Raw genomic sequence first — 115,343 nt, 5'->3', positions numbered from 1 at the left:
TTTCAAAGACTCCAGTTTCTTTCTATCTTGCTTTAAGTGTGCCAGTCCGGGTATATCCGACGGAAGATTTCCATAAAACGACACTGTAGCACCGGCTTTTGATAAATTTATCAACTTCTCAAAAGTCTCTACCGGCATATATTTCATTTTCGGAACAATTATCGTTTTATATGTATTTCTACCTGCAGTCAACTTGTCCTTTTTGACCTTCACATTCTGCAATAATTTATCTGATACAGCATCCCATGAATACCCTTTAGAAAGGAGATAACGCCCACACTCATCCATTGAAACCGTCTTAAAAGTATGGAAATAATGAAACATTTCCTTTCCCGGAGTAGACCAAAGGTCTGATATGCCATAATAAAGCAATATATCATTAGAAGGCTTCCCGGCTTGTAAAAAACTTTGAGCTCGGGCAACATAACGATTGATAGCTCCAAAATCGTCCCAAAAACTATTTGCCGGAGTAAAATGTACTGCCGCATAGAACAACCATCCCGGCCAAGGAGCATCCTGTGGTGAGAAATCGGTACCATGATAGAAAATGTGGTTTACTCCACCTAATAAAAATTTATCATTTGCTGCCTTCACATCAGATAATCTCGACTGAAAATGCTCATTTAAAAGAGTACACGATTCTGCCGAAGCCAAATTCTTTCCTGTAAGATGAGCTGTAGACGGAGCACTTTTTATATCAGAAATCGTACTTCCTTCTGTTTCAGGTACATCACTGGCAGCATACAAATCCAAAGCATTCGCCGGAGATCCATGAGCCTGGTTACGGATGCCTTTCCCCTGTTTTTCTGCCCAAGACTGCCAGTTTTTCGTAAATCTTTCCAGCATTAACTCAGAAATAACAGCGCGATAATCATGTAATACCCGGCAATTGGTCTCCTCATCGGCCAAACCTAACAATGCAGGAATATACTGTTTCAAGTCATATCCGCATATTTTTTGGAATTCAACAAAAAGCTCCGGTGTCCAGTTGGCACTTTCTACGGCATCGTCAACCTCATACGAGTCATTAAAATAATATCTTAAATAACTTGTATCATAGCCTTTAAATGCGTCATCGAACTTTTTCAAATATCTTTTTATCGCCAGTTCCGAAAAATGATCTATCACATTCCCCTCTCCGCCCGGTCCGGCCCGTTCAACCATTTTACCATGATATCCTTGAAAAAGGGCACAGACCAGCCATTCTCCCGGAGGAGCCGTCCATTCCAAGAAACCATCTTTCACTTTATCGGTCAAGTCTATTGTTTCTGCAATTTTTTTTTGTCCTTTCACCAACTTATTGGCTGTAACAACAATCAAAGGCAAACTTCTCTTATACCAAATTTGAGCGTACGGGATTTTTTGCAAATCCTCATTCGCTGTAACTGGATATTTGACATCCTCAATATTTACTTTCAACCAATTCTGTGTATAAGCAAGAGGCTTCTCGATATATTCAATTTTCTCGGATAATTGTTGTCCTCCCTGCAACTTGAATGTTTTAGACCGCATATTTTTACAAGCAATCTCATCATCTACCCATGGCCCTCCAAACGGCCAGCCAGACGTATTTGCCAAGTCTACTCCCATCCCGAGGCGTTTAGCCTCGTTCAGGGTATATACCAACATCTCCATCCATTTTGGAGACAAATAATCGATAAATCGATCCTCTTTACCTTTAACTCCATATATAGGAGTTATCTCAACGCCTCCTAATCCGGCTTTCTGATAAGCCTCCAAGGCAGCAGTTATATCTTTCTTGGTAACGGCACTCCCTTGTATCCACCATCGGGTCCAAGGTTTTGTCTCCTTCTTTATCTCCGGCCATTTTATCTCTCCAGTTTCTTCTATTCCAAATGACTCAAAAGAAACACAAAGAGATAAAATGAGCATGAAAAATAGTCGAAAATAGATTTTATGGTTTTTCATCATTTCAACGTATTATTTATTTTTCCAAAGAAACCGATTTTATCTTCACCCGAGCACCCTCTTCATTCGAAACTACAAAACCGATAGTTACAGTTCCAGCAGAGGCTAAGTTAAACTCTACACCCTGCTTTGTCAAAGGTGTCGTTTCATCCCAATGCAAATAAGCAAGCACATCCGGGTCGGTCATCATATTTTCAATATCCGGCAATTCGGAACCCTTGGTTACAACAAGATAACCATCACTCTTTCCATCAAATCTAAATGGAATGAACCCTGCATTAAAGGTTCCGGCAGGCAAATCTACAGACTGATATATCTTCGCATTGGTCAATGCTCCTCCGGTAGCCTTATTTGCATAGAAGTCCATAACACCTCCATTATCACCTTGATATCCTCCTACATAGATTTTCTTTGACGAATTATAAGTAGACTTGACATTTTCCGTACAACTCCAATCTTTCAAACAATCGACACGACCTGAAACCAAACCAGCCTTAACAAAAGGAGCTCCACTATTCTTTATGTACTCATCTGTAATGTCTTCCCATATATGTATAACTTTTGTTACAGTGACCAAATTTCCGCGTGTCCCTTTCGAAGTCAACTTCACGTTATAAATCCCTACTCCAGGAAATACATGCTCTTTAGGATCCTGTTCCGTTACAATCTCAGAGCCATCCCCGAAATCCCATTCATAATTCAAACAAAATACAGAAGTATTTGAAATATGTATTTTCAAGGGATCTTTTTCATCGACTTCAAACGTAAAATCCGGTTGAGCTTCTATAAGTCCGGCCTTAATATCCAAAACAATAAGACTCTTACTTTCATTGATATCGACATTCGAGCTTAGGATCTTCACTCCTAAAGCATAGCGCTTATCTAAATTAGATAATAAGAAAGGGATATCTATCGCTAAATTGGACATTCCGAGATCTTCTCCTTTAGCTATATTCACTTGAGTATCCAGTTGATATTTACCTTCAGGTAATATTTCCGGAATACTTCCATCTTCATCTACCAATTCTTCCGACTCGATCAGTCCCGGTATAGTATCATTGTCTACACCCAATTCCACCACAACATTACCTTTGCTCCACACAGATCCTCTATATATGCCTATTGGTATAAGGAGCTTATTATTTTCCGCATCTATTTTATATCGGAACGGCTCATTCGGTGATTCTATAATCTGATCAACTTTATAAATAAGAGTCTCATATACTCCAGCAATATATACTTTATCATTCGGATATTCTGACCCGGCATCATAAACTTCACGGTATTCACAAGCATATAATAGTATCGACACCGTCAATACGGATAGAGCTTTATATATTATCTTTTTCATACATTTATTATTTTATTCGTTAAGATGATTACCAAAGCGGGTTCTGAGCCCAACCAGCAGCCATGACCTGTTCATTCAAAATAACAGATCCTGGTATTGGATAGAAATACATTTTGGGAGTGAAGACACGTTTTTCCACAGAAATTTTCCTATAAGTAAATGTACCATCACTTTCATTCTTTTGTATTTCTACTCCTTCCAAATCTGAATTAAGATCTGTTGTCGCAGTCATCCATCTCCGAGTATCCCACAAACGATGATCTTCAAAAGCAAGCTCAACACGTCTTTCATTCCGTATTCTCTCCCGAAGCACATCTTGACTGGCATCAGTTATAGGAGTCATTTTAACATCACTACGCTCTCTTGCCTTATTTGCATAAATCAGAATATCTGGATTACCCGGATCTGATTCATTCAAGGCTTCGGCATAATTCAAATAAATTTCTGATATTCGGAATATCACCCAAGGATGGTTGCTTGTCCCATTCGTAACCAGATTGATGTTCGAATCCACAAACTTTCTCAAATAATACCCTGTCAAAGTTCCGTTTTTGATATTTTTGTGCGCTCCACCTTCAAAAGTTTCTATAGTCGTATTCTGAAATGAAGCTCCGTTCATATATACTGTCAAAGCCAGACGAGGATCCCGATTGGCATACGGATTGGCAGCGTGTTCAGGATTATTCCAGTCAAATTTACTCCCATCAATCATTTCATAAGCATCTACTAAATTCTGAGATGGAGTAACGCGTCCTTCTCCATTCGGAAAACCAGCCGGAAAATTGAGTTTCTCAAACGTATTGGTATTTCCATTTATACGGCGCACCAATATCAACTCAGGACTTTGGTACACCTTACCTAAATCCGTATATCGGGACATTAGTTCATATCCGGCTTGTGCTGACAAATCTATAACCGCTTTAGCTGCTGCCGCAGCTTCAGCCCACCGTTCTTTACGGTCTTTCTTGTTCAAAACAATCAATTCCGGATGAGAATACCCTTGCGCCCAAGATTCAGTATTCCATAAATCACTGGCAGCATACAATAATAAACGGCTCTTTAAGGCTAGAGCAGCACCTCTTGTTACTCTGCCCAAATTATCGTTATTATATACTATAGGTAAAGCATCTTCTTCTCCGTTTGGGCCTTCACCTCCTAAAACCGTACACTCATTCACTACAAAATCGACACATTCTTGCAACGAATTTCTCTGGATTTTCTCAAAATCAGTATCTAACGATAGAGCCGTAGTCATAATAGGTATACCACCATATCGTTTTATCAACTCAAAATGATAGTATGCTCTTAAAAAACGAGCCTCTTTTTTCCAATTTGTAATATCAGCCAACCTCGTTTTATATATTTCTTGGGCATTCTCACTCGGATCAAGTTTATAAGCGTCCAGATTGACTTCAAATTTTTCCGATGACTCCAAATACGTATTCACTCTTCGAATATAGGAATAATAATGCGACCATACATCATCAGGATTGACATACTGGTTCCACGAACCGGAATTAAAAGTCTGAGCATTACCTTGTAATGTATATTCGGCCTCATCACTCAACGAAGCCATCATGGCATTATCTATCAAGAAATGTCCATCCCGCATCCCGGTATACAGATGAATAACTTGTTTTTGCAGATTACCATATTCCGTAGCAATGGCTTCTTCGGTCAACGTTGTAGGATATTCTCTGTCCAAATCTGAACATGAGCCAAACAAAGAAGCCACCAATACCAAAGCTATGCTATGTATTTTTATCGTATTTTTCATTTTACTACTGTATTAATCAAAACTGAATATTTGCTCCCAAACTAATCGTTCTTACTGCCGGATACCCTCCAATCCGTTCCGAATCGTATCCTTTAACTGCATCTATTGCAAACAGATTGGTTCCATTCACAAAAATTCTCAAATCGGCTTTTGCTGCCGGAATAATATTTTTGAAACTGTATCCAAGCTCTACATCTCTCAACTTCAAAAAATTACCATTACACATCCAGAAAGTAGATGTTCTATAATTATTCTGCTCATTCGTAAGAGTCAATCGAGGATAGGTCGCCATATGTGCAGTTTCTTCCGAAGTCCATCTCCCCAAAGCATACTCAGAGATAGGACCATTATTCTGAAACGCCTTATAATAACTTGCATCCAGATATACCGTTCTATTCAAAGCTGCATGAAAAAACGCCGAAAAATCAAAGTTTTTATAAGTAAAGCCTAAATTCAATCCCAATGTAATTTCCGGAGTTTCGGTATAGCCGAAAGGATAACTATCGTTATTATCAATAACTCCATCCCCATTCCAATCTTTATACTTCAAATCACCGGGAAGCACATCTTTCCAAGTCGGTTTTGCAACGTCCGGATTATCAATATCTGCTTGTGTATAATATCCCAAAGCTTCCAGATAATAAGGCTGGTCTATACGATGTCCTGTCTTGTACAAATGGCTATTATTTTCTGCTTTAATCTCTTCAGACATATACAATATCTTATTTTTAGCTGTCCAGACATCTGCTTTTACATAATAGTTAAAATCTTTTCCTACATGGTCACTATACATCACAGAAGCCTCAACCCCTTGATTCTTGGTCTTTCCAATATTCAGATAAGGCAACTCAGCTCCTATATAAGAAGGTATCGTACGACTGGGCAAGCACAATATATCTGTACGGCGATTATAGAAATAATCAAAAGTCAAATTCAATTTTCCCCATAAGTTTGCTTCAACTCCAACATTGAATTTCTTATCTTTCTCCCAAGTAATGTCCGGATTGGCCAATCTCAATTGACGAAGACCATATAAATAACTATTCGATGTCCCGATATTATACCCATCTTTCTCCCCATATTCTTGGTCATACATAAAGCGAGTATCACCATTGAGTTTATCGTTTCCGGTCAACCCATAAGATGCCCGAAGTTTCAAAAATTTAACGACATCGTTTTTCTTCAAAAAATCTTCTTCCGAAATGATCCAGCCTACAGAACCTGCTGGGAAAAATCCTGCACGATGCCCTTTAGCAAAAGTTTCTGTTGCCTGTAATCCCATAGAGAATTCCCCTATATATTTCTTGGCATATGTATATGTAAATCGAGCCCCCATACCTACATGGACAAACGGTTGTTGTTTTCCATACGCTTCATTTTCATAAGAATACATCAGTAAAGCATCGATATCGTGTACATCAAATGAACCGCTATAGTTCAAAGAGCCCTGGAGTGTCGTATTTCTCCACTGGTCAGATAACGAGTCATCAATCGTCAACGACTCTTTTTTACCAAATGGTTCCGAATACTGATATTTCCCTTCTGCATCTTTACCCGTCAATGCATAATATTCATAATTGGCATAACGGTTAGAATATCCCAAATAATAACTGTTGAATGCTATCGCACCGGAAATACTCAACCCGGGAAGCAACATATCTAATTTCTCCGTCAGTTTCAATGCAGAATTTATATTCCTTGAGTTCTGTCTCCAATACCCCCGCTCAGCAATATTCGCTAATGGATTCGACCAGTTACTGCTACCACCCCACGAATTATTCGGATTTCGAACAGGGAAAGAGTTAGGAGGTAAAGATTGTATCCGGTTAAAGAGGTCATCTGTATTTTTACCGGCACCCGTTCCTCCCGGAGTTATCTTATCCTCTATTGCTATACCTAATGTAATATGTGCTGAAAGATTCTTAGAGATATTCACATCCATATTGGAGCGGACATTATAACGGTTATAACGTTGATTACTAGTTTTATCAGATAAGTCCTCTGTCCGTTTCATAAGTCCGGAATTGCCTAAATAGTTCAATAGTACAAAATATTTCACAACATCATTCCCACCTTGAAAATTCAGCCCGACTTTATACATTTCGGCTGTTTTCCTCAATGTCTCATCATACCAGTCTACATCCGGATACAAATACTTATCAGTGCCATTTTTATAAGCATCCAAAGCTTCTGGTCCATAATACTGGGCACCTCCATTTACATATCCATAAGCTTCATTATACAAATTAGCATAATCATACGAGTTCAAGAATTTCGGCATTTTCGTAGGCTGCTGAAACCCGACCTGAGCTGTGAAATTAATCTTCAAAGGAGAATTTGTCCCTCTTTTCGTATTTATCAACAAAACACCATTGGCACCTCTCAATCCGTAAATTGCGGTTGCCGAAGCATCCTTTAACAGTGTAACAGATTCTATCTCCTCTGGCATCAGTTGAGACAATAACGTCCGCAGATACCCATCAGCATCGGTATATTGAGTTACAAAACCATCGATAACAATCAAAGGCTCCTTCAATCCCTGAAATGTACCCATACCTCTTATAAACAGACTATTATCAATAACACCGGGCTCATCCGAACCTTGTCCTACAGTAAGCCCCGGCAATCTGCCGGCCAAGGAGTTAAGCAGGTTCGGTGTAAATGATTTTGACAACTCATCTCCCCGAACCGAAGAGATAGCACTACTTACTTTGTATTCGTCCTGCACATCATACCCGATATGAGTTTTTACAGACAAGCTGTCCCCTGCCGCTGACATAGATACAGGAATGGCGAGGAAAACAAAACTCGTTATATATTTAAATATTGAATTCATAATATTTATTTAAAAGTTTAAGAAACGCACTTACATCAATATCCCGGATTTTGTATCAAATATCCTTTATCCATTTCTCCAGTAGAAAACGGGTGTCTGTACATTTTTTTAGTAAATGTCCTCACTTCAAAAACATATGGTTCATAACGGCATTCTTTAGAGCCGTCAATTTTATAAATTTTAATACCATACATATTTCCTCTCATAACACCATCTTGTTCGCATATTTCCCAACGTCTTGTATCATACAACCGGTGGCCTTCCATGCATAATTCGATAGCTCTCTCGTTCCGAACCCTTTCCCGGAATTCACTTTGGGATAAATTACGAGGCAACTTAGGCATACCTACCCGTCCTCTAATCTCATCAACAGCATCGTATGCCTCTTCTGGTGGAACATCATAATACTCATTCAAGGCCTCGGCATAACTCAAATAAAATTCTGCCAACCTGAAAATACACCCTTTAGGCTCTACCCGTACATTGTCTCGCCGACTAACAGCCAAAGGTACCGGCTTATGCATATACTGCCCAGTTATACATTTGTCATTACCGGTCTCAGACAAATCCATCGAGAGATTATCCGTCGTATTCCAAGGCCGACCGTGATAAGTTGCTGTCTGTCTGAAACGGGGATCCAATTCTTCGTATTTCGCCATCAAATCATCACCACCATCCATATTCCAAGTCTGAGGTGTACCATTCTTCGTCTCATATTTCATAACAAAATTGAATGTCATACATAGGCCTCCACCTGAACCACCAACGACACTCGGTATTTGACCATTCCATGGGAAATGTCCTGTACCCACTTTACCCCGACACTGGTCAGCAAGTATCACTTCTTCATTGTCTGGCTGATCCCAAATATATAAATACGATATATCTTCTCCCGTAGCATCATCTTTCTTGTTTTTTACAAGTTTTACTCCTGTTCTAGCAGCCTCATCGAGAACATCCTTCGCCGCATCGGCTGCCTCTTTCCATCTCTCTTTATCATAATCACCTAAAATAATCAGGTCATTATTGGCACCAAAATTCAAATACGGTTTGGCTGTATTGAATGTCGGACTTGCAGCATATAATAAAGTTCTGGCTTTCAAACACATTGCCGCCAAGTTAGTCAGACGTCCCCTTTCCGAAGTACTCAACTCATTCGGTTTCGGCAAAAGAGATATGGCTTCTTTACAATCATCCAAAATAAACTGAACGACTTCTTTTACCGTACTTCTTGGAATTTTAAGGTTACCTCCTATATCCACTCTTTCTCGAAGAATAGGTACACCACCGTATTTACGTAATAATTCAAAATAATTAAGAGCTCTGATACAATAGCCTTCACCTTTGACCCTTCTTTTAAAAGCAGGATCATCGAATGGAGCATTATCGATACGCTCTATGATGGTATTTGCTCTACGAATTGCTTTCCAATGAGTTGTAAAACGAAGGTCACCAGTATTACTCGGACTCATTCCACCTGCATTCCATGGGGCCTGGCACCAATACCACCCCTGAGTTATCTCGGCTTCATCAGTTGCCGCACCCCAACCAATATCACTTCTATCATGATCATTCCAATAAGGAAAATCACTCTTTACTCCCATAAAATAAGTTCCCGCAACAAAATAGTCTACTTGGACAGGAGAAGAAAAAATAGTGTCTTCTGTCACATCTACTCCGGGAGGTTTTTCCAGATAATCATCACACGACAAACTTATCGAACTTAACAGTATACTTAAAAATACGACTGTGATTTTATATGACAAATTTTTCATCTTAGTATTCATTAAAAATTGATATTGATTCCCATGTTAACCGTTCTTACCAAAGGATATGGTTCATAACCATTATCATCATATGAAGGAACTTCCGGGTCTTCTCCTTTCCATAAACCACTCCAAGTAAGAAGATTGGTTCCATTCACATATATACGAGCCGATTCGATACGTAGCTTTCTCAATATACCATCTCTGAAAGTATACCCCAATTCGACATTCTTTAAGCGTAAATATTTCGAATCACGTATCCACAAAGTAGAATTTTGGTAGTTGTGCATCTGAGACTTATCAGCAGATACATGGGGAAATGTTATTTTCTCTCCATTTTCATACTTCTCTTGAGTCCAGCTCCAATCTTTCAAGAAATCCAAGGCTGAACCATCTTGTTGCCATCCCTGATAAAATTTCTTCGATGCTTTCTTCGATGCATGTGCAGCTCCTTGGAATAAAACAGAAAAGTCAAAATTCTTATAGCTACCGCCTAATGAGAAACCATAAGATATTTCAGGGAAAGGAGTATATCCGATAGGTACCATATCATTGTTATTGATAATACCATCCCCATTCACATCCTTATATTTCACATCTCCCGGCTGTAACTTGTTATTGTTCCACATAGAAGCAGGACGGTTCGGGTCATTTACCTCTTCCCATGTATTATAAAAACCTTCGGCGATAAGTCCGAAATATTGTTCAAAAGGCTTACCGGTACGTTGCATATAGGGATAGGCTCTATCCACCTCGTCCATTTCTATAATTTTATTACGAGCGAACGTAAATAATCCTTTCACCCAATAATTAAATTTGCCGACATGGTCATAATATGATATTTCACCGTCAAACCCATAATTTTCCATTTTTCCCAAATTATACGCCGGAAGGTCTGCACCCACGATTACAGGCACACTTCCCCGGTTTGCCAGAATATTATCCCTCCGTTCTTTAAAGAAGTCTCCTGTAAATTTTATCCGACCATCCCAGAAATGAATATCGGCACCTATATTCATCTTCTTTGCTCTTTCCCAAGTCAAATCAGGATTTCCCAATTTACCCTCAGAAGCTGTCATATCCCATTTCTTATAATCTTGGCCCAATGTTCCAAAGAAATAAGCATTATTACTTGCAATAGCATTACCGTTATTATCCGACGTATTGTATGTATATGTCGTAGGCAGATATAGGAACCGCTGCCCCCCAATCTTATCGTTTCCAACTTCTCCATACGAGCCTCTAATTTTCACAAAACTTACAGCCTTATTTTCCGGGAAGAAACTTTCTTCACTCAAGACCCAGCCTAAAGAGTAAGCCGGGAAAAAACCGAACCTATGTCCCTCGGCAAAATTCTCCGTTCCGTTATAACCGGCATTGAACTCAGCCAAATATCTGTTTTTATAAGAATACGTCACACGTCCTACCAATCCGGTATAAGCACTCGGAATCTTATATAACAAATTCGGGTTATAATCTTTGGTCTGATTATACAATAACAATGCACCTACCGAATGGTCACCAAACTGTCCGGCATAATTAATACCTGCCTCAAAATAATTGCGGCTTCTCTGACTGAAAGACTCGGTCAGATTATAAGGTGAAGGTGTCCCCTGCGGCAAAAAGCTGGGAGAACCATCCGGTTTTTTTACAGCCTTATAAGTCTGTACTTCTTTATAATACCGAGTTCTATGCCAATTCCATTGTTGGTAAGATATCATAGCATGCACACTCAAACCTTTTACTAAGAATCCAAGGTCGTAAGTCGGCTTCACTGAAACATTCAATTGGTTTGAATAAATTTTCAAAGCTCCACTATTAATCATCAAACGGGTAACCGGATTTCTGGAATAATTATACCGTCCGTCCAAATTCTCGATCACTTTACCATCTACTATACCAGGTCCTGACGTAGGTGGATGTGAGAATGCGTACGAAAGGATTACTCCGGTATCTTCATCGGGACGATGATTAAATTCCATCTGGTCAGAAACATTCAAGGTAACATTGAGTCTCTTTGTTACCTTAAAGTCAAAATTCGTACGGAAATTATATCGTTCATAACGAACCTGAGCATTATAATCCGGAACCAAATTCGTATTATTGTACATACCTCCCTGCGTAAATATACCCAAAGAAGCAAAATATTTTACCCTTTCTGTACCTCCCCTTAAGTTGATATTATGCTGAGTCTGCAAACTCATTTTCTTAAATAGCATATCTACCCAATTGGTATTCGGATAAAATATCGGGTCCGAATTATCTTTGAATTTTTGTATCTCCTCCGGAGTGAACACCGGGTCATAGTTTCCAGTCAAATAACCATCATATTTACGAGTATTATTTAGTTGTACCGCCCAGTTATAAGCATCCATCGGTTCACGTAAGTTCGTAAACGAATTCATGGCAAAATTGGTAGATACACTTAATTTCGGTTTCTCTACCAATCCCCGTTTTGTAGTTATCAAGATTACCCCGTTTGCACCACGTACACCATATACTGCTGTAGCCGAAGCATCTTTAAGTATCGCTACATTTTCAATTTCATTCGGGTCTATATTGTTATAATTTGCCACTTCCACACCATCAACCATAACCAGCGGATTTTGTAAATCACTGTCATAAGAACCGGCAAAAGAACCGATACCCCGAATACGGATGATAGACTGGTCATTACCCGGTTCCCCTGATTTTTGTACCGCTGTAAGACCCGGTAAACGTCCAACGAGCGCATTACTGATATTCGCTTGTGAGGATTGTACCAAATCTTTCGTATTTACCGAAGATATAGCTCCCGTTACGGTTTCTTTCTTTTGTACACCATAACCGACCACTACGACTTCATCCACCATTTGAGCATCCTCAGACATAGTAATGGTCAATGGTTTTAACTCTTTTACCTTATGAGTTACTTTAGTATATCCCAAATAGGTAAACTCAAGAGTTTCGCCCACTGCCGCCTGAATCGAGAACTTCCCATCAATATCTGTCACTGTACCTCGCGTGGTTCCTTTAACAACTACCGAAGCACCAATCAGAGGTTCCCCTTTTGAGTCAACAACCTTACCTGTCAGAGGTTTCGGTGCAGAAGATACAGTTTCTGAAATTTCCGCTCGTAAAGGTGTCACTGAAATGAGCAAAAATATCAGGCATACATTCAGGACCTTCTGTAAAAAGAATCCTACATCAAAACATTTAATTTTAAAATTGGTGTGTTCTTCCATTTTTTTCAGATTTTTTTGTTCACACTTTTCATATATTCTCTCTATTTATTTAAATTCAATCAACATAAACTATAATCCTAAAATCTCAGATTCCTTTACTTTCTTATCATACTCAACCTTTCTTTTAATTTTATCAAAATCATTATCTCTAATATCTATACGTTGGCTATCTGCACCATTTACTTTCAAAAACAAAGGGACATTATCCGTCGCACGAAATCTCGACAACAAAATATCAGAAGAATTATCAATACGGATAATGGGACTCTTCCCTAAAGAAACATCTGCCTGGAAATTATTTAATGATGCATTATGAACATCATCAAAAATGAATGCCGGACGATAATCAGGTTTGCGTACACGACATTGGATATTCTCTATAGTCAGATTCTTGACATGTCTGACATACAATCCATAAGCAGGCAATACCGGCCCGAACATTCTATTTTCAGGATATTCACTGATTTTTTCCGGAACAACGATAGATGCATCCTTTTCATCCGCACCACCGGTATAAGTAAATGTAATATCTCTCAAAGTGACATTCTCAACATAGTGTCCGGGAATCCCTGTTATCGATGAAGTGATAAGACTTTCATTTTCTGCTACAATATTGGATATAGTAACATTCTTCAATACACCATTTCCTCTCCGATTACCTAAACGGATAAATATAGGGGTCTGGATATCCTGCATCGAAATATTATTGATCACAACCCGGTCCATTATCCCTCCGTCAACTACTTCAAGAGCTATTCCCGAAATGACGGTCGTATCTGCTGAAATGCCTCTCAGCATTTTGGACCATGTGCGAATATTATTTTCCGAAGCTTTTCGTATCACACAATTGCTGACACTGATATTCCGAAAAGCATTAAAGGAACCTGTACCAAATTTTATTCCGTTACAATTAGACGAAATGACACAGTTTGATACCGTAACATGCTCTACATCGAAACCGGGAGCATCCGTCTTAAAGCATATTCCATCATCATCACAATCGATAATACAATCCGATATCACCACATTGCGACTATTAATATCAATCCCATCGCAATTATGATTTCCATGAGAGTATATCTTTATACTGTTGATACGAATACCATCTGAATTAGAACAGCGCAATGTCCATGAAGCAGAATTATACAAAAACACATCTTTTACTTGTACATTCTGGCAACGCTCAAATAAGATGACATGGGGTCTACGTCCTTTATCATCTCCAAATTGGAAGTTCTGGTGATTTCCCTGACCGTCAATACAGCCTTCACCACGAACAGAAGCATTTCTGATGTTCTCACCTACAACCACAGCCTTTCCCTGATAAGCTTTAGGGTCTGTAACACCCTTAAGTATACTCCCTCCATGCAAATAGAGATGAACATTACTTTTCAAAAAAATTGTCGATGTTAAATAAGTACCGGACGGTATATGTACAGTACCTCCACCTGTCAAGGCACAACTGTCTATCGCAGCTTGGATTGCCTTGGTATTATCAGCGGAATTTTGATGGGCACCAAAGTCCAAAATTGAAGTGTCCGCACCTTGCATCCCGACTCCCCACAAGCACAATAGGCTCATTAGTAATACTTTCTTCATTTGCAAATTATTCTAAGTTATTATTATTGTTTTTACGACTTATTTTTCGGTACAACCTTTCCAAGAATCCGTACGGAAAGGGACAACCAATAATCCTTCTTTATTACACAGATTGGCCCCCGGATTATTTGCCCAAGCATAACGAACGGCCACCGGTTCTTTTACTTCATCTGAAAACACGACTACTTTATCTCCCTGTATATACGCCTTTGCCCACACAAATTTTCTATCTTCTCCAGCGATAGAAAAACCTGTAACATAGCCATATTTATTATTTTTCGTATATAAACCGCTTTCTGTGCCATTGAAGGAGACAATTATCTTGTCTCCTCTCTTTTCAAAAGATTTATATGTAGGCCCACTACACACTAAATTTTTTTCTCCATACACTTTGTTCATCGCCACCAATGCCAACCGCCGGCCCACCTCCTGTTTATTTACCGGATGTATATTATAAGCGTCACCTATGTCATAAATTACGACCTGTCCCGTCTGAGGTAGAGAAAGTGTCATAGTCTGTGCTTCACGCAATTCAGCCCACGGACTGTCTTTCGGAACAGAATCTTCAGGATTCATATTGGCCAATGATACCCAAAAAAAAGGAAACTCATACCCCCACTGATGTCTCCAGTCCTTTATAAGGTTAGGGAACATAGTCCTGTAAGCATAAGCTCTTCCTGTATCGTGTTCCCCCTGATACCAAATTGCGCCCTTTATCTTGAATTTAATAAAAGGATGTACCATGGCATTATACAGTAACGACGGAGCTATATTAGGTCCAATTTCCACATAACCGAAATCTACACTCGCTGCAGATTTCCTATACTTCCATTTCCCTGCCAAAGGATAGCGAAGTTTTCCTTTGGCTTTTATCTCAAGATAATAATCTTCGGGCTCGGCAATAAAACCTCCTGTATAAGAAGAGTTATTTACCCGGACAGTTATCGTATTCTCCCCATTTATCAATAATTTTTCAGGGATATCATAAATACGCCTTTTGTCAATACCGTGTCCTTCTCCTACTTTTACGCCATTTACCCAAACCATATCTCCATCATCAATAATTCCCAACGACAATATCGCAGGTTTATCGGCCGCCCTTTCGGAAAGCTGTATTTTATAACCATACCAAACATTACCTACCGAACGTCCCAACTCGGTCGATACCCAAGCGCAAGGGACTCTCATTTCGCCCCATGAAGTAATATCTGTCGATGGGAGATACCATCTCTCAGCCATCCCTTTATCATTTTTCAGCGCTATTTCAAATTGGTTACGTTTTTCAGTATTGAGCTCTTGAAACCGATTATAATCTGTCAAAGCCAATTGGTCATAATCGGCTTTCATGTACTGGGGCAAAGTATCGAAAGCCGACCTGCTTGTCCAGGTTCTCACCCCTGTTGCTCCCCATGAGGAATGTATAATACCGATAGGAATCTGTAATTTTTTATAAAGCTCTCGAGCATAAAAATATCCGACAGCCGTGAAATTTCCCACCGAAGAAGGTGAACAAACCTCCCATCGACCTTTGACATCATCTTGAGGCAAAGCATTTATCGTACGCGGTACATTCAAAGAACGTATCATGGAATAATCAGCCGCCTCTATCTCTCCGGAAGCATTATACGCCTCTTTCACTTGAAACTCCATATTCGACTGTCCACTGCAAAACCAAATATCTCCGATTAGAATATTTCCTATCCGAATTGTATTTTCACGCCCGACAATCGTCATGTCATAAGGCCCTCCAAAAGACATTTTTTCCAATTCCAATTCCCAGCGGCCATTCTTCGTCACTCTCGTTTTCCGATGCTGCCCATTGAAATGGACTGTCACCGATTCACCTTTGTCTCCCCATCCCCAAATCATCACCGGAGCATCTCGCTGGATAACCATATTATCTCCAAAAATCCCAGAAAGTTTAATTTCTGCAGATAATTGGAAAATACATACCAGCCCCAAAACTACTATTACCAATCTCTTTATCATAAATCTGATCAATCAACTGCTGTAAGCAAAAAGACAAAACTATCGAACATGGAACTATCATTTATATTTATTCCCATCTTCATAAGCTCTTCTCCCGTAAAGACCATATTATCTCCCCAGAACGAGCGTTTTTTACCTGTCGTATTCAATTCGGTCAGTTTGTACTTTCTATTTTTATCCAAACCATTCAGTCTAAATTCCAAAAATCTATCCCGACCATGAAATTCAAAACTATACGCTAAAACCACTGCTGATTTTTTATCTTTGGCAACATACATGTTGGCTGCCCATCCTCCCTCATCATAAGGAGATACAAGCCTGTATAAATCACCGAACTGAACCACAGGACGAATCTTCTTGTATGTCTCTATCGCATTTTTGGCAAAGACACGTTCTTCCCCTTGCAAATCTTTAGGCTGCAATTCCATACCCAAACGACCTGCCATAGCTACATCGAACCTATATTTCAGAGACGCATTCATTTTCGTCTGATGATTCGGGCTTATCGAGACATGTGCCCCAGTAGCAATGGCCGGGAAAAACATATTCGTTCCATATTGTATGAATATCCGGCTTAGCGGATTGGTATTATCACTGGCCCAGACTTCATCATGATATTTCAAAGCACCAAAGTCCAAACGACCACCTCCCGACGAACATAGCTGTATGGTTATATGCGGATATTTTGCCCGCACTCTCTCATAGACAGAATACAGCCCATTGATATAGTCTACCCAAAAATGAGATTGCTTGTCAGCCGGTAAATACTCGGAACCGGGATTATTAATAAACCGATTCGAATCCCATTTCACATAAGTGATATTCGGTGAACTGGATAATATTTCACCAAATGTCTCTACAATAAAATCTTGAACCTCCGGATTAGTCAAATCCAATACCCATTGGTCCCTTACCAATAAAATATCTCTGTCCCCACTTTTTACAACCCATTCCGGATGTTTCTCAGCCAATTCACTTTTGGGATTCACCATCTCCAGTTCTACCCAAATGCCAAACTTCAAACCTTTTTTATGTGCATAATCAGCCAAATAACCTATTCCATGAGGAAGTTTTTTCTTATTCGGCTGCCAATCGCCCAATCCAAAACGGTCATCATCACGAGGATATTTATTTCCAAACCAACCATCGTCAAGAACAAACATCTCGATTCCGAAATCCGCGGCATCGTCAATCATATCTTTTACCTTCTTCTCATCAAATTTGAAGTAAGTACCTTCCCAACTATTCAATACGACAGGGCGTATCTGGTCTCCATGAGCCAATGCATAACGACGGCACCAATCATGATAGTTTCTCGATATTTGTCCTCTCCCGCACGAACTGTAAGTCCATACCATTTCCGGAGTCTTAAACTTCTCACCCGGCTCTATCGACAAGGATGAAGCATAAGGATTGATTCCTCCCAGAATATGCAGCATACCATACTTGTCTATCTCAAAAGTCAGTTTGTAGTTTCCTGACCAAGCCAAAGAACCGGCATAAGTCTCACCCGAATTTTCTTGTGCCGGAGCATCCGATGAAAGCATAAAGGAAGGATTAACCGATTCCGTTGTCAAAATTCCGGTTCTCGCTTCTATACTCTTTACTCCCGGAGTCAATCGTTCTTCCTTCATCTTCATCTCTGCACCCCAACCTCCATGAAAATGAGTCAAATAATACGCTTTCTTATGTAAAGGGATATAAGCCGATGCAATTTTTTCTATTCTTATATCATCTTTCTCCTTGTTTTCCAACTCAATATATTGAGTAATAACATTTTCTTTCTTATATGCTTTAAATATTACATTTACAAAAAGAGGATATAATTTGTCCTTTAAACAAATTTTCGTCTCAACAACGTTGGCATCAATATCTTTTATATCATGTCCGACATAGTACAGGTCAGTCGTTATTACCCCGTCAGAATGTGTCAACTGTAAAGCCGGATCTAAAAAGTCTCCTGCAGCAGGAAATACTTCCGGGGCTAAAGAACGCCCGTCCCGTCTCGGTTTATATTTCCTATTCAGAAATATTGTCTGGCTATCTGATGATATCTTATCTCCAAAATATTGAAAAATAACTTTTTTATTTTCTGAAACTGTAAAAACCATACTCAGCCCAGTAGTTTCTACCGGTATAATTTTTACAGGTGACGCATATAATTTTATCCCTATCGAAACCAATAATAAAAAAATAACTGTTATAAATTTTCTCATACCAACATTATATTTATTCTTCACTTATATTTATATCCCTTATTGCTTTATCGATAATGTAAAAGGAAATGCCGGGAGATTATCACCATTATACAAGTTTGCCTTCACATCATTATCGACAGCATAACTTACTTTCACCGCATTCCGGACATTATCACCATATATGATCAACCTATTCCTCTCGATACGAGTCTTCACATCCATTTTATGGCCGTTTGCATCATAAACAGAAACATCATTCAATGTATCTCCTTTTACCCATAACCCTTTTGCGTATTTAAACTTCACAACAACTTCAGCTCCTTTTTTTACCGCGCCCTCTGCTATGGGATAATCTGCCAATCCCGCTTTTCCATATACCTTATTCAACGCAGCATCGGCAAACCGTTCGCCGAAAGGCACCTTATTGTTCGGATGCACATCATCAGGATTACCAATTTCTATCGTACAGATAACATAGGTATTATCCTTCTCTCCAGCTTTCAACTGGGCATCTCTCACAATAGCAGCCCTCTCAGCCGATGGATAATTGAAATTGGTCAATTGACCGATCAGAACCGGGAAATCCGAACGAAATCCATTCCTCCAACTATCGATAAAATTCTGTAACTGATATTCGTATTCATCTGCCCATTCTACACTATTTTCTCCCTGATACCAAATAAGACCGGATATTGTATATGGCATACAAGGATATACCATACCATTATACAAAGCCCCGGGCTTACAATGGGGACGCTCGAGCATGTGAACACTTTTGGGTTTCTTTACCGGTTTATTGACAATGCCTCTTGCCGTATCTTTTTGCCATACCAGCATTTTTTCTGCATACATGGCACTATCCTTACTATAGGCTCTTTCCCACGCATTCCATCTTTCTATCGACTTCCTTAACTTGCTGTCTGACTCTTGCAAATCGTAAGAAAGCCAAGACTCAATACCTGTACCTGCCCATGAGGCGGAAATAATCCCTACCGGCACATTCAATTTTTCCTGCAAAAGCACCGCAAAATAATAGCTCATGGCCGAAAAATGTTTCACAGACTTTGCATCACAACTTTTCCATGAAGCCTGTTTCCTTAATTTCATCTCTTTCCGGTCAGAAACTTGACGGGGAACATGAAAAAGCCTGATATTATCATGTTTGGCATTTTTCAATACATTCTCCGAGTTTTTTTCCTCAGCTACTGACCAACCCATATTTGACTGGCCACTAGTAAACCAAACTTCCCCAACCATAACATTATCCAATGTGACCCGATTGGTACCGTCTATCCAAATCTGAAACGGACCACCGGCCTTCGGAGTAGAAACATTTAAACTCCATTTGCCATCTGCACCGGCTACTGCGTTATACACTTTACCATTCCAACCAGTCTCAACCTGCACATTTGTCCCCGGAGTATCCCATCCCCACAATGCCACTTTAGATTTCTGTTTCAATACCATATTATCACTTATAAGACTCGGCAGAAGAACTTCTGCCTGTAAGTCTATAAGCGAAAAACTAAAAAAGAGAAGAAAAAAAATTCTATCTACCTTAAAACACACTTTCATGGATTTAAAATTTTCAGGATATCAAATTTTATGATTTTAGATATTTCAAAATACCGAATATTTTTTAGAGAAATTTTTATTATTACATATCAAATGAATAATGTATATTCCCTGTCCAAGCTCATTCAAAGAGACAGTAGAAAGCTCGGTGAAATCATCTTCCGATATCTGTTTCCCTACCATATCGAATATTCTCATCTTTACCGGTTCCCCCTGATGGCCTTTGAGACTTACACGCCCCGATGCATCTATAAGGATTTCCTGCTCTCCAGTTCTTTTTACCTCATCTATACTCGTCAAAGGGTCTTCATCGGTAATAATATTGCTGACATATTTCGTTACATACGGCTTGGTATTCGGTATCAAAAAGTTCGAACCATGATCACGAATCCAGCTAGCCGGCTCTATCGTATTCTTGTAAAAATATCCTCCGTCTATTCCATTCAGGAACACACATGGCATCGGACAGTCCTTTATCGTATTGCGATGTATGATAATATTTCTAAGTCCTCCGGCAGGTCCCAAATCACCATTCGAAGCCTCCAAAACAACAGAAATGGCGGCACACTGGGAGCGTTTCAAATTTTGCCGCCACATACATGTCTCAATGTAATTCCCACTAATCTCTAAATTTTCCGACAACCCAGCCTCCATCCAGTTAAACTCCGGTCCTATAATAATAGCTCCGGCCCCGGTATTCGTAATCGTATTATTTTGTATTTTACCATTCACAGATTTGATCAATATACCCCTTCCCGGAACATGCCCGATTGTGCAATTTATGACCTTGAACCCAGATCCAAGTCTGTCTGTAGAATACAGAACATCACCCGGAGCTACAGTTTTTACTTTCTCCCACTCTTCATCCGAAAATTGAATCATGGCCTTATTTATATAACGGGTATCCTTAATATCCCTAAAATAAGAAAGACATTTCTTGACCTCAGCAGAGGTAGGAGGAGTTGAAAATCTCACCCTAGAAGCTTTGGCTGCACCCCGTCTGACTCCGCCATTCGACACCGCTACAAGATTTTCATCCTGTTTAAGCGTAAAATCCCCAAGGGAACCTTCCCGAGTCAAAACATACAACTGCTTATAATCGGCATCAACTGAGGAAACCGGATAAAAATTACCATTTATTGCTATCGGATCATCATTCGTATACAAAATGGTACACTCCTCTATAGTAGGACCTACCGTAGCATGTCTACTGTGAATGCCATCGGCAATTCCCGGGCGCAACCTGTCGATGGGGAATCTCGGGTCGTTCTTTTTCCTATCAATTACACAACGATAATAATGCGTATTCTCACAATAATGTTCTCCAAAGTGAAATTGTGGAGAATCGTAAACCGTAATATTGGACATTGTCATATTTTTACAATAATTCAATAACATACAATGTCTCTTATATCCCTTGGGAATATTATTGAAAACAATATAATCTCCTACCTCATAAGCGCGAGGTTTCGGCATAGCCAAATTTACTTCAACCTTGCGACCATCTAAAAACTTTATGGGGTCGGTTATCTGGTTAGTATAAAAATCCCACACCAATTCCCGCGTATCTTTATCAAAAATATGTACCCTGTCCTGCTCTGTTTCCGGGTTTATCATAGGGTATCCTTCATGAATCTCCACTTGCAATGTCTTCGCATCAGCAGACATAGAGATTATCGTCCCCTGAGTAGAACAGGGCGGATCATAATCGATTGTCAAATCGGAAAAGACCATATTTTCACAATGGTCAAAATTGAATGCCTGGTTCTGAAAATTACAAATGATGGTAGAACCATTCCCTTTTATCTTCACATTTTTTCTATAATTAAAAGCATAAGGCCCTTTCCCATCTTTCAAATCAAGTACGTACGTGCCTTTGGGTATATCTATAACACAATCATTCCCTTTTTGAGCATCCAAGATAGCCCTCAAATCACCCATTGTTTCCTCAGCACAAAGACCACCAAATATTCCTAACAGAAAGATAAATAAGACTAAAAATTTCGTATTGTTTCTCATTGTCATCATATATAATTTTATTAACATCTTCTATTCCCATCAAAATTCCTCTATAAAAGGTCTGTTCTCTAACCACGCCAACATATTCATCACCAGATAATTCCAATTTTGGAATCCCGGATTAAGAATAGGTTCGCCATTTTCCGGTTGATAATACTCATGTAACGTACCAAAACGCTTTATATCCTTTCCAAACAGTTTTACGGTCTTCACGGCCAACTCATGCGCTTCTCGTTCATAACCATATTTGACCAACCCTCTCCAAACCATATAATTGGAAATACCCCAAATCGGACCCAGCCACGATGACGGATTACCGGAAGCTTTCAGATTATACATCTTTTCCATTTTCGAAAGTGTCCGGATACCGTATGGAGCATTAAATGTCTTCTCATTTTCAAAATGTTCTTTGACCATCCGTTCTGACTGTTCCGGCGTTGCAATACCGGACCACATGGGCAAAAAACCGGACCACACTCCTATTCTCATAATCAGGCAGTCCCAATCACGAGGCATACCACTGTGCCTCTCAAATGTATCCGGTTGTTTTACCGGTAATAAATTAAGGTCCACACTATAAAAGAAACCGTCTCTCTCATCCCAACAATGTTCTTGTATAGCCGTCTTAAGCTCCGATGCATTTTTCTTATACTGAGGTGCCGTTTCCGATAGATTCAACCTTTCGCACAAATACGACATAGCCTCCAATTCTTTATACATCAAGCAATTCAAAAAAATAGATGCAGAACTGCGTTCTGGACGATAATAGGTACAAGGGTCATTATCGACCCCTATTGCTGCATCGTTTTGCCAATAATAGAGTCCCGTAGCCCTGTCCCGATGGTGATTCACATAATTATTTACAAATGTCTGGAGAAAATAAAATTTTTCCCTGATCCATTCTGCATCACCGCCATTCAGCTCCGTCAAAAATGCGGCATGCTGAGCCAAACAAGGTTTATGCATATTGGTCCTATAAATATCTTTCGGACGTATTTTATCTCTTACAGCGTCCCGTTTTACATTTATCGGTATCCAACCGTCCATACCTCCGAATTCAAGAAAATTCAGGACACAACCCTGTTCGTATTTTATCGCATCTTTCGATGCTTTTTCATTTCCCATATCCGCCAATATCTGGCGTAAAGCAACATTTGTCAACCATGAATCCCAATCCCAAAGAACATCAGCATACTGACTGCTACCCGGAGTTATAAAAGGGTACTTCAGAGAATTACCTTCTTCCCGAAACATTCCTTTATAATCATTGTATATATTCTTTTTTATCACAATGGCATATTCTTTCCAATCCGTATTTTCCTTTTGAGAAAAAACAGGAGCGGAAATAATAAACAACACCATAATAATCAAGAACAAATATTTTATTCTCTGAGACTTATCCATAATAGAGCAAACTTATATCCCTATCAGATTACATTTTTATAATAGAGAGAATACTGTTTTCCACAGCATTCCCTCTATTTTTACAATTTATTTTTGTATTTTTTCTGAATATATTTTACCGTCTTTCGTCTCTATTTTTACGACATAAATACCTTTTGCCAAATTCTGAACATTTACGGATTTGACATTAGAGACAGCAGAAACACATGCACCGAATGTTGTATAAATCTCAGCTGAGGCAACTTCTTCTGTGAAATACAAAACATCAGCTACCGGATTCGGATAAACCCGTACTTGAGACAATACTTTTTCTAAAGATATAGAAGAAGCTTCACCGTTAAACTCAAAAGCACCTAAATCTCTAGAATAACCGGTCTTTGCCACTCCCCGAATATCGGTTTGCGGTATAAGTTCTTCACCATCATATATCAACGATTCTACACCGCCATCAACAGCATAACCTTCACCATCGCTAATAGCAATATAAGGGACACCTTCGGCAGGAACCGTCAAGTCTTCACCAATACCCAATTGCAAGTACTTCTGCTCAAGGGTCTTGTCCCGGACACTCTTATTGCGATTAGCGGTAGCTGTAGCTTCATCCAGGAAATTCCACAAGAAACCTTCCCCCCAAGTCGCATCATACGATCCACCTACACCATCATATACATTGTTCTTAATAATGTATTCACCGGTACAACGTGCATCTTTCTCTCTAACAGACCAGCCCCAGCTATACGTAACAGGTTTTTCACCTCCATCTATTCTCACCGTCTCCAACATAATATTATTGACAAGTACCATGTCAAAATCTCCTCCAAAGTCAGACATATTAACTGCATTTTGGTCCGTCTGCTCTATACCATCGACATAGGTATTATTCAACAGAGAAGTATTATTGACAAATACAAAGCTACCCGACACTTCCGGTGTAGGAGCACTTTTTTGACCAGTAATAAGATTAGCTTGCGGACCTGCTGTACGATTTTTATACAATACATTATTGATAAACTTCAAGTTAATTTCACCTTGGTCGGGGCGTGCCCAATGCAAGAAACCACTGGCTCCTTGTGAGTAGCTATTGGCTACTGTACAATGAGTAAACAATACATTGGTAGCACAAGGAATATCTGCCGTACCATTACTCCTCAACCAAACGGCACCACCGGTCGCATTCCTCGCTGTATTCAACGCTTTATTAGATTCGAAATAGCACTTGTCAAATTTTATATCCATCTCATAACCGTCGATATAAAAAGCACCACCACCGGCACCGGCACCTTTATCAGCAGCGCCATCCGCCGATTCATTGTTGCTGAAGACACAGTTTTCGAAATGGCCAACAATAGGTTGCTCTGTCTCCCTTAAGCAAATAGCACCACCCTGGAATGCTTTACAGCCATCGAATGTAGTATTCTTAGCATATATTTTGCCTTCACAACAGATAGCACCACCACGAACATTTATCCCTTGCTCAGAAACAGCATTTCTAAAAATCACATTTTCGGTATGCAGCTCAGAATACGAGTCTACAAAAATCATACCTCCTGCTGTAGTACCTTCCTCCCGACGCAAATTCTTCAACGTAATATCCTGCAATGTCAACTTTCCTCTTTTCACATCGAAGAAACTTGAATAATTGAGTTCTCCAGATTCAAACTCTTCATCATTCAAGCCTATGATAGCAGCCTCCGGAGCACCACCTTTGATAGTAACTTCCTTTACTTTCACTTCCTCTTGTCCTTCACCAATCCCAATTACCGGGTCAAGATAGATTTCGTCCAATACAACTACCGTACAACCTTCTGTCCATTTTTCGGCATTCAATGAATACCAAGGGGACTCTTCGGTACCGGGATTCTCATCACTCCCATTCATACCACTCACATAAAAAGTGTCCTGAGCCCATAAACTCGGCTGTAAACACAGTGCTAATGCTAGCGGGTAAAACAGTTTTTTCATAAAACTAAAATTTTAATGTGTTACTTAATTTAATTACGGATATATTTAATAAATCCTTTTTCTGGTATTTGATTTCTCTAATTTTTTATCTCGAATGAGGGTGGAATTGCATCCACTGCTGAAGCCCATTGTTTATTGGGACGTTTGCCCATTATAAACTCAAATTCTCCCCCTTGTGCCAAATCATCGTGATGGAACCAGGACTTATTCCACTCTTTCCCATTCAACCGCACAGACTGAATATATTTATTCTCAGGCGCATAATTGCGACATATTATTCTAAAAACTTTATTATTGTCTACATGTAACACTGCTTCCTTAAATACGGGACTCCCTATCACATAAATCGGTAGACCAGGTGTCACCGGATAAAATCCTAATTGAGAAAAAACGACAAAAGCAGACATACCGCCACCATCTTCATCTCCCGGCATACCCATCAAATCATCCCTGAACCATTGTGTCAAAAGTGAACGGATTCTCTTTTGTGTACGCCAAGGCTCACCGGCATAATTATACAGATACGGAATATGAAACGCGGGTTCATTCCCCATAGAGAACATACCTACATTCCCCGTATGGTCAGGTAATTCCGTATAAAACTTATATTTGGCCTTGCCTAATGGAGTATCATACATCTTTTCCAACTCTCCGATAAACGATTCACGTCCTCCCATCATCATTATCAGGTCGTTTATATTATGAGGAACATCCCAACGATATATCCACCCGTTATTTTCGCAATAAGCACCTCGAGCGCCCAAACCTCCTGAATATCGATAATCAAACGGTTCGATAAAATCACCATTACTGTTTTTAGGATGGAAAAATTTCGTATTCGGATGAAACACTTTCCTATAATTGTAACTCCGGTCTAAAAAATAAGCAGCATCTTTATCATTTCCCATATGACGAGCCAAGTTTCCCAAACACCATTCATCATAGACCGTCCCCAAAGTAACAGCTACAGGCTGACGTCTTTCAAAACCATGAACTTCCGGAACAGTTTCTTCTTCTCCATTATCTAATGCCGGGAAATAACCGTTCTCTTCAAAAAATTTATCCAGATTCCCCACTTTTTTATCGGACCATGGAGCCAACGTTTTCTCTGTAATTGCATTTTTACAGACTTCATAAGCCTTACCCAAATCAAAATTGCGCAATCCTTTTTCATAACAATCCAAGACTACTGCAACTCCATGATTACCATTCATACGATGTGTGTCACCTGTAAAATCAGGGAAAGTAGGCATAGCATCATCATTTTGTTCAGCCATTCGCACCAATGAATTGACAATATCGATTTCTTTTTTGGAGTCAATAATCACGCGCAACGGATGTGTTGCCCGATAAGTATCCCAAATCCAATCATCTGTATAAAACGGAATGCCATTATCCTCATGCACTTGCCCATCAAATCCACTGAAATATTTCCCATCTTCCGATATATTGACCGGCCGCTCATAAACCCTATATAGTGATGTATAAAAAACGGCTTTATCTTCTTCTGATGAGCCTTTCACCTCTATCTTTCCCAATACTTCATTCCAAGCATCCCTTCCACTTACTGCGAGACTGTCGATATCGTAATTCACTATTTCCCGCCTCAAATTTCTTTTTGCCTGTTCAACACTTATCAAAGATATCCCATACCGTACTTTTATCTCCCGGTCACTTGTCTTAAACTGCATAATCAGACTTCGATAATCACCAAATTCTTTCACTGTATTATCTACCGGTGCACAATCTGTCTCAAGATACAAATAGACTTTTCCTATACTGTCAGAAATAGGTTGCCATGCACTTACTGAATTATTCTGTACTGCTACTTCACCCTTTTCTGAACTAATAATCAAGCACGGTGTTCCCTCCCCCTCGTATTCGAACTTATACATTGCCGATTGATAGGAAGGGACATAATATATATCTGTCGAAACATTATCTAAATATGCCCGATATGAATAAGGTGTTATCTTCTCATTATCATAATCGTAATTGATTACCGGCTGGCTCAGACTGCTTTCACCTTGAGATGGACTCATACTAAATGCATGATTTGCCCGATGTCCTGTAAGAAATACAGGAAGACCCTTAACTTTATTGCCCGTATAATCTTTACGTAGAGGATGAATACGCATCATTCCATTCGGCAAATGAACGGTAGGATAGGTAGGTACCAATAAGTGACTTATATTGCCCATATAGGGGTTGACATAATCAACCGGCTCTTTCTCCTTTACAGCAGAACATCCTCCCAACAAACCTAATATAAATATTGCTGCGACCAGAATAACACTCAATATGAATCTCTTGTTTTTCATCTCTTAGATAATGCAACCAAGTATCCCTTAATCATCAATTTTAATGCATATCAGACATCTCGAACTCTAATGTTCCTCCTTGCATAATATCATCATAAGCAATTATATAATCCTTTACTTCCTGCCCATTTATTTTTACGGTCTTTACATATTTATTCTCTTTAGAGAGGTTGTGCGCAATCATCGTAAAAACTTTTCCATTCTGCAATTTCACTTTTGCCTGAGGGATTTGAGGGGCTCCTATAACATACTTTAAACTGACAGGATCGACCGGATAAAAGCCCAAAGCACTAAACATATACCACGCAGACATCTGTCCACAATCATCATTTCCACACAAACCATCCGGCTTAGACAGATAGAAACGGTCAAAAATTTCACGAACCAACTCCGCTGTACGGCTATTTTTTCCTAAAAGAGTATACATATATACCACATGATGACTGGGTTCATTTCCATGTGCATACTGACCAATCAGCCCCGTAACATCTCCTACAAATCCTGTCTGGTCTACAACCTGCTCAATGACAAACAGAGAATCCAATTTTGTTATCATTTTTTCAGTGCCACCCATCAATTCTGTCAAACCTTCAATATCCTGTTGTACATGCCAGGTGTATTGCCAAGAATTACCCTCTGTATAATCACCGCCTACAGTACTGGCATGAGATAAATGGAACACGTCAAAGGGAGTGCGCCATTGACCTTTAGAATCCTTTCCCCGCATCAATCCGGTCTCTTTATCGAACACATTTTTATAATAACCTGCCCGTTTCATAAAAAATGCATAATCGTCATCCTTGCCAAGTTTTTTAGCCAACTGAGCTGCACAATAATCATCATAAGCACATTCCAGCGTCAGAGATACCGATTCCTTGGTAACAATATCGAAAGGGAAATACCCATACTTTTCATAAACGTCTGCTTTATAATGAAAATGAGAAGTTGTCAACGATTTTTTAATCAAATTATATGCACGTTCTTGGTCAATGCCCGGAAACCCTTTCAAACAAGCCTCTACTATGACAGGAACAGCATGATTACCAATCATACAATGCGTCTCTTTTCCCCATAGAGTCCAGACCGGTAAATATCCTTGGCTCTCTGCATGCAATAACATCGAATTTACCATATTAGGGACAAGTTCAGGGGTAACAATTGTATACATAGGATGAGCTGCACGATAAGTATCCCACAAAGAAAGTGTCGAATAATATGCTCCGAAAGGAGATTGAGCCACAGAATCCAGCACCCCTCTATACTGCCCGTCTATATCAGCAATATTATTAGGTTGTATCAACATATGATACAATGCAGTATAAAAATTAGTCTTTTGCTCATCATTCCCCTCTATTTCGATTCTTGACAAATACTCTTCCCACTTATTTTCCGTATTTTTCTTTACAACATCAAAATCCCAATGTTTTACTTCTGAATCTAAATTCTTTTTAGCTCCCTCAACACTGACCATCGAAAACGCCACTTTCACTTGTACTTCCTTTTCATCTGCAAATCGAATCAATTTTCTAGGACCTTTGTCGGCTCTGCCATCTTCAACATCCTCAGAAGCAATAATCGGCTTATCAAACTTGATTACATAAAAAATATCTCGTTCGACCCATGCTTTTACTCTCAGATAACCGGTTATAGTATATTCATCTTCAATCTGTACATCAGCACGAATTACCCTATTGTCATAACTTTGCTGACTCCCTACTGAACCGTTTTGAAAATTAATATAAAGAGCCGGATTTTTCTTTTCAAATTGATAACGATGCATAGCAACATGCGGTGTAGCTGTCAACTCTACCTTTACCGAATTATCTATCAAATCTACAGTATAATATCCCGGAGTTGCTACTTCTGAATCTTTCAAATAAGAGCTCTTAAAATCTTTTGCCACCTCCCCGGAAAATGGCATAATCAATATATCTCCCATATCCGGTACTCCTGTTCCATTCAAATGATTCTGTGAGAATCCCCATATCAGCGTATCTTCATAACGATACCCTGCACAATAATCCCAACCAATACAACCCGTTTGTGGACCAGGCTGCACCATTCCCAACGGATAGACAGCCCCAGGGAAAGTATGCCCTGTATAGGTAGTACCTATAAAAGGATCTACATATTGTCCCACTCCTGAAGAAACTCGCTTATTACCAGAACATGATACTAGCACTACAATACTAAATAAAAAAGGTATAATTCCTTTCATTGACCTAAGACTTAAGATATTTTTAGATTAAAATTGGTTATTTACACAGACTCGGGAAATCACATTTACCCCCTCCTCTAACATAATGTGACGCAAATCTATGTATAAGGACCTAACAGAACATTAACCAAACCTTAATCAAATGATTTTGTTCAATACTTTTTTATAACATATTGAATATATGCATATTATATAATAAAAAAAAGTCAAACAAAATACAAGATTATTTTCTTAACCAAACCTTAATTTATTATTAATTTAGACTCGTAACCGCTATAAAACCTACATTCTAATTCTTAGAAACAAAGTTCATCGGGTTATAATATTTTCATAATTGATTTTAGGATTAGAATTAAGGAGACGCTGGTGATCTTGGACATATTTATCAAAACACTGTTTTGAAGCCCCCTTTTGTCCCAACAAAAACAAAGCCCGACATTTTATTTGTATAGCCTCTTCGTCAATATTATCGTGAAGCAAAATTACATTTGCTATTCTCACCTGTAAATTTAAATCAGATTCAACTTCAGTCAAGGAAATGGATTTCAATAAAATTTCTATCAATAAATTGGAATATTCTGATTTATAACTATCGACCCACTCTGTATTTAAATTAGGAAGGAGTGCTCCATTTTGCGCTATATCCAAAATTGCATTCAGTAAATCTATTCGTATAATATTCTCTTCTTTTACTTTCTTTAATAAAAGCATTATCTCGTTATAATCGCAAATAATATCCTTGCCCATTTCAACAAACCAATAAGACTTTTTATTTACGACTGCCAAATTTCCAACTTTTTCGAGCAATAATCTCAATTTACGAATATTAACACTCCTATTATTTGATGCACTAGCCTTATCCATTTCGAACCAAAAAGTCTCATCCAATTTCTCAGAAGTAACTTTCTTTCCATCCTTAATCGTACTCAGCAAAATATACAAAAATATTTGTTTTACAATGGAGGTAAAACTATCGGTTATGTCTTTCCCCTCCTTATCAAATACCTGAAACCCTCCTAACAACTTAACTGTAGAAACAGGTGTCTTCAATTCAATAGTCGTCTTTTTCTTAAGAACTTCAGATTGTGGAACAATATTTTTCTCCTTTTTCTTTTGAGCACTTTTTTTCTTGACTTTCAATATGACATATATTCCCGCAAATACGATAATAAACAAAGATGAAAGCAGACCCCAGATAAATGACCTATCTCTACCCTGACCTGGCAAAACCTTTTGAACTACGTCTGACATCCGTAAGGGCGGATATGCTAAAGAATACAAATCTACACTATACCCCACAGAGTGTGTTTTCTGCAATAGAATTGCATATAACATTGTTTTCTCCTCATCCAATATAAGGTCACAAAACGATTCCATATCCAAAAAATTATAAGGTATGGAATCGGCAAGAATAGAAACAGAACCATCAGAAAGACTTATCTCACACAAATTAAGTTGGGTATGGAAACGATTATTGTTATAGGCTAAAGCATACGCTTTATCTTTATCGACAATCATCGAATTAGAAAAAGCCACAGGTTCCTTTGGAAAAGTCAAATCAAATAATTTCTTACAAGTCTTCTTCCGCGAATCCAACTCATACAAGTCATAAAAATTCTTAGGCGACTCTTCTTGCCGACCTGAAATACTCCCATACCCGCCTAAAATCAAAAACTTCCCTTCGCCCAGATAACCTAAAGCAGATAAATAACGAGGAGCTATAGAATCTACCATATCTTCTATATCCCAATCCCCCCCATCTAACGAATGGGTAGACATCCATGCTTTATAAGTCTGATACCCATATCCACCAAACGTTACCAAACAATTTTTTTCTACATCAATAAAGCGATTATGATGATGGGCCGGTGCAAATCTCTGATCTAATTTATCCCCAGACCATTCATTTTTTGCAAAATCATAAAGTATAAAATCAGGATATAGCAAACTGTATGAAATCAGCCTGTCATTCTTACGGTCATAAATCATCTGGCTACTACCTCCTGCTCCAAAAGGCGAACCTTTCTGTGTCTTTATCCTTTCAACATGGAAATCATCCATATCAAAAAATATCATAGAATCTGATGTTGCTATAAAAAAACGATTCTGAATAGAATCAAATGCAATCTGGGCATATCGCTCTGTTACAGGTATCGATATTTCTTTATGCCACTTAATATACTTATCGATATCCCAACTACCGTTCTCAACTAAAGCTTCCCGTCTAGATATATCGTCATACACTTTTTTCCCCGCATACTTATCTAACTTCCAAGAGTATAATACATTTTTTTTAATATCTCGAATAATGACATCTTTAATTGTAATCGGAGGGACATCAGAACTATAAAACATTTTGTCCCAATTTTTGCCGAAAATAACTTTAATATCATCGAATCTCTTAAACGAATAAGGAATAGTCTGAGAAATATCATTAATCGAACAAACAATATTATCTCGACCAAATTTAATCTTCATTTTACTCCAATCACTCTTATTCTGAGGAACAGATATCTTAAAATCGACATTTGACAAAGCTTTATCAACGTCAATTAAAACACAATTTAATTTTTTGGCATTAATATTTGAAATAATGTCGAAACTACTGTCATCTCCGGAAATAATTCTACAGACATACCCATAAGCTTGTACGCCAGGATTAAATTTAATATCGAATTCTATAGAAAAACCCTCCGAAAAAGACATCGGCATATCCGGAGTAAGATTTAAAGAAGTTCTTACATCCTGATTCACAGCATGAGAATTAAAGGTTAATCCATAATGAATGTTACTTCCACTTAACCCCAAAAAGAAAGATGAAAAAAATAACAGTAAAAACTTTCTTAGCATAAATGAGGCACTTCTATATTTAATCACAAAGATAAAAGATTTTTTTATTACCTAAGAAAATAGCTTCTGAAAATACCATTATCTTCAAAAAAATCAATATTTATATTTAATTTAGAATTAAATATATAAAAATATCCTCCTGTCCCCAAAAAACACTAAGCCAATTCATATACAAAATGACACATCTTTACAAAAAACTCTCGTCATTGTAAAAAGTGACGAGAGTTTTTGTAATAAATCAAACTTTTTTATCATTTAGCAACTTCCAACTCTTCAATAGTACAAATACTTACACGATTCCAATCCGGATCTGTAAACATATCCCCAATTCCTTGCCCTTCAGCAGTTATACGAGATGTATTAATCTTGTATTTCTTCACTAAAATAGATTTGACAGCCTCAGCTCGTGCCTGTGCAAGTTTCTTATTGAATTCGAGATTTCCCTCAGGAGATGCATATCCTTTAATTACGACTGTCACATCTGCATGCTTCTTCATATAATTTGCAACACGCTCAACATTAGGCAACTGCGATGCGTCAACAGTAGAACGTCCTTGTCGGAATGTTATAATCGACTCTGGGACACGACTCGTCTCAACTTCTACAACTGTCTGCACCTTAGCAGCTTGATTACGACAATTATCAAGTTCGCTCTGTAACACTTGGATTCTCTGGGCAGCACTATTTATCTGGCTATTCCTATTATCCACCTGAGAACGGAGATTATTTATATTAGCATTTAACTGATTGATTTCTGCCTGATCATAAACTCTTACCTTTGTAAAATGGTGTTTTCCGTTACTTCCCTTAAAATGATAAGCAACACCAGCGGTCAATTCAAAAGCAGCATTATTAGCATTAAAACGGCTTTTTGCAGCATTAAAATCCCCTTCCATATCATATACTATCGCCGGCTTTATCCCCAAAGTCCAAGCTTTGCTTTCTCCAAAATTGAAATTAAAGTTCAAACCAAAGCGAGTAGACCAAGAATTATCATCACCGGGACCATTCATATAATAATGCATCCATCCAATGCCGGCAACAGCCTCCATTTCAAATAAACGAGGAGTTCCAGTATAACCACCAAAAAGATTCATCAAATTAAATTTGTTCAATAAGCTGACATCAGATACATCAATAGCAGTCTTACTCTGCGTCGTATTTACATACCCCATACCTTGAAATTCCATACCAAAAATAGGAGTCAATTGCTTAGTCACTCCTAATCCGAAAGTAAAACGAGCATCTTTAAAGAATGAACTATGGGTCAATGGAGTTACCATACCGGTTTTAAGTTCTATCGACCAATTATCCTTCAACTTTGTTCCTTGAAGGGCCTTCTGGTCAGTCTGAGCATTCACTGCAAATGCAGTTATCACGAATGCTGATAAAATTATAGACTTTCTCATAAATTAAATATATTAATTGGTTATATCATAAAATATTACACATGCTTCGAATAATAATCTCATTTTTTTATTTATTTTCAAAACTGTTACATTTTAAACAACATGTTACACAAATAACAAGTTTGAAACACCAATTAAGATTTAACATATATTCTATTTTTTAATACTTAAATATCTTTTCACAATAACAACCATAATCCAGCTATTTTTATATAAATTTACATGTATTAAAAATATTATAATGTTATTAAAAGTAAAGTAGTAAAAGACTAAGAATATAGCTAATCATTTAATGACCCACATCCATAGAAGCAATCTGAAAAACTATTCCAATAAATGCTCTTGCCCCCATTCATTATATACCTTTACGAAACGTAGATTTTACAAACAACAAAATAGGATAAACAACGAATTATTAAAACAAATAGATTCGAATCAGCGATTACACGCCCCAAGGTATTTGATAGTGATTCCTCTCTTTTGATTACATGGGGCATGCTCTTTTACAATTGTTATATGAAATAATATGAGAATTCGGAGTTCAAAGCAGAACAGAAATTGCTGAATCAAAAGTTAAAATACCGGATAACCCTATTCAGAATTATCCGGTTCTTCAAAAGTTATTTCCGTAATTGCCCTATAGACGGGTTTTCCGAGAACAAAATTACACACTACACTTCAAAAAAATAAATAGTGATCAATATATTACGTCGTCCCAATTATCGGTGCGGAACGAAGATACCGGCAAACCGTTCACACCCCATAGGGTTCCTTGTACAAAATCTTCGAAACCATACCGCACAGCTACCGGATTCGGAACTTCAGGCGCATATACTTCAAGTGTTTTACGGGTAAGTAGGGCTTTCGCCGGATAAAATTTCCGATCGGCCCCGGCTATCTTGAAACCGGTTATCTCTTTGTAAAACGAAGTAAGCCACAAAGGCGCGTAATCGAATTTCAGAAATATCCTGTCGCCCTTTATTTCAAACGAACTGTACTGGGGACTTTGATACTGGAATTTGTCGAAACCGTAATTTCTGGCGAGTGCCATACATGCAAACCGCTCTCCTACTTCACGCTTTTTACCCGGATGTATACATATAGAATCTCCGATATCCATCAATACCACCATACCGGTATTGGGCTGCGTACGGGCAATTTTTTCCTGCACTTCACGCATGAAGGCACAGTTGTATCTCTTGTCTTCATAACCGAAAGGCGCCAGTTGGGCAAAATAGATGGGGAAGTCTCCTATACCCCATTTTGCGATCCAATCCTTGTGCATCGCTTCAAACTGGGCGGCATATTCTTTATAGCGTGTACGGTTCGATTCTCCCTGATACCACAAGGCTCCCCGCATTGTATAGCCGACAAGGCTGTTGAGCATACCGTTATAGAGTACAGTAGGACTTTTCCAGCGTATTTTATTTTCGGCTTGTGTACGCGGAATTTTCATATTAGGGAAGAGTTTCATCGCATCGGACGATATCCAGGCTTCTATAGTTGAACCTCCCCAACTGCAATGCAATATGGCTACAGGAATACGGAGCACTTTCTGCAACTGGCGGGCAAAATAGTAACCTGCTGCTGTAAAATCACCTGTCGTGTTGGGCGACGCTGCTTCCCATTTTCCGGGACAATCCCATTGTCTGGTAATAGCGCTTGCTCTTTTCACAGTATAACAACGCAGATAGTTATTAGAGGAATCCACAATATCCTGTAATGCTCCTTCAATAGGCTGGTTAGGATATCCTTTTACGGGCATCTCCATATTGGACTGTCCACTGCAAAGCCACACTTCGCCTATAAGGACATTCTTGATTTCAGCTTTACCTGCTCCCGAAAACTGTATAGTATAGGATGTTAATGAAGCTGCGGGAGTTTTTACTTTCATTTTCCATGTACTGTCATTTGCCACCGTAGTACGATATGTTTTCCCATCCCATCCAGTCTTTACCGACACTACTTTTCCCGGAGCTGCCTTTCCCCACAAGGCAGCTTCACAAGACTGCTGTAATACCATACCATCACTCAATACCGAAGGTAATTTTATTTGCGCCATCGTACCAGATAGATAAAGCAGCATCGAAACCAACAAAATATTTTTCCTTGTCATGTCATTATTTATATTTAATATTTAATATTTAGTATTTAAGTATATATTCTTTATTTCACCACCTCTTGGCCATTTCTAATCCGATAAAAGTCCGATAGTTCACAACGTGATTGTAACCTGTTTCCATATTTTTCCTTTATCCGATAAATGAAATATCCGGGTAAAAGCGGACTGGAATCCTATCTATTCAGCCGAACTCATCATGTGAAACGATATAATCTCCGTCAAATAATATGCAAATGCTCGGAAAACAGATGTATACACCTTTGCTTACCGGGAGACGACTGTCAACAATCCCCAGAGAATTAATAGCAGTTTTTCATATTTTTCGATTATATCTCATCATTCAGTCATATTCACCGTTTTAGGTCTCAGAACAATCAGCTGCAATACGATTGCCAAAGCTACTACTATAGTAAGCATAGCAAAGTCGCGTCCAAGATTTCCGGCATCAATCGATTTTCCAAGAAAATCGGTAATGAATGCTCCTGCAGAAATTCCTGCGAGATTCATAATCCCATAACCGGTAGCTCTGTAACGCGGTGAAACAAATTGACAAAGTATAGGCATATTATTTACATCGAAAATTCCGAATCCTAACCCGAAACAAAGTGCTCCGCCCAGTACAGGTATAAAGCTCGTACTATATCCCAGTAAGAAAAGGGCGGGAATAGTGAGCCCTAAACCTATGGCTCCCGTATAAACGCGTCCTTTAAGGTTTTTCTGTACCCATTTATCAGATAGGTATCCACCAAACAATACTCCGACCAAGGAGGCCATCGAGATCGTTATAGTAGAGAGCGGACCTGCCTGAGACATATCCATATGCAAGGTATCGGAGAAGAGTGTCGGCAACCAACTCTTCGTAGCCCATCCGGGCAAACTAGGTGCTGCAAAATAGAATAATATCACCCAGAAACAGATGTTTCCGAACAACATGCCCAACCCTTTGAATGCATTGGAGAATTCCTGTCGCATCGTAATCTTTCGGGTATTATCTACCGTGTAACCTTTTTTCTCTTTTAGGAAAAATACCAGAACAAGACTGTAAGCAATACCTATCAGTCCGAATGTGTGGAAAGTCATCTGCCAAGAAGTGACCGCAGCAATCGTAGCACCGAAACCGCCGAACGCCTGCCCCAGGTAAATACCAGTCGTATGTATTCCTACGGCAATGGAACGCGTCTTGTCCTGATGATAATCTACTATAAGTGCTAATCCTGCAGGTATATAAAATGCTTCGCTTATACCCATTATAGCACGTAAGAAGTAGAGCTGGTCAAATGTTTTGGCATAACCCATAGTCAGGGTTACCATGGACCATACGAGCAAACTGCCTACTATGAGCCATTTCCGGTTAAGCCGATCGGCTATTATCCCCGATATAGGGCTCATAAACGCGTATATCCATAAAAATACTGCCATAAGCCGTCCAAAATTAGCGGCAGAATTTAACTCTTCGATACTGATCTTCATAAACGGCTGCATAGTTGCCAACATCTGGCGATCTAAATAATTGAGCAATGCAACCACCCACAACATGGCAACTACCAGCCAGGGATAAAACTTCTTATTTTGCATATTGACAATATAATATTATACTATTCTTTGAAGCTTTTTCTTTTCCTGAAAAGCATTCTGCAGCTCCGGCATTTCGTCTGCTTCGGCATTTCGACCGGAATAGAGACCTGCCGGAGTAGCTTATTTTACAATCATTTTCCGTATATAACTTTTTTCTCCAACATCCATACGGTATAAATAGATACCGGAAGGCAATGCGGATAATTCATAATTTACTTTATGCTGTCCTGCGGACATCTGTCCTTCTGTTACTATACCTACAAGCTGTCCCTGCATATCGAATATCCGCAAGCTGACGGATGCCGATTTTTCGAGAGTGAATATAAAGACTGTATATGTGTCAGCGGGATTGGGAACGTTCCGCAAAACCGATTCAGCATCATCTCTTGACATGGATACCGAAGAGCTGATATCTTCTTTCTGCCATGCCAATATGGGGAAACCGTTATTTACAACTACCGTATAATCGGCTTTCCAAAGCGACGGATTCTGGCTTCCATTGAGAGTCGTTACAAATCCGGCAGTTTTCATATCTGCTGCTTCCAGCGAAGTCCCGATCGTATTTCCTCCTGTTACTGATTCACTGCTGTAATAACACGCAATCGGTGTACCGTTAAAGTTTCCGGCAATACCACCTTTGGTAGGAAGAGTCTCGGAGAGTGCCGACACGCTGCCAGTATTGTAACAATTGGAAAGCGTCCCTGTATTAACATAACCCAATATACCACCTACGTACCTGCTTCCGGTCTGGGTCGTTTTCAAAAGTATGTCCCCTCGGTTATAGCAATTTTTTACCGAAGGATTACTCACACCATAACCCAATATGCCACCGGCCTGCGAAGTACCCGTCACGTTTCCTTTATTGTAGCAGTTGTATATCGATGTGGCATTGGCATATGCCACGATACCTCCACACACTCCTCCCACGAGGATATTGCTTTCTCCATCGACCCCAAGGTTAGAAATAGTTCCTCCCAGAGTATATCCCCATATTCCGTTCGATGTGTACAAGTCATCATTACGACCTATTTTCAGATTGAGTATACGGTGTCCACCTCCGTCAAAATGTCCCTTGAAAGGGCGATTGTTCGACATAGTCATATACCAACCTATCGGTAACCAGTTATGGCTGTTCAGATCAAGATCGTTTATCATTTTGAAATATTTGTTTTCATAGGTATTTCCCTGATATACTTGTTCGGAGAGGTAAACCATTTCTCCGGGATGAGAAATGAGAATAGGATTGTCTTTTGAGGATCCTTTCCCGTCCGACTCGTCTATTTTCTTCACTACACCGTTCCATTTGCCGTTAGGCAAGAGGTATTGCCATTCCGAAGGCGTAGTTGCCGTAGCATAGTCTGTAATACGGTGGAAAGTCATAAAATTGGAATTGTGATAATTGTCAGCACCGCCCATCCCGTCATCGTACGAAGTACGGGAAACGAAGAGAATGTCATCCCCATCAAAAATAAAATCGACATACTGAAAACCGACGTTTTCAATGTCTGTACTCGCAAGTACTATCGCTCTTACCTCCCACTCTTCAAGATCATAAGAGGAGGTAAGTGCGAGAATACTACGCATACCACCTGCCGAAACATTATTGTTTTGCAGCACATCGGGTACATAGTTGGCAAGCGACCAATAACGGTCAGTCACGGGATCGTACCTAATGTTGAATTTCGAAGCTCCGCCCCAAAACTGTATCTTACGCGCTGAACCTTCTTCTATTTTATTATCAGATTCGAGGGAGTAATATCCGGCATATATGCCTTCTATGCTGGCAAGCCGGGATATTCCTTTTATTTTGCCGTCACGGCCCATAACTGCATTGGATTCGAGCCAACCCGTTCCATCAATCCATGCCGGTTTGGCTATTTCGTCAGACACTGTCCAACTCTCTTTTTTCATAAGATCAGCATCTTGTGGAGCCGAAATAATAAATGACCTGTTCCCAGACATCCACTTGTTCCCTGTATCTTCACCGTGATGTTCGTATGCTTTATATATACGGTTATTGGCAAACATCACGGGTGTCGAAGATCCATGACAGCTTCCGGGTATAAGTATCGTCGGAGCCGACCAGGTAGATCCTTTGTCAGTAGAACAACGGATAACAAAATTGGCCCCATTACTTGTATCAGCGCCCATAAGATAAAGTTTCCCGTTGTGGACAAACAGTCCTGACCATACAGCACCTAGTACTGTTGCTTTATAGGACCAATACTGTCCGTTATCACGTGATATAAATATATCGGTCCTGTTCGCTATACTGTTATCGCTAAATACGTCATTAGATGCAATAAGCTCTCCAGTAGGCAGTTTTGCAATACTAGGCGTTCCTCTGTATATACCACTCGATTTGGGACTATGCACGACCGGTACACCTGGAACCATAGGAAACAGATCGGACGATTGAGCCTGTACCAGCAGGGGAAACGCCATCATTAAAAACAATAATCTTTTTACCATACAATTTTTATTACGGATTTTTCAGCCGGTTTTAAATCTTACAAGGAAATTCTAAACAAGCTTTTCAATTTTCAGGACTCTTACCCAGCAAATAAGATGCGAAAAACCGTGTACGGCTTTTCGCATCTTATACAGATAAGTTTTTATTTGATAACGAAACGTTGTGTCTTTTCACCATCAACAGTAATCAAGCGACAGAAATAAATTCCCGACTGATAATCAGCTGCATTTACAGTAAATACGTGATTCCCAGCTTCGAGTACTCCATCATATACCAAAGCTACCAACTGTCCAAAAGTATTGTAAAGAGACAAATTCACTTTACCGGTCACCACCATAGATACAGGTATGCAGGAAACTCCGGTTACAGGATTAGGGGCTACAGAACCTAGTATGTTCACATCGGCTTCGGCCCTATTTACCGAAGTTATTCCGTTTACTTCCCAGTTCAATATGGGTAAACCGTAATTTATCATATCAGCATCAGCAACCCACTTCACTGGATCCTGATCATTATTTATCGTAAGGATAAAATCGGGAGCAAGCATATTTGCCTCTGTGATAGCCGTGCCATAGCTATTTCCGTTCGCTACGCTGCTGGTGGCATAGTAACTGTTTATCGGCTGACGTGTAGTCTGGAATGTTCCAGTTATACCGCCCCATGTATTTGCAGGAATAGAACCATTAACGCTGACATCTCCGAAATTGTAGCAATTGGTAATCCATGCTGTTGTGGTCTGACCCATTATTCCACCGACCGCTCTATTGGAAGTCGCATTTGCAGTGATCTTCACTGCACCCATATTATAGCAGTTTATTACATCTACACTGGGGCTTACGCAATATGCTGCGATTCCTCCTACATAGCTAGTCCCATCGATACTTGCCTTATTATAACATTGTGCAATAGTTACTCCTGCACCCCACGCTACAAAGGCCGCCACAGAACCTGTTCCTTTGATACTTCCGCTCTCGATTCCCAGATTCTTGATATAACGTGCACCTCGTTCCGATCCCTGTACTGCTCCAAAAAGCGCATAGGAAGAGATGTTGGAAGTTCCCGTACCGGATGCTGCCGGAATCAAAATATCTTTCGAGATGACGAGATTACTGATAATATGCCCGTTTCCGTCAAAGCTTCCTCCGAAATGACGGTTATAGGCATTGGTCAGGTGCCAGCCTATAGGAGTCCATTCGTTACCATCGAGGTCTATGTCTGTAGTCAGTTTGAAAAACTTTCCATCGTAGAGGTTCGGATCATTGATATCGTTGACCTGTTGTGCAAGATAAGCGAGCTGTGCTCCGGAATTGATAAGTATTGGATTTTCAGCCGATTCTCCGGCATTGTTATCTGTACTGAACGGAGTTACCGATCCGTCCCAATAATCAGTTTGTTGGGCCATCGATACTGATACCAACATAAAAAACGCTGCAAAAAAAGTACTTAATCGCTTCATGATTCAAAAGTATTAAATTATTAATAGTGATTTTTTTATATCTACCGGCTGAAAAAAGTTTCCATCCGAGAATAATATTTTTTATAAATACGTGCGGCCTCTACCGTTTCATTACCAACAGGCTCATCGGAATAGGACATGGGAGTATTGACCCATTTCCACTCCCAGTCTTTTATATACTTATCAAAGCTGCCAAAATCAGGTTGTGTATTGTTACGTCGGGCGTCATCGAGGAAATTGAAAAATTCTTGCCAGCGCGGTCTGTAATAGTTTTCGAGCATTCCCGACCACAAACGCCATGAGTAGTCGTGTATTTTGCTATCTTTTCCTCCCCACGTAGTAATGAGATTTTTGGCATTTTTTTCATATAGTTTTACTTCGTCCGCATTAGTCCCCCATTTTTTTGCGGCATTGACCCATGTTCCCAATAAGAACTCTTTACGAGTGGCCAGCAGTTTATCCATATCGCTAATTATTTCGAGAAATTCCACCGAACGTTTTTCGTATTCTTTGTAATTTTTTTTACGATAAGCGATGGAAAACAGTTGTTGCACCGAATCGGCATAGTTTGCCATCACCTGACGAGTTACGTCGACTAGATCGTAACGAAAACCGTCGCTTCCGGCAAACTGTTGCGCACAGTCCATCAGATTTTTCCAGGCTGGCAATAGTTCTTTCGTCGCATAAGGTTTATGTGTCTCGGTCCAATTGTTGTCCTTATTAAAGGTCGGACGGCCTGCAATGATGGAAGCTGTAGGACCTCCATGTTCTTTTCCTCCTGAATATACGGTACGGTAAAGAATATTCCACGCAGCATCGATACGTGGATCACTACCACCGTACCTACGTCGGGTATAATCTCTCAGCCAAGCTTTTACATCAATAGCTTCGGTACGCCATATATTGTCAAGCATCATCTCGTATATTACTGGATTTTGTTCTATGGCTTCAGGTGTAAGCCCTATGCCCTTGAGATTTCCGGCAGCAGGATCATGAAGTGCCTGTGACGGACCATTGGCTATCTCATCCATACGTCCGTACATGAGGTTATTTCCTCCGAAATTATTGAGCATACACCAAAGCCATTGTTTCCCGTAAAAGGCATTTTTCTTTTTCCATGCCGGACGGCATTCAGTCCAGAGATCGAGAACGATCATACGATCGTCGGGTATGGCATTGAGTAGGGCTTGTGTCTGGGTTGGTCCCCAGAATCCCGAACCGCTGTATACGAATATCCATCCTTGCATTACCCATTTTGCCTGAGGATCGGCCTGCGTCATCGCACCGAATATTTTTTTGCTTATATCGTTGAGATAGGTACTGTCATTCGTTGGCGGCTTGTTTTCGTTGAACGTGTCCGATGAATAATAATGGTTGGTTCCGTATGTTTTTATCATCTCGGTCAGGAAAGAGGCTCCTATTTTTTCAAACATGGGATCGGAAGGGTCGAGCACATATACTTCAGGATAATCTACCCATTTGGTTTTCTTCACTTTTGCCTGCGGAAATTTTTTCACAAATGCAGGCGGCACGTGTCCCGTAAAGGCAGGAAGTATAGGTATCATTCCGAAAGAGCGCTCGCGTTCCAATATCTTTTTCTGCAATTCTTCATGGCTCTCCATCCAACTCCGTGGCAGAGGACCGCCCCAACCGTCGAGGTTACCCATCCAGAACCAATTGAAATAAGCAGGACCACTAAAAAAAGTCGAAAGGTCTTTTTCTGTGAATCCCAATCTTTTATACACCCTATCCCAAATGATATTCTGTCCAGTAAGTGCCAGCGGCATATTAATTCCGTTAAGTGCCATGAAATCGATCTCTTTTTCCCAGCGTTCCCAATCCCACCAACTCATACTATAATTGAATGTACAATAATTGAAATAATAACGGTAAGTATAGGGTGTCTCTTTTACTACTTTTTTTTCGACACGAGGAAGTTCTCCCGGTAAATTTATATTCCGGCTGTGCCAGTCGATCTGACATTTTCCGTACTCGCGTAAGTAATGGTTCAAAGCACTCGCGATAGCGACTCCGGATGTTCCGCGCAAAACGATCTTATCTCCTACGCTCTCTATCTCGAAATAGTCTTTTTCACTCTTTTCGACATGCCGAACCTCAAATGAGGAAGAATGACTTGGCAACAATCTCTCTATAAGGCCTTTTACGGCTTTCTCCTGCTGTATGTCGCGCGCCTGTCCCCATTGAGCACATAACAGAAACAGAGACAACAAGCATATTCCTATATTTTTAAATTTATTCATCTTCTTTTGTTTTTAAATAAAATTGTTTATTTCATCGGCCGAAGCATCCACAGTGATTCTTCAAATTCTTTTTCCATTTCTATATTTTTCGTCAGATTCCAGTAACTCGTATTTTTATCCACAAGTACCATCGTACTTACAATCCACGACTGTATCCATCCTGTAAGGGTACACCATACGCCCCACTCTTCGTCGGCATTCGACCCCCAATAATCCCAGCGTTTATAATCGAATCCCCTAAACCAAGCTCCGTCCAAGTCCTTGTGCGTATCGCTTTTTACCTGAATTCTCACCAAAAAATCGGCCAATTTCCCAACAGCTTTTTTATGTTCAGGGTTTCCCGTCACGTGAGCGGCTTCATTCAGAGCGAAAAATGCAAAATTGGACGTATACAACAAGTCCGATGTAGGGTCTCCGTTTTTAGATATAAGGGATGCTTCATATTTACCGTAATCGTCATTTGACAAGGTCGCACCTGCCTGTCCCATGCTGTTTTCACCGATTTCTTCCTGTATCGCTCCGTTTTCCTGCTGAAACTTCAGCAACTCACTTACCATGAAATCGAGCCATTTCCGGTGAAGAGGGGTATCGTCTACTTTTACCAGCCATGCCAACGGCAAGATCATACGGGCTTTTTCTTCCTGAAAACTATTAGTCCACTTCCAAAGTTTAGGATATGCATCCATTGTTATTTTAATGGCCGTCCGAGCCTTCTCCAATAAGGGTTTATATCCGGTTTTATCATACAACCACAAGTAACAGGCCCATGACCAGGATTCGAAATGGGGATGGGGACTGATAAAGGTTCTCTTGTTGTAATATTCCCACCCATTGTTGAGTATTTCATTCTCCGACAGGCGGTTTCCTATAAAACCTTCCCTGCTCGACAAGCGGAAATTAGCAAGAATAGTTTCTACAATCCTCTTGTTCCATGTCGTATCGTTAAGATAGGCTACCGCCCCGAGCGATCCCAATAATGCCCTAGCGTGATCGTCATTATAAAAGAGATAAGGGGCGGTATCCGCCCATCCCAACAGAGCATAGACGGGACTGCATCTTTCATTTCTAAGTCCTTTTCTGGCATTGGATGTAAAAAAGAGAAAATCCAGAAGATTACGGCTTACTTTGTCATAACCGTTCTTATTTCCATAGGTCGAAGCGGCAGCCAACGCAAAAGCTGTTTCTCCCTGAACGTCATTTCTTATCATATAACGAATATCCTGCGTACCGTCTGCATGAACATTGGAAACATGCCCTTCAAGAACTCCAAACGACCCATCGCCTACCGGCCAGTCGGACGGTATCGGATCTCCGATAGGGTGTGTCCCGTCTCCAGCAATTTTTACCACTTCAGGATACCAAGAGGGATGAATGAGAAATTTTGCATTGAAAAACCAGTCGCTTCCTTTTCGAATCGATATTTTCCTGGCAGAAGAGGGTAAACTCTCTTTTTCGGCATACATAGGTTCCAGATCGGTAGTCCAATTCTTGAATTCGAGAGTGTCGCCTGTGAGCCAACCGACAATACTTTCCCAAACCGTTTTCCATGCATCCGATGGTCTATAACTTGCCTTCTTGAAATTAGTAAGGCATGTAGTAGATACCAATACATTTCCTTCCTGAAAAAGTAATGGATAGGTTGTTGTATTAGATAAACCAAAATCAGCCCTGTCATATCCGGCGACTTTAGCATATAACATTATCGGACGAAGATTATCTTTCTTTACCGGAATTACATGGCAACTGCTGAGCCCTAAAATAGCTAATTCATGGAAACTTCCCATAAAAAAACGGGGTGAGGTGATTACCACTCTTTCCAGTTTTCCGAGATAATTATCCTGACAGACTTCAACACCGGGAACAAATTCGGGATATTCTATGTATAGCTTGATATTTTTACGCTTTGCTTTTTCATACAACGCATTGTCGACCTGAGTGCGAACAACAGGATACGACATGGCTGTAATTATCACAGCTGAACCATCTTCTGCTTTTTCAACAGCCTCGTCCGGAGAGATAAAATGCTTTATTTTATACCCTTCCTTACTCAGCAGCATAAAAAGGTCATTGGTCTTTTCCCCGTTGAAATACAAAGTATTCCGGGCTCCAACTGACACAGGAAAGAGCAGTATCAAAAATATGATTATCTTTCGTTTCATAACACATTATTTGTTTTCCAGCAGATACCGAAATTTTTTTGGTGTCTTTGCTGATTTATAGTTTTTGATACGATGGAAAGTCATATAATTGGAATTATGGGCATTGTCTGAACCTCCCATTCCATCTTCATACCCAGTGCGGCAGGCAACTATGATGTCTTCTCCGTCAAATAACCAATCCACATACTGAAATCCGTGATAAGTGACATTATCGCTTGCTAAAATTATGGCATTGAGCTTCCAATCTTTGAGGTTTTCGGAAGAGATGAGCGCCAATACGCTGCGCATACCTCCAGCCCTCATTTTCGGCTTTCTCAGCACATCGGGCGGATAGTTGGCGAGAGACCAATAACGTTTGGTTTTTTCATCCCAACGGATATTGAATTTTGTAGCTCCTCCGAGGAAATTGATTGTTCCTATAGATGTTATATCGACAGTTGTGTCATTGATAAGGGAGTAATACCCAGCAATCAGTCCCGATTCGTTAGCGACACGGGTAATTCCTTTTATCTTACCATCGGGTCCCATTACAGCATTGGTTTCGAGCCATCCGGTACCATCCATCGAAGCGGGCTTCACAATTTCATCACTGTAGAGCCAATTATCGGGATCAGTCAAATCAGAAGCTACAGGGGCTGACATCACAAAAGAGCGGTTTCCCGACATCCAGCGTTTCCCAGTATCTTTACCCAAATGGTCATAACCTTTGTATACACGGCCCCCAGCGAAAACTACAGGCGTAGAAGAACCATGATAATGCCCTTCTTTCAGAATAGAGGCTTGCGTCCAAGTTTTGCCCTCGTCATACGATTTTCGTATAGCCAAATTCCTGTTCGATCCTTTTACACCCAACAGATATAATGTATCATTTATATTGAAAAGTCCTGCCCAAAAAGTGTCATCTACTTCTGACAGGAAGTGCCAGTTTTTTCCTTTATCGGAGGAGCGGTATACGTGAACGATATCAGACTTACAGGAAGGTCCGAAAAAATCGTGTGATGCAATAAAATCACCTCCGGGCATCTTTACAATACTGGGTGTACCTATGTATTTTCCACTGCTTTTAGGCGAGTGCACTATGGGTACACCAGGTACCATGGGAAACTGTTTCGACAACTGGGCAACTGCCAACGCCGGTAAAAAAGTTACAAGGAGAATTATTTTTTTCAGTGACATAAAATTCTAAATTTATTTGGGTTCGAAAATAAACATCGTTAGACTCAATGCGGAATTAAGTTCATAACGCGTGGGATTGGTAATGCGCAACGGCAATATATAACGGTTTCCTTCTACAAAAAAAGGATCAGTGGCAAGCAGTTCTTTTTTTACAAGGAGTTTTACCGAAGATTCTCTCTCTCCATCATTCAGGGATATTCTCCCAGGTACATCATAATATGCTGCCGGCAAAAGGCGTGCTGTCTTATATATATTGTAAGCTGCCGGAGGATTGACTCCTCCCGCTATTTCTATCGCCCGATCCAAGGTATCAGGGTATACTTCGAGGTCTACGCTTACACTTTTCAGTTCTTCAAGTCCGCTACGATAGAGTCCGACTACAACCGAAACATCTCCGGCCGCTGCTTTATCAACACTTACCGTATAGTTGATATCGGTCCCTCCCGATTGTATGACGGCCTGGGGCATATACAACTTCGAGATTCCCCACAGTACGTCCTTATCGGCTTTTTCACAAGCAATGAATGTTGAGGCTAACAGGAGGGCTGCACATAATTTAATCTTCATAACTACAAGTTTTATTTTGTGTTTATTGTTATCTTTTCTTACCAGCCAGGATTCTGCATAACTGTCCCGCCATATTTGTTGAGCTCCGACTGGGGAATGGGATATAGATACATCTTATCTTCGAAAACCCGGGTCTCTACAATGCGGTTGAAATCATAAGTAAATGTTTCGTCTCCCGTTTTGGTTATTGTTACTCCCCTTATGGGTTCGCCCAATAAAGAGGCTTTTTTCCACCTTCTCAGATCCCAGGCACGATGGTCCTCAAAAGCAAGTTCGACCTGGCGTTCCTTATGTATAGCTTCAGTAAGGTCGGCAGCACTTACGTTAGGTATGTTGGGAACTTTTACACCATCACGCTGGCGTACTTGGTTGACTGCCGCACGTGCCGAGAGTGTGAGTCCGTCACCCCGGCTCGTTCCATTGGGCCCAAACGCTTCGTTCATCGCCTCAGCGTAGTTAAGCAATATCTCGGCATAACGGAACATTATCCAGGCTTTCATCGACCGTCCCGGTGTTGTTCCTGTCAGATCGAGATTGGGAGAAAGAAATTTTTTAAGGTAATATCCGGTACGTGAAGCGTTGCGTTGCCCTACTCCATCTTTGCCCCCAGTATAGCACTCTATTTTGCGTCCGTTCCAAGTGCTATTATTGACCACAATTGTATATTGCATACGGGGATCGACCCTATCATAGGGTCTGGAGGGATCCCAGCCATCGAGCTTGTCATAGGCATCTACGAGGTTTTGGGTGGGTGTTACCCCGCTGCTGCCACCAGGAGTACCAATGGGATAGTTCCAAGCTTCGAGGATATTAGAGTTGGCATAACGTATATAAAATATTACTTCATCATCGGAATAGGAATTGGGAGCCAAAAACAAGTTCTGATAGTTGTTAGATAGCTGATAAAGAGGTTTTATCATCGAACCTACCTTCTTCATCTGCATTACTTCGTTGGCTGCTTTTGCGGCCTCTTTCCATTTTTCAATATCGTTCTGCGGATTGTTTAACGGGCTGGCGGCATAGAGTAATACTCGGCTTTTGAGTGCCAATACGGCTCCTTTTGTGGCCCGACCGTCGTCTTCAGGTTTTCCAGCGGCATACCAGTCTACCTGCATGTTATCTTTGATGTCATCGCATTCGCTTACTATAAAAGCAACGCACTGATCAAATGTCGAACGCCCTATCTGCTTTCCTTCATCAAGCGATAAAGTTCTGGTTACGAGGGGAACTCCTCCGTAACGCTTGATGAGTTCGAAGTAATACAATGCCCTGAGAAAGCGCACTTCGTTGCGGTAAAAAGCTATGTCCTCACACTGTTGCAAGTAATTTTCCTTACCTACGGTAGTTATGGTGTCCGTTACTAGTATCTTTTTATAATTTACCGAATTTTCAAGGAATAGATTGCACTGGCGTATAGCAACATATAATTTGGCGTACACGTCTTCGGGATTGGAATACTGATTCCATATACCCATATTGAATTTCTGTGACTGAGAGCTATAATTAGTTTCTTCGGCTTCGTCAGTAGCACATGCCTTGAGAGAAGTTTCCCACTGGTAAAAACCACCGATAACCTGTAAATTGGTGTATGCTCCCACAGCTACCTGTTTCATACGGTCATAATTTACATATACCTGCTCAGGTCTCAGATTCGTATCTATCTCGTTGTCGAGCATATCGGAACAGGCAGTACCGATACCTACCAGTACAACAAAAAAGAAGTATTTTATTACTTTATATTTCATTTTCGTACCTTTTAATGTTAAAACTGAACCGTTACACCCAAACTGTATACTCTGCTCAAAGGATAGCCAGATAAAACTTCAGGATCAAAATCTTTGAGTTGTGATACGGTAAAGAGGTTATTGGCATTTATATACAGCCGTAAATAGGTAATACAGCTTTTCTTCAATAGTTTTTCGGGGAAAGTATATCCCAGCTCTAAATTACGCAGTCTCATAAATCCTGCATCTCTGATCCAGAATGAGGAATTACGGTAATTGTTGTCATTATCGGAAGTCGTCAGGCGCGGATATGTTGCTCCTGCTCTCGTATCTATACCTTGCTCCGGATAGTATGCCCATCGGTTCTGCGCCATTTCGGGGGCTTGTCCGTCTTTGTAAAATGCCCATACAGTATTTCCCGAAAGCAGAACACTACGACGTGCTTGTCCGTAAATATCGGCCAAGAGATCGAATCCTTTGTAACCGATATTCAGGGTTACACCATAATTGAGCTGGGGTATAGGTGAATATCCGACCGCTTTTTCATCGTTCTCATTAACTACTCCGTCTCCGTTCATGTCTTTGTAACGTATATCTCCAGGTTGAACGGGTGCAAAAGTCTGTCGCGGAGTAGCCGGATCGTTGATTTCGGTCCAGGAGTTAAATAATCCTTCGGCTTGAAGACCGAAATACTGACCAACAGGATTTCCTGTACGATAAAGATAGGATTCGGGACGAAATACTTCGGCTTGGTATTCGATTTTACTTTTTGCATAAGCTACATTTCCTCCTATGCCTAAGGAAACATCTCCGAACTTGTCATGATACCCAAATTCGAACTCTGCTCCCTGATTGCTTACTTTTCCTATATTTTCATAAGGTAATGTAGCTGCGACTACTGCGGGAACCGAGGCTTCCCGCGTCGCTAATATACCATTACGTTTTTCGTAAAAGTAATCGAACATTACCGACAAGCGTTTGAAGAAGGAAGCATCAACACCCACATTATATTTGTAGTTTTTTTCATATGTTATATCAGGGTTACCCAGACGGCCTTCCACCAGCCCAGGCAGAGAGGTAGAGCCTGCAGCTCCGATATTATATTTGTTTTTCGATGCTTCGTAGTAAGTACGGTAACCGAAACGGGTAGCCCCGAGGTCACTGCTTCCTACCATTCCTGCCGAAGCTCTTAATTTCAACAAATCTACTTTAGATGTGGCACCTCCGAAAAAGTCTTCGTTGGAAATTACCCATGCTGCAGATACGGAGGGAAAAAAGCCGAAACGGTTTTTCGCAGGGAGATTTTCGGACCCGTTGTAAGCAAAAGCGAATTGTGCGAAATAACGTTCATCATATCCATACCCTACTCGCCCGAACAACCCAGCGTTGAGGTATGGCACATTATTGCCGTCTATCACATAGCGACTATACATGGCTCCTATCATGGCTCCTATCCGATTCTTCCCGAACAGGCGGTTATAGTCGGCTTGTCCCGAATAGGTAGTACGAGTCAACTGTGTACGGGTCTTTTCACTTTCGTCTATGGCAAATTCGGAGTTCGCTCCACCTACTTTGTTCAACTGGTATCCATCCAAAGTTTCTACCATCTGGAAACGTGCATAATCTTTATTAATGATATAACGGTTATGGGACTGTCCGAAAAAAGAAACGGATTCTTTAAGGCTCAAGCCTTTTACATACATGTCGAGATTCTGTGTAAGAGAGAAATCAGTCTGGTACGTGAGAATGTGTGAAGAATTCTTTCCGGAAGCAAACAGCATCGCTACAGGATTATCTTTATATATGGTCCCAGCCGCCCACGAACCATCATAGTTTTTGACAGGAAATGCATTGGGCGGAGTCTGGTCCAATACGGTAAAGATATTGTCGGTATTGGGCCTCGTCCCATCGGAAATAGTCCCTCCGATATTGACGGACAAACCGAACACTTTATTTATTGCTACGTCTATATTCGAACGGATATTATAACGAGAATAGTTCCCCAGGCGTTTCAGATCCTTATAACCGGTATCATCGTTGTTTCGATAGAACTTGGGACTATTCATAAATCCGAGCAAAGTATAAAATTTCACTACCGAGTTTCCCCCGCTTACCGAAATATTTCCTTCCTCATAGAAAGTCCCTTCACGCAAGACTTCATCATTCCAGTTTACATTAGGATGCATATAGGGGTCTTCTCCGTTTCGGTACAGTGCAAGATCGGTATCGCTGTAGTAAGGACTCCAATGTCCCATATCGTTACTGAGTGCTTCATTGTAAAGAGAAGCATACCCGTAAGAATCAAGGAATTGGGGAGTTTTAAGTGGCTGGGTATATCCAGCTTTTAGATTGAGTCGTACCTGTATTTTATTTTCCATACCACGCTTTGTCTTTACCAACATTACACCGTTGGCTCCTCTTATTCCATAAACAGCGAGTGCTGCAGCATCTTTCAGAATCGTAACCGATTCTATTTCTTCGGCAACTAAGGTATTCATATCGGATTCAAACCCGTCGACAAACACAAGCAACTGGGCATTGTTATTGTATGTATTCTTACCTCTTATATACATATCGGCAATATTATTTCCCGGCTCTCCGCCTTTCTGCATAACAGTAAGTCCTGCAATTTTGCCTGCCAGAGTATTGCTCACGGTTGTTTCATGCAAAGAGGTCATACGATCTCCCGATATAGAAGATATGGCTTCGGTCGTAGCGAGGAATGTCTCGCTGCCATAACCTTTTTCCACGACCTGTTTCTTTACATCGGGATAGAGTATTACGGTAAGAACAGAGTTGCTTCCAGTTTCTACTTCGGTACTCAGATATCCCTCTTTCTCGAAAAGCAGCTTCCCGCTTTTAGGTTTGAGTATTTCAAAACGTCCTTTATCATCAGTAACAGTCGATTCCAAACCTGCAACTTTTACCGAAACTTTATTCAACGGCATTCCACCCTGAGTTCTTACAATCCCGGTATAGGAAGACTGGGCAATACCCGTACCCGACAACAAGAAAAAAGCCAGCAGAATATATATGTTTTTCAATAGATTATTTCGCATCTTCAAATCATTTTAATTGTGATTAAACCGCTCATGTTAGTATCCGGGATTCTGCAATATATACCCTTTATTGACCTCGGCCTGTGGGAAAGGATGGTAATACATCTTATCGGACCAGAAGCGCTCTTCGAATACAAACGGTTTATAGGTGGTATAATTGTTTTTTTCGTTATTAGTCTCAAGAAGGAATCCTACCATAGGACCTCCGATTATACCAGGTTTATGGGCTATTTTCCAACGACGTACATCGTATATTCGGTGATCTTCCCCGAATAGTTCTATATCTCTCTCACGGTGGACAAGCTGGCGGAACGCCTCCTGGGTTTTATAGCGGGGATCGGTCTCCAATATGGGCGGCAGTCCTGCACGCTGACGTACTACGTTTAACGCTTCATACGCAAGAGACGAATTAGGTGTATACTCATTAAGTGCCTCGGCATAGTTGAGATAAAACTCGGCAAGGCGGAATATTGGGAAATCCATATCAGTCTGGCCCTGATACTTATAGGTATATTTCATCATAACGGCAGCACCTTGTATATCACCGCTTTTTTCTCCGGTAACGATATAGTCCCAGTTATACCTATCGGGACACATAGCCGGTTTTTCACCAAATACCCATGCCATAACCCTGAAACGGGGTTCCATTTCGTGCATACGTGTCACATAATCGCTAAAATCGCGTACTTCATTTAATGCGGGCCAAGTCTGGTCAGTCCCGTCGGCTTTATAAAATTTAGAGAGACTATTGACCAGAATAGAATTTCCCTTGTTGAAATTACTGAGGCGCGGCAGATAATGAGTGGTAAATCCAGTCTGCCCTACGATGACCTTATTGGCCAGCAACACTTCCGAATTGTCTCTCGTGGAAGTGGCATTTCCGTAATCGTCAAAAGGATTGCCGGTATTCACCATTGATACATGTCCATAATCACGTGCCCAATCGATCACCGCAAGATTGGCCTCATATGCAGCTTTCCATCTTTTATGATCATATCCGTTAAGGCAAAGATAGGAATTATGGGTACTGTTACCATACCCTATTACGGGCTCGGCCGAATTGAATAAAGGACTTGCCGCATAGAGCAATGTACGTGCTTTTACCGCCAAGGCAACCCCTTTTGTTACCCGCCCCCTCCATCTCGTGTCATAGAAATCAGGCAGGTTCATCGACTCATCACATAGCTGTACAATATAATCAATACACTCCTGCAAAGAACTGCGGGATATATTGAAATCTTCGTTAACCTCGAGAGCCCTTTTTACTAAAGGTACGCCTCCGAAAGTACGTATAAGCGTAAAGTAACGTAATGCAATAAGAGTTTTACACTCGGATTTCATTTGGTCCTTTTCTTCCTGTGAAATATCTTTTGCCATATCTATATTTTCGATAAACGTAAAGGCTTTACGTATCCCAATATAGCAACAATTGAATTTCGTCTCCACATGACGCGGGTTGATAGCACTATACCCTACCAGGTTCATTTCGGTCGTGGGTGCATACCCTGTCGATAAATTACATTCGTCAGTTATAGCCGCACGTATTCCCCGTTCAATCTGGTCGAGGTCGTATACTCCTTTTCCGGGGACATTATATACATTGGTATACTTGGGAATACCGAAAGGCATGATCGTTGCATAGGTGTCCCAGAGAAATTGCTCGGCATTGATCCTTTTCGAGAAAATAGAATCTTTATTGATAGAAGTAGATATTAGGGGCATGTCGAGATAGTTGCAGCTAAACTGTGGCAAAGCAAGTATGGCTATGAGCAAAATTACATATATGTATCTGATCTTTTTCATTGTTCCCTGTCTTTAAAATCTTAAATTCAATCCTACGTTATATACTTTCATTTGTGGATACACAGCCCCTACATTTTTAGTAGGGTTTTCCGGGTCGGTATTTTTAAGGCTGGTAAAAGTAAGCAGGTTATTGCCACTGACATAGAAGCGCAACGACTTCACTCCTATTTTAGCCAATTTGGGCACTGAAAGGGTATAACCTATCTCTACATTTTTGAGACGCAGATACGATGCATCTTTGACCCAAAAATCGGAATCCTCGGAGTTAGGACTGTTCTTACCATCAGCACTCAAACGAGGCATGGTAATTTTCTCTCCCGCAGCAAAACGCTCTTCGCTCCAACGATTCATATGCTCGGCCAATGTGTTATTGAATCCAAGATTGAATGCCCAGGCTGTCATAACACGTTGTTGTATGGCCGTCTGCGATGCTCCTTGAAAAAGCAGCGAAAAATCGAGATCTTTCCAATCTCCGCCCAAGGTAAAGCCATAGGAAACTTGAGGAAACTCATTATATCCAATGGGGACTCTGTCGTTCTGGTCTATTTTACCATCACCGTCAATATCTATATATTTCAGGTCTCCTTTCTGTACTTTATTGGAATAGAAAGAGTAATAGGGACGGTTAGCCACCTCATCATCGTAATTATAAAAACCGTCGTTACGGTAACCTTTGAGTTGCCCTACCGAAAAACCGGTCGCCATCATCCATTCGTATGCGGCATTGGGCTCATCCTGAAAAATTATTTTATTTCGGGCATAAGAGAGATTGGCATCGATATGATAATTGAACTTGCTTATATTACTGCGCCAATGTACCTCGATTTCATATCCTTTGTTTTCTACTTTTCCCATATTCACAGCTGGAAGATCGGTTGCTCCCACGATGGCCGGAACAGTTGAACGCTTGATAAGGATATTATCACGATTCTCGGCAAAATAGTCGGCTCCGATAACTAACTTATCATCGAACAAGCGTATATCCACACCTACATTTTTTTTCTTGGCGCGCTCCCAGGTTACATAGGGATTTCCTATTTTACCTTCCATAGCACTCTTATAACTTTCGCGGTCGAGCCCTTCGGTCCCAAACTGGTAAACAAACCCGCCATAGTTGTAAGAAGTGGGCAGATAAAGGAAACGACTTCCTCCTATCTTATCATTACCTACTTCTCCGTAAGAACCCCGTAACTTAATAAAGGTTACATAATCATTCTTAGGAAAAAAAGGCTCTTCGGTAAGTACCCAACCTAAAGAAAAAGCGGGAAATACACCATAACGAAGATCTTCGGGAAAATTTTCCGAACCGTTATAACCTAAATTGAACTCGGCAAAATAGCGGTCGGCATAAGCATAAGTAGCACGTCCTACAAGCCCTTGCAACGACTGGGGTACGGAATATGTCAGTCCAGGCATTCTTTTCTTACGCTGATTGTAAAGGAGCAAAGCCGACACACGATGACGGTTTCCGAATATCCGCTGATAATCAAGAGCCGCCTCAAAATATTCGATACGGTATACGCTGTGAGATTCCTTGAAAGTTTCGAACCCTCCTTCAAAAGTTCTTTGCGGAAATGAAACCTCGCCTGTCTTGGCATCCCTTACCGCGTAATAGGTATCTATCGTCCGGTTCCGAGTTTCGGAACGGCTGAAAAAATTATCGTAAGCATACATTGCTCTTACCGACAATCCTTTGGTAATCATATCAAGCCTGTATTTCAACGTTACATTTATATTGAATGTGTTTTCGAGTTGTGTCGAATATCCGTTATTGAGCAGTACAGAAGCGGGTGAAAGACCACGTCCGGACATGAACGAGAGGGGATCGTCGAGGTATCCTGTTACAAGCTTACCATCGACAACCCCGCATCCTATCATTGGCGGGGAGTTGAGTATGGCAGAGAAAAGACTTTCGGTAGTATTATTGGGATAATTGGAATCAGCAATCTGCCCCCCCAATTTTATACTTCCGGTAAAATCTTTTGTAAAGTTAAAATCAAAATTAGAACGTATATTATAACGTTTGTATACAGGATTAGGGTCATATCCGACATTAAGGTCCTTAAGAGATGATGTATTGTATTGTCCCTGTTGGTTGAGATAACCGAGCGATACGAAATATTTTACTACTTTGGTTCCTCCCGACACGTTTACATTATACTGTTGCTTTATCGAGGCTTTTTTAATGAAACTCTTGTAAAAATCTTTGGAAGGATAGAATATGGGATCGGTACCGTCACGAAGTTTTTCAAGTGTACCATCGTCCTCGTTGAACAGTGGAATCAACCCGTCGTTACGCATACCTTCATTTTTGAGCAGGGCAAACTCATACGGATCAAGGAAATCGGGTAAGGTAGTCGGTGTCTGTACTCCTACGTTGCAACTAAGGCTTACCATGGGCTTCGACTCGGTTCCTGTTTTAGTAGTAAGTATGATTACGCCATTCGCACCCCGTATACCGTATACTGCTGTTGCAGAGGCATCTTTAAGTACATTTATACTTTCGATCTCATTCATATCGATACCGTCCATAGAGGAACGCTCCACCCCATCGATAACAATAAGGGGCGAACTATCGGCTGACCCGAGTGTGCTGATACCGCGTATGCGTATATCGGACTGATCCTTTCCCGGTTCACCTCCTCGCTGTACAAGGGTAACCCCAGACATACGCCCGTAAATAGCATTACTGACATTCGACACCGGAGACTTTATCAGTTCAGTACCCGATACCGAGGTGATGGCTCCGGTTATACTTTGCTTTTTCTGTACACCGTATCCTACAACGACTACCTCATCGAGTTTTTTGCTTCCTTCGCTCAGGACAACAGTCAGAGGCTCACCCTGTTTATAGGCTGCAAAGCTTACCTCTTTCCTGTCAAAACCGACATAGGAAAAAACAAGAATAGAATTTGACGAAGATACTGATATGGAAAAATTTCCGTCAATATCGGTTATTACTCCATTCTTAGGATTCGACTTTTCTACTACATTTACGCCTATTAGGGGTTCGGAAGAGGAATCGGTTACTTTACCGGTTACTCTGAATGCAACCGTCTGCGCTTTTTGTGCAGCTACGGGAAAAGTAGCCAATAACAAGACCAAACACAGGAAAGCATAGACAAATGCACTTTTCTTTTTACCGGAATAATTTGTTTTTCCTTTGTTTATATACATATTGGTATTATAAATAGATTCTTGATAATTCCAAAAACTATAATTTTTTGATATGTACTATATATTTTGTGTACTGTGATGAATGTATTTCTGGAGATAAATATATAATATATAATACATATAAAAATTTATTCTTTTATGTAACTGCTAAAGTTTTAACAATATTTACCGGTACAACGGACCATATTCCTTACAAGCCCTATAATCGGCTCCTTCTTTATCCATACCATAGGCATTCCACGCGGCAGGCCTGAATATTTTACTGTCGGGTACATTATGCATGCACACGGGTATACGTAACATGGAGGCAAGCGAAATAAGATCGGCTCCGATATGTCCGTAACTGAGTGCCCCGTGATTGGCACCCCATCCGCCCATTACCGAATAGACACTGTCGAAAGGCTCCTTTCCTGTAAGCCGAGGAACAAACCAAGTGGTAGGCCATGTTTTGTCGGTGCGTTTATCTATGACTTCGGATACTTCCCGAGGCAGATCTATACTCCACCCTTCAGCAATCTGTAATACTGGTCCGAGCCCATCTACTATATTAAGGCGGGTCATAGTCATAGGCATGCCTCCTTTCGTCATGAAATTGGATGAATAACCACCACCACGGAAATACTCGAGCGATGCGGGATACCAAGTTGTAGCCTCAAGGCATTTTTGCACTTCTCCGTCTGTAATCTTCCAATGGGGTTTCATTACGGGCTTACCGCCTTCGGTCAATTGTCCTGAGCCATCAAGGGTGCATGACCCGGAATTGATCAGGTGTATGAAACCGCCAGCCGCTTCTCCAGTAAGAGATATTCCAGTAACACGTTTCACCGCTTCCGGGCTCCAGTATGTACGCACATCGGCAAAAAGCTGGGGAGTGTTGGTAAGCAAGTGACCGAACAACATGGATGTGGCATTGAGATGGTCGTTCTCGGTAGCAACGACAAATGCCCTGCGTATTCCGTTCCAATCGAAAGATGAATTGAGTATGGCTTCGCTGAAATCGCCGTTAGGCAGGAAATCTGTCCACTGACGTTGTCCCTGGAAACCGCTCATGATAGCGTTGTGTCCCATCGATTCTTCTTCATATCCCATCGTTTTAAGTACGGGATTACCAATCATCATATCGCGAATGATCATCGTCATCTTTACAACAAATTCCCATTCCTTATCTTTCTGCTCGCGGGAATGACGGATTTTTTCGGGGTTGTAATCAGACCCTTCTTTACAATTTTCTTTTGTCCATTGCATCGCTTTTTCAAACTCATCGTGGTCATATATTTCTAACTGTATACGCCGCAATATTTCTACTGACTCGGCATATTCGGTACGCATTCCAAGGTACTTCTGTAAAAAGAGTGCATCAACCTGCGACCCAGCTATCCCCATAGAGCAATAACCAATCGAAAGATAAGATCTTCCACGCATAAGTCCTACTGACAACGCTGCCCTGGCAAAACGCAGCAGTTTTTCCCGAACATCAGCGGGTATAGACGTGTCAGATGCATCCTGCACATCTTTTCCGTATATACCAAACGCCGGAAGTCCTTTCTGACTGTGCCCAGCAAGGGCAGCAGCGAGATACACAGCTCCCGGACGCTCAGATCCGTTAAATCCCCATATAGCCTTAGGAATAAGCGGATCCATATCGATTGTTTCAGAACCGTAACACCAGCAAGGTGTTACAGACACCGAAGCACAGATATTTTCACCGGCAAACTTATCGGCACAGGCTGCAGCTTCGGCAACCCCACCGATGGTAGTATCGGCTATTACACACTGTACGGGAGTCCCGTCGGGATAGCACAAATTTTCATTGTAAAGATGTTCCAAGTTACGTGCCATGGTCATCGTCATTTCTTCGAGAGACTCACGTATTCCTTTTCTACGACCGTCAATAATAGGTCTGATTCCTATTTTAGGATATTTCGTATTCATTGTTTTTCCCAATTTTTAGAGTCTGGCTGAAAATATTCCGAAAGGATATCGAAGCTATTTTTAATAACTTTTCTTCTCAAAAAACGGAAGATAAAAATTCTCAAAACAGAGCGATAAGCCCCGCAATAATAGACTTTACAGACTCAAGTAAATAATATAATTATATTCTAAAAACTAACAGTTCCGGCTATATCAAGGCTTTTTATCTCTTCTTTTTTATTTCTGGAGAATTTAAAAACCGGTTATCTCAAATTCTCCAGAAACAAAAAATCGGTTAAAAAATAACTCTTGATGTATCCAATACAATTTCTTAGTCTGCTTTAATTTTTACCACTATCTTTTTCAATAATGCAGGTTCACTGTCCTTTAAGCAAGGTCGATGCGCATCTTTTGGAAAGAAAATAAAGAAACGATCGGGAGTAGCTTTCATTAATTCTCCCTCTCCGGTATAGAACGCCACATCGTTAGATTCGGTATAAGGTTGTACACAGGTGAGTTGTGTTGTATCTCTCTGAATTCCAATATATTCACTTCCAGAGGCCACATATTGTAAATCAATATACTGGCGATGTGCCTCGTAACGGACATCGGCCGGTTCTTTGGTCGTGTATTCACTCACAGCTACGAATACCTCATCGCTTAGGTCGGTACGTCCTAACGGCAGACTGTCAGGGTCGATACCAGAAAGATAATCGAATGCAACTTCCCAGCGTTCGGGGTACTTATTGTAATGTTCCTGCCACGCCTGCATATCGATAGAAGAATCGGGACAGGCTTCGAAAGTGACCACCATGTTGCCATTTTCCAGGGAAATACTTTTCACATGTCCTGCGGTCTGTTCGTTTTGCTTTTTCTGATTTGTATGACAGGCTCCCAAAAGAGCGACAATCAACAAAAGAATGATTTTTCTCATGGTCTTATTTTTTATAGTTTTAAAAATTATTTTGATTTTACAGTGATATATCATCTATTCCGGCTGCACGGAGTATTCCTTAATTCATCGCGGATAAAATTCAATATAACTTTTATTTCAGCACCAGATTCAGATCAAGGTTCTCTAAAGCTTTACGCACTTTATCGCGTTCCGGTTTTTCGAAACGATGAAAAGGTGAAGCTACAAAATCGTTACATATACCCAACAAAGATAGGGCAGTCTTGAGCCCTTTAAGGTAACTCGATCCGTGTTGTCCTACCGTATATATGGTAGAGCTGATCTGCATTACGATTTTCTGCAGACGCAACAATTCTTCCATGTTCCGTTCGCGGGCTGCATTATAGAGGGATACATACAATTTAGGAAACATATTAGCACCGCCGTTGATTCCTCCATGGGCTCCCAGCAAAACAGCCTCTCCAGTAATCTCCTCGGGCCCTACAAACATGGCAAAATCGGGACGGTCTTTCATGGCATACATAACCGACTGGAAATAAACGGTATTGGCCGAACTATCCTTAAATCCTATAACCCTGAAATCTTCGGCTATACGACGTATGGTCGCAGGTGCGAAATTTACCTTGGTATGCGTAGGCATATTATAAAGGAACAATGGCAACGGCAACTGAGGGACGAGGTCTTCGTAAAACTCAGCCAGCTCGGGCTGCCCTGATGCAAAATAATAGGGAGGTGCAGAAACCACAGCATCGGCCCCATTATCAGCAGCAATACGTGCCAGGTTTACACTCTCAATAATAGACGTATCTGAGATACAAACCAGTACTGGAAGTCTTCCGTTCACAATGCGACATGTATTTTTTATCATCTCTACCCTCAGTTTATAACTGAGGCTCTGTGCTTCTCCTGTAGTTCCCAATACAAACAGAGCATGTACTCTCCCATCAATCAAATGTTCAATCAATTTTTCCAAACCTTCGATATCCAATACATCATTGTCTAATAAAGGTGTTACCAACGGAGGAATAATTCCCGACAGCGGAGAATTCATTTTGTTACTCATAATCCCTTTTCTAATTAGTCTGTAAATATATTATTGTCTTTACTTTAACGATTTAGCATAATATTAAAAAATTTCACCGTACTTATTTCATTATAAGACGAGCCGGAATAGTGACCTGTTCTATTTTATCACTCGTGCCGTTTATTTTCGAAATAAGTATACTCATCACTTTTTCCCCGATAGTTTCTATCGGCTGTTCGATACAAGAAACTGGGAAATAAGCAAGCTTGAATTCATCGGGATTATCGAAACTGACTACCGTAAAATGATCTGAGAGTTCGACATTCCGTTCTCTTAACACAATCATTACCTGCGTTCCCACCCGGTTCGAAGCACAGAAAATCGCATCTATTCCCATACGCAGGAACATATATACTCCTTCGCGCACGCTTTTCTGGCAATTTTCAAAATCGACTTCATAAAAAAGAGAATCATCGAACGGAACATTTCTTTCCTGAAGCGCCCGTTTGAATCCCGCGTAACGAGCTACAAAGTTAGACAGTCCGTGGGAAATGGTCATATAAGCGATTTTACGAAATCCTTTATCTATAATCTTATTGGTCAACCGGTATGTGGCATCTTCATTGTCAATCTGCACATAATCGACCGGCAACCCATCAATTATACGATCGACAAGCACGATCGGTATTTTCGTATCGAGAATATTGCGCACCGATTTTTCACTGTTTTCGGTAGGTGCAACTATCATTCCGTCGACCTGCTTGGAGATAAAAAGCTGTGCTGACCGTTCGAACTTATCTGCCGATTCGTCGGAATTGGCAAACATAACCTGATAATCATACTTCGCGGCTTCTCTCTCGATACAACGGGCCATACGGGCAAAAAACGGATTGGAAATATCTCCCAAAATGAGTCCTATAGTACGGGTTTTTCCGGTACGTAGACTCTGGGCAAGACGATTAGGACGATAACCCATCTCGCGGGCACAATGCATTACTTTCCGTTCTACTTCCTCGCTAACTCTGTATTTACGTGCTTTTCCATTAAGCACCATAGAGATAACAGTAGGTGAAAGATGCAACACCTCGGCAATATCGCTTAATGTAACCGTTTTTCTATCTTTCATTTTCATATCATTTTTGTGATGATTCCGAAAAACATCCTAACTCTTTGTAACGGGTATACAATTGTAAGTATACGGCATGTCGTGCTTCAGAGGGAAAATACTTCACAGCACAGTTACTATTCATGGTCTGACGAGCCTTTTCCAACGAAGGGAAAATACCAGAAGCAACAGAGGCAAGCATCGCAGCCCCGAAAGCACATGCCTGCCCGGAAACTGAGACTTTTATAGGCATACCCAGCACATCAGCCAGCACCTGCATTACGTAAGGTGACTTCTGAGATATTCCTCCCACAGCGATAACTGTATCTATGGTAATGCCGTTACGGCTCATATCTTCTATAATGGCAAGCGATCCGAAAGCGGTAGCTTCAACCAATGCTTTAAAAATGACCGGTGCAGTGGTTCCCAGCGTAAGTCCCGTAATGGACGCCTGTAACTGCAAGTCGGGATACGGGGTGCGTCTGCCATTGAACCAATCGGTAGCCACCAAATCTTTTGCAGATAAAGGCAATTCCTGCGCCTGAGCTGACAGAATAGGGATGACCGAGTCTGACAGTTCTTCAGCAAGAGCGTCTTTTCCGACCTGGTACAAAGGCCACATGAGCAGTTGCCTAAACCATGCGTATATATCTCCGAAAGCGGACTGTCCGGCTTCCATTCCAATCATTCCGGGAAGCACCGATCCGTCAACCTGTCCACAAATCCCCCCGATACAACGACCGTCTATCTCTCCATAAGAGGCTACTGCTATATCGCAGGTCGATGTTCCCATAATGCGCACTATGCTGTGGGGTTCTATTCCTGCGCCTATCGCTCCGGAATGGGCATCGATGACACCAACGGCCACGGCAACCTGTCTGGGCAATCCCAAACGCGTGCTCCACTCTTCGGTAAGGTACCCAGCAAGGGTATCAGCCGTGTCAGTCTCATTGGAGATGTGCGAACGGTATCCATCAAACAACGGGTCGATAGCTGAAAGAAACTCCTGAGAAGGAAATCCTCCCCACTCTGCATTCCACATAGCTTTATGTCCTGCCGCACAACGGCTTCGCTTCATTTTTATAGGATCGGTATTTCCAGTAAGCAATGCCGGCATCCAATCACAGTGTTCCACGATAGAAAATGCCTGTTCCCTTACCAACGCATCATTTCTCATCACATGCAGAGCCTTGGCCCAGAACCACTCCGAAGAATAGCTTCCACCGCTGTATTGTGTATAATCTACCGGCCAAGAATGGGCCAGTTCATTTATTTCCGCAGCTTCCTGAGCCGCCGTATGATCTTTCCATAAGATGAACATGGCATCGGGATTTTCCGATAGTTCCGGCAACAATGCTAAAGGTGTTCCTGACCTGTCTACCATAACCGGAGTACTTCCGGTAGTATCGAAAGCAATACCTTTCACGTGCGAAGCGACTTCCTTACCACACTCGGTTAGCGCATCTTTTACAGCACATTCGAGGCTTTCTATGTAATCAAGAGGATGCTGGCGATAGCGGTTCTGCGACGCATCACAATACATACCCGCTTTCCATCTCGGATAGTAACACACAGACGAAGCTACCGTCCTACCATCCTGTACATCTACAACGAGTGCCCGACATGAGTCACTACCGTAGTCGATTCCTATTACATAGCCTTTTTTCATCTTCCTGTGTTTTTCATTACTTACATTTTTTGCTAATTCGATTTAGTAAACTCTGAAAAAAATAATGGAAACCCCCATTATATTAGCACAAAAACAGTTTATTTAAACGATTTTTGTTGTAAAAGAACTTTTATTTGCTAAATCGATGTTGCAAATATCAAAATTATTTTTTTACAAAAAAAGCTTTTTCTATAGTTTAACTTTTAGCAAAATTTTAGCAACCATCTATTTATTAAGATATTAATACTATATTTCGAAAGAAATAAGCCTGTTGAAAAGGGTTTCGAACCATAGAGAAACATGTCTTTCTAAAAAAACTATAAACGATATCGAGAGTGTATATTAACATTTACAGGAACTATTATTTTTTTATAGCTCAATATATTTTCATGTTAAAAATGGAGAGAAAGAATAGCATATTTCCCTTCTCAGGTACAGCGATTCCGTCCAATTTTTTTCATATCCAACACAACTGTTCGTATGAAATCTCGTTTTGCTTTTCTTATTTCCTGCAAATCAGATGTGTTATATAATAAACAACCTGAAAAAAGGAGCTAAAAACAATTTACATAAAATTTAAACACCTACTGGGTATATTATTAAATGTTTTGATTATTTTGAGTTGTCAGAATTCAAAGAAAAGTCAGATCAAGTAGAAATACACCTTGAAAGAGTATGCAACAAATAAATTGGAAAGCAAGAGATTTTACGAACAAGTCAGGATGTATAATTATCCAACGCGTGAATACATTGCTGCTTGTTGTATATCAAAAAACGTCGCTGGTTCAATCACCGTATAAGCGTAATTGGAAATTAGTGGCAAGATGGGACGCAAATAACGAAAGAATTTGCATCTTTTTTAAAAGCATTGGATCGACTCTCGAGTTCTAAGCATTAGTCTTTTGGCAGATCATTACGGGATGAATGCAAAACTGTTGGAGCCTCAATACAAAAAATCATCTGAGCCATTTTAAGAATTGGGAACAACGTTCCTACGTCAAGAAGTGGGCTCTCTTCGAGAAAAACATCGGGCTATATGTCGGGCTGGACGAAACAGCTCTTTCTTCAGGAGAGTTATGTACAATCCTGATAAACAAAAATGGGAAGGAAAAAAGGAACAATTATCACTATGTTCAAAGTGTCAGCTGTTGAAAAGGTTTCCCAAATGTTGCTCATACCTTCCCGTCACAGTCGTTTCCAGGTTCGTGAAATCATCATGGACATGACCCTGATAACCCGTGCTTTTCCCTAGCCGCCAAGCAGGCCTTCGACCGTCTTCATATTCTGAAGCTCACTTTTGAAGCCGCACAAGAAATGTGTATAAAGATATGATGGAAAACATTGGAGAAAGAAATAGTTGAGATTGTATAAGACAAAGCATCCGAGCAACCCTTTGTCCCTGAAACATTTGAGAATAAGAACAGCCGCAAACAACTGTTGGCCAAAATCCAATATCTTTTATTCAAGAAAAAGGAACTCCGGGCTGAAAGCCAAAGAAAAAGAGCAACAATTCTCTTCCGGGAATATTCCAATATCAAGAAGGCATATTACTTAAGCTTGAGGCTGGACTAGATATACCATCAGACAAAATAAGCAGACATTGTCTTGACCCGTTTAGCGCATTGATATGACCAGATAGACAGATCCGATTTTCTTTCTTTTGGAACTGTTGCCAGAGCTATACAAACACATTACTCAAATATTGTTGGCTTTTTTAAAAGACAATCCACCAATGCGGATACCAAACCTTTCAATGCTAATATTAAAGCTTTTAGAGCGCAGCTTAGAAAGGTGAGAGATATTACTTTTTTCCTATTCAAACTTACGAACATTTATGTACAAAATAAATCTCCTCTGATTTTCGGTATGATCCATTTTCTCCCGTATTTCTCCCGGCACATACAAACCGACATAGCCTAACTTATTGAATATCAATAAGTTAGGCTATATTTAGTCGGGGTGACTGGATTCGAACCAGCGACCACACGCCCCCCAGACGTGTACTCTAACCGGACTGAGCTACGCCCCGATTATTTGTGACTGCAAAAGTAATTCTTTATTTTTAAATAGCAAAAAAAATCAATATTTTTATTTTATACTATTCTGATAGATATTTATAAATAAAATTATAACTACTTTATATTGTTTTTCTTACCCTCCCAATAATACCCAAATTTTCCTGCTTTTCTATACAAGCCCTTCTATTTTTCATTTTCTTAAAAAAATAAAAGGAAATCTTCATTATCAAATTTCAAATCGAAAAGTCAACTTAAAAAAATAAGTTTTAAAAAAGTTTAGACGATTAAACCTTTCTTATATTTCTTCGTCAAAAGAACAATTAACTTTTTGAATATATTTTATATAATGAGTAAATGGGTCATAGGGATATTGTTATTGTTTGTCGGAGAATCCCTCTTTGCACAAAATAACAATAAAGGTAAGGTTTCAGGTGTAGTAATTGATAGTAACGATAAATCTCCCGTCATACAAGCGACAGTACAAATCTTGTCTTTGCGAGACAGCTCAATGATAGCTGGGAATGCAACAAACCTGGATGGACATTTTTCAATATCTGCGCCTATTGGAAAATATCTATTGAAAGTTTCCTTTATCGGTTATAAACCAACATTCACCCCTATCACTCTAACTAAAGCAAAACCCGATATTAACATAGGAAATATCGAGTTACATACAGATGCAATTATGTTACAAGAAGCCGTCATCGTCGGGCAAGCTCCAGAGGTGACTGCATCAGAAGACACCTTAGTTTACAATAGTTCTGCTTACCGTGTTCCTGAAGGTTCTGCATTGGAAGAGCTCGTTAAAAAGTTGCCTGGAGCAGAAGTCGATGAGAATGGAAAGATTACAATTAACGGGAAAGAAATCACTAAAATTATGATTGATGGAAAAGAATTTTTTGCAGATGATCCCAATATAGCCATGAAAAATCTTCCGGTAAACATCATCGAAAAAGTAAAGGCTTATGATAAGCAGTCGGATATGGCACGAGTTACTGGTATAGAAGATGGAGAGGAAGAAACTGTTCTGGATTTAAGTGTCAAACCCGGAATGAACCATGGATTTTTTGGTAATATTGATGGTGCTATTGGCACAAAAGACCGATACAGCGGAAAATTATTGGCAAATTATTTCAAAAATAATAATAGATTTACTGTAATCGGATCAGCAAATAATGTAAATGATAATAGTTTTCCCGGTGGCGGCGGTGGTTTTCACAGAAAAGAAAACGGACTGACTGCTATCAAAATGGGAGGTTTCAATTTCGCAACCGAATCAACAAAATTAAAAACAGAAGGTAGTGTCAATTTTAATTATAAAGATGCTGACATAGTAAGTAAGCAATCTTCAGAAACATTTGTATCAACAGAAAACAGTTCATTCAAGAATGCACTGGATTATACACGAAATAAAACAACAAATCTGATCGGTGACTTTTTCATCGAATGGCGTCCTGATACAATGACTACTTTTATTTTCCGACCACGAATCAAATATGGAAAAACCAACAACAGCAATGCTCAAAATTCTTACACATTCAATCAAGACCCCGGATATTCTACTGATGAACTATTCGCAACAGATGACCTGACTTCACTTGTACCTGAAGCAAATATCGTCAATACCGTACTAAAGAATTCGCTGAAAAAAGGAAACGATATCAATGCCGGAGGTTCAATGATTGTAAACAGAAGATTGAATGCTGACGGCCGTAATATAACATTCCGGGGTAGATATAATTACACAAACAGTAACAGTGACTTATTCTCTATATCTGAAACCGAATATTTCCAACAAACAGTAGAAAACAGACTGGAAATACTAAACCGATATATTACAACACCAACAAAAACAAGCGAATACAATGCCAGACTTACATATAGCGAACCTATATTTAAAGGAGGATTTATACAATTCAGCTACAATTTTCAATATAAGCACTCAAAAACCGACAATACGGCTTTCGACATGCCTCAAGATTGGGAAATCGAAGCTGGAACAAACGGTGGTACTCTTAACTCAAATTTAAGTAAGAGTGCAACATATAATTATTACAATCACAAAATGGATTTGACATTCCGATGGCTCCGAGAGAAGATGCATTTCAATGCAGGTGTATCATTTCAGCCTCAGCATTCTACTTTGACATATTCACAAGGTAATTATCAAGTAGATACAACACGAAATGTTTTCAATTTCACTCCGACATTAGACTTCAGTTACAACTTTTCAAAAACAAGCCGATTGCGTATAAGATACCGAGGAAGAAGTTCTCAACCCAATATGATTGATTTACTTCCAATTACAGATAATACTGATCCTCTTAACATTACAATTGGAAATCCTGGGCTTAAGCCTGCATTTACCAACGAATTACGTATGGAGTATAATATTTTCAAACCTGAAACTCAACGGGGTATGTTCTCTTTCTTCAATTTCCGAAATGTACTAAATGATATCAGCAACCGAAAAATCTATAATGAAGAGACCGGTGGTTATACGACAACTCCTGAAAATATTAACGGAAACTGGAATTTGTTCGGAATTGTGGGTACTAATACAGCTTTACGTAATAAAAAATACACTATCAATACATTTACACGTACTAACTACCAGAATATGGTAAGTTATATTAGTGATAAAAATATCACAGCAGATACCGATAAGAATACAACTAAACGCCTGTCTCTCGGTGAACGTTTACGTGGAACTTACCGGAACGACTGGTGGGAATTATCTCTCAACGGTTCTATAGATTATACACATTCGCGAAACAATTATCAAAAAAGCAATAACATGGATATTTATCAGTTTGCTTATGGTGCAAGTACCAATATACGGCTGCCATGGAATATGTCAATCTCTACAGATATTTCACAAAATTCCCGCAGAGGATATGTAGATGCCAGTATGAATCGCGATGAACTGATATGGAACGCACAATTATCACAAGATTTTCTCAAAGGAAATGCAGCTACGATAAGTGTTCAATTCTATGATATTCTACATAACCAGAGTAATATAAGTCGCACTATCAGTGCTGCTATGAGGCAAGATACCGAATATAACGCCATATATAGTTATTGTATGATACATTTTATCTATCGGCTTAATCTTTTCGGCGGGAAAAATGCTACACCTCCCAACGGTCCTGGTTTCGGAGGCGGGCCTCATGGAAGAGGGCCAAGGCACTTCTAATTCTTCAAAAAAACAGCAAAATAACGTGATTATCTGAAATATCTTTCGGATAGTTACAGAGCATTTCCCTACATAAAGACAGCAATCAATATCAAGAAATAGAATTATACATTTTTCAATATGTAATTCTATTTCTTTACCCGATGAATCTACAAATGAAACAAATCTCTATATAAATCAAGAGCAATCTCAATATTATCTTTTGTAGCCGTCTGATTTATAATGATTTCCCCGACATCTGACAACAATGTAAAATTCACTTCTCCTGAATCATTTTTCTTATCATGAGTCATCAACTCATACAAGTGATTATATTCGCCACAAGTTATAGGAAATGCTCCATAGTTATCATATACAAAAGCTGCAAGCTGGCGGATTCGTTCAATTGGAAACTTTAGCTGCATATGTGACAACAATAACTCACAAACCAATCCCCATGCTACAGCATAACCATGAGCCACAGGGGCATGGCGTTCGTGTGAAAGACTTTCAAAGGCATGTCCTACTGTATGTCCTAAGTTCAATGACTTACGAATATTTTTTTCAAAAGGATCTACTTCCACAATCTCCTCTTTTACTTTTACAGACTCCTCAACTAAGAGCAACAGTTTATCTAAATCCGGGTCAGAAAAATCAAGTGTAAGCAACTTATTATAAATGGCAGGGCCACTAATCAGTCCGTGTTTCAACATTTCAGCATATCCCGATAATAAATTTTCACGAGATAATGTCACAAAAAACTGTGTCGAAATTATTACAGTCAAAGCAGGATTAAATACTCCTACTTCATTTTTCAATCCATTAAAATTTATTCCTGTTTTTCCTCCAACAGCTGCATCCACCGCACCTAATAATGTCGTAGGAATATTGATATACTGAATTCCCCTTTTAAATGTAGATGCTGCAAAACCACCCAAATCGGTTACCATCCCTCCACCCAAATTGATTAGAAAGGATTTTCGGGTCGCCTTCCGATTACTCAATTCATACCACACGGCAGCCAAAGCTTCCATATTCTTATGTGTATCATCAGCTTTAATTGTTATCACAATGGCATCTGCAAGTCTGGGACAATCTAACAGTAACGGCAAAGCATATTCATGTGTATTTGTATCAGTCAATATAAATAGTTTGTCAAATGTATAGAGAGACAATGTTTCTTCTATAGCTTGACTAATATTTTTAGTAAACAAAATAGACTGTGACATAAATGTTTATATTGTTCAAAAATTAATTTATTTCAGAAACTGGTATTCTCTAACTGATAATATATATCATCGAAAGATTCTGATAACTGCTGCATACTACTCAATAATAAATCTGCTCCAGCATCTATCAATACTTTATCATCTAAAGGACCTGTATTCACACCGATAGTAAATATACCTGCTGCAACTCCAGCCTGTACTCCTAAAGGGGCATTTTCTATTACAATAGCTTGATTAGGCTCTACTCCCGCTTTCTTCAGCCCCATTAAATAGGGTTCCGGGTCAGGCTTCCCATATTTTACATCAAAAGCTGTAACCATATATTTAGGCATAAAAGCTCCCGGATAACTATGATTCAACTTATCTATCAAAGATGATTGTCCGGAGCCTGTAACCAAAACAGGAATAAGGCCTTTTTTTCGTATATTATCGAGAAAACCCGCAGCCCCCGGCATCGGTTTTGCCTTAGGCATACGGTTAAAAAAATCTGTCTTTAGCCGGTAAATACGGTGAACCTCTTCATCTGTAACTCCATGTCCAAATTCGCGATTAAACAACAGATTTATTGTCGAAGCGCCTGTACGCCCTTCATATAAATAAAACTCTTCAGGGGAACACTTTATCCCTTGTTCTGTCATCGTCAGATACCAAGCTTGTGCATGGTTTCGCATAGAATCATATAATACCCCGTCCATATCGATAAGAACAGCCTTCAAATTTATATTCTGACAACTATGCTTTTGTAAATAATTCTGTATAGACAAATTATACATATCCGTTTTCCTTTTCGAAACAAAATTACAAAGTAATTGCCACTAATCCTTATTATTCAATAACAAAATGTCTCTCTATTTCGTATGACACCAATAAATTTATAATTTAACTCTCAATTGCATTTATCACAATTTACCTATACCTTTGCATTTAGAATAAATAAATTATGAAAAAAGTACTGTGCCCCAAATGCGACAATACCGTCACTTTCAATGAGCAGAAATACGAAGAAGGCCGTTCTCTATTTTTTGTCTGTCCTCACTGTGGGAAAAAATTTAGCATTCAAGTCAACCAGGCAAAAACAACCGACACACCCCAATATGGCCATATCATTGTTCTCGAAAATGCATATTGCTACCGACAGCAATTACCTCTTTTTGCAGGAGACAACATTATTGGCAGACGTTCCAAAGGAACAAATATACATGTTCCTATTGAGAGTAGCGATACGACCATGGAACGGCAACATTGCATTATCAATATTTCAGTAAACAAGCAGGGAAAAACAATTTATACTTTGAGGGATTTTCCCAGCACATCAGGTACTTTCCTAAAACATGAGTTGCTCAACAAAAGAGAAAGAGTTATTCTCGAAAACGGGTCGATAGTCACTATCGGAGCAACTACATTTATTGTATATTTTTCAGAAGAGGAACAAACATATACAGACTAAAAATATGATTATGAAAAACATTATTCTCTTTGATACGGAATCTTTACATCTGGAACTGCTTCCGCTGACTTTTACACGTCCTATCTCTGACATACGCTTCGGGATATTTACCATTCGAGAAAAATGGGAACAAATGTATCCTGGCAATTACTCCTATAAGACCAATGATTACTTGGCAAAAAAATATCCATTGCAGACTGATGATAATAATTACTTTATTGCTGGTAATGTCTGTCCTGATAAAGAATTGATTCAGGAACTTGATAAATTGTCTGAACAGGAATCTCTCTTTTATAATGATGAACTTATTGCATTTTACGGGACATTGGATGCATTCCAAGAAAATGATTTCGGAGTTGTTCACCCATTAAAAAACGAACCATTGTCCTTACGTAAACTCTATGACATTTTTATAAACAATAATATCGCATTAGAAAGAGATTACAAAATTATAACATCAAAAAAACAATCTGCCCCGTTACCAGCATCGAACAGAGTAATCGGTAACCCCAATTTCGAAGATGGAACCCCCAAAATTTTTATAGAACCGGGAGCATCCATAGAATGTGTCACGCTAAACGTGACACAAGGACCTATTTATATTGGAAAAGACGCAGAAATCATGGAAAATTCAAGTATCCGAGCCCCATTCGCTGCTTGTGAGCATGTTGTGGTAAATATGGGTACCAAAATATACGGGGCTACTACTCTGGGGCCATATTGTAAAGTAGGGGGAGAACTTAATAATGTAATAATGCAAGCATATTCGAATAAGGGTCATGACGGTTTCTTAGGGAATGCTGTTATCGGAGAGTGGTGTAATTTAGGAGCAGGGACTAATGCATCAAACTTGAAAAATGATTATAGTGAAATAAAGTTATGGAATTATCCGTCAAGACGTTTTTTACGTACCGGATTACAATTTTGCGGCCTGATTATGGGTGACCACTCCAAAGCCGGGATTAACTGTATGTTCAACACTGCAACTGTTTTAGGTGTAGGTGTAAATGTGCATGGTAGCGGATTTCCACGTAACTTTGTAGCCTCATTCAGTGAAGGTGGCACAGCCGGATTTTCAGATGTCCCTTTGTCCAGATTCTTTTCTATTGCCGAACGGATGATGGCTCGCCGAGGGAAAGTATTAACAGAGGTCGACCGAGCTATTTTTGAAGCGATTCACGATGAAACGGAAAATCTGAAATAAAATTCTGCTATTCTATGCAAACTTGTCTCCTCACAAATAATATTCGAATACTATAATTTTTACAGGATTAGCTTTTAGTTAATCCTGTATTTTATACTCCATTCTATACATATCAAATCCTCTTGCCCAATAATCTTTCTTAACTTCAAGCAACTCAAAACTTCGTTTTTCATAAAACTTATATGCTAACTGTGAGGTTCTAACTGTTATTCTCTGAACACTGTCAATAGATTTTAGTTTTTTAATTCTATATTCCAGTAAATACGTTCCCAAAGACTTTCCCTGATACTCCGGATGCAAAATGTCCCAACTAATTTTTCCGGTCATTCGATTATCTGAAAAATTTATTCCTCCACAACCTACAAGCTTTTTGTCAAAAAACAGGACATAGTAAAGCTCTATTTCAGAATCTAAATATCGACTAAAATCATCTTCTTCACTTGATGCAAAATATTTAGGAATATTTAATCTAATCAGCTCTAACACAGCATTTTTATCTATAGATTTATATTCTCTAATCATAATTAAATTATTCATATAGATATCTTTATATCAAAAATATAATAAACAAAAACGGCAACTTTCGATTTTGAAGTTGCCGTTTTTGTTTTTGATTCATCTATTATAATCCTCGTCCGTGACAATTCTTATATTTTTTTCCACTTCCACACGGACAGGGGTCATTGCGGCCAACCTTAGGTCCTACTTTTACCGGTTCGTGAGGAACCTCCTGACGCCCTGAGGCTTCTCGCGCAGCTTGTTGCTGCCTGTCTACCAAAGAATCTTTCTGTGTACGATATTTACTATAGTCTTGCCGTCTTTCAGGAGCTGCTTCACGCACTTGTTCAGGCTCACGTACAGGAATCTGTCCTCTCATAAGTATCGAAACAGTCTTACGGTTGATATTATCTATCATCGTCTTAAACAAACCAAAAGACTCTAATTTGAAAATCAAAAGAGGATCTTTCTGCTCATAACTGGCATTCTGCACAGACTGTCTCAATTGGTCAAGGTCTCTTAAGTGTTCCTTCCATGCCTCATCTATCGTATAAAGCAATATAGACTTCTGAAATGCCTTATTGATTGCTTTCGACTCAGTATCATATGCCTCTTTTAGATTGCAAGATATCTGGTACATGCGTTTACCGTCTGTAATAGGTATCAATATATTTTCGTAACGCGAACCCTGTTCTTCATATACTTGACGAATAATAGGATTAGCAACAGTTGCCATATAATCGGTCTTTCTTCTGAAAGCATTCATTACAGCCTCAAACAAACGGTCTACCAAACGTTCATTCTTTTCCGAGCGGAACTCTTCACGTGTAAAAGGCATCTCGATAGCAAATGTCTTAAATACATCTTCCTGCAGTCCATCATAGTCGCTAGTCTGTGAGTACTCCTCAACCATAGCCTGAACAGCATCGAACATCATATTCATAATATCGATACCAATACGCTCTCCCAACAAAGCATGATGACGTTTTGTATAGATTACCTCCCGCTGTGCATTCATCACGTCATCATATTCCAGCAACCGCTTACGAATACCAAAGTTATTTTCCTCCACCTTACGCTGTGCACGCTCTATCGACTTCGAAATCATGCTATGCTCTATCATTTCTCCTTCTTCGAATCCGAGGCGATCCATCACCTTAGCAATACGGTCAGAACTAAACAAACGCATCAAATTGTCTTCTAACGAAACATAGAATACAGATGAACCTGGGTCTCCCTGACGTCCGGCACGACCGCGTAACTGTCGGTCAACACGACGTGACTCATGACGTTCAGTACCTATAATCGCCAAACCACCTGCTTCACGTACTGCTGGCGATAACTTGATATCTGTACCACGACCCGCCATATTGGTTGCAATAGTCACAGTTCCCGACTGCCCGGCTTGAGCCACAATCTCAGCTTCTTTTTGATGCAATTTAGCATTCAACACGTTATGCTTTATTTTACGCATTGTCAACATCTTGCTCAACAATTCTGAAATATCTACCGACGTCGTACCTACTAATACCGGACGGCCAGCGTCTACCATACGCTGTATTTCTTCAATAACAGCTGTATATTTTTCACGCTTCGTCTTATATACACGATCATTCATATCGATACGAGCAATCGGCTTATTAGTCGGAATTGTAACGACATCCAGTTTATATATATCCCAGAATTCCCCGGCCTCTGTCTCTGCCGTACCGGTCATACCGGCCAACTTATGATACATACGGAAATAATTCTGTAATGTAATTGTTGCAAAAGTTTGAGTAGCAGCTTCTACCGTTACTCTTTCTTTAGCTTCGATAGCTTGATGTAAACCGTCAGAATAACGGCGACCCTCCATAATACGACCAGTCTGTTCATCGACAATTTTCACTTTATTATCGATAACTACATATTCTTCATCTTTCTCAAATAAAGTATAAGCTTTCAGTAACTGATTTACCGTATGCACACGTTCTGCTTTCACAGCATAATTTTGCATTAGCTCATCTTTTTTCAACTGCTTTTCTTCATCTGTAAGTCCCATATTCTCAAGTTCAGAAAGCTGAGAACCAATATCGGGCAATACAAAGAATTGTGGGTCGTCAGAATTTCCGGTAATCATATCGAGACCTTTGTCAGTAAGCTCGATACTATTATTTTTTTCATCAATTACAAACAACAACGGGTCTGTAACAATAGGCATATTACGATTATTTTCCTGCATATAATAAGCCTCTGTTTCCAGTAATAATGCTTTTATTCCCGGTTCACTCAAATACTTAATCAACGGAGTATTTTTCGGCATACCTTTAAATGAACGGAACAATAAAAGTGCACCTTCTTTTCTTACCTCTTTATCCTCAGATGCTATCTTTGTCTTAGCTTCAGTCAGCAACTTGGTTGTATATGCCCGCTGGGCTTTCACCAACATTTCTACCTTAGGGCAAAATTCTTCGAACATCTGTTCTTCTCCCTTCGGTATAGGTCCAGATATAATCAAGGGTGTACGAGCGTCATCAATCAAGACCGAGTCAACCTCGTCAACAATTGCATAATTATGCTTACGCTGTACCAAATCTTTAGGCGAACCAGACATATTATCGCGCAAATAATCAAAACCAAATTCATTATTGGTACCAAACGTTATATCTGCATTATAAGCCATACGACGCTCTTCAGAGTTTGGTTGATGCTTATCTATGCAATCTACTGACAAACCATGAAACATATACAAGGGTCCCATCCACTCAGAGTCACGCTTAGACAGATAATCATTTACAGTTACCACATGTACTCCATTGCCTGTCAAAGCATTTAAAAATACAGGTAAAGTCGCAACGAGAGTTTTACCTTCACCTGTTGCCATTTCTGCAATCTTGCCTTTATGCAAAACGACACCTCCGAAAAGCTGAACATCATAATGTACCATATCCCAGGTTATCTCATTACCTCCTGCCATCCAATGATTCTGATAAATCGCTTTGTCACCCTCGATATGTACAAAATCATGCTTTGCCGCCAAGTCCCGGTCAAAATCATTTGCTGTGACTTCTATAGTTTCATTTTCGACAAATCGACGGGCTGTATCCTTCACTACTGCAAAAACTTCAGGGAGTACTTCGTCTAAAGCTTTTTCATACTTATCAAGGATATTTTTTTCTATCTTATCAACTTCATCCCAAACAGCCTCTCTCTTATCAAAATCCAAGTCTTCTACACCTGCTTTCAAATCGGCAATACGTTGCTTATCTTCTGCAACAGCAGACTGTATTCTTTGTCTTACATCATCAATGCGAGCACGTAATTCATCGTTACTCAATTTTTCTATTTCGGGATATACCGCTTTTACCTTTTGTACATAAGGGTCTATTTCTTTCAAGTCTCTTTGCGACTTGTTACCGAATAATTTTTTTAGAATCTCATTAAATCCCATTGTTATATTTATGTTTAAATTTTTACATTTTTCCGGCTGTTAAATCACATAATTCTGAGCCGTATAAGAACATTGCTTAATAAGCCCTGCAAGGTTAGTAGATTTCGGGCAAGGCAGACTCTAAAGCTGCATTTGGAGATCGGATACGCAATATACGAGCTACAGTAGGAGCAATAGCTGTAGCTTTTACCGGCCTCATTACATGTTGCGGTTTTATATTTTTACCAAAGAAAAATAATGGAGCCGGTATTGCATTGGCACGTACATAGTCGCGTGTATTATCTATATTTTCATACACAATTTCCCAACCTGGCTGAATCTCCAGCAATAAATCCCCCGATAATTTACGATGGTAGCCCCGACGAACAGCATCTATACGATTATTCCACTGACCATGTAATAAAAGATACGATGTCACGACATCTTGTACTCCGGTCATTTGAATAATAAATTCAGCAGCTCGAGTCTGAATCTCTTCTAAAGGAATTTGCTTATCGGTTATAAGTTTATGATTTAAGAATATCTCTCGATTATGATAACCTTCAACCCAATCTCCCTGACCATAAATAGCCATCAAGTACATATTGAGCAAAGCAGTTGCTCTTTTAGGATAAAACTCTCCGGCAGGGACATTAAATACTCCGGCTTCTTTCCCTTCTCCATTAAAATATCCTGTCGAAGTGAGAAATATTACAGTATTTTTAAGACCTATTTTTTTATCTATCAAATCAAGTAATTGACCCAATTCCCGGTCTAAACGTACATATGTATCTTGTATTTCTAAACTATACTCCTGTATCGACTTATCTTGAAAATTGGCAGCAGAATAACCAACATTCAACATATCGGGTAAAGAATGACTACCCAGCCCTCCATTTTCAATAAATGTGCGAGCCATACGGGTCACCTCCTCATTTATTAGCCCGCTACGCTTAAACAAGCTATATTTTTGTTGCTTATATTTCGAAAAAACATGTTTGAATAAAAAATCCTGCGTCAAATAGGGTAACCCCGTATATCTGGAAATCGGTAACAATGGCCGCCAAGATAAAGTATCTATCCGTTCCGATAAAGAATTTTCCCGATTGGCTACATCAATATAAGCAGGGATATCATTATAATATGTCGAAGTAGCCCATTTGCCATTTGCCTCATTGAACCAAAATGCAGAATTTGCAGCATGACCTGCACTCAAAATAGCCTGTTCAAAAGTAGGTGCTATTGAATAGACTGCACTAAATCCATCACTGGCAATCTTCAATTCATCACTAATTGTCGAAGTCAATAAGTTCTGTGCTGATACCGTCTCATCCGTATAATTCCCCATCTTACTAATATCGAACAATACGGACTCTACACGTTTACGGGTAATATTATACAAGGTATTCGATGGTATCCCATTATACGAAGGATATGTGCCGGTATAAATCGAAGCGGTTGCAGAAGCACGATCGGGATTCGGAAAATCAAATGTTACATTTTCATACATCAATCCCTCGTTCATCAAGCGTTTAAAACCTTTTTCACTAAAAAGATGTTGCATCATTTGCAAATAATCTGTCCGCAACTGATCCACCGTAATGCCGACAACCAATTTAGGTATATCACCTGATGTCTGTGCAGCCAACGGTGCAGCTATCAGCGCCAATAGCAACGAGGCAATAACTTTATTCATTGTTTTATCTTTCTTCGGCATATTATATATTTCTCAGTCTTTTGTCAACCCCAATATAAGTCAATGAACGTACTATCAATACTATGATATACGGTATAAAAGCTATATTGAGTAATTGCGGCAACCAATGCCATACAATTAAAAACAGCAAAAGTACCGCAAAGTTAACAAAATGATAATAACTGACTACTTTTTTTAAATATTTTACCCAAACGAACACCCCAATTAGTAATTGCAACGGATTTGCCCATATAATGGAATAGTTTGGTGAAGTTGCCGGATGCTCTGATATAAAAACCAAAAAACAAATGACACAACCTACAATTCCATAAAAAGAAAATATGATACAATCAAGCCATTTAAAATGCTGCTTCTTCCATATTTCTAAAGTTGATAGTATCAATATGGCTACTAAAAAATAAATTCCACAAGCCATAGGTGTAGTATAAGGATTGTAACTAACACTATTATCCATCCCCTTATGACTATCAGGTACCACTATATAAGATTTTGTTACTAAAGGACGTATATTGTCTTGTGGAGTTGATATTACTTGTGCATTGCCAAAAGCTTCCATAAGAACTGACGGCAAAAACATTTCTTCTCTATAAGACACCGGCTTGTCCAAGGGAGCTCCCAAAGCCAAATCAATCCCAAATGTCAACCATGGAAAATTAAATGTGCACTTATGTATCATTTCCCGGAAAGTAGTATGCCCCTCCGGTGCAATGTAATCAATCTTACCTCGGATACATCTCTCAACTATATCTCGCGGTCGAGTCGCACAATTATCAAATAAAAAATTGTATCGATATATTCGATTTTGAGGTAAATTATTCACGACCAAGGCTTGCAACAAATCCTCTTTCTCATCGGCGGTTAAGTTTAGCTCTTGCTCCATTACCCCGCTATTCCTTACAGCATAACTCAATACAAAATTACGAAAAGATGTCGTCCCTATACTATAATCGGTCTCTCCCTTTGTAAACCGATAAATAAAATGAGGAGCATTAAAATTAAATACTCCATAATGGAAGACAATATCCATATCTTTCTCTGGCCCCTGTACCCGAATACCTGTATGCCCAAATAACTCAAAAGACTTTTCTCCTGGAGAACAGGTCAGCAAACTGACTTTTATCGAATCTCCGACAGAAGGATATGCTGAAAAGTAAACAAAATAAAACAAACAAAATAAAAAGGCATATTTTATATTCATATTGTATCCCATACTTGTCCTCATCTTTTATATTCGGTAAATGTACTACAATTTTAACAAAATGTCATTTAGAAAAAAGAGCTCTTTTCATTACAAATTCCAAATCAATTTTCCAGTCTTCGTACCAAACGGTCCAAATCTGAACCAGACGGACTTTGGAACAGTTTTAATTCAAAAACAGGCAACATTGCCAATGCATGATCAAAAAAGTCAGCAACAATATGTTCATAATCAACCCAGACTTTCTGAGCAGAAAAAAAATAAAATTCCACTGGCAATCCTTTATCCGTCATTTCCAAATAGCGAACCATATAGAGCATATCGGAATTCGTCGTAGGCAAACTTTGTATATAACGTTCAATATAAATTCTAAACAACTTAAGATTAGAAACCTTTGTTTGCTTGCTATTCTTACCTCCTAAATATTCAGATAATACGTCTTGAAACAATTCTATTTGGGATAATTTTATCAATAATTCTGACGAAGAAAAACGGATGCTGTTCACATCTATGTTTATAGAGCGTTTTACCCTCCTACCTTCAGACTCTTCCATTCCTCTCCAATTCTGAAATGATTCATTGACTAAAGAATAAGGCGGAACCGTCAGAATGGTATTATCAAAATTACGTATTTTCACAGTATTCAAAGTCACTTCAATGACTCGGCCGTTAATTCCATGTTTATCCATAGTAATCCAATCTCCCGGCCGCAACATATCATTCGCAGACAATTGGATACCCGACACAAATCCCATAATCGTATCTTTGAATACCAGAGAAAGTATAGCAGCTGATGCCCCTAATCCGGCAAACAAAGTCATAGGAGAACGGTCTATGACTACACTGATAATTAAGATAAATCCTACGAAAAACAAAATTACTTGTAACGTCTGAAAGAGCCCCTTCAACGGTCGATTCTTAAATTTCTCTTTCTCCGAATATATTTCAAATAAAATATTGAACAAAGCACTGAAAAAACGTAAAATAACCGCAATAATATAAACAAGGCAAAATTTAAGTAAATAAGACAGTAATAATGGCTGCTGTGGAAAAGCCAATGGAAGAAGAAAATATACCAACACTGCCGGAACGACTAATGCAAAACGGTTCAAGACCTTACGGTCAAGTAGTAAATCATCCCACGTAATTCGTGTACTTCTAATGATTCTTCGTAATACATGTGAAATAAAAAAACGACATGCATAATCGGAAAGAACAGCTAACAACAATATTATAAACAATACTACCAATTGATATACCGGTCCATCCCACTTAGGAGCAATATCAAGACTCGTAACCCACTCGGTTATCTGATTGTTTATACTGTCAATTTGCAACATCATAGGCAAATGAAGATTAATTTATTGTGTTAACAGCTTATCTGCTTTTTTATTTTTGAAAGACAAAGGAAGTTTATAATATATGGAATAAGTAAACGCCACTGACGAGCCGGAGTTGCCAAATCCAGGTATAAACCAAGGAGAAGATTGGAAATTGTCCTTTACCTTTATTTTCCATTTATATCTCACACTCCATCCCATCATCAGTCCTTTATAAATTTTCACCCGGACCCCAAGTAACCCTTCAACCCATTGTGCCCTGGATTTTTGGTTTAAAATTTCTGCTGTGACAGGACTATCTGGATTCCAATAAGGAGAATCTAAGTGTATATTTTTTATGTCATAATGAAAAGCCGAGAAGCCATATCTCAATCCTATATAAAAATAGTCAGATGACAAACTGTTATATTTTATATTATAATTCAATCCTATACGATTGTATAAAGCGGGCTTTCCTATATATGTAAAATTCATATCTTCAGGTGTACTATTTGACTGTCCTATACCAATTTCCCAAATAGGGAAAAATCGATTATGAAGGTCTAACTCAACACTGGCCTCATAATTTCCATATTTTTGTCCGAATAAATTGGCCACTGGACTAAACAAGTCAATCCCTACTAAAACACTATTCAATAGAGGATATTTATGCTTTGGCTCTTTAGGTGGTTCCTGCTGCTTTTGGGCTGTCTGCACCGGCCTCGATACCGGTGTATTTTTCCTATTTTCCGATGGTCTTTGAGGTTGTTGCGCAAACATCAAAGACACACACATCAACCCTCCTATCAATAAACTACTGCACCTGGTCAACATGATAAAAAAGTTGAATATTCTCTGTACTAAAATTAGTTATCTCGTTCTGCACCAATTTAGCAGACTGCAATTGATACGTTGTATATCCAAGACTATCAATAATATAATTAAACATTGCTCCACACTCTGCAGAAGCAAAATAAACATAGCTATGGTAAACAAATGTCAATGTATCAGTCTTGTATCTGGGATGTATATTTTTCTGGTCATAGCGAATGACAAAACGAGTGGTATCTTTATCGTCCCTTAAAGGCAAATACATAGAAGAAACATTCATCGCCGTATCGAGCAGCATAGAGTCTCCAATTTGTCCAACACCATAAACAGTAAGAGAATCTATGTAAATAGCTTGAGGAACTGTAGAATCACTATAAATCGTCACATAGGGTATGCTACTTCTATTTTCCATACACCCTGTGTCATTGCATGAAATAAAAGCTATAAGTACTAACCAAATCGGCAATGTTATAGTTATATATCTCAGAAACTTTCCCATTTCACTATTTCATTAAATGCTTTCCGTCTTTTCGGTGTCGAAACAAACACCTCCGGTTCTTTGGGATAACCTATCGGAACGATCACCACAGGTTCAACACCACTTGGCAAATTAAACAATTGTTTACACAAATCCGTATCAAAATTGCAAACCCAACAAGTCCCTAATTCTTTTTCGGCCGCAGCCAAACAAATATGCTCTGTCGCTATTGCTACATCAATGTCGGCATGGTCTTTCCCGTCAGACTTTCGTACCCAAGAAGAACGATGGTCGGCACAAACTAAAATATACATTGGTGCAGAACGAAACCACTCTCTATCATAACATTGACGTATATGGTTACAGCCTTCTTCCCCCTTAATTACAACAAAAAACCACGGCTGGAAGTTTACTGCAGAAGGGGCCAATCGAGCAGCTTCAAGAATATATTCAAGTTTTTCTTTCTCTACATTACGGGAAACATAATCTCGAACCGAACAACGAAGACGGGATAATGTCAACATATCCATATCGCTCTCTCTTGTTTTGTCATCTACCAGATACATTCGAATATATTTTCTATTCTTAAATATTAATTACAAAATCTCCTTTTCTATATTATAAACATTTCGTCCCACAGCATTCCGTGAAATCAATTCACCCAAAAATCCTGTCAAAAAGAGTAATGTCCCTAATATCATGGCCGTAAGAGCCAAATAAAAATAAGGCATATCTGTCACCAATCGATATGGCATATTCGAATAAAGGGCATAAATCTTATATGCTCCTACTGCTATCGCCGAAAAAAAACCGAGAATAAACATCACACTTCCTAATAAACCAAAAAAATGCATCGGTTTAGCCCCAAACTTTGAAAAAAACCAAAGTGTCAGCAAATCCAAATAGCCATTAACAAAACGATTCAACCCAAACTTGGTCTTACCATACTTACGAGCCTGGTGATGCACAACTTTTTCACCAATTTTACTAAATCCTGCATTTTTTGCCAAATAGGGAATATAACGATGCATATCTCCATAAACCTCAATATTCTTCACCACTTCATTTCGATAGGCCTTCAGACCACAATTGAAATCATGCAAATATATACCCGTTACCTTTCGGGCTGTCGCATTATATATTTTAGTAGGAATAGTTTTAGATAACGGGTCATAACGTTTCTTTTTCCAACCGGATACCAAATCATATCCATCTTCCGTTATCATTCGATAGAGTTCTGGAATCTCATCCGGACTATCCTGCAAGTCAGCATCCATCGTAATCACAACATCTCCCTGAGCTTTGCCAAAACCTACATGTAATGCCGGAGACTTGCCATAATTTCTACGGAATTTCACTCCTTTTATATTCTTATTTCTTTCACGAAGAGATTCTATAACACTCCAAGAGTTATCAGAACTACCATCATTAATAAATAATATTTCATAAGAAAAGCCATTCTTATCCATTACCCGCTCAATCCATGCAGTCAATTCAGGTAAAGATTCTGCTTCATTATATAAAGGAATAACCAATGAAATATCCATATTCTTATCTTAAAGTATTTATTTTCAATTTACGAGATCTCATAATCCAAGCTAAAAGCATAGACAATAAAGAACCGAAAAATACATTCGACAATATTGTCTGGTACACCATTTCAATAGCAGTAGGTGCTCCCCCTTTCTCTAATCCCTCACGCATCATTTGTAAAAACTCCGACCCTTGCTGGTTGCTTAACATTGCCAACATATCCAATAACGACGCAATCTGTTTTTCAAGGTAAAGGGGATCGATATATTGATAAAACACATACTGTACCAAACCACTCAATAACGACGCAAAGAAAAATAAGAAAATACCAAATGTCCACAAATGGACAAAACCCACCCTTCCTTTTTCCTTGTTTCGATACATCTTCATTAAATAATAAAGCACAAAAGGAATAGAAACAAACAATATCTCTGCCAATACATTCAGAGCAATAAATTTAGTACTTTGAGTAGTAATCAAAAACTTTACAATCAGAAATAAACCAAAATAAATGCCATATTCCATAGCATATCTCACAATAGTCTTTCCGTTATTCCCGTCCTGCATGGTTTTCTATTTTTCTTATTGTTTATTTTTGAGTCTAATTTTATGAACAATGCCGTTACAAAGTTATCACTTTTAATACAAACCAGCCTATTTCAGCCAATAAAATGTGTAAAAATGATATGATAATAACATGGCAATTACATTTTTTTGAAAAAAATACAACATATAACTCTTTAAAATAGAGACAAATGTATATAAGCAAGAAAAAAAATCAACATCATCTATTGCAGAACCAGGAAAAATATCTACTTTTGCAGCCGGGTAAGTCCTACACGGTCAGCTCCCTTCGAATCCCCCAGGGCTTGACCGCAGCAAGGGTAGTTTGGTTGTAGCGACGCGATGTAGACAGCTTACCCATTTGCCGATATAGCTCAGTTGGCCAGAGCACGTGATTTGTAATCTCGGGGTCGTGGGTTCGAATCCCTCTATCGGCTCAATTAATGAAGCTGTTTCCTAAAATAAAAGAAACAGCTTTTTTTATATCTAAAAAATGGATAAATCCAGACTGAAAGCAATAGTTCAATATAAAAATTGGAAGAATTTTATAAGATACATATTCTAAAATCAGCTTTCACCTTTTATTCACAAATACTTTTCATATTGTATATTTTCTAAAAAGTAATACATAATTTTCCTCAATATAATAAATACATATCCGTATAATGCAACCTATGTTTAAAATCATTATAGCACACTACTTTTCCAAACAATTCTATAAAAAAATTGTTATAGATAAAATACTAACTTTTAAATAATTATGTCAAATAAAAGCTTGAAAGAGGCCTTAGCACATCGTAGATCGTACTATGCCATCAGTAACGAATCACCTATCTCTGAAGGAGAGCTAAAAGAGCTGATTGAGTTCACGATAAAAACAACTCCCTCAGCCTTTAACTCCCAGTCTACCCGTATCGTCCTTCTATTAGGAAATCAGCATAAAAAATTATGGGAGATTGTAAAGGAAACCCTAAAAGCTATAACCAGCCCCGAAACATTTATCAATTCAGAAAAGAAAATTGACCAATCTTTTGCTGCCGGTTATGGGACAATTCTCTTCTTTGAAGACGAATCTATCGTTCATCATCTACAAGAAACATTTCCTACGTACCAAGACAAATTTCCTATATGGTCACAACAAACATCCGCCATGCATCAGTTAACAATATGGACATTACTCGAGGATGCCGGATTCGGTGCATCGTTACAACACTATAATCCTCTTATAGATGAGCCGATACATCTCCAATGGGCGATACCTGCTCACTGGAAACTTATCGCACAAATGCCATTCGGCACTCCTTTACAAACACCCCCAAAAAAAGAAATACTACCATTGGAAAATAGAATCAAAATATTTAAATAATATATATTAGTTCTTGGTAATCAAATAGTAAATATAAATGCCATATAAATTAGACATATATTATATGGCATTTATATTTACTATTTTATTTAGTACCTGAAGGTTTTGATAATATCTCTGTTATTGGAACTGGAACACCTAATTCTGGATATCCATTCTTATCCCAGTTAATTTTCTGAGCCCTCGGGGAACGTACATCTCCCTTCCCTGGAGGATCTACTTCCGTATCTCTCGCATGATATAGAATATAATCTTCACTTCCATCGGGAGATTTAAAAAAACTATTATGGCCCGTTCCATAAACCTTATTTTCCGGTGATTGTTTAAAAATAGGCTTAGCTGACTTATACCAACTATCTGGATCTAAAAGGTCACTGTTTTCTTTTGCAGTCAATATCCCTAATGCATAATGTGGAGTCCAACAACCACTAGCTGAGTAAACTATATGAACAAACTTTCCATCCGGGCTTTTTAGAGGCTGAGGTCCCTCATTCACCAAAATAGTATCAGGTGGGGTCCAACCTTGAGGATTGATAAACTTACGCTCCCATTCAAATTCAGGTTTAGAAATCAGTACCCTCTCAGAACGTAATTTCCAAGGTTTTTCCATTTCAGCGATATATATACATTGGGTTTGTGTATTTACTCTACGTGTCTGCCAACCGGACCAAACCATATACAACTTCCCATTATGTTCAAAAAAAGAACCATCTATCGCCCAATTATTATCTTTATCGGTACTAATACGTCCTTTCATAGAAAATTTTCCATCAAAAGGGTCTTTTGAAGTATTTTCCAATACATATAGTTGATGGTTATCCGAGTTTCCATCATCTGCTGTATATAATACATACCATTTTCCATCGATATAATGAATCTCCGGAGCCCAAAGGTCATAAGAGTTAGCCGGGTCCGTGGGTATCCATATTGTCTTTTTCTCAGCATTTTCTAAATCTGTTATATCTGATGTTTTCCATAAGACTATACTATCAGCCATAGTATGCATATAATAATAATTACCATCGTGCCATAAAGCCCAAGGATCTGGACCTCTGGGGAGTAAAGGATTTGTAAATGTTTTTTGTTCTAAAAGATTATTTCCTTGCTTTTCCATAGACTTATTTTTACAAGAAAAGCAGACCAAAAGACAATATAAGCATAATACTAATTTGAATGTTTTCATATTTAAAATAATTTATTCTGTTATTAATTATTTATATAATGGCAGAAATAGCAAATTAAAATTTCCATTTTTTCTAATATAGTTTTCATAAAGGAACACCTTCAACTTTCTTAATCTCAGAAAATAAATAATAATTAGGAATACCGTCCAGTTCCAAAGCAATCCGACAAAACGCATAATCTCTAAAATTATTAATATATATTTCTCTATATGCCGTTACATTATTATGTATCGGTATAGCTACCTCAACACTACCTGTACTTGTTATAATTGCTCGTTTTGACTTTGTACAAACTGTCTGACTATTTACTTTCGAAGAAGTACTAATAAATCCTCTTGCAAAAATTACCTTCGGAGCTACCTCTTTCATTGCAGGATTCAATGTAACATCTGCTCTCAATACAATATTATCCCCTTCCACATTAACAGAAAAATTACTAATGTTATAATAAGGCTTTACTTCCAAATCTCTCTTTACATTAGATGATATATTCATATAAATACTATCATAGCCTAATCCATTTCCCAAAGAATTAAAATCAACAAACTCAAAAGGATATTTTGTATTATTCAATGTCAACCAATAATCTCCCTCAAAAATCAATTGCTGAAACTTTCCATTTTCATCAATTCGAACAACTGTCCCATCATCAACTTTTCCAAAACCTTTTTGAATCAATTTTAATACCGGACGGCTAGGATTCCCATCATAAAGAAAACTTTCCCCATTCGTTACTAAATTACCACTAAATACAATAGACGGTGCATCATAATTATCATATTCGCAAGCTGAAAACAGGCAAATAAGTAGAACAATAAGACTTAATATCGTCACATTTTTCATATTTTTAATCTTTTAATGATTTGGATTTTTTTCAACATATGGATTCCCACTATTCATTGGATAAGTTGCATAATACATCTTCTGGTCAAAATAAATCGGTGATGAACGGAAATCTAACTTGACTTTACGATACAACCATTTTCCATCTATCGATTCTCCCGGTGCATATATTTTATAAGGCCATAATCCAAATAAAACAGCAGTCGGACTATCCGGATCATTATCCCATACCTCATCTGCAATCCTCCAACGTTTCAAATCGTTATACCGATGATCCTCAAATGCAAGTTCAACCTTTCTTTCCGATACTATTCTATCAAAAGTCAACTCTGCATCAGTAATGGCAAACGACTCTCCTCCTGCCCGTTTACGAATCTGGTTAATACAATCCAGAGCTAATTGACGCATATTTATATCTTTATATGTAGTTATTCCATTTTTATCTAAATAAAAAGCGGCTTCTGCTGCATTCAATAAAACTTCCCCATAACGGAAAACAATATAAGGAACTGTGCTCGAACCACTTGCCTCTGAACCAGAAGCTGTATCAACAAACTTTCGGATTAGAAATCCTGTATGAGAAACATTTGTACTTGTTCTGTGGGGGCCCTCAGTTCCTGTCATTCGAACGCCATTATAATAACCTTTAGTAGCATCCAAATAGTCATCCATTATTTGTACCGATTTAAACTCAAACTTATCTCCACTTTTCACAGCTAATCCAGCTTGAAAATCCAACGCATTTCCTCTAAAAGAACTTCCTGGGTATAGAATCGTAGCACTTAATCGAGGATCTCTGCCTTTGAAAATATCCTCTGGATTATCATATATTTTATAATCATAAGTAGAGGTATTCATTCCCATTGATTCTACCTGAATATCTCCATTATAAGGATTTATACTCTCCAAACTACGGGTAGAAACATTTTCGTAAGATTCCACAAGATTCAAAGTAGGGCTGATTTCGGAGCCTGATTTAGGGGACGGTTTCATGGCTCGACAAATAGCCCGGCTTGTAAAATAATTAAGGAAATTTTGACCATCATAATCTTTACTAAAAATAATTTCTGGATTTGCGGCTTTTTTAAGGAACAAATCAGTGTAGTTTAAAGCTAAATCCGCATTTACCTTGTATAAAGAATATTGCTTCATCTTCTCTAACTCCCAATAAGCATCCAGGCATTTCTGCAGATATTCATTCGCTTTGCTTTTATCAATACCAGTGACGCCACTTGATAAAATAAGCCCTTTCGATAAATTTTTATCATAATTATAAGCAATAGTTCCTGCATACAGCATAGCTCTACATTTCAGAGCTAACGCACTCCCTTTGGTAGCACGAGTTGTAAGAGCCGTGGAAGCCAATGATAAATCATCCAGGATTTCATCTAACTCTTTACAAATAAAATCATATACTTCTGATTCTTTATTTCGAGGCCGAGCTAATGTCAATGGGTTTAACGTATACTCTTGTACCTCCTCAATAATAGGCACTCCTCCCATACGAGAAACCAATATGAAATACACAAAAGCTCTAATATAACGAGCTTCTGCTAAAAAATACTTTTTATAGATTTCTGGAATGGATGCAGAAATATCCGTCTGTAAAGATTGAATATGGGAATTAATGTAACGAATCAAAGTATAATCATAAAATTGACGATAATCCTGGTTCTTATTTGCAGCCGATGCCCAATAAGCACTACTATTACATGCTTCATCCCAACTGGTCAAGTCAAGAGATTGATCATCTATTGTAAAATCTTGCGGATAATTCAATCGAGAATACAAATTTGCAGCAACACTACTAATAGAAGCAATGGATGAATAAGTTTGGCTTGTACTCATTGCACTTTTGTCCTCTTGTGTAAGCCAATCTTCACAAGAACCGAATATAAAAGCAATTAGAGATATAAATAAAATTTCGATCTTATTTTTCATAATGACTGACTATTAAAAAGTTAAGTTTACACCTATTGTAAAAGTACGATGTTGAGGATAATCCCGTCCGTTTGTTGTCGATATTTCCGGATCAAACCCAAATTTCTTCATAGAATCCCAACAAAATAGATTACTTCCTTCAAAATAGAGCCTCAATTTTTGGATATATGCTCTCTGTGTCCATCTTTGTGGTAAACTATAACCGACAACTAAATTCCTCAAACGCAAATAATTAATCTCTTTTGTATAAAAATCATCATCACTTCGGCTAGAAGGATTATATGTCCTTAACGCAGGAAAATCTCCAGGAACCCAAGGGGATGTCGGGTCAAAAATATCTTCATGATGCCATACATTCAGATTATTATAAACATATCCATTGACAGCTCTCGACGCTCCCCATTTTAATCCCCAGTCCGGAACAAAAGTATTCATAAAGCCTCCAGCAAAATCGGCAGCAAAATCAATACCTCTCCACTCAAATCCGAAATTAATACCCAATGACATTAATGGATTCTTATTTCCTCCTTCAGAACCAGTAGCCCAAGGCCAATCTACAGAAGCATACCCTAATGGTCGTTTATCCAAATCATCTATAATTCCATCGCCATTTACATCTTTAAAAATCAAATCACCAGGGACTAATGAAGTATTATTATTTCCATCAATGTTAACCGGATAATTATCTATTTCGTCTTGTGTTTGAAATACTCCAATAGTCTCCCACATCCAAACACGTCCTTGAGTAACATTAGCCCAACGATTACTTTGACTCCACCTATATTTATCAATAGCATTTAGAAATAGTTCTGAATTTCTTTTTCCATTCTTTTGTCTTGCCAAAGTAAAATTTACACCAACAAAATAATTAAAATCCCGAATTTTGTCACTCCATTTAATAAATCCATCAACACCCACATTTTCATTTGAATTTAAATTCTGAGCCATAGCTGTCATACCGCTTTCAAGGGGAAAAATCAAATTATCCGGAATAGCAGCTATACCATCTATTTTTCTTTTAAAAAGGTCAAATTCTGCAGTCAATTTATTATTAAAGAAACCCAAATCAACACCTATATTCAGAAGAGAAGCCGTCATCCATGAAATCTGGTCATTTGGAACAGGCCGTATATTCGTTCCATAAAGCATTTCTCCTACACCACTATTAATTGGGTCTGACGGAATCAATGATGTTCCTTCTCCATAAGTATATCCAGGCAAAAAATCAAAATCGGCGGTTCCCACATTATCATCACCCATTTCTCCATAAGAAACTCTAAATTTAACATTAGAAAGCCAATTTGCTACCGATGACTCCTTAAAAAAATCTTCTTCAGAAATACGCCAAGCTCCTGAAACTGAAGGGAAAAATCCCCAACGATTTCCTTTAGGAAATTTCCAACTACCATCATATCTACCCGCAAAATCTATAATATATTTCTGTTCAAAATCATATGAAGCCCGAAATACAAAACTTGCTGTTGATATAGTTCTTTTCGTTTCCCCTGTAGCATTTATTTCATTTGTTGTCATCAAATCAACAAAAGGATTTGAAACTGGGTTTTGACGTATCCATAAAGAATTCTGGTCACGCTGATAAAACTCAAAGCCAACAACGCCTGTAATATGATGTTTATTATTGAATATATTATCATAATTTAGCAAAAACTGCCCTGTAATATCCTCCATATTCTCTCGGTTCCTGGCTCGTTCTGTATCTTTCTTCTCATATTTCTGAACATAATCCATAGCCTGTTTAGAAGGAACCCATTCATACGAATATTCTTTCCATCCTTTAGCATTATTATTTTCAATATTATTGGCATAATAGTAAGAAAAAAGAGCATTAAACTTTAACCCTTTTAACGGAGTCTTATATTCAAACGTAATATTATTTCTTATTGTCCTCCAAGTTTTATCATAGGTTCCAGCATTATCTTTCGTAAAAGCATAAATGTTACGAGAGCCATCATTCGTATTGTAATACTGTAAATAAAGAGGATTATTATTTGCATAAGGCCTATAGATAGGTTGCAATTCAAAGAGTGAACTGGCAACCGCATCATAGGTAACCGCGGGATTTATATTCTTTTCTATTTTTCCATAACCTTGATATCCAATTTTAACATTTTTATTAATCTGAATATCAAAATTGGCTTGAAGATTGGTCCTATTATAATTAAATTCTTTTAAAACAGCATCTTGATCAACATGAGAAAGAGACACATAATAAGAAGCTTTATCAGACCCTCCAATAATACTGGCATTAATATAATTTTGTGGTGCAGCTTTATCTATATATTCTTCCCACCAGTCATATCCCCGATAATCTTCTCCTGTCTCAGGATTATAATACCCTGATTTATACTTTTCCAATTCAGCTCTAGCAGCTTCCACTTTTTCTGGATTTGTATAATCAAAAGACTTGATTCCATCATTGACTTCTTTCATATAATTTATATAAGACCACTCATAAGCATTCAACATTTCCGGATATTTTGTCCATTGCTGCCAACCTGTATATGCATTGACACTTACTTGTGCTTGCTGATTTTTTTTACCTCCTTTTGTCGTTACAAGAATTACTCCATTGGCTGCTTTTACTCCATAAATAGCAGCAGATCCATCTTTCAACACTGATATATTATCTATGTCATTTACATCTATACTATTAAAAGCATTCACATCACTTATAATACCGTCAATAACATACAGAGGTTCCCCCATATTACGAATCTGAAGATTTGTTCCAGCTCCTGGAAGTCCAGACTTCTGACGAGCCGTAATACCCGCAATCTTTCCTACTATTGCACCAGAAGTCGTCGTAGATGTACTACGAATAATATCTTGGCTCCCAATAGTAGAAACAGCAGCAGTCACACCTCCTTTTCGTTTGGTTCCATAACCGACAACAACTACTTCATCCAACTCGCTCATGCTCTCCAAAAGTGTGACATTTACCTTACTTCTGTTTCCTATCTTTATTTCCTGCCCCACATAGCCAAGATAAGAAAAAGACAAAACTGACTCAGCTTGTTGTACCGTAATTGTAAATGCACCTTCCATATTCGTCATTGTCCCATTATTTGTTCCCTTCTCTATAACGCTAACACCTATCAAAGGGACATTATTTGTATCAACAACAACACCTTTCACCAAAATTTTCCCTTCTTGAACAATTCCAATAGAATAGGCGTACACAAAATCCAAAGAAAAAAACAACATTAATAAAGCATGTATCCATATTCTGTTATTCCGTCGTATATAACCGCAATTGTCTTTATCCATAATGTCAGATTTAAATTTATTGAATAATAATTTTTTGAGACAAAGAGAATTCTCTACCCTTTATTTTTAATATATATGTTCCAGAAGGGACTTCTCCAACCTTCATAGTATATCGTACAGGAAGAGAACCAATCTTTTCAACAGCTACAATATGTCCTCCCAAATCACAAATCTCCATTATATAATTATCTGACGATACAATTGGAATATCGATACATAAATCATCATTTTTTCTAACTGGATTTGGATAAATACAAAATGTATCCTGATTTATACTCTCAAAATCAGTATCGATATCTTGCCCATAATTAGCAGACTGCATTTTCGAATAAATCGTATTTAACCTTTGCCGCTCCTGCCACGACATTTTCTCCACTTCTTCCAAATCTGGTGTTCCAAATGCATCTTTAAAGCGGAACATAGGATCAAGATGTGCTGCATAATTCCAATTCAGCGTGGTCATAACACCATTCATTCTGCGTGGAATTGTAACTCCAAATGCTTCTAACTGCAGTCCTTTTGCCTGTCCAGGATAAAGAGAACCATCCCAATTCATTGATTGCTTGGTATCGTGAGCTGCTATACGAGCCACATGTAAATAATGTTCATTACCTGTCTCTAGATATAAACGATAATAAGCAAAAGAAGACCAAGCAAATCCCAAGTCTGCAGCAGCATGTCCAATGGCAATTAGTTGCTGTCCAACTATACTTCTATCTTTCGGGAAACTAGTATTCTCTGTTCTATCACTCTCAACAGGGATTTCAAAAGAATATACCCAACTTTCAGTATAAGTAGCAGCTTGCTCAGCGGCTTGTAACCATTTAGGGTCTCTCGTCAAATCATATAAAGAAAGAAAAGCATATAAGGCTTTTTGTCCAGAAGCCCCATCTATTGTCTGTGGATTATCAACTACACATGCTACATAACAATATTGCTCATGAATATTCCTATAACAGAACTCACCAGCCTTTAATGCAGCAGTTTTATATAATGGATCGTTTGTTGCAATATACAACTCGACTAAATAACGTACAGCACAAATCGTCAAAAATTTATTATAATTTCCTACAGGATGTTTACCTTCTGGAGTTATATAATCATGGTTATATGTAAAATAATAACTTCCATCTTCATTTTGATTCTCCACCAGCCAATTACCAAATTTTTTACAGGTATCCAGCCATTGAGGCCTATCAATATTGTTACGCTTAGCAAAACACCATGCAGCAATAAGACTTTCCATTCCTCCAGTAGTTACATGCATATCGCTTCCTATCCTCCAAGTTCCTTTATTCCCATTTATTCCCGGATCATACCATGTACGTGGATAACCTAACTTCGAAAGACAATTATTCGCCCAAAAATTAAGAACAGACTCGCCCTTGACCTGCACCTCATTATCCACTTTCTCAACTCCCTCCCTAAAAAGATAATAACCAGTAGCAATCTGCATTCCGACAAATCCCATTTGGTATGTAATTCCCTGAGGAGTAAAATCTTCTAGACTTACCTGAAAAGGAAATCCCGCAGCATCATATATACCTCCTTTATCAATCGAAGGGACATAATATTTCAACAAAGTCTCAATCAGCCCGTCATATGCTGAAGAAAGATCTACATCATAAACCTTGGGATTATAAAGATCAAAAGCATGATTCCATGTATTTTTTACAGACGTAGCATAATCCATAGTCGTAGAAAAAACAATCTCTAAATTATATTGCTGCTTAAGTCCTTGCTTAACTGGGTGGAAACGGATACCCCGGCCATTCTTCGTCTCTGCTTCAGAGCCTGGATATATAAACGTCGTATATATAATATTGTTTTCTTGCTTCACTCCTAAAGCTCCATACTGATAATTCTCATTTATACGCATTCCGTTAGCATCTGCAACAACTGTTTGCGGGTCTGAATCTTTATGCATTATAGAAACTGTAGTTCCTGTTTCTGGATTTCTAAACATTACTAACGGCAAAGTAATACGGTCTTCTCTATAATAAAAGTAAGTATCTGTTGCCTGAGGTATAGTTTCCGGAATATTGCCAGCAGTTGTAAAATTTGCTTTATACCAAACTCCTGGTATAAAATATTCATTTTCAGTAATTTTATTACAATTTTTATCGGTTTGAAATCCAAAAAGAGAATTGAAATATGAATCTACGCTTGCTGCCGAAACAACTTCTAAACTACGCTGTAACTCGAAAGTTCCAGAACCTTTTGCTATATAAATATCTTTAATAGCAAACTCAGAACCTCTTTCCGTCTTTATTACAGCTTGACAAACCAATTTATTTTGGTCAATTTCATACGCATTATACTTTCCAACGACTTTTTTTTGCTTTACTTCTAAATGTACAGGAAAACCAGGCTCCAAAGTCGGAATCTCCGTATCATTATAAATAAAAGATATCCCAAATTGATTATTATCTACAGAAATTACTTGAAGAGTTACATTACCCGACTTTAAATATGAAACTTCTTGTGCACTGATTATCCCCATATTAGCAGTAAATAAGATAATAATCCCCAAAACAATGTTATTATAAATCTTTACACGCATTTTCCCGGCATTTAAATATGATCATCTTTTTGGTTATTAATGAAATATGATATATTTCATTAATAACCAAAATATTAATATGTATTTTCTATTTTACAAAGATTTTTGTAAGATTCCCATTTACATTAACAACATATAATCCTGTTGATAACGAAGTAGTATAAGATGATGCATCTGTAGTTACTGATTTTATCAATCTTCCATCTATAGAATTTATTTGAATATGATTGTCAACTCCCAACATATTTTCTACAAAAAGACTACCATTTGTAAAAAATACCTTACAAATATTTTTATCTGTTGTAGCTACTTTTGTTGTTTCATTAGATGATAACTGGAACCCTCGAAAAGCAGGCCAATCTTTCACATTTTTCAATTGAATTACATTATTATAATCTGAATACAGCTCGACTTCAAATTGATATGTAGCATCCTCTCCCACTATAGCTGATGGAAAAAGCACTAACTGATCCGTAAACTGCCCATTTACATTAAGGTCAACATAAGCTCCAAGTTCATCACACCAACCTATCCCATAATATAACATAACGGTATATACAGCATCTTTCGAAACATAAATATCGGTAAAATCAATAGTACTACCTGCCGTAAATTCTACACAATCCAAATTTCCTCCGAAAAGTTGAGAGCCTGTACTTTCATAATCGGTACACTTTGCATAATAAAAATGGTCTAACCAAAAATCTGGAGTTTTTGACTCTTCTCCATAACAAGTAACCTGAGCTGTTACTTCTAAAGAAAACAACACCAATAATAATCCCAATGTTCGTAATAGTAAATTTTTCATGATAAAAATTTTTTAGAATTAAATAATAAATGATACTACGAAGAAATAAAATATAGAATATAAAGGCCGATGATTTCCGTTCAAAAAATGGTAGTTTCAATTCTCAATGCCTAATTGACGAGATATTACATTTTTTTGAATGGATAGAGCAAATCCAAGTTTGGCATAAACATAAAAACTTCTGTATTTTTACATTTTAAATTCTAATATTACTTTCCCATGAAATGCAAATTAACCTTTTTTCTATCTCTCCTTATTTCAATACCGTTTTTCTATACGGCTTTAGCTCTTGAAAAACAAGACTATTATTTTAGACGACTAAATACAGAAAATGGACTTTCTCAAAACACCGTGTTATCTATTTTACAAGATCAAACAGGATTCATGTGGTTTGGGACAAAAGATGGTCTAAATCGGTATGATGGAAACTCTTTTAAAGTATTCAAATATGACGAAAAAAATCCCCAAAGTATAGGGAATAACACCATTTGGTCTTTATTACAAACTCCAGATGGCAATATATGGGCTGGGACAGACAAAGGTATATTCATCTATCATCCCCAAAATAATTCTTTTACATTTTTCGATACAAAAACCGAAAATAACGAATACATAAAAGACTTGGTTTTAGATATGAAAATCGACCCATCTGGAAATATATGGATAGCATCCAATAATCTTTTCCGCTTTTCTACTCATACAGGGAAACTCGAAACGATTTTATTCCTTGACCGAGCTCATACTTCTCCTTTAGCTCGAATATGGTCCATTAACATAGATAAAGATAAACAGGTATGGATAAGTATATATCATGGAGGTATTAAGAGATATAATCCTGTTGAAAATAATTTCAAATCCTATACAAGAGATTCCTTTGGTACAAACTTTAGTACAAGTCTCACTTCTAAAACTGTCAATATACATAATAATTACTTATTGGTAGGCTCTTTTAATGAAGAACTAAGAATCATAGACAAAACAACAAATGAAATTTATCCATTTTATCTTAATGATAGAAAAGAAAAAAAATTATTTGTACGCGACATGGATATATTTTCTGACGGGAACTGTTGGATTGGAACTGAATCCGGACTTTACATATACAATATAAGAAATAAAACGACAACACATCTCACCCATAATACTTATGACCGATATTCCCTATCTGATAACGCTATATACTCTATGTATGAAGATAGAGAAGGAGGAATCTGGATCGGTACCTATTTTGGTGGGGTAAACTATTTCCCTCGTCCTTATACTTTTTTTAAAAAATATTACCCAATTAAAAATCAAAATTCGATATCAGGAGAACGTGTAAGCGGGATTTGTGAAGATTCATCCGGAAATATTTGGGTTGGAACCGAAGATGCCGGACTTAATAAACTCAATATACAAAATAATAAATTTGAAAGTTTCTCTCCTTTATTAACCCCAAATACAATCAATTACCACAATATACACGATATAATTATTGATGGAGAATCATTATGGATAGCAACATATAGTCATGGGATAAATGTGTTGAATCTCAAGACAAAAGAATGGAAGTATTATCAAAAAGGAGATCAAATAGGGACTTTAAATAATAATGATATATTCGCTCTTTTCAAAGACAGTTCACATAGAATATGGGTCGGGACTTCTACTGGAGCATTTCTATATGACCGAAAAAATGAAAAATTTATATTCCAAGACCAAATAGGACTACATTTCATTTCTGATATTATCGAAGATTCTTTAGGACAAATATGGTTCTCAACATCTGATGTAGGAGCATTTCGTTTCAACCCAAGAACAAAAGAATGTAAACTATATTCTTATGACCCATCAAATCCCCATTCAATTTGTTATTACAAAATCACAAACATGTTTATAGACAGTAAAAAAAGAATATGGTTTGCATCCGAATCAAGAGGTATTTGCACATTCGATGAAAAAACAAAACAATTTGTCAGATATGGTACAAAAGATGGATTTATAAATGATGTTATCTATAAAATATTAGAAGACAACAACGGAAATTTATGGCTATCAAGTAACAGTGGTCTAATGAGATTCAACCCTGAAACAAAAGCAATCCGTTCTTTTACACAAAGCAACGGATTGCCAGGGAACCAATTTAACTCCAAATCAGGATATAAAGATAAAAGTGGAAAAATGTATTTCGGATGTTTAAATGGATTAGTTACATTCAGACCCGAAGAATTCAAATCAAATGATTCCATTCCTCCTGTAACTATTACTAATTTTGAACTATTAGACAAAAATAAAGGGCAAAATCGATTCTATTCTTCCCCAATTACCTTAAATTATGACCAATCTTCCTTTAGCATAGAATTTTCAGCTCTAAGCTATGTCGCTCCCGAAATGAATAGGTATGCTTATAAAATGGTTGGGCTGGAAAACCAATGGAACTACATAACATCTGCTCAAAAAATTACCTACTCAAACCTATCCCCCGGAAAATATATTTTTTATGTAAAAGCTTCTAATAACGACGGCTTATGGAATGAAAAAGGAGATTTTCTTGAAATTACAATTCTTCCGCCTTTTTGGAAAACTTCATGGGCATACTTTACATATATTCTAATTATCCTAATTACCATTTTCTTCATTTTCAGATATTACAAAAATAAAATAGAAAGCAGAAATAAAAATCAACAAATACTTTATGAAAAAGAAAAAGAAAAGGAAATATATGACTCAAAAATAGAATTTTTTACAAATGTTGCCCATGAAATACGTACTCCTCTTACTCTAATAAAAGGACCACTGGAATATATAATAAAAAATGATGTCGACAAATCAGAATTACAAACGAACTTAAACATTATGGAAAAGAACACTACCCGGCTACTATCTCTAATAAACCAATTGTTAGATTTTAGACAAACCGAATCCAAAATATTCAGTTTAAAATTCATAAATACAGACATCAATGAACTGATAGAGGAGATCTACACACGCTTCATGCCATTAGCCAAACAAAAAGATTTGCAATTTTGTATAACAAGACCTAAAACAAAAATATATGCAGATGTCGACAAAGAAGCTATGATAAAAGTTATAAGTAACCTTTTCTCCAATGCTATAAAATATGCTCAAAAATCAATCTGGATAGAATTAAGTAACTCTGAAGAATATTTTAAAATCTGTATAAAAAATGATGGGGACTTAATCCCTATAGAACTCAAAGATAAAATTTTTGAGCCATTTTTCTATCAAGTAAATGAAAACAAAAATAAAATAAAATCAAGTACAGGAATTGGCTTAGCTCTTGTCAAATCATTAGTAGAATTACATAAAGGAAAAGTCTTTCTTGACGTAACCGAAAAAGATATGAATACATTTATTGTGTTATTGCCTCAAAAACAAGAAAATACTCTTGGCTCAAACAATATGAACATAAATAATACAGCTTTTAAATTACAACAAACTTTCTCCAATAACACTAATCAAGAAAGCAAATGTTGTTATTCCATTTTAATCGTCGAAGATGATGAAGATCTTTTACAGTTCATCTCTAAAAGATTAGAATATCAATATACAATATATAAAACAACAAACGGCACAGAGGCAATAAAAGTATTACAAAAAAAACTTATTAATCTGGTTATAAGTGATATTATGATGCCCGAAATGGACGGATTTGAACTATGTTGCAAAATAAAAAAAGATACTGAATTCAGTCATATCCCTGTAATTCTATTGACCGCCAAAACGAATGTACAAAGTAAAATTACTGGATTAGAATGTGGTGCTGATGCATATATTGAAAAACCATTTTCAATAGAGCACTTACAAGCTCAAATTCATAATATATTTGATAATCGAAAAAAAATGAGAGAAGTATTCGCTAATTCACCATTTACTCATACAGATAATATCGCTTTGACAAAATCTGACGAACAGTTTCTTAATAAACTCACCGATGTCATATATAAAAATATATCTAATCCAGATTTTAATGTAGATCAATTAGCTGAAGGATTATTTATGAGCAGGTCCAGTTTACTTCGAAAAATAAAAGGTGTGACGGAATCTACCCCCAATGACTTTATTCGACTGATCCGATTAAAACGAGCTGCCGAAATATTAAAAGAAGGTGAATACAAAGTCAATGAAGTTTGTTACTTAGTAGGATTTTCTTCCACATCATATTTTTCTAAAGTTTTTCAAAAACAATTTGGGGTTTTACCTAAAGACTTTGTAAAAAAGAATAAAACACTATATTAATAATATATAAATAAGACATGATTTATATTTAAAACCATTTAAATATTCCAATAAAGTAACTTAACCAAATATTCTTTACGTTTCCTTTCGGGCTGTTTTTATTATGGTTAATTAGATAAATGGAAACGGGAAAATAGCCCGAAAGGAAACACAAAAAGATCCAAGCAAAATTGGAATTAGCCCTCAACCCTTTTTTCATCTATATTTATAATACCACATTTCTCATTCAAGCCTCGACTTTATTTCTATATCGGTCATACTATTTCATCCGAAAAGTATATACGCCGGCTTTTTTATATGTCAAAAGCTTTCCATCTCTCCCATTAGGGTATAAATGTACTGTACAATTTTTAGGAATCTCAATCGAACAGACTCCTTCTTTTATTAAATGGATATTAATATTGCCTTCTTTTATCGGTATACAACCTTTTATCCAATCCAAACTCATCAAATCCGGACATAAAGTATATTCTGAAAGATTCTTATCTGATTGTGAGAAACCATAAAGGCCATATAACACAGCAATTATAGGCGGTACTCCATTTGTACCATGACAGAGGCTTAAACCAAAAGGCCGGTTATAAAATGCTAATTGTTCCTTCAGTGAAATATGGGGTGTAAAATTCTCTGGGAAACGGGTATTTCCTTGACGTAACCAATCTCCCCAAACTTCATCCAACATAGTAAAGATCTCTTTTTTACGCCCAGCCTTAATATATGCTAAAAATTCATATCCCTTCTCATAACTAATCTCTTCTTTATAGAAGGGAATAGCAGGAATAATTTTATCAAATAAATAATTATAATTCTCTTCTGGATATAACCCCGTTAATATTCCCCAATATTGAGCATGATGTGATATACGATAATCCTTCTCTCCATTGATGCGATATCCATTAATAAATGCCTTTTTTTCATTGTCCCAAAAATAGTTAATAATACTATTCTTTAATTGTTCTGCTTTTTGAACATAATGCTTTGCTAGGGAATCATCATTCCATAAACGGGCAAAATATGATCCTATCAGAAAATTTTGATAGAGCATCATCTGCGCATAAGCAGGCTTCCCATATTCTTCAGGCCCCATTTTTCGAGCCCATCCCGGAATAAACCCCCATGAAGGACGGTCTGCTTCGATAAATCCATTCTCATCTTGAATAGATTCATAAAGTGCTAATTGTTGAAGAATACGCTCTTTAAACATCAAAGAGGTAACAAGATCTCCATATCGCATATAATCATGTTTGAGTCCAATCAATGCATGCAAAGGATAATCAACAATTCCCCAATCTGATATTTGTGGATGTAAAGGCATCAAAGATACAGAAATACCATTGCGAGACACCTGACGGTCACCAAATACATAATCACCTCCTAATGAGCTAATTATAGCATCCATTGACCAAGGAAGAAAATCTCGCTTTATTCCATCTAAATAAAAATTATGCATAGATGCATGCAACGTTGCAACTCCAGCTTTCCAAATATTATTTAAAGATTGACTACTACACTCAAATTGCATTAAAAATTTTACAGGCCATATTTTTGCGTCAAAACGAACAGATTTTATTTTACACGGACGATCACAAGCAATTTTCAAATAACGTAATGCTCGTTCAGGCAATATAAATTCCTGTATACTATCGGTCAAAACGAATGGTTCAATATCTCGCTGTTCAAAACCTCGAATATCTTCATTTAATGCTTCATCCGGAGACTCACCCACACTAAATGATATTGTACCACTACCAGAAGCACGTACAATAACATTTCCTATTTCTAAATGATTGAAATCCAATAATACTCGAGCATTTTCTCCTAACTCTAACAGAGAATCTCTACAAACTGTATTTCTTAAAACAATATATTTATCCGGCAAAATTGTCACTGTAAGCTCCTCGCTATCGTCTGGAGCTATTGAAGGTTTATTATAGCGAATATCTGTTTCGGGAAGATTCCAAGATTGATTATCCAAACTGACCTGCCATCCTTCAAGATCTTGAATTCCTTCTCCCTGTACAATAAGTGCTGGCAAACGATTTTCCGTCATCACATCAAATTTCAAAAAATGTGTTCCAGACGACAATTTATACACCTTAAGATTGTTGTTTATTTCTCTATCATCAACAGAAAAAGATACTTTCCCTACAGCATTCCACCGTATTTCTGTATCTTCTGCCAATTTTATTTTTTTACGAAAAATAGTTCGATTATAATCTTTCATAAAATTACCCGGATAATCCACATTCACACAACGATTATCTGATTTTTCTTTTTGAATTTTTTGCTTATGAGCACTAAGTAAACCTGGATACCACATATAAGTACTATTCCACGTTTCCATTAACTCTGGAAAAGAAGCTTTACATTCAGGGTCTAATAAAGGGTCAAAAAATTTATCTTGAGCCTTTACTGAAAAAAAAGTGAAATAACTTAAAATCCCTAACATTAAATAACTAACATGTTTCATCTTGATACTAGTATTATCGTATTGTTTATCAAATCAACATAATTACTACAAAGAAAATAGTTTACATTTTATAAAAAAAATACAAACTCGCCAAAAAACACAAAAATCACTCCTTTCTTACAGGTAAGAAAAATATAATTTTTCATCATTACACTATATTAAATCATCAATAAATCTAAAAATACAATTTATTCTCCAATATTTTCCTTAGCTTTAGTCCATCTTCAAAAACTATTGAAAATAAAAATTGATTAACTTTGAAAAAGCAAATATGAAAAATATCAATTTATGGAAAATATTAATTGGGGCATTATCGGATGCGGAGATGTGTGTGAAAAGAAAAGCGGTCCGGCATTTTATAAGATAAAACATTCATCTTTAGTTGCCGTTATGCGGAGAAATGAAGCCAAGATAAAAGATTTTGCGCAAAGACATGGTGTAGAAAAATATTACACAGAAGCCGACAAATTGATAAATGACCCCGATATAAATGCCATATATATAGCCACTCCTCCTAACATGCATAAAAGATATGCGATACAGGCCATGGAAGCAAATAAACCGGTATATGTAGAAAAACCTATGGGAATGAACTACACCGAATGTCTTGAAATGATAGAGACCTCAAAAATAACAAATCAAAAATTATTTGTTGCTTTTTATCGCCGGGCACTCCCTTATTTTCTAAAAGTAAAAGCTTTATTAGACGAAAACAGAATTGGACAAGTGCTCACTGTTGACATAAAACATATCAAGAAAGCCCAAGCATCTGACTTCGATGCCAATACTCATACTTGGAGGGTAGATAAAAGTATTGCTGGAGAAGGTTACTTTTATGATTTAGCCCCTCACACACTCGACATTCTCGACTTCCTATTGGGTAAAATAGAATCAGCAAAAGGATATTCCCAAAATCTGGGGCACTTATATGATACTAAAGATACTATATGCGCAGCTCTCCAGTTTGAGTCAGGAGTTGTAGGTACAGGGCTATGGAGCTTTGTCGCTCATGAAAACTCAGAGCAGGATTCTATCGAAATCATAGGAACAAATGGAAAAATAACATTCAGTACATTCGCTTTCACTCCTATTATGTTAATAACTGATAAGATATCCGAACAATACTCATTCACTCCCCCCGAACATATCGAACAACCCTTGATACAAACTATTGTGGATGAGTTAAGAGGACATGGACATTGCCCCTCTACGGGAATCTCCGGTGCCAGAACATCTTTAGTCATGGACCGGATACTAAAGGAACAATGATTATTCCCCTAACTGGACTTCAATATACTGTTCTTTTTCGGGACAATCATCCAAACGAATTTGTAACAACGTATATCCCGTAACAGGATTTTCAAAAGGAGTAAGAGGCTTTGCCACTGTTGTAGAAAATTTTGCATTTTTTGGAGAAAGAATCTGTAAAACAAATTTTTTGCCGTCTTTCTCCAAAACTGCCTTTTTACCATCTAATAAAACCTTCGATGATGTCACAGCATTCCAACAAACCGTACCTTCAGCATCTTTCAAATATATCGAATCACCAACAATCATAAGGCCTTTATTAGATAAAGAAAATCGTCGGATTACTCTATCGGCATCTTTCTGATATACTGATGTCAAATCAATAGCCACTGAAGTTTGCTTTTTACTCTCAACTTTATCCATAACATAAGCTCGACCCGAAACGCACTGCTTATCATCATTGATAATCAATGTATTATGACTATAATTGGTATTTCTGAAATAATTCCAGCGTTTCCCTCCATCTTTACTATCCCAAAAACCCGGCAAGTCATAATTATCTGCACCCAAATCTTCTAACCAACGAATGCCGTATCTCTCTATTATAAAATTACCGGCATCCATTTGCTGATGGGCCATATCAGGAGCACCACCTTTAGCAATTAAAAACAAATCATCTTTTTTGTGACCTTCCCGAAAGATAACAATATCATTGATGCCCCTATAAATTTTCACTTTTTCCAAGTGAGCACTTTCTTCCGGTTTTGAAATATCGCACCAAGCTAATGATAGAAAGAAATGCCAACGTGTACGCTCTTTATTATCCATTAAAGACATTATCGTCTCTCTGGCAAAATGAGCTACATCCGGTTGTTGAAACTTCCTACTAAAATAAAAATAAGCAGGACCAGCATAAGGCAATGTCCCTTCAGTACAATCTCCAAAATTAAATATTCGTTTTGATGGACTTGTCGCTTCGACATAGAATCTGGCCGTATTAGAAATTCCAGGCAAGGTATCTATTCCCATACAAGAACCCAGATTATCATCCATCGCTTTCATCATCATAGACAAATACACATTCGTATATGCCCAATAAGCCGGCCCCTCATAACAAATACCATCAGGAGCAAAAAATCGAAGGCAATTGGGCATATATTTTACCGAATTAGTTATTATTGTATCTGCCAATCCTACATAATCCTCAGCAAAAGCCAGTGCGCCAAGAGACATTCCCGTATTACAGACTACATTCCAATTCGTTTCTCGCTTAGCCCAAGAGGTATTATCGCCTTTTCGATATTCTTTAACAGCATGGTCCAAAGCATATCTTTTCACCATAAAGCGAATCTTTCCCTTCAACGATTCAGGCAAATAATCATAGGTCCAATCATAAGCAATGGCTACGGCTGTAGTCATTGCTGCAACATCCAAAAAATGTGCAGGTTCAGTATTCCAAAGCGGAAGCGTAAAAATATATTCCAAGGATTCTTTTACCTTTTCGGCATACCTGTCATCATCATACAACCGATAAGCCATAGATAAAGTTATCATACGATATACATACTCCCGACTAATATGCAACGGGGGAACCTTAGAGCCATCTTCATAAAAACGATACTCTACGGGAACTGTCAACAAACGGTCAGCTTCACGATGCAACTTATCTGATAATCTTTTAGCAAATTTATTTGTTTTCAACAAATTATTTACACGTATTTCATCAGAATCTGTAAATAACAAACGCGGATGCGGCCTAAGTTCTCGACCTAATACTGATTTTGATTGAGTCTCCGCTATAACACTCAATATTGTGAAAAACGAACCCAATAAGCCCAATAATAAAATAGATACATATTTTACTTTCATCATTCAGAAATTCGACTTTAAACTTCATGGAGAACCGAGAAAAATCTCCTTAATTATAGGAACGAGATTTTATTATTTTTATTGAGCTAATGTGTAAAAAAGAAAAAAGGCAATAGAAAAATACTTCTCTTTGCCTTTTGTAGCGAGACCGGGGCATGATCCCGGGACCTCATGATTATGAATCATGCGCTCTAACCAACTGAGCTATCTCGCCATCATTTCAATTGTATCTGCCTTATTGTGACAAATGCGGTGCAAAGATATATCGTTTTTTTGAAACCTGCAAAGTTTAGCGATATTTTTGTATCGTTTTTTTCAAAATATATTTTAATTTACTATATTTCAATAGAATAATATTAGTTATATTATAACAATAAGAAACTGGAATGATTAATTTCACAAAAAAATAATTCAACATAGTTGGAATTTTCGATATATTACATATATTCGCCCTCATAATTATTCAAACACGGGAAGCTTGTTTTCCCCTAATCATTTAAATCTATACAAAATGAAAAAGGAAAAATATACCATTGAATACAGTCTAAACAATATATCTCCCTCTGTACTATGGACCTATATCGGAACTGTCAATGGATTAGCCGACTGGTTCGCAGATAAAGTTGTAGCCGATGGCAAACACTTTACATTTTATTGGAACAAGTCTCCTCAGGAAGCGATACAAACGACTTTTCGTGCCGGCTCATTTATTCGTTTTAAATGGTGCGATGAAGAACCTGATAGTAAAGCCTACTTTGAGTTCCGTATCAATGTTGCCGAACTTACAGGAAACGTTGTCCTCGAGATTACCGATTTTGCATATCCCGAAGAAAAAAAAGATAGTATAGATTTATGGGATAAACAAATAGAGTCGCTAAAAAGAACTTTAGGTGCATGACTTTTTTAAAGACATTTCTCTGAATCCTTACAATTGAGTCTTTATAGTTTTTATACAACTGCATCATCGTAATCTCATTTTTTTACGCTACTTTTGCGAAATAATGTAAAACGACTATATGCTTCGTATAAAACGACTATATACATTTATTTTACAGACATTTTTGCCTGTTTTTTTAATGACATTTTTCATTTGCCTATTTATCGTACTTATGCAATTTTTATGGAAGTATGTAGATGAAATGGTAGGCAAAGGAATTGAAATGTCCGTATTGGCAGAGTTATTCTTTTATGCAGCCGTTACTCTTATTCCGATGTCTCTTCCTTTAGCTTTATTATTAGCATCCTTAATGACATTCGGGAACTTAGGCGAACGATTCGAATTGTTAGCGATTAAAGCTGCAGGGGTTTCTCTCATACACATCATGCGGCCTTTGATTGTTGTAATCTGTTTAATCGTAGTGGGCGCATTTTTTTTTCAAAACGATATTTTACCTAAAGCACAGGTAAAGATGTGGACTCTACTTTATTCCGTCCGACAAAAGTCTCCCGAGCTAGATATTCCAGAAGGTGTTTTCTATGATCAAATCAGTGGTTACAATCTCTATGTAAAGAGTAAAAATCGAGAGACTGGTATAATGAAAGATTTGATGATATATGATGTTTCAAAAGGCTTTGATGACGTCATGATGATACTTGCAGATTCAGGGAAACTAAAACTTACGGATGATAAGCAATATCTCTTTCTAACGTTGTACGATGGTGAATCATTTGAGAACCTGAAAACTCAGAATCGGTCTTCCAAAAATGTACCCTACCGAAGAGAAACGTTCTCTCAAAAAGAAATATTAATACCTTTCGATGCAAATTTTAATCGAATGGATGACGGAATCATGCAAAATCAATATATAGGGAAAGACATGCATGCATTAAGAACATCCATTGATTCCATGAACCTCAGAATGGATAGTATCGGACGAACATTTGGTAATGACCTAAAACGCTCTGGATACTTTACTTTGTATGATTACCAAAATAATACCGCAAAGCCTTCAAAACAAGTTCAGCAACAATCCTTTAATATAGACAGTTTGTACGCACAGGAATCTTTATTACGAAAACAGGCTCTTCTTGACAGGGCCATAACCCGTGCAGAAAGCGTAAGGCAAGACTTTGAATACAAGAGTCTCGTAACAAATGATGAGAAACGGACAATCAGGCGTCATGAAATGGAAATGCATAAAAAGTTTACTCTTTCTTTTGCTTGTCTAATATTCTTTTTTATTGGAGCTCCATTAGGTGCAATCATTCGAAAGGGAGGTTTAGGCATGCCGGTCATCGTATCCGTATTTTTATTCATTTTCTATTACATTATCGACAACACAGGTTATAAAATGGCACGAGACGGACGCTGGCCGGTATGGGAAGGTATCTGGCTAAGCTCTGCCGTATTACTTCCATTAGGCATATTCCTCACATATAAGGCTGTCAAAGATTCTGCCGTATTTAATCGAGATGCTTACATGAACTTCATACGAAAAATAATCGGAAAACAGGAAGTCCGTAATATTGTCATGAAAGAAATTGTAATAGATGAGATGATACCGGAAACTGCTCTAAAATATATTGATGAACTAAGCGATTTATGTAATGAAATGCTGAGAAAAACCGGGAATAAACGTCAAAATTATTATGAATATTGGACACGTGGATATGACAAGGACTTATTACATTCGATTAGTTACAGATTAGAAACGCTGGTAGAATACGCTCAATATTCCAAAAATCAATTGTTAATTACTAAATTGATGGATTATCCCATAATCCGAAATTTATATTTATATCGACCTACCAAAATAAAATCTGCTGGCATTCTATTAGCCATTCTATTTCCAATTTCAGTACCGATATATCTATTTGGCAGTTGGCAGCAAAAAGGATTAAGACGCGAATTAAATATGATTTTATCTACAAATAAAGAATTAAAAGAAATTATACATAAAGATTTAGAGCCTTCCGGCAAAAAAAACATATTGCCAAGTAAACCTGATGAATTCGGGTACAAAGAAAGCTAAAAAAAAAATAACAGTTTACGGATTTATTCATAAAGTCAAATATTATACGATATGAGCGAAATTAAATTAAACACGATTGAAGAGGCTATTGAAGATTTTCGAGAAGGAAAATTTATTATAGTAGTAGATGACGAAGATAGGGAAAATGAAGGAGATTTTATTGTTGCGGCAGAAAAAATCACACCCGAAAAGGTCAATTTCATGCTGACTCATGGTCGTGGTGTTCTTTGCGCTCCTATCACTGAAGAACGTTGTGCAGAATTAGAACTGGACATGCAAGTGACAGAAAACACATCAATCCACGAAACCCCCTTTACTATTACTGTCGATAAACTCGGCGGTGGTTGTACGACAGGAGTATCTATGTTTGATAGAGCAGAAACTATCAAAGCACTAGCTAATCCTGAAACTAAACCATCAGATTTAGGCCGCCCAGGACATGTAAATCCCTTACGTGCCCGAAACCGCGGTGTTCTACGTCGCTCAGGACACACAGAAGCTGCCGTAGATATGGCACGCTTAGCCGGACTTTACCCTGCAGGGGCACTTATTGAGATCATTAATGAAGATGGTACCATGGCGCGTCTTCCTCAGCTGGTGGAAGTTTCTAAGCGTTTCGGCATCAAAATAATTTCTATCAGAGATCTTATTGCCTATCGATTAAAAATAGAATCTATTGTAGAACGAGGAGTAGAAGTAGACATGCCTACTGAATACGGGCATTTCCGCCTTATTCCTTTTAAGCAAATATCAAACGGATTGGAACATATCGCTCTTATTAAAGGTAAATGGGATTTAGACGAACCAATACTTGTTCGTGTGCATTCTTCCTGTATGACAGGAGATATTTTCGGTTCGAAAAGATGTGAATGTGGCGAGCAACTCCATAAAGCGATGACCGAAATCGAAAAAGAAGGCAAAGGAGTTATCGTTTATATGAATCAGGAAGGACGAGGCATAGGCCTTATGAATAAAATAAAAGCCTACAAGCTACAGGAAGAAGGCTTGGATACTGTAGATGCAAATCTACATCTGGGATTTAAAGCAGACGAACGGGATTATGGTGTGGGAGCAAGTATTCTTAGAGATTTAGGTGTTCGAAAAATGAGATTAATGACCAACAATCCTATAAAAAGAATCGGATTAGAAGGCTATGGTCTCGAAATCATTGAAAATATCCCCATCGAGATCACTCCCAATAAATATAATATGTTCTATATGAAAACAAAGAAAGAAAGAATGGGGCATACGTTGCACAATATCAAATGATTATTGAACATAGGGAACTCAATTCTAATCTAACTCAAAATAATAATCAAATAAATATTGAATGAGGAAAAATCCCGGATTTTTTGTACTTATCACAAAAAGTCGGGATTTTTCCTCATTATCATTACAATACAACATATTTAACGGCTTTTATTTTGAAAAATGAAAGAACTTTCTTTATTTTGTTTAAGATAAGTTTAGCCCTCTTATTAAATCTGACAGTCATATGTTAACAAATACAAGTCTGTACGCAGAGAAGGTTAGCCGAGAAATGCTTATTTCCGATTCCCAGAAAAAACATGGAGACCTGACTATCTTTTTCGGAACTTGCATGGGAGAAGGTAAAACCCAAGCTATGCTCGAAAAAGCATACCTGCACAGGCAAAAAGGCCTCGATGTAGTCTTAGGCAATTTTCATCCAGATTCATTGTCAAGAAGACATGCAGTTATGGAATGTATCCTTCCCAATCAATCTGGAGAAATTGATATCGAAGCCATATTACAGCGTTCTCCGGGGCTGGTTATCATCGACGAGTTGGCTCATAACAATAGTTCAGGAAGTAGACATAAATTCAGATACCAGGACATCGAAGAGTTGCTCGATAACGGCATAAATGTATATACGACATTAAGTGTCATCCAGTTAGAGAGTAATTCATACATGATGAGTAATCGTATAGGAATCAAAGCGCCCTATATTGTTCCCGATATCTTTTTCGAACAAGCAGCACAAATCATTCCTATCGATTGTAAAATAGAAGAAATCATTCGCCGTTATAATTCAGGTGAAATTACAACATCATTCCTAACACCTGAGCAGGAAACCATATTTTTTTCATTAGACAATTTGACTTTATTAAAAAAAAGTTTCAAAAAACTAATATCGTTCCGTAAAAATGAATCCATCAGGCAGCGTATTGAAGCAAATAAACTCGAAGACATCAGTCGTGAAGGTTTACGTTTACTAGTACATATCGACGAAAAACCAAAAACTGAAAGAATAATACAAAGGGCAAAAGAGCTCTCGTATACCATGGGAGCTCCTCTTTTTGCCGTATACGTATATACTTCAGACAACTTATCTAATACAGAACAAGACCAACTGAATAAAAATATAAGGCTCGCATATCGTTTAGGAGCTTATGTAATCAGGATGACAGGAGACAATTGGATCTCAGAAATGTCTTCTGTCATAAAAAAAGAAAAAATTACACACCTCATATTAGAACGAGAACCATATAAGAAATGGTATCAGCTCAGGACTCCATACCCTTTCGAAAAACTTATCAAAAAATGCGAAGATATAGATATCTACATTCTGTCTAAAGAATCTTCTATCAAAAGAAAAAGAAAAATCGACACAGCCATAAAACGTCCTAATTTTACGGCTTCTTTAACAAACTATGTAACTTCCATACTGATAACAATAAGTTTTACAATCCTTTTATATCCACTCATATCTTGGGTACATCCTCAAGCTGTGATTTACCTTTGTATGATAATTTTGGCCATACAATCTCTATTTTTTACTACTGGCCCAATACTCACCTCGGCCGTCGTAGTTGCACTTATAATTGACTATTTTTTTACACCGCCTTTCGGAACATTTACTCTTTACAGAATAAATAATCTAGCAATGTTCGGGTTATTTCTCTCGATTCCTCTTATAAATTCCATATTTGCAAACCGTTTGAAACGGCAAGAACTAATGAGTAGAAAAAGAGAACAGGCAACCAATACCCTACTACACCTTTCAAAACACATGGCTTTTGTATCGGGAATCGAAGAAGTTCTGAAAGTTGCAGATAAGGCTGTAAAAGAAAGCTTTGACTTGGATTGTACAATTATTTTGAAAGACCAAAATGATTCTTTAAACAAAGTTCCGACCTTTATCCAGCATCTTCCTATAAATGAAGAAGAGTATGAAGTTGCTAAATGGGTATTTTCAAATAGAAAATCGGCAGGACGGTCCACAGAAACATTTATGTCTGAAGAAAAAACATTTTATCCACTCAACAGTGTACGTATGCGCATGGGGGTAATTGCCGTTAAACTGAAACGGCCGTTCAGTCCTCACGAAGAACTCATTTGGCTTACATTAAAAAGGCAAATATCAAACGCACTTGAACGTGAATATTTAAACGAACTTGCTACTCAGACTCTACTTTTACAAGAATCGGATAAGTTATATAAGACTCTATTTAATTCCATTTCACACGAATTACGTATTCCGGTAGCAACCATACTCACAGCATCCGAGACATTAAGTAGCATAGGAAACAATATGATTAAAGAAATTAATAACGAAATCTATACAGCCGGTAAACGCTTACACCGTTTAATAGAAGAACTCCTTTCGATGTCAAGGGTAGATTCCGGAAGACTTTCCCCTCGCTGCGAATATTATGATATACAAGATCTCATTGGTCCAGTACTTCAACAAATGAAAATAGAATTATCCGACTATAAATTAAATATTGATATCGAAGAAGATACCCCTCTTATCAATATGGATTTGGTCCTAATGCAACAGATTCTCACAAACCTACTGTACAATATTATCAATTACGTACCTAAACAATCACAAATAAATATAAAAACGCACTATGAAAATTCTTTATTCTCAATGGAAGTATCCGATAACGGCCCAGGATTTAATGAAGAAGACTTACCCCATATTTTCGATAAATTTTATAGGGGGGCACATGTCCCTACCGGAGGCTCAGGCCTCGGTTTGGCTATTGTAAAAGGATATGCCGAAGCGATGAAAGGCACAGCAACAGCTTGTAATACCCCGGGAGCATGTATTACGGTCACGATTCCAAGCGAGATTCTGATTATTAAAGAATAAAATTCAAAGTTATGAATAACGACAAATCTATACTTATTATCGATGATGAAGTGCAGATAAGAAAGTTACTCACAATTACTTTAGAAATGCACAATTATAAAGTCATCGTTGCTTCAAATGCAAAAGAAGGATTAGCTGCAGCGGCAATGTTTGCTCCCTCTACTATCCTCCTCGATTTGGGACTGCCCGATACAGATGGGCAACAAGTACTAAAGCAACTTCGAGAATGGTATACCAACCCTATTATTATTTTATCAGCTCGTACCCATGAAGAAGAAATCATCAAATCTCTGGATTTAGGAGCTAACGACTATTTAACGAAACCGTTCCATAACGGAGAATTATTGGCCCGTATCAGGTCTGCCCAACGTTCCATCCAATCAAATCAAGAACAATCGTCAGTCCTGACTTTTGGCAATTTATCTATCGATTTGGCAAATCATTTAGCTAAAAAAAATGATGACATTCTAAAGTTGACTTCTACTGAATTTTCTATCCTTGCACTCATGGCACAGAATGCAGGTAAGGTACTTACACATCAATACATATTAAAAGAAGTATGGGGAGTTCCTTATCAAGACCAACCTCAGTATTTACGAGTTTTTATCGCCCAATTAAGAAAAAAAATAGAAGACGACCCGTCGTTTCCTTCTTTCATAGTCACAGAATCAGGAATAGGCTATCGCTTTTGCAGAGAAATATAAAAACGGAATCGGAAGTTTTTATCATAAAAAACTCCCGATTCCGTTTTTACCACTTGGAAACCTTAAAAATTAACCTATCAACAAACTTTATACATCTGTTTGCCAATCTTTTTTACTTCAAATTATTCATGCATCATAGTGATAATCTCTCAACTTGGATTGTAATTGCTGACGAGAAGCATAAATACGGCTCTTTACAGTACCAATCGGCAAATTCATCCGATCTGCAATCTCCTGATATTTATATCCTGATAAATACAAACTGAAAGGAATACGATATTCTTCAGCCAATGATTTGATTGCCCGATTTATTTCTTTAACGGTGTAAGTAGAGTCCGGTGTCTCTTCTCCCGGATTCGATGCATACCGATTCATTATTGTTCCTTCCTCATTATCAAAAACTGTATATTTATTTGAACTACTATGATAATCATTAATAAATATATTACGCATTATAGTAAATATCCATCCGCTAAAATTATCGTTATTAACAAATTTTTCTTG

Annotated in this window: 66 protein-coding genes, 3 tRNA genes and 1 pseudogene (1 of these 70 only partly in view); 13 read left to right on the top strand and 57 right to left on the bottom strand. The window is 38.2% G+C overall.

From position 1 onward, the window contains the following. From BN2628_RS13325 to BN2628_RS13160, 34 genes are all read right to left on the bottom strand, one after another. Positions 1-1,932, bottom strand: partial view of a glycosyl hydrolase gene (locus tag BN2628_RS13325; RefSeq protein WP_055097655.1) — the 5' portion only. It extends 939 nt beyond the left edge of the window; the window shows 1,932 of its 2,871 coding nt (coding positions 1-1,932); it begins with the start codon at positions 1,930-1,932; its stop codon lies off the left edge, out of view. A gap of 13 nt (positions 1,933-1,945) precedes the next feature. Continuing rightward, entirely contained in the window at positions 1,946-3,280 is a 1,335-nt protein-coding gene (locus BN2628_RS13320) for a DUF5013 domain-containing protein (RefSeq protein WP_055097653.1), read from the bottom strand. 28 nt (positions 3,281-3,308) lie between these two features. Continuing rightward, complete coding sequence (locus BN2628_RS13315) at positions 3,309-5,057, bottom strand: RagB/SusD family nutrient uptake outer membrane protein (protein ID WP_055097650.1); 1,749 nt, start codon at positions 5,055-5,057, stop codon at positions 3,309-3,311. A 16-nt stretch (positions 5,058-5,073) separates the two neighbouring features. Beyond that, positions 5,074-7,893, bottom strand: coding sequence for a SusC/RagA family TonB-linked outer membrane protein (locus tag BN2628_RS13310; RefSeq protein ID WP_055097647.1), 2,820 nt, complete (start codon positions 7,891-7,893; stop codon positions 5,074-5,076). A 35-nt stretch (positions 7,894-7,928) separates the two neighbouring features. Continuing rightward, the gene (locus tag BN2628_RS13305) at positions 7,929-9,668 is read right to left on the bottom strand and encodes a RagB/SusD family nutrient uptake outer membrane protein (RefSeq protein ID WP_021931887.1); all 1,740 of its coding nucleotides are present in this window, start codon (positions 9,666-9,668) and stop codon (positions 7,929-7,931) included. 11 nt (positions 9,669-9,679) lie between these two features. Next, positions 9,680-12,883 (bottom strand): SusC/RagA family TonB-linked outer membrane protein, encoded by a 3,204-nt coding sequence (locus tag BN2628_RS13300; protein ID WP_021931888.1) that lies wholly within the window; start codon positions 12,881-12,883, stop codon positions 9,680-9,682. A 69-nt stretch (positions 12,884-12,952) separates the two neighbouring features. Continuing rightward, on the bottom strand, positions 12,953-14,482 hold the full coding sequence (locus tag BN2628_RS13295; protein WP_055097644.1) for a glycoside hydrolase family 28 protein: 1,530 nt from the start codon (positions 14,480-14,482) through the stop codon (positions 12,953-12,955). A gap of 39 nt (positions 14,483-14,521) precedes the next feature. Then, on the bottom strand, positions 14,522-16,471 hold the full coding sequence (locus BN2628_RS13290; RefSeq protein WP_021931890.1) for a sialate O-acetylesterase: 1,950 nt from the start codon (positions 16,469-16,471) through the stop codon (positions 14,522-14,524). An 8-nt stretch (positions 16,472-16,479) separates the two neighbouring features. Further along, positions 16,480-18,687, bottom strand: coding sequence for an alpha-galactosidase (locus tag BN2628_RS13285; RefSeq protein ID WP_055100399.1), 2,208 nt, complete (start codon positions 18,685-18,687; stop codon positions 16,480-16,482). A gap of 39 nt (positions 18,688-18,726) precedes the next feature. Continuing rightward, a complete protein-coding gene (locus BN2628_RS13280) occupies positions 18,727-20,136 on the bottom strand; it encodes a sialate O-acetylesterase (protein ID WP_246469127.1) in 1,410 nt (469 codons plus the stop codon). A gap of 153 nt (positions 20,137-20,289) precedes the next feature. Beyond that, complete coding sequence (locus BN2628_RS13275; protein WP_257606487.1) at positions 20,290-22,272, bottom strand: T9SS type A sorting domain-containing protein; 1,983 nt, start codon at positions 22,270-22,272, stop codon at positions 20,290-20,292. Positions 22,273-22,302: 30 nt separating this feature from the next. After that, positions 22,303-23,667 carry an MGH1-like glycoside hydrolase domain-containing protein gene (locus BN2628_RS13270; RefSeq protein ID WP_021931894.1) on the bottom strand — a complete coding sequence of 455 codons (1,365 nt, stop codon included), beginning with the start codon at positions 23,665-23,667 and terminating at the stop codon, positions 22,303-22,305. 87 nt (positions 23,668-23,754) lie between these two features. Further along, entirely contained in the window at positions 23,755-25,629 is a 1,875-nt protein-coding gene (locus BN2628_RS13265; protein ID WP_021931895.1) for a T9SS type A sorting domain-containing protein, read from the bottom strand. 77 nt (positions 25,630-25,706) lie between these two features. After that, positions 25,707-27,950: a GH92 family glycosyl hydrolase gene (locus BN2628_RS13260; protein ID WP_055097638.1), complete on the bottom strand. Its 2,244-nt coding sequence runs from the start codon at positions 27,948-27,950 to the stop codon at positions 25,707-25,709. A gap of 40 nt (positions 27,951-27,990) precedes the next feature. Next, positions 27,991-30,168 carry a GH92 family glycosyl hydrolase gene (locus BN2628_RS13255; protein ID WP_055097635.1) on the bottom strand — a complete coding sequence of 726 codons (2,178 nt, stop codon included), beginning with the start codon at positions 30,166-30,168 and terminating at the stop codon, positions 27,991-27,993. Positions 30,169-30,477: 309 nt separating this feature from the next. After that, the gene (locus tag BN2628_RS13250; RefSeq protein ID WP_021931898.1) at positions 30,478-33,018 is read right to left on the bottom strand and encodes a hypothetical protein; all 2,541 of its coding nucleotides are present in this window, start codon (positions 33,016-33,018) and stop codon (positions 30,478-30,480) included. Positions 33,019-33,269: 251 nt separating this feature from the next. Continuing rightward, positions 33,270-34,427: an OmpA family protein gene (locus tag BN2628_RS13245; RefSeq protein WP_044224453.1), complete on the bottom strand. Its 1,158-nt coding sequence runs from the start codon at positions 34,425-34,427 to the stop codon at positions 33,270-33,272. Positions 34,428-35,124: 697 nt separating this feature from the next. Continuing rightward, positions 35,125-36,543: a sialate O-acetylesterase gene (locus BN2628_RS13240; RefSeq protein ID WP_082002193.1), complete on the bottom strand. Its 1,419-nt coding sequence runs from the start codon at positions 36,541-36,543 to the stop codon at positions 35,125-35,127. 342 nt (positions 36,544-36,885) lie between these two features. Continuing rightward, complete coding sequence (locus BN2628_RS13235) at positions 36,886-38,124, bottom strand: MFS transporter (protein WP_044224459.1); 1,239 nt, start codon at positions 38,122-38,124, stop codon at positions 36,886-36,888. A 120-nt stretch (positions 38,125-38,244) separates the two neighbouring features. Further along, a complete protein-coding gene (locus tag BN2628_RS13230) occupies positions 38,245-40,596 on the bottom strand; it encodes a T9SS type A sorting domain-containing protein (RefSeq protein ID WP_082430173.1) in 2,352 nt (783 codons plus the stop codon). A 143-nt stretch (positions 40,597-40,739) separates the two neighbouring features. Then, positions 40,740-42,053: a T9SS type A sorting domain-containing protein gene (locus BN2628_RS13225; RefSeq protein ID WP_082002195.1), complete on the bottom strand. Its 1,314-nt coding sequence runs from the start codon at positions 42,051-42,053 to the stop codon at positions 40,740-40,742. A 41-nt stretch (positions 42,054-42,094) separates the two neighbouring features. Continuing rightward, on the bottom strand, positions 42,095-44,314 hold the full coding sequence (locus BN2628_RS13220; RefSeq protein WP_074024184.1) for an alpha-N-acetylglucosaminidase: 2,220 nt from the start codon (positions 44,312-44,314) through the stop codon (positions 42,095-42,097). Positions 44,315-44,340: 26 nt separating this feature from the next. Continuing rightward, a complete protein-coding gene (locus BN2628_RS13215) occupies positions 44,341-46,473 on the bottom strand; it encodes a hypothetical protein (protein ID WP_044224465.1) in 2,133 nt (710 codons plus the stop codon). Between the two features lie 6 nt (positions 46,474-46,479). Then, positions 46,480-47,649 (bottom strand): sialidase family protein, encoded by a 1,170-nt coding sequence (locus tag BN2628_RS13210; protein ID WP_052431356.1) that lies wholly within the window; start codon positions 47,647-47,649, stop codon positions 46,480-46,482. Positions 47,650-47,661: 12 nt separating this feature from the next. Beyond that, entirely contained in the window at positions 47,662-48,216 is a 555-nt protein-coding gene (locus BN2628_RS13205) for a DUF1735 domain-containing protein (RefSeq protein ID WP_044224467.1), read from the bottom strand. A gap of 38 nt (positions 48,217-48,254) precedes the next feature. Beyond that, the gene (locus BN2628_RS13200) at positions 48,255-49,961 is read right to left on the bottom strand and encodes a RagB/SusD family nutrient uptake outer membrane protein (RefSeq protein WP_044224469.1); all 1,707 of its coding nucleotides are present in this window, start codon (positions 49,959-49,961) and stop codon (positions 48,255-48,257) included. 17 nt (positions 49,962-49,978) lie between these two features. After that, positions 49,979-52,999 (bottom strand): SusC/RagA family TonB-linked outer membrane protein, encoded by a 3,021-nt coding sequence (locus BN2628_RS13195; protein ID WP_052431358.1) that lies wholly within the window; start codon positions 52,997-52,999, stop codon positions 49,979-49,981. Positions 53,000-53,035: 36 nt separating this feature from the next. After that, positions 53,036-54,802 (bottom strand): RagB/SusD family nutrient uptake outer membrane protein, encoded by a 1,767-nt coding sequence (locus BN2628_RS13190; protein ID WP_082002196.1) that lies wholly within the window; start codon positions 54,800-54,802, stop codon positions 53,036-53,038. Positions 54,803-54,814: 12 nt separating this feature from the next. Further along, the gene (locus BN2628_RS13185; RefSeq protein WP_055097627.1) at positions 54,815-57,979 is read right to left on the bottom strand and encodes a SusC/RagA family TonB-linked outer membrane protein; all 3,165 of its coding nucleotides are present in this window, start codon (positions 57,977-57,979) and stop codon (positions 54,815-54,817) included. Between the two features lie 165 nt (positions 57,980-58,144). Continuing rightward, positions 58,145-59,911, bottom strand: coding sequence for an L-fucose isomerase (locus BN2628_RS13180; RefSeq protein WP_044224479.1), 1,767 nt, complete (start codon positions 59,909-59,911; stop codon positions 58,145-58,147). A 310-nt stretch (positions 59,912-60,221) separates the two neighbouring features. Next, complete coding sequence (locus BN2628_RS13175; RefSeq protein WP_052431359.1) at positions 60,222-60,824, bottom strand: NanQ anomerase/TabA/YiaL family protein; 603 nt, start codon at positions 60,822-60,824, stop codon at positions 60,222-60,224. 112 nt (positions 60,825-60,936) lie between these two features. Continuing rightward, positions 60,937-61,866 carry a dihydrodipicolinate synthase family protein gene (locus BN2628_RS13170; protein ID WP_055097624.1) on the bottom strand — a complete coding sequence of 310 codons (930 nt, stop codon included), beginning with the start codon at positions 61,864-61,866 and terminating at the stop codon, positions 60,937-60,939. A gap of 82 nt (positions 61,867-61,948) precedes the next feature. After that, a complete protein-coding gene (locus BN2628_RS13165; protein WP_257606485.1) occupies positions 61,949-62,953 on the bottom strand; it encodes a LacI family DNA-binding transcriptional regulator in 1,005 nt (334 codons plus the stop codon). A 7-nt stretch (positions 62,954-62,960) separates the two neighbouring features. Further along, positions 62,961-64,601, bottom strand: coding sequence for a ribulokinase (locus tag BN2628_RS13160; RefSeq protein WP_044224491.1), 1,641 nt, complete (start codon positions 64,599-64,601; stop codon positions 62,961-62,963). Positions 64,602-65,521: 920 nt separating this feature from the next. Between BN2628_RS13160 and BN2628_RS17050 the strand changes: the two are divergent. Next, a pseudogene (locus BN2628_RS17050) lies at positions 65,522-66,437 on the top strand (ISL3 family transposase); the annotation flags it as partial. A gap of 118 nt (positions 66,438-66,555) precedes the next feature. Here the strand turns inward: BN2628_RS17050 and BN2628_RS13150 are convergent. Then, a tRNA-Pro gene (locus tag BN2628_RS13150) sits at positions 66,556-66,630 on the bottom strand. Positions 66,631-66,965: 335 nt separating this feature from the next. On the opposite strand from BN2628_RS13150, the gene BN2628_RS13145 reads away from it, so the two are divergent. Further along, entirely contained in the window at positions 66,966-69,818 is a 2,853-nt protein-coding gene (locus BN2628_RS13145; protein WP_055097619.1) for a TonB-dependent receptor, read from the top strand. Between the two features lie 149 nt (positions 69,819-69,967). On the opposite strand, the gene aroB is transcribed toward BN2628_RS13145, so the two are convergent. Together aroB and BN2628_RS13135 are read right to left on the bottom strand one after the other, a co-directional pair. After that, positions 69,968-71,026 (bottom strand): 3-dehydroquinate synthase, encoded by a 1,059-nt coding sequence (aroB, locus tag BN2628_RS13140; protein WP_044224497.1) that lies wholly within the window; start codon positions 71,024-71,026, stop codon positions 69,968-69,970. Between the two features lie 32 nt (positions 71,027-71,058). Further along, complete coding sequence (locus BN2628_RS13135; protein WP_044224501.1) at positions 71,059-71,799, bottom strand: inorganic diphosphatase; 741 nt, start codon at positions 71,797-71,799, stop codon at positions 71,059-71,061. 167 nt (positions 71,800-71,966) lie between these two features. On the opposite strand from BN2628_RS13135, the gene BN2628_RS13130 reads away from it, so the two are divergent. Together BN2628_RS13130 and BN2628_RS13125 are read left to right on the top strand one after the other, a co-directional pair. Continuing rightward, positions 71,967-72,473 carry an FHA domain-containing protein gene (locus BN2628_RS13130; RefSeq protein ID WP_044224504.1) on the top strand — a complete coding sequence of 169 codons (507 nt, stop codon included), beginning with the start codon at positions 71,967-71,969 and terminating at the stop codon, positions 72,471-72,473. 10 nt (positions 72,474-72,483) lie between these two features. Beyond that, positions 72,484-73,677 (top strand): putative sugar nucleotidyl transferase, encoded by a 1,194-nt coding sequence (locus BN2628_RS13125; RefSeq protein ID WP_044225102.1) that lies wholly within the window; start codon positions 72,484-72,486, stop codon positions 73,675-73,677. 78 nt (positions 73,678-73,755) lie between these two features. Here BN2628_RS13125 and BN2628_RS13120 read toward each other — a convergent pair whose 3' ends face one another. The 10 genes from BN2628_RS13120 to BN2628_RS13075 form a co-directional block, all read right to left on the bottom strand. Beyond that, complete coding sequence (locus BN2628_RS13120; RefSeq protein ID WP_044224508.1) at positions 73,756-74,214, bottom strand: GNAT family N-acetyltransferase; 459 nt, start codon at positions 74,212-74,214, stop codon at positions 73,756-73,758. Between the two features lie 85 nt (positions 74,215-74,299). Next, on the bottom strand, positions 74,300-77,605 hold the full coding sequence (gene secA, locus BN2628_RS13115; RefSeq protein WP_044224510.1) for a preprotein translocase subunit SecA: 3,306 nt from the start codon (positions 77,603-77,605) through the stop codon (positions 74,300-74,302). A gap of 94 nt (positions 77,606-77,699) precedes the next feature. Continuing rightward, positions 77,700-79,280 (bottom strand): alkaline phosphatase family protein, encoded by a 1,581-nt coding sequence (locus BN2628_RS13110; RefSeq protein WP_044225105.1) that lies wholly within the window; start codon positions 79,278-79,280, stop codon positions 77,700-77,702. A 22-nt stretch (positions 79,281-79,302) separates the two neighbouring features. Next, the gene (locus tag BN2628_RS13105) at positions 79,303-80,523 is read right to left on the bottom strand and encodes a lipoprotein N-acyltransferase Lnb domain-containing protein (protein WP_082002198.1); all 1,221 of its coding nucleotides are present in this window, start codon (positions 80,521-80,523) and stop codon (positions 79,303-79,305) included. A gap of 80 nt (positions 80,524-80,603) precedes the next feature. Continuing rightward, complete coding sequence (locus BN2628_RS13100; RefSeq protein ID WP_087880299.1) at positions 80,604-81,842, bottom strand: mechanosensitive ion channel family protein; 1,239 nt, start codon at positions 81,840-81,842, stop codon at positions 80,604-80,606. A gap of 18 nt (positions 81,843-81,860) precedes the next feature. After that, positions 81,861-82,652, bottom strand: a complete 792-nt coding sequence (locus BN2628_RS13095) for a DUF6048 family protein (RefSeq protein WP_044224513.1) — start codon at positions 82,650-82,652, stop codon at positions 81,861-81,863. Continuing rightward, positions 82,633-83,061: a DUF6452 family protein gene (locus BN2628_RS13090; RefSeq protein ID WP_052431361.1), complete on the bottom strand. Its 429-nt coding sequence runs from the start codon at positions 83,059-83,061 to the stop codon at positions 82,633-82,635. Before BN2628_RS13090 ends, BN2628_RS13095 begins: the two co-directional genes overlap by 20 nt. 71 nt (positions 83,062-83,132) lie before the next feature. After that, entirely contained in the window at positions 83,133-83,657 is a 525-nt protein-coding gene (locus BN2628_RS13085) for a nitroreductase family protein (protein WP_044225117.1), read from the bottom strand. A gap of 66 nt (positions 83,658-83,723) precedes the next feature. Continuing rightward, positions 83,724-84,674, bottom strand: coding sequence for a glycosyltransferase family 2 protein (locus BN2628_RS13080; protein WP_044224518.1), 951 nt, complete (start codon positions 84,672-84,674; stop codon positions 83,724-83,726). A 4-nt stretch (positions 84,675-84,678) separates the two neighbouring features. Beyond that, positions 84,679-85,227 (bottom strand): DUF4199 domain-containing protein, encoded by a 549-nt coding sequence (locus BN2628_RS13075; protein WP_044224521.1) that lies wholly within the window; start codon positions 85,225-85,227, stop codon positions 84,679-84,681. A 360-nt stretch (positions 85,228-85,587) separates the two neighbouring features. On the opposite strand from BN2628_RS13075, the gene BN2628_RS13070 reads away from it, so the two are divergent. Both BN2628_RS13070 and BN2628_RS13065 read left to right on the top strand, forming a co-directional pair. Beyond that, a tRNA-Thr gene (locus tag BN2628_RS13070) sits at positions 85,588-85,661 on the top strand. A gap of 323 nt (positions 85,662-85,984) precedes the next feature. Further along, positions 85,985-86,590 (top strand): nitroreductase family protein, encoded by a 606-nt coding sequence (locus BN2628_RS13065; RefSeq protein WP_044224524.1) that lies wholly within the window; start codon positions 85,985-85,987, stop codon positions 86,588-86,590. 85 nt (positions 86,591-86,675) lie between these two features. On the opposite strand, the gene BN2628_RS13060 is transcribed toward BN2628_RS13065, so the two are convergent. The 6 genes from BN2628_RS13060 to BN2628_RS13035 form a co-directional block, all read right to left on the bottom strand. Beyond that, positions 86,676-87,773, bottom strand: coding sequence for a glycoside hydrolase family 43 protein (locus tag BN2628_RS13060; RefSeq protein ID WP_044224527.1), 1,098 nt, complete (start codon positions 87,771-87,773; stop codon positions 86,676-86,678). A gap of 85 nt (positions 87,774-87,858) precedes the next feature. Beyond that, positions 87,859-88,617: a DUF3823 domain-containing protein gene (locus tag BN2628_RS13055; RefSeq protein ID WP_044224530.1), complete on the bottom strand. Its 759-nt coding sequence runs from the start codon at positions 88,615-88,617 to the stop codon at positions 87,859-87,861. Between the two features lie 12 nt (positions 88,618-88,629). After that, positions 88,630-90,558: a RagB/SusD family nutrient uptake outer membrane protein gene (locus BN2628_RS13050; RefSeq protein WP_257606484.1), complete on the bottom strand. Its 1,929-nt coding sequence runs from the start codon at positions 90,556-90,558 to the stop codon at positions 88,630-88,632. Positions 90,559-90,570: 12 nt separating this feature from the next. Beyond that, a complete protein-coding gene (locus BN2628_RS13045; protein WP_052431362.1) occupies positions 90,571-93,846 on the bottom strand; it encodes a SusC/RagA family TonB-linked outer membrane protein in 3,276 nt (1,091 codons plus the stop codon). 16 nt (positions 93,847-93,862) lie between these two features. Continuing rightward, positions 93,863-96,409 carry a T9SS type A sorting domain-containing protein gene (locus tag BN2628_RS13040; RefSeq protein ID WP_044224536.1) on the bottom strand — a complete coding sequence of 849 codons (2,547 nt, stop codon included), beginning with the start codon at positions 96,407-96,409 and terminating at the stop codon, positions 93,863-93,865. 88 nt (positions 96,410-96,497) lie between these two features. Next, positions 96,498-97,217: a hypothetical protein gene (locus BN2628_RS13035; RefSeq protein ID WP_021931924.1), complete on the bottom strand. Its 720-nt coding sequence runs from the start codon at positions 97,215-97,217 to the stop codon at positions 96,498-96,500. A 219-nt stretch (positions 97,218-97,436) separates the two neighbouring features. Here BN2628_RS13035 and BN2628_RS13030 point away from each other — a divergent pair, with 219 nt between their 5' ends. Then, positions 97,437-101,456: a two-component regulator propeller domain-containing protein gene (locus BN2628_RS13030; RefSeq protein ID WP_055097608.1), complete on the top strand. Its 4,020-nt coding sequence runs from the start codon at positions 97,437-97,439 to the stop codon at positions 101,454-101,456. 259 nt (positions 101,457-101,715) lie between these two features. Here the strand turns inward: BN2628_RS13030 and BN2628_RS13025 are convergent, their stop codons facing one another. Next, positions 101,716-103,926 (bottom strand): glucosidase family protein, encoded by a 2,211-nt coding sequence (locus BN2628_RS13025; RefSeq protein WP_044224539.1) that lies wholly within the window; start codon positions 103,924-103,926, stop codon positions 101,716-101,718. Between the two features lie 288 nt (positions 103,927-104,214). Between BN2628_RS13025 and BN2628_RS13020 the strand changes: the two genes are divergently transcribed. Further along, complete coding sequence (locus BN2628_RS13020; RefSeq protein ID WP_044224542.1) at positions 104,215-105,195, top strand: Gfo/Idh/MocA family protein; 981 nt, start codon at positions 104,215-104,217, stop codon at positions 105,193-105,195. Here the strand turns inward: BN2628_RS13020 and BN2628_RS13015 are convergent, their stop codons facing one another. After that, on the bottom strand, positions 105,196-107,046 hold the full coding sequence (locus BN2628_RS13015; RefSeq protein ID WP_055097604.1) for a heparinase II/III domain-containing protein: 1,851 nt from the start codon (positions 107,044-107,046) through the stop codon (positions 105,196-105,198). It abuts the gene before it with no gap. A 137-nt stretch (positions 107,047-107,183) separates the two neighbouring features. Continuing rightward, positions 107,184-107,257, bottom strand: a tRNA-Met gene (locus BN2628_RS13010). A gap of 297 nt (positions 107,258-107,554) precedes the next feature. Here BN2628_RS13010 and BN2628_RS13005 point away from each other — a divergent pair. From BN2628_RS13005 to BN2628_RS12985, 5 genes are all read left to right on the top strand, one after another. Next, a complete protein-coding gene (locus BN2628_RS13005; protein ID WP_044224545.1) occupies positions 107,555-107,941 on the top strand; it encodes an START-like domain-containing protein in 387 nt (128 codons plus the stop codon). 118 nt (positions 107,942-108,059) lie between these two features. Continuing rightward, positions 108,060-110,015, top strand: a complete 1,956-nt coding sequence (locus tag BN2628_RS13000; RefSeq protein WP_044224550.1) for an LptF/LptG family permease — start codon at positions 108,060-108,062, stop codon at positions 110,013-110,015. A gap of 51 nt (positions 110,016-110,066) precedes the next feature. Then, positions 110,067-111,284, top strand: coding sequence for a bifunctional 3,4-dihydroxy-2-butanone-4-phosphate synthase/GTP cyclohydrolase II (locus BN2628_RS12995; protein WP_044224555.1), 1,218 nt, complete (start codon positions 110,067-110,069; stop codon positions 111,282-111,284). 226 nt (positions 111,285-111,510) lie between these two features. Beyond that, a complete protein-coding gene (locus BN2628_RS12990; RefSeq protein ID WP_044224558.1) occupies positions 111,511-114,135 on the top strand; it encodes an ATP-binding protein in 2,625 nt (874 codons plus the stop codon). Positions 114,136-114,146: 11 nt separating this feature from the next. Then, positions 114,147-114,839, top strand: coding sequence for a response regulator (locus BN2628_RS12985; protein ID WP_044224561.1), 693 nt, complete (start codon positions 114,147-114,149; stop codon positions 114,837-114,839). Between the two features lie 126 nt (positions 114,840-114,965). Here the strand turns inward: BN2628_RS12985 and BN2628_RS12980 are convergent. Continuing rightward, positions 114,966-115,343 (bottom strand): sigma-70 family RNA polymerase sigma factor (locus tag BN2628_RS12980; protein WP_074024182.1); only part of this gene is annotated, 378 nt, incomplete at its 5' end.

This window comes from Gabonia massiliensis (genome assembly GCF_001403595.1).
Lineage (GTDB): Bacteria > Bacteroidota > Bacteroidia > Bacteroidales > Coprobacteraceae > Coprobacter > Coprobacter secundus.
This window is presented reverse-complemented; position numbering and strand designations above follow the sequence as displayed.

Coding starts and splice junctions, on each gene's coding strand:
- BN2628_RS13270 (WP_021931894.1), bottom strand. CDS start 23,667: ATGGATAAGTCTCAGAGAATAAAATATTTGTTCTTGATTATTATGGTG.
- BN2628_RS13245 (WP_044224453.1), bottom strand. CDS start 34,427: ATGAGAAAGTCTATAATTTTATCAGCATTCGTGATAACTGCATTTGCA.
- BN2628_RS13030 (WP_055097608.1), top strand. CDS start 97,437: ATGAAATGCAAATTAACCTTTTTTCTATCTCTCCTTATTTCAATACCG.
- BN2628_RS13310 (WP_055097647.1), bottom strand. CDS start 7,893: ATGAATTCAATATTTAAATATATAACGAGTTTTGTTTTCCTCGCCATT.
- BN2628_RS13280 (WP_246469127.1), bottom strand. CDS start 20,136: ATGGTATTGAAACAGAAATCTAAAGTGGCATTGTGGGGATGGGATACT.
- BN2628_RS13020 (WP_044224542.1), top strand. CDS start 104,215: ATGGAAAATATTAATTGGGGCATTATCGGATGCGGAGATGTGTGTGAA.
- BN2628_RS13135 (WP_044224501.1), bottom strand. CDS start 71,799: ATGTATAATTTGTCTATACAGAATTATTTACAAAAGCATAGTTGTCAG.
- BN2628_RS13255 (WP_055097635.1), bottom strand. CDS start 30,168: ATGAAAGGAATTATACCTTTTTTATTTAGTATTGTAGTGCTAGTATCA.
- BN2628_RS12985 (WP_044224561.1), top strand. CDS start 114,147: ATGAATAACGACAAATCTATACTTATTATCGATGATGAAGTGCAGATA.
- BN2628_RS13225 (WP_082002195.1), bottom strand. CDS start 42,053: ATGAAGCGATTAAGTACTTTTTTTGCAGCGTTTTTTATGTTGGTATCA.
- BN2628_RS12990 (WP_044224558.1), top strand. CDS start 111,511: ATGTTAACAAATACAAGTCTGTACGCAGAGAAGGTTAGCCGAGAAATG.
- secA (WP_044224510.1), bottom strand. CDS start 77,605: ATGGGATTTAATGAGATTCTAAAAAAATTATTCGGTAACAAGTCGCAA.
- BN2628_RS13000 (WP_044224550.1), top strand. CDS start 108,060: ATGCTTCGTATAAAACGACTATATACATTTATTTTACAGACATTTTTG.
- BN2628_RS13110 (WP_044225105.1), bottom strand. CDS start 79,280: ATGAATAAAGTTATTGCCTCGTTGCTATTGGCGCTGATAGCTGCACCG.
- BN2628_RS13130 (WP_044224504.1), top strand. CDS start 71,967: ATGAAAAAAGTACTGTGCCCCAAATGCGACAATACCGTCACTTTCAAT.
- BN2628_RS13175 (WP_052431359.1), bottom strand. CDS start 60,824: ATGAGAAAAATCATTCTTTTGTTGATTGTCGCTCTTTTGGGAGCCTGT.
- BN2628_RS13275 (WP_257606487.1), bottom strand. CDS start 22,272: ATGATGACAATGAGAAACAATACGAAATTTTTAGTCTTATTTATCTTT.
- BN2628_RS13200 (WP_044224469.1), bottom strand. CDS start 49,961: ATGAAATATAAAGTAATAAAATACTTCTTTTTTGTTGTACTGGTAGGT.
- BN2628_RS13040 (WP_044224536.1), bottom strand. CDS start 96,409: ATGCGTGTAAAGATTTATAATAACATTGTTTTGGGGATTATTATCTTA.
- BN2628_RS13105 (WP_082002198.1), bottom strand. CDS start 80,523: ATGAGGACAAGTATGGGATACAATATGAATATAAAATATGCCTTTTTA.
- BN2628_RS13050 (WP_257606484.1), bottom strand. CDS start 90,558: ATGAAAAATAAGATCGAAATTTTATTTATATCTCTAATTGCTTTTATA.
- BN2628_RS13075 (WP_044224521.1), bottom strand. CDS start 85,227: ATGCAGGACGGGAATAACGGAAAGACTATTGTGAGATATGCTATGGAA.
- BN2628_RS13205 (WP_044224467.1), bottom strand. CDS start 48,216: ATGAAGATTAAATTATGTGCAGCCCTCCTGTTAGCCTCAACATTCATT.
- aroB (WP_044224497.1), bottom strand. CDS start 71,026: ATGTCACAGTCTATTTTGTTTACTAAAAATATTAGTCAAGCTATAGAA.
- BN2628_RS13230 (WP_082430173.1), bottom strand. CDS start 40,596: ATGGTAAAAAGATTATTGTTTTTAATGATGGCGTTTCCCCTGCTGGTA.
- BN2628_RS13100 (WP_087880299.1), bottom strand. CDS start 81,842: ATGATGTTGCAAATTGACAGTATAAACAATCAGATAACCGAGTGGGTT.
- BN2628_RS13190 (WP_082002196.1), bottom strand. CDS start 54,802: ATGAAAAAGATCAGATACATATATGTAATTTTGCTCATAGCCATACTT.
- BN2628_RS13145 (WP_055097619.1), top strand. CDS start 66,966: ATGAGTAAATGGGTCATAGGGATATTGTTATTGTTTGTCGGAGAATCC.
- BN2628_RS13180 (WP_044224479.1), bottom strand. CDS start 59,911: ATGAATACGAAATATCCTAAAATAGGAATCAGACCTATTATTGACGGT.
- BN2628_RS13045 (WP_052431362.1), bottom strand. CDS start 93,846: ATGGATAAAGACAATTGCGGTTATATACGACGGAATAACAGAATATGG.
- BN2628_RS13295 (WP_055097644.1), bottom strand. CDS start 14,482: ATGAAGAAAGTATTACTAATGAGCCTATTGTGCTTGTGGGGAGTCGGG.
- BN2628_RS13185 (WP_055097627.1), bottom strand. CDS start 57,979: ATGTATATAAACAAAGGAAAAACAAATTATTCCGGTAAAAAGAAAAGT.
- BN2628_RS13125 (WP_044225102.1), top strand. CDS start 72,484: ATGAAAAACATTATTCTCTTTGATACGGAATCTTTACATCTGGAACTG.
- BN2628_RS13035 (WP_021931924.1), bottom strand. CDS start 97,217: ATGAAAAATTTACTATTACGAACATTGGGATTATTATTGGTGTTGTTT.
- BN2628_RS13015 (WP_055097604.1), bottom strand. CDS start 107,046: ATGATGAAAGTAAAATATGTATCTATTTTATTATTGGGCTTATTGGGT.
- BN2628_RS13065 (WP_044224524.1), top strand. CDS start 85,985: ATGTCAAATAAAAGCTTGAAAGAGGCCTTAGCACATCGTAGATCGTAC.
- BN2628_RS13285 (WP_055100399.1), bottom strand. CDS start 18,687: ATGAGAAAATTTATAACAGTTATTTTTTTATTATTGGTTTCGATAGGG.
- BN2628_RS13085 (WP_044225117.1), bottom strand. CDS start 83,657: ATGGATATGTTGACATTATCCCGTCTTCGTTGTTCGGTTCGAGATTAT.
- BN2628_RS13315 (WP_055097650.1), bottom strand. CDS start 5,057: ATGAAAAATACGATAAAAATACATAGCATAGCTTTGGTATTGGTGGCT.
- BN2628_RS13055 (WP_044224530.1), bottom strand. CDS start 88,617: ATGAAAAATGTGACGATATTAAGTCTTATTGTTCTACTTATTTGCCTG.
- BN2628_RS13320 (WP_055097653.1), bottom strand. CDS start 3,280: ATGAAAAAGATAATATATAAAGCTCTATCCGTATTGACGGTGTCGATA.
- BN2628_RS13165 (WP_257606485.1), bottom strand. CDS start 62,953: ATGAAAGATAGAAAAACGGTTACATTAAGCGATATTGCCGAGGTGTTG.
- BN2628_RS13250 (WP_021931898.1), bottom strand. CDS start 33,018: ATGCTAAGAAAGTTTTTACTGTTATTTTTTTCATCTTTCTTTTTGGGG.
- BN2628_RS13025 (WP_044224539.1), bottom strand. CDS start 103,926: ATGAAACATGTTAGTTATTTAATGTTAGGGATTTTAAGTTATTTCACT.
- BN2628_RS13210 (WP_052431356.1), bottom strand. CDS start 47,649: ATGTCACTGAAAAAAATAATTCTCCTTGTAACTTTTTTACCGGCGTTG.
- BN2628_RS13060 (WP_044224527.1), bottom strand. CDS start 87,773: ATGAAAACATTCAAATTAGTATTATGCTTATATTGTCTTTTGGTCTGC.
- BN2628_RS13095 (WP_044224513.1), bottom strand. CDS start 82,652: ATGTTGACCAGGTGCAGTAGTTTATTGATAGGAGGGTTGATGTGTGTG.
- BN2628_RS12995 (WP_044224555.1), top strand. CDS start 110,067: ATGAGCGAAATTAAATTAAACACGATTGAAGAGGCTATTGAAGATTTT.
- BN2628_RS13120 (WP_044224508.1), bottom strand. CDS start 74,214: ATGAATAATTTAATTATGATTAGAGAATATAAATCTATAGATAAAAAT.
- BN2628_RS13240 (WP_082002193.1), bottom strand. CDS start 36,543: ATGACAAGGAAAAATATTTTGTTGGTTTCGATGCTGCTTTATCTATCT.
- BN2628_RS13195 (WP_052431358.1), bottom strand. CDS start 52,999: ATGCGAAATAATCTATTGAAAAACATATATATTCTGCTGGCTTTTTTC.
- BN2628_RS13080 (WP_044224518.1), bottom strand. CDS start 84,674: ATGGATATTTCATTGGTTATTCCTTTATATAATGAAGCAGAATCTTTA.
- BN2628_RS13215 (WP_044224465.1), bottom strand. CDS start 46,473: ATGAAACGAAAGATAATCATATTTTTGATACTGCTCTTTCCTGTGTCA.
- BN2628_RS13305 (WP_021931887.1), bottom strand. CDS start 9,668: ATGAAAAATTTGTCATATAAAATCACAGTCGTATTTTTAAGTATACTG.
- BN2628_RS13235 (WP_044224459.1), bottom strand. CDS start 38,124: ATGCAAAATAAGAAGTTTTATCCCTGGCTGGTAGTTGCCATGTTGTGG.
- BN2628_RS13265 (WP_021931895.1), bottom strand. CDS start 25,629: ATGAAAAAACTGTTTTACCCGCTAGCATTAGCACTGTGTTTACAGCCG.
- BN2628_RS13170 (WP_055097624.1), bottom strand. CDS start 61,866: ATGAGTAACAAAATGAATTCTCCGCTGTCGGGAATTATTCCTCCGTTG.
- BN2628_RS13160 (WP_044224491.1), bottom strand. CDS start 64,601: ATGAAAAAAGGCTATGTAATAGGAATCGACTACGGTAGTGACTCATGT.
- BN2628_RS13290 (WP_021931890.1), bottom strand. CDS start 16,471: ATGATAAAGAGATTGGTAATAGTAGTTTTGGGGCTGGTATGTATTTTC.
- BN2628_RS13260 (WP_055097638.1), bottom strand. CDS start 27,950: ATGAAAAACAAGAGATTCATATTGAGTGTTATTCTGGTCGCAGCAATA.
- BN2628_RS13220 (WP_074024184.1), bottom strand. CDS start 44,314: ATGAATAAATTTAAAAATATAGGAATATGCTTGTTGTCTCTGTTTCTG.
- BN2628_RS13090 (WP_052431361.1), bottom strand. CDS start 83,061: ATGGAAAATAGAAGTAGCATACCCTATGTGACGATTTATAGTGATTCT.
- BN2628_RS13005 (WP_044224545.1), top strand. CDS start 107,555: ATGAAAAAGGAAAAATATACCATTGAATACAGTCTAAACAATATATCT.
- BN2628_RS13300 (WP_021931888.1), bottom strand. CDS start 12,883: ATGGAAGAACACACCAATTTTAAAATTAAATGTTTTGATGTAGGATTC.